The following is a 109484-nucleotide window of genomic DNA, read 5'->3' on the forward strand; positions in this document are numbered from 1 at the left end:
CAGGCTTCTCGAACCGTTCTTCCTTCACGACTACCGCTTGCCGCGGGATGGAGCAGCCCGGTAGCTCGTCAGGCTCATAACCTGAAGGTCGTAGGTTCAAATCCTACTCCCGCACCCAACGATACCTCACACTCCGGCGTGAGGCTCTGATCTGAAGAAACCCCACGCGCTACGGCCGTGGGGTTTTCTGCGTTTTGGGCGCTGCCCAAACCCAACAAGACTGCCAGGCTGCCGTGGACGCGCAGATCGAATTTGCCCAGCCCCTTCATTGGGATGAAGTCCACCCGCTCGATCAGTTTGCGTAATTCCTGCCGCAGGTCCTCGCCGGACTCGCCTTCCATCGCCAGATGCAGGTTCTCTGCCAAGTGGCGGTAAGCCTCGGCGATCCCGGGGTCCAGACGCGCCGGCGCCGCCGAGACTCCATCGGAAAGTAGGGCGCTCAGTTCCTGCCGACGCGTCTTTAGCGGCGCCGTGCGAGCCTTCAGGGTGTTCAGGTCGATGACTTCTTCCATGAACATAACCTGTGCGCGTTCCAGGCGCCGGCCGATCTCGATCAACTCCTTCTCCAGCGGCGCACGCTCGCGGTCGATCATGCGCTGGTGCTCCTCGGCCGCTTCCTGATAACGGCTCACCGCAAGAGCGATGGCCTCTGGTGAGATCAGATGCGCCTTCACGCCTGCCAGCACGCGCCGCTCCACGGTGGCGGCGGCGATAATCTTGCCGTTGGTGCAGGTGGTGGAGCCGCGATCATAATGACCGCTGCAATTGTACTTGCCGCCCTTCAGCGTCATGGCCGAGCCGCACTCACTGCACTTCATCAGTCCAGACAACAGGCGCTTGGGCTTGCGGGCGAGGGCCGGCGGCTGAGCGGACAGGTCCGCCTTACGCTGCTGGACCCGAGTCCAAAGTTCCTCGTCGATGATCCGCAGGTCTGGGACCGGCTCGCGGATCCAGTCGTCCGGCGGGTTCAACACCGAGGACCGCCTTCCGGTGTCCGGGTGCTTGCGAAAGCGGCGGCGGTTGAACACCCGTACGCCGGCATAGAGTTCTTGGTGCAGGATGCCGTCCTGGGCGCGTCGGTCTCCATTTATGGTCGATGGTGTCCAGGTGCCACCGCGCGGGCCGGGCTCGCCGGCGGCGTTAAGGGAGTGGGCAATTGCGCGCGGCGACACGCCGGCGGCGTAGCGTTCGAAGATCGAGCGGATGACGCCAGCCTGATGGGTGTTGATCAGCAGTTCCCCTGTGTTGGCTCCGAGGTCGTACCCGTAGCACCGGCCTCCGCCGCTGGCGCCCGCTTTAACGCGCGCAACCAAGCCGCGCCGGGTCTTCTTGCCCAGTTCGGTCAAGAACAGCGCGTTCATCGTGCCGTTGAGGCCGACATGGAGTTCGGTTATCCGGCCCTCGGACAAGGTCTCCAGGGCCACGCCGGCGAACTGCAGGCGCTTAAAGATGTGTGCGATGCCTTCTTGGTCGCGCGACAGACGATCAAGCGCTTCGGTCCGAACTTTGTCGATCTTGCCGTTAGCCACGGCTGCAAGCAGGCTTTGCAGTCCGGGCCGGTTCGCAATTGCTGCACCTGAAATGCCCTCGTCTTTGAAGGTCAGGATGGACGCTGTGCCGCACGCTTCACTGACTATGCGCAGTGCTGCCAACTGGTCTTCAGTCGAGCGCGGATTCTGCATGTCCGACGAGTGGCGAGCGTAATGAGCTTCTCTCATGGCTCGCGGCCCATCGCCGTATGCCGTGAAAGCCCCGAACGGTGTGGAGTCTGTCTCGTCGTGAGAGGAGTCACTTTTTCCGTTGACCGCCGCATTTCGTTCCTTTACACGGTTTCTCAAGCAGCGCGATAAGTTGATGTGCTGCGATGCGGCAGCTCTTAGCTGTTGACAAGGTGGGCTGCAACGGTCCATACGCCTCTTCGTGCATTCACGAGGAGACTTTCTGCATGTCTGACACCCATATGATCAATCCCAGGCCGATCAGCGATGATCCGCCTGACACCCGCGTCGTCGAGATCCACATGACCGATGGCGGATCCGCCTGGATGCTTGTGGACAGCGCCGATCTGGACGATCTGAAGGGTACCATCAATGCCCGCCGTCTCTTGTGCGGCCGTCTAATCGGCGGCGCTGGCGTCAACGGCCGCGGCGTTCTGATTCCCGCAGACCGCATCCAGATGGTGATCGACGTCGATGGCTAAGACCTCGGATGCAACGCGGACGTTGAAGGGGCGCGCGCGCATCCCGTCGGCGACCTTGGCGGCGTGGCGTAGCAGTCGCGCCGCATTCGTCACCCGTATTGCCGTCGAAATCCTCGAGCCCCTGATCCGTCTTCTCGCACGCCGCGTCGACAAGGGTCTTCATGCCCCGCCCGAGGCCTGACGACCTCTCCCTTACAAAACATCAACTTCTCCATCTTGCCCGCCGCGCGGCCGTTCGCGTGGTCGGCGCCCCCTTGCCCGAAAGGACCTGACCCGCATGTCTAACAATCCGTCTGACGACGAAGAAGCGAAGGCTATCAGCCTTCCAGAGAAGACCCTCCTTGAACAAATGGAAGCGGAGGGAATCGACGAGTTTTACGTGACGTTCGATCTGAGCGCCGAAGTGGGCCCCGACGAATTCAAGATCGCGTTCATCGATCCCAAGGCCAAGACGTGACGATCGACATGATGCAGTCTTCCTCGCGCCGTCCCGTCGTTTACGCTCGGTATTCGAGCCGATTTCTGAAAGCGTCGCCGGGGCCGGTCTCCTTGACGGTCCCCCCAGTCAAGGCGTCGATAGTCCTTACGATCTACGACGTGTTCGCCGCCGGTGTTCGCCCTCTTCAGATCAATGAGCATCTGATGCCGCTCCCCAGTGGAGCTCATGATGACTGATAGCATTGTCGGCCCCGACACGCGCGCCTGCATCTATGCCTCCACTGCACAGGTGAGCCAGTCCGAAGAAGCGGACGCCATGCATATGGTGTCGTTGGCGCAGATTGCCGAGGCCAAGGGGGCGAAGGTGGTGTCGACCTATTTCGACTGGGGCGTCAGTGGGCGAGGCGACAAGCCTGGACTCCAGGCCCTGATCGAGGCGGCTCAGCGCGCCGAGTTCGACGTGGTCGTGGTGCGCGACTTCAGCAACTTGGGCCGCGACAGCGCTCGCGTGATGCGCGTCCTCCAGACGCTTCGTATGGCGCAAGTGAAAATCTGGACGCCTGACATGGATCCCATTGATGACCTGTTGGCGATGCTCATCGGCATGATGCGCACAACTGCCGCCCGAGACCTCGGCCGCCGAATCTCACGGGGAAAGAAGCTGGCTGCTGCAAGCCGTCTTGCTGCCCAAAACGACCAGACTCAGAAGGACAAGTCGTGACGCAACCCGTCGATTACTCAGCGCGCCGGCGCCGCATCGTGGAGGTCGTTGAAGCGCACAAGGCCATGCACTCGCCCGGCGATTATGTGCCGCTGATGAAGGCTCTTGCCGCAGCTGGCTTCGACGATGTCCTCGTCACTGTGGGGCGGAGCATCGACGGTAAGGTCGACTTGTCCATCCAAGACTATGGGTCCCCGCGAATGAGCGGTTCTTCAGAACGCTCGAGCCCCCCATCAGTAAGGCACTCTTTGGACCAGGCCGGGGATCGCCCCGAACAGTTCGAGGTCTTGCTTGACGTCGGATGTGAAAATCGCGGGGACGCTGTTCACGCCGACTCCATCATCCCCAAACCCCTGAATTGAGCGCACCGATGACGGATACCGAAGATTTGCCCCACTCAACGAAGGGCTCGCGAGCCTGTGTCTACGTCTACACGGCGCACGTTCGATCACCTCAAGTCGCAAGCCAGGTTCTCGCGGGTCGCCGTCTGGCTGAGAGCGAAGGATACAAGATTATGAAAACGGAGATCGACGGCGGCCGCAACAGCGCGATGCTTTCCCAGCGGGATGGTTTGCAGCGAGTTCTTGCTGCGGCAGGCGAGGGTAAGTTCGAGGCGCTGCTTATCCACAACACGGATTGTCTGCCGCGAAATCCGACGGACCTGATCGGCGTGCTCACCCAGCTTTGCACTTGTCGGGTGGAAATCCATTCCGTCGCTGAAGGCGTGATCGACGTGCAAGCAATGATGCGTGCCGCCGCTGACAACATTTGGGAAGGGCAGGCGGAACGGAGTGCAAAGCGCCCAGCCGCTCCGGACCGGAGCAGCCAGCATGGTTAAATCTGATCTCGGCTTCCTGCAGTTGACCCATCGGACCTGGGGGCCGACCTGGCCTGGTATGCTCTTTACCCAGGCTGGCGGTGCCGCTGGCCTGCGTCTGGGCGAGACCCTGCGGACGATCGCTGCACACCCTTTGCCAGAAGCCCGTTATTTTCTGACTTTCGTCTTGATCGAGGCGCTTTTGGCTTCCCACGGCGACGTTGGCGTCCACAGCGCCGTTGATCGGGTTTGGAACTGTGTTGTCTCCGACAACTACTTTGAAATCGAACCAATCCGTTTGTCTGACGGTCGGATCATAAGCTTCGACAACGCTGCCGGAGACTCCGGCGACTGGGAGGCGCCTGTGATTACGGCAGTTCTCCGAGCCGATGCAGGGCAACGAGCGACTGCCCTCGAAGAGGTCGTGGAAGACGTGATGGCGCACCGCCATAACATGACGCTGGCAGACCGCATCAAGTTGGCGGAGAGCTGATCATGATTGCATCAGATCACGGCACCGGCCGCGAGGTGTGCTGATGTCCAGCTTGCCGCCGCTCGATAACCCCCTTGTTCATCAGCTCTGGCTTGAACGGGAGCGGAAGCGTGCCGCCGAGATCGCTGCCGCAACGCCAGATGCCACGCCTGAGCTTGTAGCGATGGCTTTGTCTCTCGCGCGATTGGCCGCGCAACGCGCAATCGAGAAAGGCTGAACCCATGAGGAAAGCGCTGCCCCCGCCAGGTGCGGCGGTCTTGCTGTACGGGCGCTTCTCGTCGGACCTGCAAAATCCGAAATCGGCGGAAGATCAGCATGCCGAAGGTGAACTTTTCGCTGCCCGAAATGGCTGGACCGTTGCCGGAAAGTACGCAGATCATGGGGAGACCGGACGATCGGTTGTGAACCGTCCGGGGCTTCTGCAGATGCTCGACGATGCGATCACGAACGAGCGCCAAGCCATCATTGTTGAAGACATCAGCCGTCTGGGCCGCAACGCCGCTGACCTGCATATAATTGCTAATCGGCTAAAAGAGGCTCAGGTCCTCATCATCACCTTCACGTCGGGCGTGATGTCGGGACTCGATCTGGCTATTCGCGCCTCCATGGCCGAGGAGCAGAGCCTCGAGCATGGGCATCGCGTGAAACGCGGCCACCGGGCGAGCGCCAAACGGGGGCGAGTGATGGGCGGTGTCGCCTATGGATACAGACTAGCAGAGGCCGCGTCCGAGATCGACGGAACCGTGGATGGGCCGCGCCGCCGTAACTCGGATGGCGGCAAAGAACAGATGCGAGCCGTCGATCCGATCCAAAAAGTTACAGTCGAGCGCATCTACCGCGACTTCAACGCGGGGATGAGCACCAATCAGATTTGCAAGGCCCTCAATCAAGAATGCGTCCCTGCTCCAGGCGGGGGGTTGTGGTATCCTCGCCGGCTAACTGGAGACAAGCATCTACTGAACGGCGTGTTGCGCAACCCGATTTACACCGGGCGCGTCCAATACGGGAAGTCGGTAACGACCTTCAGAAGTTCGTCGGGGACGAACAAGGTCACGCCGGGGCTCGCTGCCGACCAGATCCACGAACAGGTCGAAGCGCTGCGTATAGTTTCCGATGAAGTTTGGGCCGACGCCCAAGCCCGCTTGGCAGCCAACTCGTGCACCGTCCCAAACCAAGCCCGCTATGCCGACTACCTGCTGAGCCGTAAGGTTCGATGCGGGTCCTGCGGGCAGCCGTATTCAGTGGTTGGGGAGGGCATGGGGTGTATGTCCCGCCGCGTTGGGGCGCCTTGTGAAAATAGACGTCGCGTCAAACGGCAGGATCTTGAACATACTGTTCTCTCTGGCTTGAAGGATCGCCTACTCCAGCCTCACATTCTGAATCTGTATCTTGACGAGTACCGCGCTGAATGGGGGCGGATGGTGCTGGAGTTGGAAGAGCGCGCCAAAGTTACAGCGGCCCGGCTCCAAGATGTCCGAACGCGCCTGGGTAATCTCTACGAACTGGCTGAGACCGCCACTGGCGCAGCACGGGCGGGTCTTAGCGACCGCATCAACACCTTGGACGCCGAGGCACAGCAACTGGAACGGTTGGTGCGCAGTCAGCACAAGGCGGCAACCCCCTCCGTTGAGGCGGCGGATGTGATTGAGAAGATCGGTGGCTTGATCGATGACATGGGAGCAGTCGTGAATGGTCCCGAACGAGACGCCGCGCGACTGAAAGAGACGCTACGCGCCATGATCGACGAAGTAGTCGTTTCGCCCGTGCCTGACCTTGGGAAGCCCGATGGCCGCGGGAGTGGCCCAGTCAGCATCAAGGTCACGGGCTCTTTGACTGCGATGGTCGATTATTGCGAAGGTCGCGTCATCCACCGTCGCGGAACCAATCCCGCGACGGTGGATGACGCGACCGTCCAGTACACGATCTACGTCGGCTGGAGCCCGCAACGTGGCGCGGAGTTCGAGGTCGATGTCGCTCTTTGGACCGCGATGCTGAACGATGCGGACGTCCCGCTTACACTTGCTGTCCTGACAGATGCCTTAGAACATCTGGATGCTGGCTCGGGCGACGACGCGTTCAAGGCGCGCGATCGGCGAGCGCGACGCGTGCTCGAGTATTTCAAAGGCAAGTCGCTTGTCGGGTGTGTCCATTGGTCCGAGGGGGTCGGTCGCACCGCGGGCTGGGTATGGAGTAGTCAGCTCGACAACGCTGGCCTTTGGCGCGAGCGCGCCAAGGCTCCGCCGCTGGCGGCGATAGCTGTAATGAGGTTGGCAGCGCCAGAGGCGTTCGGAACGGTAGTGGGGAAAAAGCGTGCGATCAGTAACGGACCGTAGGCCAAGTCCATGAACATTATCGCAGGCGCACGGGCGATGCTTTTTACCTGACATGCAGAAATGGGGACTTCTACACCAGACACGTACGCGTCATGGCCAGCCCATGAGCGGACTGATAAAGTCTGGAGCTAAGTGCCGGCGCGCGATGCCGCATGGAAGCCCGCGCCGAACGCCAGCCGGTTGACTGCTATCGTCTACCGATCGTTTTCGCGTTTCCGCCCGAATCCAGCGTGGTGGTCGAGCCCAAGGCGAGCGCAGATAGGTCTTTCGTCGACGCCAGATCAACTAGGCGACTGTGTCGCCAGGCTCTGAGAGAAGTTCAATCGAGGAAACCTTCAGCGCCGTCGCAAGCCTTTCGACCACATCCAGCGTGGGGTTCCGGCGGCCGCGTTCGATCTGGCCCACATAGCTGTAGGCCAAGCCCACATCATGGGCCAACGCTTCAAGCGTGACGCCGCGAGACATCCGAATCCGACGGACGTTATGACCGAAAATCTGCGCCAACGACATGGCCGCAAGCGCAAGGGAATCTTCACTTTCGGCCAGTCACTATAGTGATCATTCAAACCGGAGTGTGTGATATGATGGCGCGAGAGACAAATCTGCAGTCCGTTTCTGTGGCCCTGGCCGTTAGCCTCGTTCTTTCGGCCTGCACAACGCCAAGACAGGAATACAGGATGCTGCCGACGGCTGCGCATGGCGTTGGCGTGCGGTTCTCACGCGGGGCCGCGGCGATGGTTTCATATAGTCCGACTGGAGCGGTGATGTTGATCCCCGTGCGCTATAACAGCGCCTCGAAGCTGTACTTCGCCATCGCAGCCTTCAATACGTCTGGCCACCCGGTAAATATCGGCACCGAGGACGTGCGGATCCATGTGGACGGCGTTCGGCCGCTGCACGTACAGGACTTCAACTACCTGCGGCGAGAGTCAAAGCGCGCAGCGGAGCACGAGATGGCAGCGGCCTGGGTGAGAGCCGGGCTGGAAGGATACCTAGCCTATCAGACCGCCGAAAATCATCCACGCCGCACCGAGATCGCCTTCCGGCGGGCCAGCGGTGAGTTCTACTTGTCGCGCACCCTGATCGAGATGCAGCTTCGCCAGGCGATCGCCGAGCGCGGCAGGCTGGTGCTTCAGACCACGACCATCGACCCCGGCAGTCGCACCGCCGGATTTGTTTTCGCGGACCAGGTCGCGGTGCCCGACGGCGTCATCCGCCCCATGACTGTCGAGGTGAATTTCGGCGGCCATCCGCACCAGTTCACGATCAACCTGGCTTCCTCAGCCACCGACGCCGAGGTGCCGACCAACATCCCCGCAGTGCCGGCTCAACGCCTGCAAGCCATGCAGAGCACCCCGGAGACTTGGCACTTCCCGGATGGGCCGCCGCCGTCAAAAATCGACGGGATGGAAATTATAGACTGAATTCGTTCAGGGGCGGTTGAAAACCCTGCAAGGATGTCTGCTCAAAAGCTCGCTTCGACCGGATCTGACTCAAGGCGGCGGTTCGGCGTGTCCGGTTAGTGGGATCGACGCGGCCATCGGCGAGGGCGCGGCGCGGATCGTGCCGGAGCGCCGCCGTACGCCTGGATTTGGCGCTCTTCCCGGCCAGACGAGCGACGACGACCCGGCGGCGCCAAACCTATCCTTAGTTTGGATTGGCCGCTGCCCCGGCCTGCAGCAGGTTGGAGACCTGCGCCAACGGAATGGCGGCGCAGCCGAGCTCGTCGTTCCAGTAGCGGGAATGAAGCACCAGATCGACCACCCCTTTCCACTGGGGTTTCTCGCTTTCATTCCAGACCAGCCCGAGGATGTCGTCGCGTCTGAGCACCAGATGAAGCACGCCGCCGTCGAGGTTCCGATCCACGAGCTGACGCGACCGTTCCCAGTATCCGTCGTACTCAATATCGTCGCCGTCGATCCGCAGCCCGAACAACTGTCCTTCGGGCGGCAGGCCGGGAAAGGTTTCGTATGCGCCCAGGCGGGGGTTCCCGCTCGTTTGGAGCGCCTCGACGAACGCCTCAGCCCGCAGGCTCTTTTTATCCGATCTCAGGACGAGCCAGGCGGGCTTATCCTCGAACAGCCCGGTCTCGCTTTGGAGCTTCGTCAGAAGGGACCGGTTCTGCGTCGATGCCTCGGCCCAGCGGCGGCGGTTCGTCCAGGCTGTCCGGGCTTGGGCGAGATCCGTCTGTGTGATCGCACGGGTTTGGAGCGTGTCGAACCAGGCTTCGACCGTCGCAATGAAGCTCGGGTCGCGGATCAGCACGTTTGCTTCGCTGCGACGGTGGCCGCTGCTGTCTTGGAAGGACAAAGGGTCCAAACCGGCGAGGGCGGAGCCTAGGATGACGGCGTCGTCGAAGAGATAGACTTGGGCGTGCAAATCATCGGCCTGCATCACCTCCGCGCCGGATGCGATCAAAAGCGCGATCTCGGCTGGATCGGATCCGCCGATCACGAGGTTGCAGATGATACGGGCGGGGCGGTTGCGTTTGAGGAGCATCTCGGCGGAGCCAGCGCCCCAGCGGGCCACAGCAAGCTGGCAGCGGTTGGAGGTTGCGGCGCAGCGGGGGATGTGCTGCAGCGCGGCGGCTTCATCGAGAAACATCATAGGTCACACTTCTTCCCGGATGCGGTCGTGCGGCTCGGCACAGTTGAGGGTGTCGAATTCTGTCAGCACGCCAAAGCAGCTCTTTCAACCTATCGAGCGGATCTGAACGCTTTGCGGCCGGCCTTGGCAGGTCGGATGGCGCCGCACACGGCGGGGATTTCAGAGCTCCTTGACGTATCCGAACAGGGTCTCGCTGGGTTTGGTCTCCAGTCCCGATGACGCGGCGATGCGGTTGTTCACCACGACAATGTCGGCATCTTCGATGATCGTGTCGCCGTTCATGGTCAGGGCTCCGCCGTCGCTCAGCAGTTTCTACACGGCCTCGGTCAGCGGCCGACGACCTCGATCTTGGGTGGACTCGCCGAGGCGGCGGCCGCGTCTGGCGCACCCTCGCGGCGGTCTGGAAGGCCGCGATGCTTGCGACGAATTTCTTCAATCTTGCCGGACGCCCAGGCCGCCGCGACGCCGGCGGCCCCGGCGAAGAAGTCGCCCAGCGAGGGGCTGCGGCCGGTGTACTGCTGCAGCAGCTCCACCGTCACGGCCGTCGCCAGCACGATCAGGCACAGATCCCAACGCCGGGCGCGCGGCGCGACGACGAATAGGGCGATACAGGCGGCGTAGAAGGCGAGGGCGTGGGCCGCCTTGTCATTAAGCCCCAAGGCGCCCTCCAGCCCCTGAAACTGTTTGAGCAGCATGATCGGGACCGCCGCGCAGCAGAGGGCGGCGAAAAGGATACGAAGGAGGATGCGGCGAAGGGGGGGCGCACGCAAGCCGACCGCCGTCTGAGGAAGAGGCTGTTCATCGGGATGGTGAACACGACCTACACCTATCCTGACCGACTTGGCAGCCGGCCCGGCCCTGTCAGAATCGGGAGACGCGTTCACCGGATCTGTCCTCTGTCAGGTAAAATAAGACGTCAGCGCCGCCCGTGCGGCCTCTCCCAGGTCGGGGCGTTTCAGGGCCAGGGCGACATTGGCGCGCAGCAGCCCGATCTTGTCGCCGCAGTCATGGGTCACGCCCTCATATTCGACGGCGGTGAACGGTTGATCGGCCATCAGCCGGGCCATGGCGTCGGTCAACTGGATCTCGTTGCCGGCGCCGCGTTCCTGGGTGGCCAGAAGGTCGAAGATTTCCGGCTGCAGGATGTAGCGGCCCGAGATCGACAGGTTCGACGGCGCGGTCCCCTTGGCCGGCTTTTCCACCATGCCCTTCATGGTGATGCGGCGGCCGTCGCGGCCAGCCGGATCGACGATGCCGTATTTGTGGGTTTCGCTCCCCGGCACGGCTTCGACGCCGATCAGATTGCCGCCCACGTCCGCATAGGCGTCCAGCAGTTGTTTCAGCGCGCCGGGTTGGCCGTCGACGATGACGTCGGGCAGAAGCACGGCGAAGGGTTCGCGGCCGATGATGTCGCGGGCGCACCAGACGGCGTGGCCCAGCCCCTTGGGCTGCATCTGGCGGGTGAAGCTCATCTCGCCGGCCGAGGCAAGTTCGGCGTTCATCATTTCCAGAATGTCGGTCTTGCCTTTGGCCAGCAGTTGGGCCTCAAGCTCGATCTGGTGGTCGAAATAGTCCTCGATCGCGCCCTTCGAGCGGCCGGTGACGAAGACGATATGTTCGATGCCGGCTTCGCGGGCTTCTTCGACGATGTAGGAGAGGATCGGCCGATCGACGACGTTCAGCAGTTCCTTGGGGGTCGTCTTTGTGCCGGGCAGAACCCGGGTGCCGAGGCCCGCGACGGGCAGAACGGCCTTGCGCAGACGAGGGGGGATCAAGCGCGGCATTGGTGTTCAGGCCTTGATGAGGGGCGGATGGCGCGGCGGAGACAACTGGTCGGACCTGCCTGACCGCCACCTGCGCCCGTCCTGCGTCGAGCCGTGGTGTCGCGCCGCCAAGCCCGGAAGATTGAGGCGAGCGTCCTATGTTGCGGCGCAATATGCAATAGAAAAAGCGAGGTTCGTCGAGCAGCGCACGGCGGACTATTCGCTTCGTCCGGCGGCGTGCGCGGCCGTTCCGGCGTTAGCGTCGGCCGAAACTGTACTGGCAGCCGAGCAGGAAGGCCCAGAAGGCGGCGATGGACGGCACCTGGAGCGCGAAGTCGGTCGCGCCGTGAACCAGCAGGACGAGGGAGGAGACGATCAGGGCGCGCAGGAGCGTCTGACCGCGTTTCACCGTTCCCGACCGGATCGTCGAGAGGATCATGATCAGGCCCAGCAGTCCGAACATCGGGGCCGCGCCGACGAGGCCGGCTTCTTCCAGCCACTGCAGATAGACATTATGCGTCGCCCGGATGGCCCAGAGATCGTCGTAGTTGCCTGCTGTCATGATCTGATTGTTGATGTCGATGAACGATCCCAGGCCGTAGCCGAACAGGGGCGAGGCCAGGAAAGCGGCCCAGTGGGCCGCGAAGATGTCTGAACGTACAAGACGGTCGGCCTCCACCGTGCCCAGCCGGGTCCATAGGAGGTCGTTGCCGCCGCTGATTAAAATCAGGGCCGTCAGGACCAGAACGCCGCCGGCCAGGAGCAGCGACAGACGTTGACGCCGGGCGTCGAACAACTCCCAGGCCAAAAGGACGCCGGCGGCCAGAGCCGTGGCCGCCACGCCCATCCGGGAGGCCGTCAGCAGCAGACAGGTCGCCGACAAGAGGACATAGGCGAGCGGAACCGCGACCTTGCCGAGCCGGCTGGCGGTGTCCAGACCGGCGGTCTGGCGGCTGCCGCGCAACAGATTGCCGAGGCCAAGGACGGTCAGGACGCCGAAAACCGAACCGGCGCTGTTGGGGCTGAGGAACCCGCCCGAGAGCCGTTCGCCCGCCATCAGCTGGGCGCCCGAGACAAACATCAGGAGCGAGATCGCCCCATAGACGGCGCCGATCGCCAGCACGGCCTGAAAGGTCGCCGAGGCCCAAGCGTAGCGCGCCGATTGCAGGGCGCCGACCAGAAAGATGCAGGCCAGACCGGCCAGTTTGGCGATTTCCATCAGGGTGGCGGGCCGATTGACCGTGAGGGCTCCGCTCGGCGCGCCCGCCCAGGCCCAGATCGGATGGGCGCCGCCCGGCGCCCAGGCGGTGAAGGACCAAGCGGCCGCACCGAGCGTGGCGGCGAACAGAAGGGCCAAGGGGGCGAGCGGGGCCAGATCGTGCAAACCCAGACGTACGCTCGGGACCGCCAGCGCGACGACGAGGGCCAGGACGAGCAGGGTGGAGAACCACAGCGCCGCGATCGGCTGGTTCGCTCCGAACGTCAGATGGGCGAGCGCCAGCAGGGTCGGGACCAGCGCGACCGCCGCCCGCGTCGTCCAGGGCGTCGGCCTGGATCGGGAAGCGCCGCCGGGCCTGGTCCCGGACGGCGCGAATCCGGGATTCGATCGTTTGCGCCGCGGCGAAGGGACCGTCATGCCGAGGGCCGGGTCAGTTGGCGTAGTATTTTTTGTAGTCGCCGTAGTAGTAGCCAGCGTCGCCGTAGCCATAACGGGACTGGGCGACCATATCCACCTGGGTCATGGCGATGCCGGCGACGTGGCTGCCGGACTGGCTCAGCAGCTTGAGGGCGTTGGAGATCGCTTTCTCAGGCGTCTTGCGCCACAGGGTCAGGAAGACGACCGCATCGGCGTGAGCGGCGAGGATTCGGGTGTCGGCGACGGCCAGGACCGGGGCGGTGTCGAGAATCACCAGGTCGTACGCGCCGCGCAACTGCGCCAGCAGTTGAGTCATCGCCTCGGAGCCAAACACGTCCTTGGGCGTGAAGCTGTTCTTGGCGAGCGGCAGGACGGTCAAGCCGCTCGCCGCGTCGTGGTGAATCGCCGTCTCCAGGCTCGCCGAGCGGTTCAGAACCTCGAGCAGACCCTGTTCTGGCTCCACGCCCAGCAGGCGGTTGACGTTGCGGCGACGAAGGTCGCAGTCGACGAGGATGACCCGCGCGCCCGACTGAGCGGCGACGCGGCCCAGGCAGATGGCGGTCGTCGTCTTGCCTTCGCCCGGCAGGGCTGAAGTCAGGGCGATCACCTTGATGTCCTGGCCGATCCGCGAATACAGGATCGAGGCGCGCAAGGCCCGGATGGCTTCGGTGAAGCTCGACAGCGGGCGCTTCAGCACATAGTCCACCGGGGTCTCGTGGCGATCCGCCGGCTCCGCCACCGAGGACAGGATGGGCACCGAGCCCAGATGGGGAAGATTGAACCGGCGTTCGATGTCCTCGCCTGTCGTCAGGCCGGAATCGAGCATCTCGGCCAGGACGATCATCGCCAGGCCGGCGCCGATCGCCAGGACCAGCCCCAGGGCCAGGTTGAGAGGGACGTTGGGCGAGGAGGGGGCCGTCGGGATCGCCGCGCGCGAGACGATGCGGGCGTCGGATTGCTGGATCCCCTCCTGGGCGCTGGTTTCCTTGAAACGGTCCAGGAAGCTTTGGTACAAGGTTCGGCTGGACTCGGCGTTGCGCTCGAGTTCGTTCAGTCGCACCCCGGCCGCGTTGTTGGCCGCCAGGGCGCCCCGGGCGCCGCCGAGGCTGTTCGCCATCGAGGCCGTGCGTTCGCGCGCCACCTGGGCCTGGGCCTCCAGATTGGAAATGATGCGCTGGATCTCGGCCTGGATCTGGGTGTCGATGTCGGACAGTTCGCGTTGGGCCCGCAGCATGTCGGGGTGGCGGGGACCGTAACGGCTGGTCAGATCGGCGACGCGGCCGCTGACGGTGGCGCGTTGGGCGCGCAGGGTTTGTACGACCTGGGAGCCCAGGGCCTCGCCCACGTCGTCGCCGGTCGACCCGCTGGCGAGTTGGGCCCGCGCGGTCCGCAAACGAGCCTCGGCTTCCGCCTGTTGAGCGCGCACGGTCGCGAGCTGTTGGTTGTAGGTCGAAATCTCCTGCTCGGTCAGGGTCGCGCCCGAGGCGCTCAGCAGGTTGTTGGCGGTGCGATACTGCTCCACCGCCGCTTCGGCCTGTTGGACCTCGATCCGCAGATCGCTCAGGCGTCCGTTCAGCCATTCGTTCGCCTGGCGGGTCGCGTCGAACTTGGCGTCGAGCTGGTCGAGCAGATAGCGGTCGGCGAAGGTGTTGGCGATCCGGGCGGCCTTGGCCGGATCCTCGGACGCGAAGCCGACGCTCATCACATAGGTCAAGCCGGCGCGCCGGATGGACAGACGGCTCAGGACGGTGTCGACGACCTTTTCCTTGACCTTTTGGGCCTCGATCGCGCTCAGGCGGGCGCGGGCGGCGTCCGGGGCTGCGGCCCCGAACAGGCTCGCGACGCCGCCGGCGACGGACTGGAGCACGCCGGGCGCGCGCAGGCTCGGATTGAACTCCGGATCCTCGGTGAGCTTGAGCGTGTCGACGACGGTCTCGGCGAGGTGTCGCGACTTGAGAATTTCGACCTCGGTGTCGACGACGCCGGTGTCCGCCGTCAGGCCGGACAGCACCGCTTCGGCGTCCACGACGTTTTCCTTGCGGGTGTCGATCATCAGATTGGCGGTCGCCGTATAGAGCGGCGTCGCGCGCACCGTCACCACGATCGCGACGGCCAAGACGAGCAGGACGATCGCAATGAAGAGTTTCAGCCGGCGACGAAAGACCGCGATCAGCCGCTTCAGGTCGATCGCCTGACCCAGTCCCTCGGGCGGCGGACCGTCGTCGCCCCAGTCCGACCCACTATGTCCATGAGCGGGCGCCGACGGCGGAGCAGATGTGTAGGTCATGGACGCCTTGGTACGGGAAGAAGTATTGAGGTCAGATTACAGCCTGGAGCCTGTAGGAGCCAGGGCCCCGGCGAAGCCAGGGCGTTCGCCGGGAGAGGCAAGCTCTAGAACTGTCCGACGAGCGCCAGCATCAGGCGATTGACGTTGAAGTCCACGCCTTCGTTCGCTCCGCTCGAGGTCTGCTTGAAGCTGGAGGCGGCCAGACTCACGCCGAGGCGGCGGTTGACCAGATAGGTGGCCCGGAGCGAGGCTTCGAGGCGCTCGTCGGTGCGGTCGATGCCCTCGTAGTCGTCTTCGGCGTAGGTCAGCTGTCCGCCCAGAATGACGTTGCGCAGGAGCTCGTGATCGACCTGTAGGCCGATCGAGGACGACAGATAGCCGCCCGCGCCGACGATGGCGGCGTCCTCGACGGTCCGCGACACGGTCGTGGTCAGGGTGGTCAGCTGAGTGGGGAAATATTCGATCGATGCCCGCGCGCCCAGACCGCTCACATCGCCGAAGGCCGGGGAATCGAACTCCTGCTGGATATAGCCGGCGGCGACTTCGCCGCGCGCCAGGGCCCCGACTTCGAAGTTGGCGCCGGCCAGCACCTCGTAGCCCGAAGAATCCCGGGCGGGGTTGAGGGGCGTCGAGGCCACGTCGTAGTCGCGGGAATTGCCGGTCGCCTGGACGAAAAGGGCCGTGGCCGGGCTGAGGGCCACATCGGTCCGGCCGGTGACGCTGCTGATCGTCCGGTCGCGATCGCCTTGCTCGACCACTGCGCCGCCGATCGTGCGGCCGTCCTCGTAGGTGAAGCTGCGGACGTCGCCCCGCGCCGAGAAGCGGACCCGCCCCCGCGTCTGGGAGCCGGCCAGATAGGCCGACGCCATGTCGTATTCGATCGGGGAGACGGTCGAGGCCGGAGCGCTCGATGAGGTCCGCGGCTCGGCCAGATGGGCGAAGTCGGCCCCGGCCAGGAGATTGGCGGCGCGGGTCACGTCCAGACGCCCGCTAGCGCCGAAGCCATAGTCGTCCGTGTCTTCAGAGTCGTAGTCGGAGTAGCGGCTGAAGGCGCCGCGGGCGTAAGCGGATATGGCGTTGCGCGACCAGCCCGACGCGATCGAGATCTCCGGCTTGAGGCGCAGGATCGTGTCGCTGACCTCGCCCGAGGCGACAGCGTAGATGTTGTCGTTGTATTCCGTTCCGACGTCCAGTTTCGGATAGGCTGTGAAGGCGCCCAGGCGCAGGCCGAACGCCTCGTACTCAGGGTGAGGCCGGTCTCGCACAGCGACGCTGCGATCACGGGCGAACAGATCGACCGACTGCGACGCCGCCGAACGCAGCGACCCCGACGCGCTCTGAGCGACGACGGAGCCCGCCTGGGCGGCCGCGCCCATGGCGAGCAGGACAGTCAAGCTTCTGCTAATGATCGACATCGTTGACCGGCCCCCCGCCCGCTGAAACGAGCGTCCAGATAACTCGAGAGAATAGACTGCCCCGCAGGGGCGACTTCAGACCTTAGGTCGTCGGACGGTAGTCCGATCCGCCGCCGCCGCCGCCGCCCGCGGACGGAGGGGGCGACACCGGGGCCGCGCCGCTGGCCGGGCCGCTGGCGGCCGGCGCGCCCGACGGCGCGAGGCCGGCGATGGTGGCGATGACCGCTTGAGTCGCCGAGGCGGCCGCCGGGCTGAGCGCGCCCGAGGCCGCGAGCGCCATACGAGCGTTGGTCAGCGCGGCGGCGGCTTCGGCGGGCGACGCGCCGCTGGCGGCGATGGTGGTCTGGATCGCGGCGGCGATCGCCGCTTCGGCGTCCGCCTGGCTCAGGCCGGAGGCCGCTGCCGCCGACTGGGCGTCCGCGATCGCGGTCTGGAGGCTGAGGCTCAGGGCTCCGACGTCAGCCTGCGCGACGGCGGCCATCGGGACAAACACGGCGCCGACGCCTGCAGTGGCGGCGATGGCGCGAAAAGCGGCTGAGAGGAGGAAGGTTTTCATCGTCATCGACCTGGTTGAACTTAAGACAATACTAACCTTGAAGGGTGCTCGGCGGCAAAGAAATATTGGCGGAGCCTGGGTTGCATCGCAACATTTCCCGATATGAGTGTCCCCGAGAACACGGTTACGCGTTTTTGGCTAGGTTTTCGTCGCGGCGCGCGCCGGATTTCGCGCTTGGCGCCGTTTGGCGCGCTCGGCCGCAGCCCGGGCTTCGGTGAGGGTCGCCGCCAGTCGACCCGACGGATCGGCGATCGCCGCCGTATCGAGGCGTGCAGGCCGCCTTAGCGCCGTTTCATAGTGTTCGGCGGTGGCGTCCTTACGCAGGGCGGGGGTCAGATCCGACCAGTGATCGTAGACGAACGCCAGCCGCCAGGTCGTGACGTCGGGACCGAAGGGCGCCACGCTGTAGGCTTTTTCGATCGCCTCAAGGCTCTGGCTGTCGAGGCGCGCGCCGTTCTGGGCGCGCAACCAGGCGATGCGCAGCCAGGCGGCCGCCGTCATCGGTGCCGCGTTCAGAGCCTCCCGGTTGGCGGTCAGGGCCTGATCGACGCCGCCGGTCGTGGCGGCGGCGATCGCCAAGCGGTCGGCGCGCGCTTCGGCCCCGACGCCCAGGGCCGCCAGCCCCGGCGCCCGAAGATCCGGCCGGACCAAGGCGAGGGCCAGGGCGCCGGTGAACGCCAAGGCGCCCACGGCGAACGCCCCGACGAGACCGAGTTTGAGCCGATAGGCCGCTGAGGGCGTCAAGGGAGGGGCTCCGTCTGAATTAAGCGCAAGGATGAGGATTACACTATGATCAAGCGTGGACGACCAGAGGCGATCAACGATAGAACAGTGTTTCAATCGGGTTGGCGCGAATAATGCACGCGTTGGTTTGAGGGGCCGTCCAATTCGGTCGGTGGCAGCGGGAGATCGAAAATGACGACGTGGCTTCGCAATCTGTGTCTCGGCGCTGTCGCGCTTCTGGGGGTCGTCGGCTGTTCCGCCGGCGCCCTGCCGGTCGCCGACCTGTCCGGCCCGGCCGTCGAGGAGGGGGTGCGCACCGTGCCGGAATATCGGCTCGGCGCGGCGGACAAGGTCCGCGTCAATGTGTTCGGCGAGGAGGCCTTGACCGGGGAGTTTCTCGTCGGCGGATCGGGCAAGGTGTCCCTGCCTCTGCTCGGCGAGGTCCAGGCCGCCGGCCTGACCATCTCTCAGTTCCAGGAAGAGATCGCCAACGCCCTGCGCCAAGGTTACATCAACGAGCCGCGGGTCAGCGCGGAAGTGCTGAACTATCGTCCCTTCTATATTCTGGGCGAGGTCAACAAGCCGGGCGAATATCCCTACACCAACGGCCTGACCGTGCTGAACGCGGTCGCGACCGCCGAGGGCTTCACCTATCGCGCCGACACCCGCCGGGTCTATATCAAGCGCGCCGATGTCGGGGGCGAGCAGGCCTTCCCCTTGACCACGGCGACCCAGGTCGCGCCCGGCGACACCATCCGGATCGGCGAGCGGTTCTTCTAGGCGGGCGCGCGACCCACGCGCGGACTTGTCCTCGGCCGCGAACCCGCCCATGTGCCGGTGATGCTTGGTTCTCTATTTCGTAAAGGCGGGCGGTCGCCGGCCCGCCGTGTCACGGTCGTCCCCGAGGGGACCGTGGTCTGGGCGGTCGGAGACGTCCACGGCCGGCTCGATCTGCTCGCGCCCCTGATTGAGGCGATCCTCACCGATCTCGAGGGCTCGACCGCCCAGCGGCGGGTCGTGGTCATGCTGGGCGACTATGTCGACCGGGGGCCCGCGTCTCGCGGCGTGATCGATCTGCTGTGCGACCTGTCCGAACGAGCGGATATCGAGACCCATTTCCTGCGCGGCAATCACGAGGACCGGTTCGAGGCCTTCCTGTCCCAGCCGGAGGTGGGGCCCGGCTGGTGCGATTACGGCGGACGGGAGGCCCTGGCCTCCTACGGCGTGCCGGTCCCGGCCCTGCGGAGCGCGGCCGAGGACTGGGAGACGGCCTGCGCAGAGATCAACGCGGCGCTGCCGGACCGTCATCGCCGCTTCCTGGCGGGTCTGACCTACGCCTTCGCGCTCGGAGACTATTTCTTCGCCCATGCCGGGGCGCGTCCCGGGACGGATCTGGCCCTGCAGGAGCCCGAAGACCTGATGTGGATTCGGTCGGAATTCCTGCAGAGCGCGGCGCCCTTCGACAAGCTGATCGTGCACGGCCATACGCCGGTGGATCAGGTCCACGCGGATCATCGGCGGATCGCCATCGACACCGGCGCCTACGCCACCGGCGTCCTGACCGGCTTGCGGCTGGAGGGCGCGCGACGCGACCTTCTCCAGGCTCGGGCGGCGGGCGCCGCGATCAGCCTGACCGCCGGCGGGCTGACGTCCTAACCGTCCGCTGCACCGCCGCTGCGCCCCAGGGGGCCAGGGGCGTTGGGCGCCGTGAGCCGGGCGCTGCGGGCGCGGATCACCAGCCGCTGGGCACGGCGATGCGCGACCGGCGCGGCGGCGGGGCCGTTTGAGGCGCCAGCGGATCGGCGATCACGGGCGCGGTCGCGGCGCGGGGCGGGGGCGGCGCGGGCGTCGGGGCGGGCGCCGCGACGGCAGGGCGGGGCGGCTCTGCGGGCGTCGGAGCTTCGAGCCCGCCTAGGACCAGGACGGAGGGGAGGGGCGCCGAGATCTCGACGGTCGGCAGGATCGGTTCGGCGGGCGGGTCCAGCATTTCCAGCGGCGTGGTCAGGGCCGCCATCTTGGCGACGATCGGTTCGACGCCCGAATGGGTTTTGACGAAGGCGCGCGGCAGGCCCCAGGAGCCGGTCCATCGGTAGAAGATGTGCGCGCCGATCTGTTTCATCTTGACCAGGCGTTCGGCCCAATAGGGCGCGACCCAGTCGGTGTGATAATGGGTCGCCATGCCGACTTCGACAGCGACGGCGCCGTTCAGGGCCGCCGAAGCCACCGCCTTCGCTCGCGCCCAGCCCAGGGCGGAGGGCGCGCGGTCCATGGCCCCGTCGCAGGTGAAGCTGAACTGGCAGCCGGTCGGCCGATCCGCGCCCTCGAACACGACCCCGCATACGGTTCCGGGATAGGCCGGATGGCGCATTCGGTTCAGCACGACCTGAGCTACGGCCGCCTGGCCCGGCCCAGCCTCGGACGCCGCTTCATAATAGACCGCCGCCGTCAGGCAATCGAGCGCGCGGGAATACTGGACGATGTCGTCCGGGGTCATGATGAACGGCTTGGCGCCGACAATAGGCAAACTGGAGAAGGGGATGGCCTGGTTGAACCGGCGCGCGGCGTCGGCGTCGAGCGCGCGCAGGGCGTCGGGCGACAGGACGAAGTCCTCGGGCGCCAGGGCGGCGAGATCGGCGGGCGGCGTCGGCGGCGCGCCGCCAGGCGCGCTGATCAGATGAACCGACCGGTCCGGTGCGAAGCTGCGCGCGACCAGCACGCTCCCGGTGACGACCAGCACGATCAAGGCGCCCGCGATCAGGAGGTTGAGCGGCGTGACGCCGGGCAGGCGTACGGCGCGGACGCGGTCGCGCCAGGACGGCGTCCGTCGCGCGTCCGGCTTCCCCGTCGGGTCTTCGGCCTTGGTTTCAAGCGTCATAGCGGGTCCGGACGTGAGGCGACCCTTGGCGTGGGTGCGGCGGCGCGCCTGGCGACACGCCGAGCCCGGCGATCGGGCGGAAAGTCTAAATCCTATAGTACGCCAGGCCCCCGCCCGTCAAAATTGCCCGGTCGCCCAACGGGGCGAAACCGGCATCCGTCGCGGCGCCGCCAGAGCCTAGGTCCGGTTTGCCTCGACCTGGACCCATTCGAAGACCTTGCCTGGCGCCTGACGCTCGCGCCATTCGTAATCGACCTGATCCCACCGCGAGATCCACGGCGTCAGATTGTCGAGGACGTATTCGCCCGACGTCGAGGCCAACAGCAGGACGGCGTGGCTTTCGCCCCAGCGCGTCTTGACGATGGCGATCGATAGGGCGGCGGCGGGCACGCCGGCCTTGATCAGGGCCGCGCGCTTGGCCAGCACATAGTCCTCGCAATCGCCCCTTGCGCCGGCTTTGGCCGGCGCCTGCCAATAGTCCTCGGTCCCGTAGACAGCCACGTCGGGGGCGCTGCGGATCTGGCGATTGACGCTACGGTTGATCGTGTTGACGTGCGCCCAGGTCTGGCGATCCAGAGCGACCGATGTCGCTGCGGCCCCGTCGTCGCGATCGACTCGCGCCGGCTGGGCGGCGATTTCCGGGGGCGCGACGAGCCGGCCCTCGGGGGACGGGTCGACGAGAGCCGGGCGCGGCAGGGCGGGGCGGGCGAGCCGGTCGAAGCGGTCGAACCGCTCGGCGAACGGGCGAGATTGGGACCAGGTTTCGGCGCTCGGGGGCGTGGCCTCGGCGATGACGTAGCTGGCGAAGACGCGGGCCATGGGATTGAAGCGCGCGGACGACCCCGCCAAGGCGGGGGCAGCCGGGACGGACGGGGCGGTCGTCTGGCTCGGACGCGCCCAGGGAAGGTTTCGGACCGGCGAACGGGAGAAGGCGACGATCAGGCTGCTGTCGACGGCACTTGGCAGGGTCGTGCGAACGGCCGGCGCGGCGGTCGCCCGTGCGGCGGCGGTCTCCGACCTGTGGGTTGCGGGGGCGGCCGCCTTCTGGAGGCGGGGCGGACTTTGGGGCTGGGCCGGGGCGGGGCCGAAGACCTGGCTCCAGTCGTAAGCGCCGCTGCGGGGCGGCGACGGTCGTGTGGCGGCCGGCCCGGCGGCCGGCGCGGGCCTATGGAAGACGCTGGCCCAGTAGAGGCTGTTGGCGCGACGGGCGACGAGGGCGGGGTCGGTCGTATCGGACGCGGAGGTCCGGCAGTCGGCGGGACTGCGCTGGCAGAAGTCGAGAAACCCGCTGGGCGCCATGGCCGGCGCGCCGAGGCGCATTCCAGCATCGGGGCCGAAGGCTGGGCCGCGATCGGCCGCCCAGGCTTGACCGCTGGCCGCAGCCGTCAAAGCGGCCAGCGCAGCAACTTGAAGAAGTGATCTCTGATTTGACATCAGTTTGTCTCCGATCCAGTGGAGACATTGCCAGCATCAGTATAAAATCCGGCTTATGAACGCCGTTACTAGAATGTGTGAGGGGTTGGTTTCTTGTGCAGTAAGGTTAATTGAATTAAAGACTTCCAGCATGGATGCGGCGCGCCGAAACTCTGTTCTGCGCTGAGTGGAGGGCGCTCGCCGAGAGGAAAAGGGGGGCGTGCGCCGTCCGGACCGGATCAGGGGGGGGCTTTGAGCCGACGGACAGGGGGCGCGCCGCGCCGGTCTTCGCGGTGTGGTCGGGGTCAGGGCAGGCCCCTGCGAAAGCCCGGTGCGCCGCGGCGCGCGTCAGCCCTTCACGGCGAGTGCGGCGCGCGGACCGCATTCCGGTCGCGGCGGGTCAGCGCCTCGGCGAAGAGGCCGGCGCGGTCCTGGCGACACGGCGGGGAATTAGGGCGTCGACGCGCGCCGGACGTGCGGCGGCCGGCTGCGGGGTCTTCCCCTCAGTAGGCGTTCGTCCGACGTAGGACCATGGGAATGGTCCACAGGATGATCTTCAGATCCTCGCGGAACGACCAGTGCTTCGCATATTCGACGTCGGCGTCGACCCGCTGGACCATGCAATCGATCGAGTGGATTTCGCCGCGGAAGCCGCAGACCTGGGCGAGGCCGGTGAGACCGGGGCGGACCCTGAAACGCTCGGTGTAGCTGGGGACGAGCGATCCGTAGTACCGATCATGGGCCAAGGCATGGGGACGGGGCCCGACAAACGACATGTCGCCCTTCAGGATGTTGATCAGCTGGGGCAGTTCATCGAGGCTCGTCTGGCGCAGGGTGGCGCCGATCCGGGTCACGCGTGCGTCGTCCTTCCGCGCCTGGGCAACGGCGTCGCCGTCCTCCACGACCGTCATCGTCCTGAACTTGTAGATGGTGAAGGTCTCGCCATTCAGGCCGGTACGGCGTTGCCGGAAGAAGATCGGACCGCTGGACGTCAGGGCGACGGCCGCGGCGATCGCGGCAAAGGCCCAGCACAGAATAAGAAGGACGACGAGCGCCAGGCCGATATCGAACGCACGCTTGAGCCCGGCGGACAGTTGGCGACGGCTGGGGGTCGCGCGTATCGAAGGCAGGCAGGGCAGAGCCATCCGGCGCGGCGTCACGGACGCGCTATATAGGGCCGATGCCGATGCGCCTGATGACGTTGTGTCGAACATGTCGATCCCCTGCGACCGCAAGCCCCTGCGACCGCAAGATCGCCCTTAATAAGACGTTAAAACGTGCGATTGGTGCAGTGCAAGATTAATCTGTACTTGTACCTAATGGGCGGTCTCGTTGTGATATTCGAACAACACAGATCGGCGAGCGTGCAGACATCGCCCTTCCTGGCCGGATCTGTGCCTCACGGTGCGATGCGGTCCTGGAACGACTTCGGCGGGATCGTGGCCCCGGACAATCTCTGACACGGAAGATGGGAGTCGCGCGGCCTGTTCGCCGGCTTGGCTTACGACGCTCCGACGAGCGAACGGCTTTGCCGACGGTCTGGTGCTGCTAGGGCGGTCGCACGGTTGAAACGGCAGGCGCCGGCCTGAGCCTTGTGGCGGACGGTCCTCGCCGTGCGATTCCGCCCGGGTGGGTTCGGCTGAATAGGGGGAGATGGAGCGATCGACCCGTTGACATCGAGCCGCTTGAAGCGGCCCGCGGGGCGCACAGACGGGCTCGGTCCAAGGCGCGCGGAGCCGTTCGATTAACCCTACATATTAGCTTGGCAGACACCGGGAGACGCTAACGTCTACGTATCGAAGAGGCGCCGCCATGACCCACTGGGCCGAAAATCTCACGCATCCGTCGGCGCGCGCGAAAGCGCGGGTCAACCCGCTCGCGGTCGGCTATGGCCTCGCGGCCGCAGCCTCAGTCGGTGTTTGGGGCGTGTTGGCCCTTATGGCGGTAAAGGCGTTCTGACGGGCGGTGCGCCGTTCGTGAGCGTGCGCCGCCGATTCCATTAGCCGCGCCCGATGCCCGAGTATCTGAAGCCCTGACGTACCATGTCCTCGGACCGGTAGACGTTCCTCAGCTCGACCAGCACCGGCTGGTTCATTAGCCGTTTGATCCGATCCAGGTCCAGCGCCCGGAACTGGTCCCCACCATGATCCAACACCACCCGTAACGCGCGATCACGGACCTCAGGTGTAAACTTGCTCGTTGTCTTACTCATCGGGCTCCATCAGGAGTTGGAGCCTCCGAGAAATTCAGGGCGGTTCAGTTGGCCAACTTTCAAGCCAGACACAGAACCGTCGCGGGTGACCTTGAAGTGTGTTTCCTACGCCTCAACTTGGCGTCTCAGCCGCGACCTCTGTCCGACGACCATTGCTATGTTGCGCTGCAAGAGCGATACGAGACATCGACTCGTTGGGGGAGTTTAGATGCGCGTCGCAATGATCGGCACAGGCTATGTGGGCCTGGTGTCTGGAGCCTGTTTCGCCGACTTCGGCCATGTGGTGACCTGCATCGACAAGGACCCGTCGAAGATCGAACGGCTGGAGCGGGGCGAAATCCCGATCTTCGAACCCGGCCTGGACGATCTGGTCGCCGCCAACGTCGAGGAAGGCCGGCTGTTCTTCACGCTGGAGAGCGCCGAGGCCATCCGCAACGCCGACGCCGTCTTCATCGCCGTCGGCACCCCGACCCGCCGCGGCGACGGCCATGCGGACCTGAGCTACGTCTATGCGGCGGCCGAGGAGATCGCCGGCCTGATCGACGGCTTCACCGTGGTGGTGACCAAGTCCACCGTGCCGGTCGGCACCGGCGACGAGGTCGAGGCCATCATCCGCCGGGTCAATCCGGACGCCGACTTCGCCGTGGTCTCCAATCCCGAGTTCCTGCGCGAAGGCGCCGCCATCGGCGACTTCAAACGCCCCGACCGGGTCGTGATCGGCGTCAACGACGGCGAGACGGCGCCGCGCGCCAGAGAGGTGATGAGCGAACTCTATCGTCCGCTGAACCTGAACGAGAGCCCCCTGCTGTTCGTCGGCCGGCGCACGTCCGAGCTGATCAAATATGCGGCCAACGCCTTCCTGGCGATGAAGATCACCTTCATCAACGAGATGGCCGACCTGTGCGAGGCCGTCGGCGCCGACGTGCAGCAGGTCGCGCGCGGCATCGGCCTGGACAAGCGGATCGGCTCGAAATTCCTGCACGCCGGCCCAGGCTACGGCGGCTCCTGCTTCCCCAAGGACACCATCGCCCTGGTCCGCACGGCCCAGCAGTACGGCGCGCCGGTGCGTCTGATCGAGACCACGGTCGAGGTCAATGACGCGCGCAAGAAGGCCATGGCCGGCCGGGTCGAGACGACCCTGGGCGACAGCGTCGCGGGCAAGACCATCGCCCTGCTGGGCCTGACCTTCAAACCGAACACCGACGACATGCGCGACGCCCCGTCGCTGGACATCGCCCCGGCCCTGATCGCCGCCGGCGCCAAGGTCCAGGCCTTTGATCCCGAGGGGATGCACGAGGCCGGCAAGCTGTTGCCGGACGTGGTCATGAAGGCCAACGCCTATGACGCCGTCGAACGCGCCGACGCCGTCGTCATCATCACCGAATGGGACCAGTTCCGGGCCCTGGACCTGGACCGGGTCAAGCTGCTGATGAACCAGCCCGTGCTGGTGGATCTGCGGAACGTCTATCGCCCCGAGGACATGCTGAAGCGCGGCTTCAGATATTCCGGCATCGGACGCGGCTGATGGGAACGGCGACTGTAATCAAGAGCGCGCTCGTTACTGGGGCGTCTGGCTTCATCGGCACGCACCTGATCCGCGGCCTCGCGGCGGAAGGGGTGAAGGTCATCGCCATCGATCTGCGTCCGCCCCGCGAACGTATCGACGGCGTCGAGTACGTGACCGCCGATGTCCGCGATCTGAAGGACTTCAACCCTGCCTTCGTGCCCGACTGCATCTACAACTTCGCGGCGGTACACACGACGCCGGGTCACCCCGACCACGAATACTATGACACGAACGTCAATGGCGCGCTGGAGGTGACGACACTTGCCGATCGCCTCGGCGTGCCGTCGATCATCTTTACCAGTTCGATCTCGATCTACGGGCCCTCGGAGGAACGTAAGGCCGAGGACAGCGCCCCGAAGCCGGTCTCGGCTTACGGCAAGTCGAAGCTGATGGCCGAGAGGATCCACAAGAACTGGTGCGAAGCTCAGGCCATGCGCAAGCTCGTGGTCGTTCGGCCTGCGGTCGTGTTCGGCCCGGGGGAGGGCGGCAACTTCGCGCGCATGGCCAGCCTGCTGAAGAAAGGGTTCTTCGTATTCCCCGGCGGACGAGGTGTTGTGAAGTCGTGTATCTATGTCGGCGATCTGATCAGGCTGATCCGCTTGGCGCAGGATAGCGGCGCGAAGTTCACGCTCTTCAACGGGGCCTATCCTGACGAGATCACGATCGGAAAGATCGTGAGTTCTCTGCAGGCGGAGTATTTCCAGAGCGCCAAGTTGATCGACATTCCCGCTGGAGCCGTGATCGTCACGGCTAAGGTGATCGGGACATTGGGCGGCGGCAGTGTAGGCTTTCATCCGGACCGGGTTCGCAAGCTCCTGACCTCGACCAACATCGCGCCAACCTGGGCCATTCGCCAGTCGGCCTTCTCCGAAGACGCTTTCGGTGAAGGCTTGAAGCGCTGGGCAGAAGAAACCAAGCGAAGCTTCATCTAATAAGATGGGCGTAAGTACTTGCTCGTAACAGTTTTCGGGGTGAGGATTCGATGAGGATAGTTCACGTGATTACACGCCTGCTAAAGGCGGGGTCAGAAGAGAACACTCTCGCGACCTGTCTTTATCAGCTCGAACAGGGTCACCAAGTCTGGGTCGTTCACGGGGACGAGTTTGATCCCACCTATCGTGAGACCCTGCCTGCCACCCTTCGCCTCGTCGAGGTGAGCAGCATGGTGCACCCGATACGGCCGCCAAAGGACTTCCAGGCGCTGCTGGACCTTCGCCGATTATACCGGGAGATCGGCGTCGACGTCATCCACACCCACCAGAGCAAGGCCGGCATACTCGGACGCGCAGCTGCTGCGGGGCTTCGTGTGCCTGCGGTAATACACACGGTGCACATCGCGCCGTTCCTGAATGTAGGTGGCCTGACGAAGGCATTCTACGTCGTGGTCGAGCGGCTCTGCGCGAGCATTAGCGACGTGATCATCAACGTCAGCGAGGGCATGCGGGACGCGTGCCTGGAGAATGGGGTCGGCCGACCCGATCAGCAGGTCGTCATCCATTCCGGGATGCCCGTTCAGAAGTTCGCGGCGGCCAAGCCGCCGGCAGACTGGCGCGCGCGAATTGGCGGATGGGCAGGCGAGCGTCCGCGCATGATGCTGATGCTGGCCGCGTTCGAGCCTCGGAAGCGCCAGGAGGCTTTTCTTCGCGCCGCAGCGCGTCATCTGCAGGCCAATCCGAATATCGTGCTCCTGTTCGGCGGCAGCGGCATCCGAATGGCGGCGGCGAAGGACTTGGCGCAAAGCTTGGGCGTCGCCGGCCAGGTCCGCTTCCTTGGTCACGATCCTGCACCGGAGGAACTGATTGCCTTGTCGGACGTGTGCCTGCTCACGTCCGAACGTGAAGGTCTGCCGCGCGTCGCGGTTCAATACATGGCGGGCGGTCGCCCGGTTGTGATCAGCGATCTGCCAGGGATTACGGAGATCGTCCACCACGACATCAATGGACTGATCGGTCCGGCGGACGATCTGGACCAAGTCGCGAGCATGGCGTTCGGTCTGATCAACGATGCCTCGGCACTGACGCGCCTGAAAGACGGGGCGGCCAAGACCGATGTAAGCACCTGGGCGCAAGAACGCATGGGTATGGAGATTCAGCGCGCCTACGACGCCGTGCTGGCGCGGAAGGCCGGCGCGTCCGTTGTCGCCACGGCATGACGTACTTTGTTGGACGCCGTGCTTTTCGTAGAGGCGCCTTGAAATGATCCATCAGGACACTGGCCTGCACGAAGTCGGACGTCGGCGATCCAAGCTACTTTTTGCGGTCGACCACATCTTCGAGGTCACCGCCGAGGGCGAGGTGTTCACTGTCGGTGGAAAGTTTCCTTATTCGGCTTGGGAAACCTATCTGGAATCTTTCGACGAGATCGTCGTGATCTCGCGGGCGCGTCCCGCGCGGCCGGACGCGGAGCAAATCCTGTCGCGGTCCTCGGGGCCGCGCGTCAGGCATTGTCTTGTGACTGCACACCGTGGATGGAAGAGACTGTTCGCGGCTCGCAAAGATGCGGTCAGGGTTGGCCATGAGGTGGGGATGGCTGATGCGGTGATCGGACGCATACCGAGCGAGCTGGGGCTTTCAGCCGCCCGCATGGCGGCGCGTCAAGGCAAACCGTACCTGCTCGAACTCGTCGCATGTCCATGGGACGCTCTCTGGAACCACGGGTCCCCTGTGAGCCGCGCCTATGCGCCGATCCTCACCGGCAGGACCCGCGCCGCCGTCAAACGGGCGCCTTTCGTTCGCTATGTGACGGCCAGTTTCCTGCAGGGCCGCTATCCTACCAAGGGCAAGGCGACGTTCGCCTCCAATGTCATGCTGAAGCCGATCCCAGGCAATGTCTTGGAGAAGCGCAGTGAACGGTTCGAAGCTGTCAATGGCGCGACCGGGGCACCGTTGGTGCTAGGAACCATCGGCGCGCTGCAGACCAAGCTCAAGGGCGTTCACGTCGCGTTTCAGGCCTTGGCTGAGGCGAAGAGCGAGCTTCCTCCCTTTATCTACCGGGTGCTTGGCGAGGGAGATCCCGCAGAGCTGCAGGCCCAAGCCGCCGCGCTGGGCCTGAGCGGCGACGTGCAGTTCGATGGCGTTCTGCCGGCTGACGAAGTCGCCAGATGGCTAGATGCAGTCGATGTGTATCTGCAACCGAGTTTCCAGGAAGGCTTGCCGCGCGGGCTGATCGAGGCTCTAGGGCGTGGCTGTCTGGCAGCAGGATCCACCGCAGGTGGAATTCCTGAACTGCTTCCGCCGGAACGTCTGCACAAGCCTGGTGATGCCCACGGACTGGCGATCAGTCTGAAAGCGATCTGGGGTGTCATAAACGGGGGCGGTGCCCTCGACGAAGTCGCAGCGAGTTTGCGGACAGCCGCGCGATATGATCTTGGCGAGATGAAGAGGCGTCGGATCGAAGCCGTTGCGGATCTCCGGACAGCCGCGGAAGCCTGGCGGCATGGAAAGCGGGTCTGATGAGTGCCAGTCCGGAAAAGCTGCTGTCCATCCAGGTGTTGCGCGGTATCGCCGCGATGTCCGTGCTGTTTGGTCATGCCCAGACCGAAGCTGTACAGATGAGCCCAGAGTTCAGCCGCATCAATTTCGCCTGGGGCGCTGGCGTTGACCTGTTCTTCGTCATAAGCGGCTTCATCATGGTGCTGAGCAGCCAGAGACTGTTCCAGAAGTCCGATGGCGTCGCCACGTTCCTGTGGCATCGTTTTGTCCGTGTCGTGCCACTTTATTGGTTTTACACGACGCTAATGATCGTCGCCGCATTGGTCTTCGCGGATCAGTTGGAGAAAACCCGATTGAGCGCCGGCGGGATCATCTCTTCTTACCTGTTCTTCCCCCATCTCCGCTGGGACGGCGCTATCAGGCCTATCCTGAGCTTGGGCTGGACGCTGAACTACGAAATGTTCTTCTATCTCTTATTCTCTGGCACGCTGCTTCTGAGCGCAACGCGCGGGATGGTCGCCCTGCTGTGCGCCCTGGTATTGTTTGCAATTGCGGGTGCGTTATTCGCGAACCTACCGACAGCGCTGGCGTTCTGGACGGACTCAATCATTCTGGAGTTCGGAGGGGGCGCTATATTGGGCTGGCTCTATCTGAAGATTCCTCAGCGCATCGGGCTCGGAGCCTTAGCTGGCCTAACGGCAGCTGCGGGGGCTTCATTCATTCTCTTTCAGAGCATGCCAACTCTCCCGCGCTTTGTGGCGCTAGGCGTGCCCGCGACGCTACTGGTCGCTGCAGCGCTATGGGGGCGCGCGCGGGAGCCCGGCCGTATCCAACGTTGGTTTGCCAATTGGATTGGCGAAAGCTCTTACAGTATGTACCTTAGCCACCCCTTCGCCTTTGCGGTCGTAAAACTAGCTTGGCCGCTTAAGCCGGGCGAGGCGGATTGGGTGTACGTTCTAGCCGCAACGATTGTTGGAGTGGTGGGCGGGATCTTGAGCTATGTCCTAGTCGAACAACCGCTCCTTGCGCGCGCCAAGCGCGTGCGTTCGTCGCAAGCTGCACCTGCCGGAGGTAACTGAATTGTTGGCACCGCTTAATGCTCCTGCCGCTGGCGAGGTCGGGCGGCGTCCGGCTGTGCCACGATTTCAAGACTATCCGCTTTCGGCTAAATTTCACACATTCATAACTTCTTTGCTTGTTGTAGCGTTTTGGTTTCCGTCCTTAACTTCAATTGGACAGGTAAACTTAAATGTTATTTTATTGCCGCTAATTCTGCCATACGCTATTTTGCGCTGGCCCGCAGTGGACGTAAATGCGCGGCGCTTGATATATTTGCCAGTAATTTTGCTTCTCCTTGTTGCTGCTCTATCCTCACTTTCCTTCACATTTACAGAGCAGCCTTTTCTTGTTTTTAGGGTGCTCTATAGCCAAATTATCGCGCTTGCAGCGGTGGTGACTATCGTAGCCCTCTATGAGGGTCGCAGGGGGTGCGACCGCATCATTAGTTTGATGGCTTGGGGCGGATCCGCATCGTCCTTAATTGTGCTCGTGGCAAAATTTGTCCCTGCTTTAGGGGCAGTATTGTTTCGCCACGGCGACAGAACAGCCGCATTCTTCAAGCACCCGAACCAGTTCGGAATGGCGATTGCCATGATTGCCCCTGTTCTCGTTGCTCAAATGATAACGATTCCGAAGAAGAGAAAATTAAGGGTGCTACAACTTGCTTTGATATTTGTCGGTCTAGTCTTGAGTGGATCAAAGACGAATATTGGTATATTCGCGGTGGGATGTGCACTGTCTGCCGTTGGTGCGTTGGCAGTTACCGGGCAGTTGCGGCGCAATCCGCTCGTGTTGGTGCCCCTCACATTGGGCACTGCGGTAGCTGCGGTTGGAGCGACCGCGCTGCTTAGCTATCTGAATCCGCGCGCAGTCCGCTTGATGACGGCGTTTGCGACACAGGGTGAAATCCAATCGACAGGGTCGCGTAAAGTACTGTGGCAGCAGTCATTGGACGCCGGGTTGGACCGCCCATTTACAGGCGTAGGGGCAGGCCAGCCGGTAAATTTGGTCGTGGCGCATAGTCATAATGTATTCTTGGATTATTTCAGAACGATGGGGATTCCCGGCCTCGCTTTGGTGGGCGGGATTGTCTTGAGCGTATTGTCCATTTGTTTAATCGCTTCAATCAGAAGCAAATATATTGCTTCGAATTCGGATCGTTCAATAGTCCTTGCGCTTATAATAAGTTGTGTATCTTATATATTGAGCAATCAACTTTCAGACTCGTTCGGGCCGTCAACTTATCCAATATTTTGGAGCTGCGTGGCAATGCTCGCGCTAATCGCCAGCCAGGCCAGGCCAGGCCTGGCCAGGCCAGGCCAATAAGCCATTAGTGTGGATTTGTGATGCCCGATATTGCCAACCAGGGTTCAGGCTTTCGCGTTGAGATCGTTGGGCAGTAGCGACATAGCCAGCGATGGGGCTTCCCAGCACGAAAGTGCCTGTGCGAAACAAGGTGGATCTATGCAAGAGACCGACACTGCTGGAAGGGTTGCATCAAATTGGCGTTCGGACCTAAAGGCAAACTCACGCCGGCGAGGCGCTATTGGGGCGATTATCGCCTGGTGGCTTTCGCCTGGCTTCAAGGCGGTGACAATCTATCGTCTTAGCCGCGCCGCCAGAGACTATGGGCCTGTCGGAAAATTGGCGTCGCAGTTGCTTTGGCGTTGGTGCGTCGCCTCTACCGGTTGCTACATCTCGCCTCTGGCCCGCATCGGCCCAGGCCTTTCTCTGCCGCATGCTGTCGGCGTGGTCGTGGGGGAAGGGGTAGAGATCGCAGACCACGTCACCCTCTACCAGCATGTCACGCTCGGCCGCGCGCGGGAGGACGACGCTGTCTACCCCGTGGTCGGCCAAGGGGTCATCATCTATGCGGGTGCCGTGGTCGTTGGCGATGTTACCCTGGGAGCCGGCTCGGTCGTCGGCGCGAACGCGGTCGTCATTCGCGATGTCGCAGCCGGAGCCACCGCCGTGGGCTTGCCCGCCAAGTAGTATCTCTGACGATTAGGCCTTGGCGCCCCAGGATCCGGCGACGCGTTTGAGGACGACCCAGCAGACGGCTGCTGCCAACGTGTCGACCAGCACGCGCGCGACGGCCAACCCAAGAGCCTCGCCACCCAGTATGGCCAAGGGGGCGAGGCAAAGGCCAGCGAAGGCCGCCACTAGGACGATGTTCTGATACGCCTTCTCGCGATGTAGGGGCACTAAGGCGAGCGTTCCGATCATCCGGCCTGCGATCATAGCAGGGACGATGAAGAGTTGGACCGCGACGATCAGGGCGCCGCCGCGAAGATCCTCGCCGAAGGCGAAGGGGACGCCCCACGGACTTAGGATTGCACCGACGACGGCTCCCACGAGGGCGAGGGAAGAAAGCCCGAAGAACGTTTTCTTGAAGAGCCTCTGGGCTGCGGCAGCGTCGTCGCCCAGCAGCACTGTGATCCTGGGCATGATGACACGCACGACGGGAATTGTCGCATTCGCCGCAGCGGTCACGATCCTTTCGCCGACGGCGTAGAAGGCGACCTGCTGCGGCGTTGCCATTGCGCCCAACACCAGAAGACTGGCTCGATTCATGATCGGCAACGCGCCGGTGAAGCAGAAGAATCGGAAAGATTCGACCAGTTTCCCTTTCAGGCGGCCTAGAGACGGCCACCGGATACTGAGGTCCTCCAACGCGAGCACATGTCCGAAGGCCAAGATCGCCCAGATGGGGATGGCCATCATCAGGATCGCGAAACTGGGAGGCGCGCCCTGATGCACGAAGGCCAGCAGCAGGGCGAGTTGGCTGAACGAAGTGATGATCTCCAGGCCCGCCAGATGGGCGGCGCGCTCCCGGCCAATGAAGTACCAGGATGCGCTGAAGCCGTAGCCTGTCGCGAGCAGTGCTACAGAGACTACGAGCAGTGGGTCGTCTGTGATCTGGGGGGGAAGCCAGGTCCATGCCACAGCAGATCCCAAGATCACGCCCAACAGGGTCGCCATTCGGCCAGCGACGATGTCTCCGACGATCTCGCTGGCGACGATAGGCGCGGTCCTAGCTTCCGCCAGCCCTCGGACGCCCGATAGGCCGAATCCGAACTCGATCAATTGGCCCAGCATGAGCGCGGCGGCCAATGCGAGCGCGAAGATGGCGAAATCGTCCGCGCCGAAAGTGCGCGTCAGGTAAGGATAGAAGGCTAGAGGTGCTCCATACCGGAGCAACTGGGCGAGGATGGAAGCGATAAGATTCCGAGAAAATTTGGACTTCACCGATAGCGTCCTTCGGCTGGCGTAGGGCGCTTTACGAATTATAGGCGCGCCACCAGGCTACAAACTTGGGAAGCCCTTCCTTGAGGCTTACCTTAGGCTTGTAGCCGGTGACGCGATTGAGCTTCGAGACATCCGCGTAGGTCGCGGTTACATCGCCGGGCTGCATCGGGCGCATAATCTTTTGGGCTTCCTGGCCGAGTGCCTGCTCCAGAGTGGAGATCATCTCCATCAGACCGACCGGCTGACTATCGCCGATGTTGTAGACTTCATGCCCGCCATCGGCAGGAGGGCTATCCAACGCGCCGACGACCCCGTCGACGATATCGTCGATATAAGTGAAGTCGCGGGCCATTTTGCCTTCGCCATACACTTCGATCGCTTCGCCGCGCGAAATCTTCTGCGTGAAGCTAAAATAGGCCATGTCGGGTCGCCCCCAAGGGCCGTAGACCGTGAAGAACCGAAGGCCCGACTGGGGGAACCCGTAAAGCGAGGCGTAGCTCTGGCTGAGTAGTTCGCACGAGCGCTTGGTTGCTGCGTACAGAGAAACCGGTGAAACGGTCGGGTCGTCCTCGCGGAAACCTCCGCCTTCGAGCGGGCGGTTGCCGTAGACTGAACTAGATGACGCATAGACTAGGTGCTTGACGCCGTTGTGGCGGCAAGCTTCAAGGATGGAGAGATGGCCGGCGAGGTTCGAACGTTCGTAGGCGAACGGGTTCTCGATCGAGTAACGGACCCCGGCTTGCGCGGCGAGGTGCACAACGCGGTCGGCCCCGGTGTCGGTGACCAGCGCCTTTATGGCCTCGTGATCGGCAATATCGCCGCGGACCATCCGGAATTCCGGATACTTGTTAAGGATAGCGGCCCGCGCCTCTTTAAGCTTCGGGTCGTAGTAGCCGTTGAAAATATCGACGCCCACGACCTTTTCACCCCGTTCAAGCAAACGCGCCGCAACGTGCATGCCGATAAAGCCGGCTGCACCGGTAACAATCACTGTCATTGACATCCCCACCGCAAGAGCGCCGCATTGTGGACTCGCGCCGCTACCTAATAGCGTAGGCATTCATTTGAGGCGACACTGTTCTTCTGGTTGATCCTCCCTCGTTTTGGTGGGCACCCATGCTAGCTGTTCGGAGCTGGAGAGGAGTGTCTGATGAGTGTTCAACGCCGGAACTTCCCGGGTTCTTTCAAGCGCGAGGCGCTTGACCGCGTCGCCAACAGCGGCCTGAGCGTGGGTGCGGTCGCCAGGGAGTTGGGGCTGCATGAGACGGTGCTGCGTCGATGGATGACGCAGTTTGGGGTGCATGCGACGGGGTCGTCGCGGCTCCCCACAACGCAGGCGTCGTCCCCGTCCCGTCGGATATGGCGGCGAAGTTGGCCCGTTTACGGCGGGAGAACGGTCAGCTTCGGATGGAGCGAGATACCTTAAAAAAAAGCCGCGCTCACCTTGGCTTCGCCGCCCTTCGGGTCGGAGCGGCCTCCCGATGAAGTTCGGGTTCGTTGATGAGCATCGCCATGTCTGGCCGGTCCGCGTGATGTGCGCGGTCCTGGGCTTGTCGGCCAGCGGCTATTACGCCTGGCGCGGTCGCCCCGAGAGCCCGAGGTCCTTGGCCAATCGCGAGCTGACCGAGGATATCGGGCTGATCCATGCGGAGAGCAGCGGCTGCTACGGCGCGCTCCGCGTCCACGCCACCCTGCGGCGGCATGTGCGTCGGGTCGGTCGGTCCCGCGTGGAGCGGCTGATGCGCCGCGCCGGCCTGCGGGGCTTGGCGGCCTTGCCACGTCGAGCCCGGACGACGAACAGCCGCCACGGCTATCCCATCGCGCCCAACGGTCTGGCCCGGAACTTCGAGGCGGCGGCCCCAATCCAGATCTGGCTCGCCGACCTGACCTACATCCCGACCGGCGAAGGCTGGCTCTATCTCGCCGCCATCATCGACCTGCACACCCGCAAGATTGTCGGCTGGTCCATGCGCCAGACCCTGCACACCGAGATCGCTCTGGACGCTCTCAACATGGCCGTCGAACGCCAGCGCCCCGCGCCAGGGCTGATCCATCATTCGGATCGCGGGATCCAATACGCCGCTGAAGCCTATCGATCAGCCCTGGCCCGATACGGCATCCCCCCGTCGATGAGCCGAAAGGGCGACTGCTGGGGTAATGCTCCCGTGGAGAGCTTCTTCCATACCTCAAAACCGAGCGCGTCCATGACCGTGTCTACGCCATCCGAGATTAGGCCCGTCGGGACCTGTTCGGACACATCAAGGGCTTCTACAATCCCCGTCGCCTGCACTCGTCACTGGGCTATATCAGCCCCGCCGAGGCCGAACGCAGAGCGGCTTAACCCCGTCCACTTTTGCGAGGGTAGATCACCCTTTCCAAAGGAGAGCCGTCCACACATGGCGCTTTTACGACTAAGCCGCAAAGATCAGCTGTGGTGTTAGGTATCGACCCAATCGAGCTCCCGCACCCAAACAAAACAGCCGCTGAGCATAACGCTCAGCGGCTTTTTGCTGGCCGAAGTCCGCCTACAAGGATGTCAACGACGATGTATCGAGGGTTCGAGCGAGGCTCTACCAAGAGTATCTTGGCTAAATCCGGGTGTTCAATCGCCGTACAGCTTAGAAAGAGACCGGTGCAGGCGGTGAGCGTCTCTCGAGGACAATCTCGGCACGCCGATTAAGGGGATCGGGCGTCAAGAGCCCGGCGACCATCGGCTGGGTCACGCCCTTTCCTTCAAGCGAGACGAGCGCGCCATTCACACCCATGGCCACAAGCGCGTCCGCGACGGTGCGCGCACGACGGTTCGACACGCCCAGCGTATAGGAGGCGGTCCCGTCTCTCGGGTCTCCATGACCGACGATCAAGATCCGCGTCACTGTCGGATCCGCCTTGATCCGATCCGCCAGAGCCCTGACCAGCAGCTGCGCCTCGGCAGTCAGGTCGGTCCGGTCCCAGTCGAAGAAGACAAGGCTGGGCGCCGGCGCGACGGACTTGATGTCCTTGCAATACGGTCGATACGCGTCGGGCTCGCAGGCCACCGCCGAGAGATAGGCGCTGGCTTCGATGATGGCGGACAGGGAGACGGCAATATTAACGTCGTTTGGATTGGCGAGGCCGCCAAGCGTCCCGGACGAGTGCAAGCCCACGGCAAGGAAGTTGCGGACGCCTGCGGCCTCACCCTCAGCCTCGCCGTACAACAAGACGGGCGCGCCGGAGCTGCCGCCGCGCGTATCGCAGCGGTGGTAGAGATAGATGTCGAGACCGGAGGGCTGGTCGAACACCCGGCAGGACGCGTCCTTCAGTAACAGTTTGGAGTGACCGTAGGCGTGGTGGATCATGAACAGAGGCGTCCCCGGCGCCGCGCCCCCATCCCGCGCCACCCGGATGACCCCAAGGCGCTCGCCCGGCGCGGGGGCGTTCGCCGCGATTGGGAGCAGTCGCGCCAGCGTGTAGTCGAGGTCCGGGTTGGCTTCGAGCACCTGCCCGACCGTGTACCGGGCGCCGGTGGCGCCGATCTCGTCGAACTGAAAGGTGACCGTGGCCGAGACGTATCTGAACCCGGCTTCCCGCGTCGCGCGTGGAAGGCCGGGCAGGCAGTGCCAAGCGGTCATGATCACATCAGGTCCCACCAGCCAGGCCGTGCAGGGGATGGTCTGCGGGCCCATTGTGAGCGGTCCCCGCGCGATGACCTCGAGATAGCCGACCGGCTGGCCGGCCTCCGCGAACCACGTGCCCTGATAGGCGGGGATTTCCTCGGACTGCATCTGAACGCCGAGGATAAGCGGGCTGTTCGGCAAGGCCACCTGTGGTGTCATCGCCGGCCCTTGCACGGCGAGACCTTGTGGGTCTGCCTGAGCCAAGGCAGCGGACGCCAAGGTCCAGACGCTAGCCGCAGCCGCCAGGGTCAGACGCATCAGCTCAACGCCGGAGGAGTTTGACGTCGACGACCAACGAGGTCGCATTGTCGGCGCCGCCGGTAGTCAGCACCGCCGCCTGGGCGCCCGTGGATGCATTGACCGGTGCGAGCTGGACTTGGGGCCGGCGGAACAGGCCGTCATTCTCGGCGGCCGGATTGAACGTTCCGCTCGGGAATGGGCAGGTGGGCAGGCTGCTGGTCATGGATACGACCGCCGACGGCGTCTGCGCCGCAACCTGTGTGGCGACATATGCATTGGAGGTGAACTCCAGCGCCTGATTGGAACTGTGACGGCAGGGGAGGAACCTGAGCCTAAGCGTGTCCATGCCGCCGCTGGTGGTGAATCGATAGAAGCCGTTCCGAGCCTTTTCGGGAAGGGTCAGGGCGCTGGCCGTCGAGCCGCTGAGGAGAACGCCCTCGAGCAGGGTCTCCGAGGTGTCGTCTATCGACCATATCTGCAGATAGCCCGGAGCGTTATAGGCCATGAAAAGGATGACGCCTTCGTTCTGGGCATACTGGGTGTCGGGGGTGGCGGCCGTTACTGTCGTCTGCGCGCCGGTCCCGGAGACCTTGAGGATCTTGAACTGGAGGCCGGGTTTGGCGGCGTCCACCCCAGCCTGGGCGGGGAAGGGGGCTGTTCCGCCGGTCGGCGCCGACGCCGCCGGGCAGAGGCCGGCGCTCCTCGCCATCGCGGTCACCGTTGCGGCGGATTGGGGACCCGTCACGGCCTCGATTGCGACCCCGCCCAAGGTGCAGAAGACCTGTCGGAAGTCGATGCCGAGCGCCTGCTCGACCTGTTCCGGCTGCGCTTGCAGAGCGGGCGTTTGAGCGGCCGCCGGAGTAGCGAAGGCCAGTACAAGAACGGCGATGCAGCGTGAACGCATCCAAAAATGTCTCATCAGACTCCCTCAGATAGCCTCGATATATGAGCTGACATCCAGCTTGAGCACAAGCGCTCACGGTTGTCCCTACGTGTTCCGGACTGAAACAGCTCGACCGTTGGCAACCGGCGTTGGGAGGCGCGGGCTTCACATTCCATCAGCATCGGTAAGCTAGAAGGGGGGCGTGACGCTGAATATGATCAAGCTCGCCAATGGCCTGAAGACGCGGGTGCTCGACACGCGCGGCGACAAGCCGACCCTGGTGCTGATCCACGGCCTCGCCAACGCGATCGAGATCTGGAGTCGGGTCCTGCCTCGGCTGACCGAGCGCTTCCGCGTGATCGCCTTCGATCTGCCGGGGTTTGGTCAGGCGGACCGGCCTGTCGCGGCCTATGATTCGGCGTTCTTCGTCGAACAACTGAAGACCTTGTTCGATACGCTCCAAATAGGCCGTGCGCACCTCGTGGGCAGTTCCCTCGGAGCCAGCGTGATCGTGCGCTTCTCCGACGAGAACCTGGAGCGGATCGACAGGGCCGTGCTAGCCGCGCCCGGTGGTTTCGGGCGTGAGACTCATCCAATGATGCGGTTTCCGGCGCTGCCGATCGTCGGCGACTGGGTGGGCCGGCCGACGCCCGCCAACAATAGGCTTACCTTGCGTCTTGCGATCCATGACAGGCGCAAGGTGACGCCCGAACTGATTGAGCAAACCAATCAGTATGCCCGCGTGCGCGGGAGTGATCTGTCATTCGTGCGGACGCTTCAGACGGGGGTGGGCTTGTTCGGGGTGCGGGAACGCGACAGTTTTGAATTGCTGGCCCGCCGGTTCGCACGTCCGGCCCTCGTGGTCTGGGGGCGTCAGGATCGGGTCTTTCCGACGCGCCAGAGCGAGCGCGCCGCGATGCTGTTGCCCCTTTCGGAGCGGCTTCTAATCGACCATTGCGGTCATTATCCGCACTGGGAACAGCCCGAGGTGTTTGCAACCGCGGTTGACCGCTTTCTCAGCAAGGGGACTCAAGCATGAAGGCGCGTATCGGTCTGAGCCTGTGCCTTCTGCTTCTGGCGGCGTCCGCGCCGCTCGAGAGGGCGCCGGTCAGTGGGGCTGAAATCTTCGCTCTGGACGATTTCGGGGCGGTGAACTTCAGGGCGTTGAATACGGTGGCGGTGCCGTGGAAATTGGTCGCGGCGGCCTTGGTGCTGGACGATCCTCAGGGCGGAGATGTCAGCCAGGCGCACCTCAAGGCGCGGCTTCAGACCTTCGGCTTCCTTTGGCCCGACCGTATCGACGGCGCTGACGTGCCGATCATGCCTAACCGCGATCATCCGCTGGGGATAAGCGTCGGCGAAGTCACACCAGGCCTGCCGCCTGTAAAGGTGACGGTCGGCAATCTGGGTTGCGCGTCATGCCATGCGGGGCCTGCCTACGCCGCCGACGGCATGCCGCGACCGGAGATCGCTTGGCTGGGCGCGCCGAACACCAGTCTGGATCTGGAAGCCTACACCCGGGCCGTGACCTCAGCCCTGAAACGCCGGACAGGCGATAAGGCCGAGCTTCTGAAGGCGGTTCGGACGCTCTTTCCCGAGACCGATACGTGGGAGATGGCCAGTCTGCGCTGGGCGGTCGTTCCGCTGGCCCGCCATCGACTGGCGGCCGTGAAGGATGGCGGCAGTCCCCTCCCGTTCATCAACGGCTCGCCGGGTCTGACGAATGGGGTCGCCGCGCTGAAGTTGCAAAGCCACGCGCGCTCCGACGCCGTCGAGGCGGGCTTCACCTCGATCCCGGAGCTCGCCGACCGCAGTTTCCGCTCGGCGTTGCTTTATGACGGAGCCTATGCCCCTCGGGGGCATCCGCGCTGGCGGCCGATGGGGCGCGAGGATTTGACGCCGGCGCATCGGGACCGGCTTGCGGCCATCGCCAGCTTCTTCACCGTACCCAGCATGGGGCAGGCCCCGCGAGCGGCCCACCGTGAGATCCCGTCGGCGGAGCGCGCCTTCATGTGGCTGGAAACGCGGCGACCACAGGCCTTCCCAGGATTGATCGATCGCGTTCGCGTAGCCAGGGGAGCGGTGGTCTATGCGCGTGCTTGTTCCTCCTGCCATGGCGTCTATTCGGGCCCAGCGGAACGCCCGCGTCTTGCACGTTTCCCGAACTGGCACGGGAATGTGGGTTCCGACCCGGCACGCGCGGCGGCCTTCACCACCGATCTCAGGCGCTACGCCTCCTCCGGTGGTTATGGCGAGGTCATGGACGCCCGGCCGACCGGTCAATACGCCGCGACACTCCTTTCCGGCATCTGGGCGACCGCGCCCTATATGCACAATGGGTCAGTGCCGACGCTGGCGCAGTTCCTGCTGGTCGAACCCCGATCCGATCGGTTTCTGGTAGGGGGGCATCGGCTGGATCTCGAGGCCGTCGGTATCGCGGGGCAGGAACATGGCGGCGTCCGCGTCTATCCTGAAGGCTATCAGCCGTGGTCGCAGCCGGCCCTGTTCGACACCCGTATGCCCGGCCGATCCAATCGCGGTCACGAAGCCCAGGTCGAGGGCCTGACGGTCGCGGAACGCTGGGACCTGATCGAATATCTGAAGGGGCTCTAGCTCAGACGATCAGGGCGTCCAGTCCAAGGCGAGGCTTGGGCGGCAGGTCGCGAACCGGGGCGATCCCAAGCCGGAAGGCGGTGATCAGGCGACGATCGACGCCTACGCCGAAATCCACCTGCAGGCGTGCGCGTGCGTCTGAATCGTCCGCCAGAACCGCCATCGGCGCAGCCGACAGCCCGGCCTGGGTGAAGCCGAGCCAGGCGCGATGAAACCGTCTTCCTGTGTCGAACGACGCTTCGTTCGCCGGGCGATGGAACAGGACGAGGGCCAAGGCGCTGCGCACCACCGCCGCCTCGGCGACCAGGGCGCCGGCCAGACCGACCCGGTCCAGTGTCTCGAACACGCCGTGTCTCAGCACGATCCCGGCGCCGGCGGCTTCAATCCCGGACATTTCCATGGCCTCTGCATTCAGCCCGTCGAGCGACCAGGACGGGTGGCGTCGCGACAGCCGCATCCACGACACCAGTTCCGCACGATAGGCGGCGTTGCGGAACCAGCGCAGGCTGGCCTCATCGTAAAGGCGCGCCAATTCGGCGATGGGCTTCGGGGCTTGGACAACGATCAGGTCTTCGCTCTGTTCCAAACGGGCCAGCGCGGCATGGGCGCCCGCGCCGGCCTTGAACTTTCCGCGATAGGTGCGCCGCTGGGTCAGGAAGGCCGCCAGCGGATCGGAAACCTCGCCAGAGCGAACCGTCAGTTTCGCGACGTGGACCCCGTCATGTTCGACGTCGACGATCAGGCCGCGCCGCCCGGCGGCCAGGCAGAACCCTTCCACCGCTGAGCCGTGGCTGACGTTCAGGTCGCGGCCTTCGGGATCGCCGACGGGCAGCCTGCGGCTTTCGTCCTCAAGCACCTGAACCCGGCCGTCGGGCGTAAGCCGCCACCGTGTCGGCTGGGTATTGTGGACACTGGGAGACAGGGATGCCTCGGCAACCAGCGCCCGGAACATTTCGGCGTCCAGCGTCATCGCAGGTCTTTCCTGAACAGATTCAGTCGCTGAAGTCGGCGCGCGCCCAGCTTCTCCATCTGCCGCAACGAGGCGGTGTTCTCGTCCGCGATCCAGGTGACGCCGCATTGTTTGTAGCCGCCCGCGAACAGCGCCTTGATCACCTGATGCAGCATGGCGCCGTTCAGTCCCTGACCGTGAAGGGCGCGCTTGACCGAATAGAAGATGATCACCGCGCGCCGCCGCTTCAGCCTCTCGCGGATGAAATGAACCAGGGTCATCGGTCCCATTCGGCCGCGCGTCGCCTTCTGGAACGGGTTCAGATCCGGGATGCAGATCACCACACCCGCAGGCTCGCCTTTGTAGTGGACGACGCAGGCGATGCGGGGATCCACGATCCACATCATCTCTCCGGCCTGGAAATAGAACTCGGCCTGGGTCAGGGGCACGAACATCGGGTTGTCGCTGAAGCCGTCATTGAGGCATTGCCGGGCCTCCTCGAACCGGGCCTTAAAGTCGCGGCGGCTGATGGGCTTCCAACTCCAGTCGGGGTCCGACAGCACCGCGCGCTGCTTGTCGCCCAACAAGGCGTCTGCGGTCTTCGGCCCGACATCGAACTCGAAGGTCGACATCGGAAACACCGGCGCATAGCCGCAAGATTCCAGCAGGCGCGGCAGATGCGGGGCGCCCCAGATCATGTCGGTATAGGGCTGGTTTTCGACCCCCTCGGTCAGGATGCCGGCCTGTTGCATGGCCGTCAGGTTGAAGGCGCCGACAAGCTCGTCGCAGCCTTCGATCCGTGCAAAAGTTTCTGCCGCATCGAACAACGCTCGCGCGGTTTCGACACTGTCCTCGCAGTCGAAATAGCCGAACTGACAGCGCCGTGTGCCGTGGCGCGCATTCGAGGATGGATGGGTGTGGGCCGTCAGCCGCCCGACCGGACGCTCATCCCGCCAGGCGGTGAAGAAGGTCAGGCGTCCGCCGTCGTCGCGCATCAGGGGGTTGCGAGCCGGATCCAGATACCGCTCCAGATCGGCGCGCATCGGCGTCACATACGGGTTGTCGGGGGAGTAGATTTCGAACGGAACCCGGAAGAAGCCTTCCAGATCGCCCTCGCGAAGGTCCAAGGTCGGGGCGGTCATGGACGCCTCCCCGTCGTCAGCCGCGCCATTCGGAAGGCGAGGCCGAGATCGATCTCGGCTTCGGTGTTGCGCAGCAGATCCGGCAACCGGACCAGACCGATCCTAACCGGCGACCGGCTCAGAAGCCCGACATGGGTAGCGTCCGATCGCGCCAGAAGATCCAGCAGCGGCTCGCGTTCGGCCTCATTGATCGTCCCTACACCGGCCTGTAGGGCGGCGGCGCTCCACAAAGGCTGGCGATCCAGCGTCTGCGCCATCGCCTCGGGGCGATAATCGGCGAGATCCTGTTCGGACAGCACCGCCAGGTCCTTCAGCATCGGCTCCTTGGTCAGTTCACCCAGGAAGCCGTCGAGGGATTGGGTGTTCGCCGAGGCCATGCGCTGGCGCAGACTGGTGCGCCGACCGGCGGCGCCGAACGGCTGGATGCGGACTACCAGGGTCATGGTGATTAGCGCGGCGCCCACCAGGGCGAAGAGGCGAACCCGGTCGTCGAGCGCGCCGACATCCAACTGTTCGATCAGGCCGCAGGTCAGGGCCAGGGTCGTCGCCACGATCACAGCGGCGTCGATCCAGACGTCACGCGCATCGTTGACCCCGTTCGACAGGGCCAGCAGAACGATCACGAGGGCGGCGATGGGGCTGAAACCGATGGGCGAGGCCACAAGTTCGGAAAAGTCCGTTCCGATCAGCGGAATGACGATGGCCAAGCCGACGGCGAGGCGGCGAACGGCGCCGTTCTCGGCGCGGGACAGGGCCTTGCGATCCCTCGCCCACAATAGGATCAAGATGGCGACCAGAGATGATAGAATGATCGCGGCCAGTGCGAGGCGCGACCCGAAGGCGACGTGGCTGGTCGTGAACAGAGCGAAACCCAAACCCAGGACGGAGGCCGCGAAGACGGCGATCTTCATAGCGCGCGGCGCGTGACGGCGAAGAAGCCCTTCGGCCAGTAGGAGGGCCGCAAGGGGGGCGAGCGATATGGCGGCGTATGTCGCGCCTTCGAAGATCGGCAGGCCTGTCCGGACGGCCAGACTGCGAACGCCGTAGAACACGGACATGACGCCGAATAGAAACACCAGCCTCGGCGTCAAGGGACCGCCGACACGGCGCACGAGCAGGGCCGCGACATAGGCCGCCAGACCCGCCGCCGCAAAGCCGTCGAGCAGGGCCTGGGTCTCGACGCGGATCATGCGGCGCCCTTCAGAAGTCGGGCCATAAAGGCGCGCACGACCAGGCCCTTTATGGCAGCGACGGGTGCCCACAACGGCCTTTCGGTCCGCCCAGCGAACGCATTGAGGAACCAGCCTCGGCAGTTGGTTCTGGATCGGCGGCCCATCAGCAGCCACAGGGCTTCATAGGCCATCAGGCAGCCGGTCGAGATCACCATCGGCGCAAAAGACATCCGCTTGGCCGTTCCGGCGGCTAGGGCGGCGGCGGCGTCTAGATCGACGTGACGGGCGGACGACGAATGGACCATGACGTATTCAAGTTCCTTCATGAAGCCTGCCCGCAGGTCTTCCGGTCGAATCGCGTCCAGCGCCTTGCCGCGCGTCGGATACCTGAGGCGTTCTTCGGGACGCGGGTCGGAGGGGCGCACCACGATCACTGAGGGCAGGGGAGAGGCGTAAGCGTCGATCACGGTCGCCCCCGCCGCCTTGGCGGCGCGATACAGGGCGATGCCGGCGGCGATGTCATCGGTTCCGTTGACGATTACCGGATAGCGCGCCGCCAGGTCCGCGACCTCATCCACCCACTCTGCGCCCAGGCGCTCGATCTCGACCTCGGGATTGATGCGCCGCGCCGCCACGCAGGCGGCCGATGCCTTGTCATGCCCGACGGTGTCGGTGAAAGCGAACACCTGACGGTTCATGTTGGAGGTTTCGAAAACGTCTATGTCGCAGACCGCGAACCGTCCGACGCCAGCGCGGACCAGGGCCAGGAAGCAGGCTCCCCCCATGCCGCCGACGCCCGCGACGAATACGGCGCCACTTCTCAGGGCCGCCTGCTCCGCCTCGGTGACGAAGCCGAGATTGCGGGTGGTGAATTCGGCGTAGTCGAAGGCCGTCACGTCTTCCATGCGCGCAAACTTCCCCAGGGTTGAGTGTGATCGAGCCAGTGCACCAGCGGCAGCAGGGCCGCCTGGATCATCAGTAGAGCGAACCGACCTAGCAGGCCGGGAACGGTGTGGGGCGGGGCCACCTTGGCGAGGTAACGGCTGGCGGCGCGCATATCGATCTGGCCGATCTGAAGCAGGTCGTCGCCCCGGCCGTAGTCCAGTTCTGCGACGCAGAGGTCGTTGTAAAGCGCGTCGCGGTGTTTGGCCGCGCTTTCGAAGGTCTTTTTTAGTTCGTCCGAACCGCCGGTATAGGCGTCGGTGATCACGAACCGATCCGCATCGAAACCGGCCTCGTCGCCGACGCCGAAGGCGTGACGCCAGTGGCCCATGATCTGGCGCGCCAGTCGCTCGTGGTGGAAGGATCGTCGCGCGGTCGGCCTGCCGGGATAGACGTCGGAAAAGGTCTCGGCGACCATGCCGACGACGGCCGGCACCTGGGTCACGCTGGACACCCAGACGGCCCGGCATTGCCGGCGCACGAACAGCAGGACGCAGGTCAGGCCATAGAGGGTGGCTGAAAGACCGCTACCCCGCACATCGGGCCGCACCATGACCAGGCCCAGGTGCAGGATCTCAACCGCCCGACCGCCCAGGTCGGCGTCCAGAATGGCCAGGGCGTTAAATGCGACCGGTCTCCCGCCGCGCTTCTCGTAGACGACCGTCAGCACTGTCCGGGACAAAGTCTCCGGATCGCCGGAGAATATTCCATAGGTCAGGTCGCGGTCGCCCAGAACGCTGCGGGCGATGGATCTCACGTCCTCGACCAGGGCGACGAGATCGGTCTGCGCCAGACCCATGCCCGGCCGCTCGACAATCCGCGAGCGCAGGCCCGGGCCTGCGCCCACGGTCGTGTCCAGCAATCGGAGCGTCACAGGCTTGCTCATGGGGGCGATCTCGCTTCAGAATTTGCTTCTAAGCACGTGCGACCTTCGCCTTTATGAACATCGAACGACTGGCGACCACCAACAGTCCTATTCCACGCGGGGCTGGCCGTGGCTCGTCGGTGACCAGGGCGTCAAACCTGAGGTGAGCGTTCAGGCGTGGACGACGGCCGCGCTTCGATCCGGACGGCGTGTGGCCCGTCGCGCCAGGATGATCATTCCAATTGACGTCAGGATGGGGCCGGCGGCCATGAAGCCGCGCAGCCGTTCCGCTGTCGCATCCGGATGGATTGCGACGGCGACGATCAGCACCCCCAGCGCCAGAGTGATCTTCGCCAAGGCGCTGAAGACGGCGAAGGCCAGGCCTTGGCGGTCGGCCGGAAGACGGGACGCTAGGGTCGCTGAAACTGGCCCACTTCGCCATCCCCAAACCGCCGTTGCCCAGGCCGAACAGCCAGGCGCCGGCGATGAAGGGTCAAACGGCGCCAGAACGAAGACGACGCCCATGGGGGACGGCTGATCCGAATGGGCGCAAGGCGGCGACGACTTTGCTGATGATCGGTGATAAGAACACGTCAATGCTCACACCTCTGCGGGTCATGGTCAGTCGATTTGGCTTCGTCAGCGTCCTGCTGCTGACGCTGGCCTTTGCCGTGCCCGCTTTCGAAACCCACGCCTGCGCGGTCCAGCCTGCATCCGTCGAAGCGGCATCTCTGGCCGACGCCGCCGGCGATCGCCAGTGCCCCGACTGCGGGCCTGCGTGCGCCAACGGCTGCTGCCACGCGCCGCATTCGGCCGTGTCCAACGACATGGCCACGCCGCGTTTCATTGCGGTCTTCGGCCGACCCCACGCCTGGAGCGACAGCGTCGCCTCACCGCTCGGGCGGCCTGACGGTCCTGAGCGCCCTCCCAGAACCTGATCCTCGGCCGGACCCGGCGTCCGGCCCTGACTGAGCCCTGCGCGCGGCGGCGACGCCGCGCGTCCTGAACTCTGGGCCCGGCCGTGCGCCGGGCGAGGATCGATCATGACCTTGAAGAAACACTGGCTGATGAGCGGCGCCGCCGTCGTCATCGCCCTGGGCGCGGGCTTCGGCGCCGCCCGACTTATGGAGCGCCCGCCCGCCGAGGCCGACCACGCAGAGGCGGACGGCCACGCCGACCCATCCGCCGAGGCGGCTTTCGTCGCCCTGACGCCCCAGGCGGCCGCGCGGGCCGGCGTCTCCGTCGTCGCCGTTCAGCGGGGCGGCGGGGCCGAGCTGAAACTGCCGGGCCGGGTCGCCTTCGCGCCCGGCGCCGAGGCGGTCGTGGACGCCCCTCTGGGCGGCGCCGTCGTGCGCGTCCACGTCGGCCTGGGCGATCGCGTGGCCGCCGGCTCGCCGCTGATCACCGTGCGCAGCCCGGACGGCGCAGCTTCCCGCGCCGACGCTGACGCGGCCGGGGCGACGGTCGAGGCGGCCCGCGCGGCCGAACGCCGCGACCGCACCCTGTTCGAACAGGGCTGGGTCTCCCAGGCCCGGCTGGACGTCACCGCCGCCGAGACGCGTCGCGCCGAGGCCCAGCACCGGGCCGCCCGCGCCCGCGTCGGCGCCTTCGGCGCGCCGGGGGCCGACGGCCTGACGGTGGTCCGCAGTCCCATCGCCGGCGTCGTCACCCGCCTGAGCGCCGCGCCGGGCCAGGTGCTGCACGAAGAGGCGTTGCAGGTCGCCGCCGTCGCCGATCCGGGGCGCGTCGAACTGCTGTTCGAGGCGCCGCCCGCCGCCGCCGCCGTCCTGAAGGTCGGCGACAGGCTGGAAAGCACAGTCGCCGGATCACGCGTCGTGTCGGGCGTCGTCATCGCCATCGCCCCCGCCAATGCGAACGGCGTCGTCATCGTGCGCGCCCGCCCGTCCGGCGATGTCCCCCCCGCGGGGTCCGTCGTCTCGGCCCGCGTCTCGGCCGGCGCCGGGACGGGAACGCCCGTCGCGCCGCTGGACGCGGTGCAGACCCTAGAGGGCGGGCCGTCCGTCTTCGTGCTGGAGACTGGAGGGTTCCGCGCCCGGCCTGTCGTGACCGGCCGAACATCCGATGGTCGCATCGAGATCGTGTCCGGCCTGTCCGGCGCCGAGCGTATCGCCGGCGCCGGGGCCTTCCTGCTCAAGGCCGAACTGGCCAAGGGCGAAGCCGAGCACGGACACTGATCATGCTGAATCGGATCATCGACGCCTCCGTGCGTTTCCGCTGGCTGGTCGTCGGACTGGCCGTGGTGCTGGCCATCCTGGGCGGACGCGAACTGCTGCACCTGCCCATCGACGCCGTGCCCGACATCACCAACCGTCAGGTGCAGATCACCACCGTCGCCCCGGCCCTGGGGCCAGAGGAGGTCGAACGCCAGGTCACCTTCCCGCTGGAGACCGCGTTGGCGGGCCTGCCGGGTCTTACAGAGACGCGGTCCCTGTCGCGCCACGGCTTTTCCCAGATCACGGCCGTCTTCACCGATGCGACGGACATCTATTTCGCGCGCAACCTGGTCAACGAACGGCTTCAGGCGGCGCGCGAGGACCTGCCCGCAGGGCTTTCGCCGTCGATGGGGCCGGTCGTGACGGGCCTGGGCGAGGTCTATATCTGGACGCTGGAACTGACCGGCCCGGCGGCGCGACCCGGCGCCGCCTATGTCACGCCGGAGGGCGAACGTCTGGTCTCCGATCAGGAGAAGGCGACCTATCTCCGCACGATCCAGGACTGGCTCGTCGCCCCCCAGCTGAAGACCGTTCCCGGCGTCGCCGGCGTGGACGTGCTGGGCGGCTATGTGAAGGAGTATGCGGTCCATCCCGACCCCGGTCGCCTCGCGGCCTACGGCGTGGGTCTGGTGCAACTGGTCGAGGCGCTGGAGCACGCCAACCGCATCGCCGGCGCAGGCTACGTCAACCGCGCGGGAGAAGCCTATATCGTCCGCGCCGACGCCCGGCTGAAGAGCCTGGACGATCTGGCCCAGACGCCCATCCTCAATCGCGGCGGCCAGGTGATCCGCGTCTCCGACGTGGCGACGGTCGAGATCGGCCGCGCTCCCCGCCTGGGCTCGGCCAGCGCCGATGGCCGCGAGACCGTGGTCGGCACGGCCCTGATGCTGCAGGGCGAGAACTCGCGCGAGGTGGCCCGCCGCGTCGGCGCACGCCTCGAGGAAATCACGCCCAGCCTGCCGCCCGGCGTGCGCCTGCGGCCTGAACTGGACCGGACCGAACTGGTCGAGGCGACCGTCCGCACCGTCGAGCACAATCTGCTGCTCGGCGCCCTGCTAGTCGTCGCCGTGCTGTTCTTCGCCCTAGGCAATGTCAGGGCGGCGATCATCACCGCCCTGGTCATTCCACTCAGCTTCCTGTTCGCCGCCTCGGCGATGAACCGGTTCGGCATCAGCGCCAATCTGCTCAGCCTCGGCGCGCTCGACTTCGGCCTAATCGTCGACGGGGCCGTGGTGGTGATCGAGAACACCCTGCGCCGGCTCGGCCTCAAGAGCGCGGAGACGGGGCGCGCCCTTACGACCGCCGAACGTCTGTCCGTCGCTGCGGCCTCGGCGCGAGAGATGGCCCGGCCGGCCGCCTTCGGCCAGGCGATCATCCTGCTGGTCTACGCCCCCCTGCTGATGTTCGAAGGCGTGGAGGGCAAGATGTTCGGGCCGATGGCCGCGACCGTGATGCTGGCCCTGGCCGCCGCCTTCGTCCTCAGCTTCACCTTCGTGCCGGCCATGGCGGCCCTGCTGGTCAGGGAGCCCGGGGCGGATCATGAGGAGACGCGCCTGACGCGCGCGGCCAAGGCCCGCTATCAACCGCTGCTGAAAGGGGCCATCGGCCGTCCCCGGCTGGTGCTGACGGGCGCGGGGATCGCCCTGCTCGCGGGTCTGGTCGCCTTCCTGACCCTGGGTCGCGAGTTCGTGCCCCAGCTCGACGAGGGTGACGTGCTGGTCCAGGCCCTGCGTGTCCCCTCGACATCGCTGGAACAGAGCCAGGCGATGCAGTTCCAGGTCGAACGCACGCTGAAGGCCATGCCGCAGGTCGAGCGGGTCTTCACCCGGACAGGCACCGCCGAGGTCGCGTCGGACCCCATGCCGCCGTCGATCTCGGACACCTTCGTCATCCTGAAGGACCGCCGCGACTGGCCTGAACCGGGATTGGCCAAGGCCGATCTGGTGGCGGACATGGAGGAACGGCTGTCGAGCCTGCTGGGCAACAATTACGAGTTCACCCAGCCCATCGAGATGCGGTTCAACGAGCTGATCGCCGGGGTCCGGTCGGACGTGGCGGTCATGATCTATGGCGACGATTTCGCCGCCATGGACCGCACGGCCCGGCAGGTGGCCGGCGTATTGAACGGCATCGAGGGCGCGGCCGATGTGCGGGTCGAACAGGTGTCGGGCCAGCCGACCATCACCGCCAGTGTCGATCGCACCGTGGCGGCGGCGCAGGGCGTCCATGCGTCCGACGCCGCCGACGCCTTGGCCATCGCCTTCGCCGGCCGCTCCGCCGGTCAGGTCAACGAGGGCGATCGACGCTTCGACGTGGTCGTGAGGCTGGACGACGCCTTGCGCGCAGACCCCACGGTCATGGAGCAACTGCCGGTCATGCCGGAGAACGCCCAGGCCGGCGCCCCGACCGTGCCCCTGTCCTCGGTCGCCCGTTTCGACGTGGCCGAGGGGCCGAATCAGATCAGTCGCGCCGATGGAAAGCGTCGCATGATCGTTCAGGCCAATGTGCGCGGTCGCGACCTGGGCGGTTTCGTCGCCGAGGCGCAAGCCAGGGTCGCCGCTCAGGTCCAGCCGCCGCCGTCCGGCTGGATCGACTGGGGCGGACAGTTCGAGAACCTGCAGCGGGCCTCGGCCCGCCTGGCCCTGATCGTGCCCATCGTCTTCCTGACCATCGGCGGCCTGCTGGTCCTGGCCCTGCGGTCGTGGAAGGACGCGGCCCTGGTGTTCGCGGGCGTGCCCCTGGCCCTGGTCGGGGGGGCGCTGGCGCTCGCGCTGCGAGGCATGCCGCTGTCGATCAGTGCGGCGGTCGGCTTCATCGCCGTGTCAGGCGTCGCGACCCTGAACGGCCTGGTGCTGATGCAGGCCATTCGCCAACGCCTGACGGATGGCGACCCGCCGGGCGAGGCCGCGCTTCACGGCGCCGTCAGCCGTCTACGCGCCGTCCTGACGACGGCCCTGGTCGCGGTGCTGGGGTTCGTGCCCATGGCGTTCGCGGCGGGGGCGGGGGCCGAGGTGCAGAAGCCGTTGGCCACGGTCGTCATCGGCGGGCTGACCACCGCGACGGTGCTCACACTGATCGTCCTGCCCGTTCTTGCGGCGCTGTGGCGAAGGGTTCTGGAGCACGAATGACCTGAATCGAACGGAGTATGCCTGGGCGACCCTGCCGGGCTCGGGAACGAGCCCGGCAGGACATCACAGATCATGCTCAGCGGATCGCCCCCTCCGCCATCGCGCGAGCGGCGCTACGACGCACCAGACGGCTGATCGTCGCGCCCTGAACCAGGACGGAGAAGAGGACGACCATGTAGGTCGCGCCTAGGATGAGGTCCTTCATCGGGCCGGCTGGCAGCGAGAGCGCCAGGGCGATTGAAATCCCGCCGCGAAGGCCGCCCCACGTCATGACCGGAAAGGCCATCCGGATCGGGAGGAGGCGTCGCCAGAACAGCAGCGGGGCGCCCACGGAAACCGCGCGCGCAATCAGCACCAGGGGAATGGTGAGCAGACCCAGCCCCAGCAGGCCGATGCTGTCCGCAAGCACCACGGCCTCCAATCCGATCAGGAGGAAGAGGACGGCGTTGAGGATTTCGTCGATCAGGGCCCAGAACTTCAGCACATAGTCCTTGGTGGTGTCGCTCATGGCGTAGCTGACGCCCTGATTGCCCACGATCAGTCCCGCCACCGCCATGGCGACCGGACCGCTGACGTGAAGCGTCATGGCGACGGCGTAGCCGCCCATCACGGTCGCCAGGGTGATCATGACCTCCACGGAATAGTCGTCGATCATCTTCATGGCCCGATAGGCGATCCAGCCCACGACCGCGCCCAGCAGCGCCCCGCCCAAGGCTTCGACCAGGAACAGCTCGCCGGCGTGGGAGATCGAAAAGGCTTCGCCTCCGACGGCGCTGGCCAGAAGGATCGAGAACACCACGACGCCCACGCCGTCATTGAACAGGCTCTCCCCCGCGATCGTAGCCTGGAGGGTCGGGGGGACCTTCGCGGTCCTCAACACGCCCATGACCGCGACAGGGTCGGTCGGACTGATCAGAGCCCCGAACACAAAACACCAGATGAGCGGGACGTCGAAGCCGACAAGACCGGTGAGCGCCTTGAGGCCGAAGCCGACGATCAAGGTCGAAGCCGCCACCCCGATCGTGCTCAGTATGGCGATCTGCCAGCGCCCGCGCCTGAGATGTTCGATATCGACATGAAGGGCGCCGGCGAACAGCAGGAAGGACAACATGCCGTTCATCAGAGTGTCGTGGAAGTCGATGTCCTCGAGAAACCGGCTGACCCGCGCCGAGATGTCGCTTCCCTGGAAAAGCGCGTCGGCGCCGATGACCGCCAGCGAGGCCAGAGCTCCCATCAGCGTCATCGCGACTGTGCCGGGCAGTCGGAAATAGCGGTGATTGATCCAGCCCAGCACAGCGCTGAGCACGATAAGGATCGCGGCGGCGTCAAACGGGGACAGATGGAGCGGGGTCATGGCGTTCTTGCGTGACGAGGGCGGCCGAGGTTCTACGCACCACTTGCCACGGGGACGCAACTCCCCCGGGTCCAAGTCGTTCGCTTGCCATGCCTTCCAATCCTCTTCCTGAAGCCCTGTTCGACGGCTGGTCAGGCGTTCTGCGCATCCTGATCATCGCGCCCGCGGCCTATGCCGCTCTGGTCGTGATCCTGCGGCTGTCGGGCAAGCGGACGCTGTCCAAGTTGAACGCATTCGACCTGATCGTCACTGTGGCCATCGGCTCGACGCTGGCCTCGATCATCACCAGCAAGTCGCTGGCGCTCGTTGAGGGGCTGACGGCGCTTCTGTTGCTCGTCGCGATGCAATTGGCGGTCACCGCCGCTTCCGTCCGATTCAAGCTGATCGACCGGCTGGTGAAAGCCGAGCCGACCCTCCTTTTGCGAGACGGCCAGCTATTGCCGCGCGCAATGCGACGCCAGCGCGTAACCGAGGGAGAGGTTCAGGCGGCCGCGCGCGCCGCCGGCGTCCAGCGTCTCGACGATCTTGAAGCCGTGTTTCTCGAAACCGACGGCTCTCTGACGGCCTTGCCGCGCTCAGCGTGACCATGGATTTGATCTAGGCCTGACTGGCTCGGAAACGGTCCGGGCGTCCTCACTTCGCCGTCGGCGCGCTGGCGGCGCGATCCGTCGGGACCCGCGCCTTCGGCAAGTGGAGCCCGCTCGATATCAGTGCGGGACGGCGAGTGCGATGAAAACGCCATCCGCGCCGCCGGTGTCGGATAGGACGATCTGAACATGACCCTGAGAGACACACGCACACAGACCTGAGCGGCGGAGCTCAGTGGAAATCTCGCGAGCCCGGCAGGATGCGGACGTCCCGGGGGTGGCGGTGTGGGGCGTGACGGGGCGGTTGGGGATTGGCGACAATGTCCGCGCGGGCCAGTTGGACGGAGGCGTCGTGGTCTTCGGACAGGCGTGACAGTTCGCTGGAGCGGTCGATGACGCGGCGGGCGACCAGGTGGACCACGCCTTCCGGGCTTTTTTCCACGACGCCTTCGACCTCCATCAGCCGGGCGGCCATGACCTCGCGGCGGAACTGTTCGAACATCCGCGCCCACAGGACGACATTGGTGATGCCGGTCTCGTCCTCCAGTGTGACGAAGATGGCGTTGCCCTTGCCGGGGCGCTGACGGACCAGAACCACCCCGGCGACCCGCACCAGGGCGCCGCCGCGTTTCGCCTCGGTCCGGGCGCAGGTCAGCATCCGTTCGGCGTCGAACAGGGGCCGCAGGATGCTCATGGGATGCGCCTTCAGGGACAGGCGCAGGGTCTGATAGTCGGCGGCGACATGTTCGCCCAGCGGCATGGTCGGCAGTCTGGCGTCGGGTTCGGTGCCCAGTTCGCGGGCATCGGCGGCGGCGAACAACGGCAGGGGCGCATCGTCCGGCAGACGGCGCACGGCCCACAGGGCTTCGCGTCGATCCAGGCCCAGCGAGCGGAAGGCGTCGGCGTCGGCCAGCTTGCGCATGGCGGCGGCGGGCAGGGCGGCGCGTCGCGCCAGGGTCTCGACGTCGCAGGGGCGGGCGGCGGCGCGAGCGGCGACCAGCGCCTGGGCCCAGTCCTCGCGGAATCCGTCGATCTGACGCAGGCCGAGCCGCAGCGCCGGCGCGCCCTTCGGGCCTTCCAGGCTGTTGTCCCAATCACTGCAGGAGACATCGACCGGGCGCACCTCGACCCCATGCTCCTGGGCGCCCCGCACGATCTGTGCCGGGGCGTAGAAGCCCATCGGCTGGCTGTTCAGCAGGGCGCAGGCGAAGGCCGCCGCATGGTGGTGTTTGATCCACGACGAGACATAGACCAGCTGGGCGAAGGAGGCGGCGTGGCTTTCCGGAAAGCCGTAGGAGCCGAACCCCTTGATCTGGTCGAAGCAGCGCCGGGCGAAGGCCGGATCATAGCCGCGCTCGATCATCCGGCCGACCATCCGGTCTTCGTAGGTGTGCAGGGTGCCGTCGCCCCGGAAGGTGCCCATGGCCTTCCTCAGGCCGTTGGCCTCTTTCTCGGTGAATTCGGCGGCGACCATGGCCACCTTCATCGCCTGTTCCTGAAACAGCGGCACGCCCAGGGTCTTTTCCAGAACCTGTTTCAGCTCGTCCGCCGGGTATTGCGGCCCCGGCTTGGAATAGTCGGGCAGTTCCAGCCCGTTGCGACGTCGCAGATAGGGATGGACCATGTCGCCCTGGATCGGGCCGGGCCGGACGATGGCCACCTGGATCACCAGATCATAGAGTTTGCGCGGCTTCAGCCGGGGCAGCATGTTGATCTGGGCGCGGCTCTCGACCTGGAAGACGCCGATGGAGTCGCCCCGGCACAGCATGTCGTAAACGCCGGCGTCATCGGCCGGGATGGTATGCAGCGCCCAGTCCTCCTCCGAATGGGTGCGGATCAGATCGAAGGCCTTGCGGATGCAGGTCAGCATGCCGAGCGCCAGCACATCGACCTTCAGCAGGCGTAGTTCGTCGATGTCGTCCTTGTCCCATTCGATGAAGGTGCGGTCGGCCATGGCGGCGTTGCCGATGGGGACCAGTTCGTCCAGCCGGTCCTGGGTCAGGACGAAGCCGCCGACGTGCTGGGACAGGTGGCGGGGAAAACCCAGCAGCCGCGTCGCCATCGCCACGGCGCGCCGGATCATCGGATTGGTTGGGTCCAGCCCGGCCTGTTCGACATGGCGGTCGCCGATCTCGCTGCCCCAACTGCCCCACTGGCTGGAGGCCAGACGGGCGGTGACGTCCTCGGTCAGGCCCAGAGCCTTGCCCACATCGCGGATGGCGCTCTTGGGACGATAGCGGATGACGGTGGCGGCGATGCCGGCGCGTTCGCGGCCATAGCGCGTGTAGATGTGCTGGATGACCTCCTCTCGCCGCTCGTGCTCGAAGTCGACATCGATGTCGGGCGGTTCGCCTCGGTCCGACGACAGGAAGCGTTCGAACAACAGGTCGGATTCCGCCGGGTCCACCGCCGTGATGCCCAGCACATAGCAGACGGCGGAATTGGCCGCCGAACCACGCCCCTGACACAGGATCCGCTTGTCGCGCGCCACCCTCACGATGTCGTAGATGGTCAGGAAGTAGGGTGCGTAGTCGGCCTTTGCGATGAAGGCCAACTCCTTCTCCAGCAGCACCCGCACCTTGTCGGGGACGCCCTGGGAATAGCGCATCTCGGCGTGCAGCCAGGTCAGATGTTCCAGCCAGGCCTGCGGCGTCTGGTCGGGCGGGGTCGTCTCCTCGGGGTACTGATAGCTGATGTCGCTGAGGTCGAAACCGACGCGGGCCAGCAGGTTCGCGGTCTCGGCGATGGCCTCGGGCGCGTTGCGGAACAGGCGGGCCATTTCGGCGGGGGGCTTAAGCCAGCGTTCGCCGTTGGCGTTCAGACGCCGCCCCGCCGCCTCCACCGTGACGCCTTCGCGGATGCAGGTCAGCACGTCCTGCAGGTCGCGCTGGTCGGCGTCGTGATAGAGGACGTCGTTGACCGCCAGCAGCGGGACGCCGCTCTGTTCCGCCAGCGCCTTCAGCCGCGCCAGCCGCCGCCCGTCGTCGCCGAGCCGGCCCATGGCGACGCCCAGCCAGACCGCGCCGGGCGCCGCCTCGGTCACACGGTCAAGCGTCCGGTCCAGACCGTCCAGCCGGGCGTCCGGCATGAGGATCAGCAGCAGATCCTCCGGTGCGGCGAGCAGGTCGCGCAGCCCGATCTCGCACTGGCCCTTCACGGCTCGGCGATTGCCAAGGGTCAGCAGCCGCGTCAGTCGCCCCCAGCCGGCTCTCGTCTCGGGATAGGCGATGATGTCGGGCGTTCCGTCGTTGAAAGCCAGACGCGCGCCGGTCGCCAGTTTGAAGGTCGCGGCCCGTCGTCTGACCTCTTCCGACAAAGTCGGATCGTTCAACCGATCCTCGACATAGGTCGCTTCGCCCGGCCCTGCGCCGTCGCGCACGATATCGGGCGGCGACAGGCCGTCTTCGCGCAGGCTACGCAGGGCGCTCCAGGCCCGCACCACCCCGGCGACCGTGTTGCGGTCGGCCAGGCCAAGGCCCGCATGACCGCGCAGGATCCCGGTCAGCACCAGATCCTTCGGATGCGACGCCCCCCTTAGGAAGGAGAAGTTGCTGGCGCTGGCCAGTTCGGCATAGGCGGGCGCGTTCATGCGAACAGGCCGTGTACGAACCAGCGCGGCTCGTCGGTCTCGCCGTACAGCCCCTGACGGAACAGCCAGAACCGGCGGCCTTCGCGGTCTTCGACGCGATAGTAGTCGCGCGTCTTCTGATCCGGCGCGCGCCACCATTCGCCGCCGATCCGCTCCGGTCCTTCGGCGCAAGCCACCTCATGCAGCACCCGGCGCCAGCGGAAGCGCAAGGGCGAACCGTCGGGCACCTCGGCCAGGGTCTCGACCGGCTGGGGCGGGTCGAACATCTGCAAGGGGCGTAACGGCGGATCGTCAGGCGTCAGATCCGGCCAGTCCTGGGCCGCTCGCCCGACCTTCATTGTCGCCGGGACCATCCGTGCGGCGCGCTCGGGCATGTGCGACCCCAGAGGTTCGAACCGCAGCACGGCTTCAGGCCCCAGCCGCGCCGTCAGCCGGTCGATCAGGCGGCTGAAATCCTCGCCGTCCGGTCTGTCGCCGTCCAGGCTTGACTGGTCGGGTTTCAGCGTCTGGGTCTCGAGAACAGACAGCCTGATCTGATCGAAGCCGAAGCCGGGGTCCAGGGGATTGGCCAGGGCCGCGAGCCTTTCACGGAACAGACGAAGCACCGCGATCCGGTCGCGTGTGGCCCGGCCGGTCCGCACGACGATGCGTCGGACCTCGCCGTCGACGCGGTAGAAGCCCGCCTCGAAGGCCCGGCCGCCCTGGCTTGCCTGATCCAGTCGATCCGCAGTCTCGATCAACAGATCGGACAGGACGCGTTCTACATCCGCGTCATCGACGATGGGTTCGAAGAAGATGCGGTCGACGGTGATGGGCGGCGGCGGCCGGTACGGCGTGATGCGCATGTCCTCGTCACCCAGGATCCGCGCCAGCCGGGCGGAAAAATCGGCGCCGAAGCGCGCGGCTAGCGGCGCGCGCGGACGATCGTCCAGATCGGCGATCCGCTTCAGCCCCGCGCGCTGCAGGGCCTGGGTCTCGCGTTGCGAAAGTTCCAGCGCCGCGACCGGCAGCCGACGCACCTCCTGTCGATCCTGTCCCGCTTCAAACCGTCCGCCCGGCCCGAAACGGGCCAGAGCGCGCGCCGCCTGGGGCGTGGACGCCAGGGCGCTGCGGATCCCCAGGCCGATACGCCCCGCACGCTCATGCGCCGCGCGGACCAGTCCGGTTTCGTCGCCGAACAGATGGGCGCAGCCGGTCACGTCCAGCATCAGCCCATGTGGCGAATCCTCGGCGATCATGGGCGTGAACCGGCCGAAATCCTCCATCACCTGCAGCAGCAGGGCCGCATCCATATCCGGTCGATGAACAATGGTGCGCAAGGCGGGCGTTCGCGCGCGGGCGTCGGCTAGCGTCAGGCCGGGGACCAGCCCCGTTCCGGCCGCCGCCGGATCGACGGCGGCCAGCCGCAGCGCGCCGCCGATCTTCTCGACCAGGACCACAGGCCTTGGATCGGGCTCAGGCGACCCGTCTGCGGAACGGGCGCGACGCTTCAGCCGGTCGCTGGGCAGCCAGGGGAACCACAGCGCCAGATAGCGGCGCCGGTTCGCGGAACGATCGCGTGTCACGATCCCACTCCATGATCCAGGTTCTGGGCTCGCCCCCGCCGCGTCGCCGAAGCAGGGTGGCGGAAAAAGACGGTCTGCCCGGCGCTCCGCCCTCGAGCGGCGCGGACGCCACGGCGCGCACCGACCATCGGCTTTCGGCGGCGCTGGGCGCCGGAACGGCGCCAGCCCTCGCCAGGAACAGCGTCCCGTGACCACCCCCGGCCGCAAGCGCCAGCCGCCGACTGGCCGTCAGGGACAAGGCCCTGGCCTCGCCCCAGGCGCTGAGCAGCACGGCGCCCACCGCCGGTGTCCGTAACGCCTCCTCGCCGATAATGAGCAACGTCTGAATGTCGGGCGCGCGCACCAGCAGCATGTCCGACGGCGCCAGCCCCATCTCATGCAGCCCCGGTCCATGCGGCCGCCCCGCCTCCAGCCCCATCATATCGTGAAGCCCCCAGACGATGGCGCGTCCGTCCGCCGCCTGAAGCGCGGCGCCCAGGCCGAAGGCGTTGATCGCCACAGCGTCGGTCGGTGTTTCGGCGTACAGGTCATGCACTGCCCCGCGCGCCCAGCAGGAGGGAAAGACGCTGGCGTCCCGTGTCTGGCTGGGAGCAAGCGAAAGGGTGCAAGCATTGAGCGATTCAAGCCGCGTCCTCAAGGCGGCCAAACGGTCATCAGGTCCAATGTTCTCCATTTGTTCCAAATGGCGCGCGATGCCGTGCGGAGTCAAGCGGGGCGATCTGAGCCTGCGCTCCTGTTCAGCGTTCCGCCAGGCTGGCGTCCGCACCCGGCATGACGCCGCTCGCCCGGGCCGGCGCCGCTTCCAGAATTTCCGTCACAGGTTGAAGCGTGTCGCGGGCCTGGCGTGCCAGGGCCAGAACGGCGGGCGGCGCGTCGTCGGGGCTCTCGGCCACGAGGTCCATCAGGCTTTCAGCCAACTGCATCAGACGCGGCGCGGCGGCGATCAGCCGGGACTGGAATTCAATGCGCTGGGGGTCGCGGTCATATTCCGCGCCGGGCACGCGCCAGCCGCCCCAGTCGGCCGTGTCAGTGACGACGACGGGATAGGTGCCGGGCTGGGGGTGGTGCAGGCAGTCCTCTTCCGCCTGCCACTTGTTGCGGGCCCGCAGCACGCGCCAGTCGCCGACCTCGGCCCCGGCGGCGTCCGCGGCGGCCATCATCAGTTCGGCGGCGGCGAACTCACGTCCCAGGCCGACGTCGTAGGTGACGCGCACCGGCTCGTCGAAACCCTTGGCCCAGACCGGCTGAACCTTCTCGATGGTGGCCCAGGCGCCCACGCACTCGACCCAGACCTTCTGACCCTTCTGGAACTGCGCGCGCGCCATTCTGATCTCCCACCGTTCAGGGTGCAGAATGGCAGGCGCCGGTTAGCGCGTGGTGAGGGGGGAGGGTTAACGCGAGATGCTCTCCAGCGTCTCGCCGGCGTATTTCTCCTTCACCCGTGTCGACAGGTCGCCCAGCGAGATGACCCCGACGATGCGGCCATGCTTGTCCACCACCGGGGCGCGGCGAATCTGGCGCGACCCCATCAGATCCAGCACGGATTTCAGGTCGTCGGTGTCCAGCACCGTCTGCGGGTCGCGGGTGATGTATTCGACCACGGGCGCGGACGGGGCGGCGCCGGCCGCCAGGGCGCGCACGACGATGTCGCGGTCGGTGATGGCGCCGATCAACTGGTCGCCATCGGCCACGGGCACGAAGCCGAAATCCCCCTTGGCCATCCGGGCGGCGACCTCCTGAAGCGTGTCGCCGGGGCGGGCGAGGTGGACATCCTTGGTCATGACGTCGCGGATCTTCATGGGGGTCTCCTGGGGTGTAGCGTCACCGTGAAAACCCGCCGCGCACGGCGGGGTTCCGCCGCCGTGCGCCCGCTTGGCGCCGCTCGGCCTTAAGGCGCGCGGCGTTCAGGCAGGTCCCTGGCCGCGCGCACCAACTGGACGAACTCGGCCCGGTCGCCCCAGGGATCCTCGCCGCGCGCGCCCTGGGCCTGGGCCAGCACCTGATCCCAGCCGTAGTCAGCGCTCATCCATGGGGCGTTGCGGAGCTTCTGGCCGAACGCGGCGACGGCCAGGGCCCAGCGTGTGGCCTCGGGCGGCTGGGCGCCGGCGGCGCGGCTGGTCAGAGGCTGCTGGATCAATTCCGACCGGCTGCCGCCCGGCTGTTTGTAGCGGACCTGGATGAAGCCGATCTCGCCGTTCGGATCGCCGCCGCCGACACCGATCCGATTGTCGGGATAGCGGCGCTCGGGAACCTGGGTCGGGCCGCCGACCGGGGTGATCTCGTACAGGGCCGTGACGCTGGCGCCCGATCCGACCTCGCCTGCGTCGATGCGGTCGTTGGCGAAGTCCGCCTCGTTCAGCAGCCGGGTCTCATAGCCGATCAACCGCCATTCGGCGACGCGGGCGGGATTGAACTCGACCTGGATCTTGACGTCGTCGGCGATGGGGAAGGCGCCCTTGTCGAACATCGGGCCGAACAGGCGGCGCGCGTCGCGCAGATCCCCGACATAGGCCGCCACGCCGTTGCCCGCCTGGGCGATGGTCTGCATTCGTGCGTCCTGGTAGTTGCCGCGCCCGAAGCCGTAGACAGACAGATAGACGCCGGTCCCGCGCTTTTCGGCGACATAGTCTTCCAGCCGCTTGTTGTCGGTCACGCCGACGTTGAAGTCGCCGTCGGTGAACATCAGGATGCGGTTGACCTTGTCGCGGGCGAAACTGGCCTGGGCCTGGTCATAGGCGTTGGTCATCCCGGTCGCGCCGGCCGTCCCGCCCGAGGCGCGAAGGCTGGCGACGGCGCAGCGCATCTTCAGCTTCTGATCGCCGGGCGTGGGCTGCAGGGTCGTGCCCGCACCCTCGGCGTAATAGGTGACCGACAGGGTGTCCTGTGGCCGCAACCGGTCGATGGCCAGGTTCATCGCCTGTTTGGCCAGGTCCAGCTTGTCCGGGCTGCGCATCGAGCCCGAGACATCGACCAGGAAGGTCAGGTTCAGCGGCCGCTGCTCGCCCTGCGGGAGCTCATAACCCTGCAAGCCGATGTGGACGATCTGGCGGCCCCCCCTTTCGGTTCGGGGCGCCCAGGGCGAGGCGACGACGGCCGTGGTGATCGCAAACGGGCGGGCCAGGGAGGTCGGGCGGGCGTAGCCATAGTCGAAGGCGTTGATCAGCTCCTCGACCCGCACCGCGTCCGCCGGAGGGCTGCGGCCCTCGTCGATGAAGCGGCGGACATTGGAATAGGCGGCCGTGTCCACGTCGATCGAGAAGGTGGAGACCGGCTGGTCCGCCGTCCGCTTGACCGGATTGGGCGTGGCGTCGGGATAGGTTTCGGTGTCGGACGGGGCCGGGGCGCCGGGCATGATGCGCGACCCGGTGACGACCACGGCGTTGAGCGGAGCCTGCCCCGGTGCGGCGGCGACCACCGCCGGACGCATGGGGGCTGGCGGGGCCGGCGGCGGCGGAGGAGGAGGAGGGGGCGGCGGCGGGGGCGGCGCCCCGCCCTCGATGCGGCTCTGGGACGGGGCCGTGATCGGCGTCGGTCGGACGGGGCTGGTCAGATGTTGCATCGGTTCGCCCGGCGGGGACAGGACGAAGCCCAAGGGCGCACAGGCGGCCGGCGTGGCTTCGCCATCCAATGCCGGGCTTTGGGGCTGGGCTAGGGCGAAGGTGGGAACCGCGACGGGCGGCGCCGCGACGGACAGGCCCAGGGTGGCGGCGACGGCGATCCTGATGAGACGCGACATGGCTTCCTCCGGTTGTTCTGGACGCTACTCCGCTTGTCGCCTGAGGCGAAACTGTGGCGATGCAGGCGCCTATAGCCGCTCCATTCGTGATCGTGTCGTCGGCGCCATCTCGCAATCCTACGGCTTCGCCCCCACTATGAATATCCTGCGAAGGGGTGACGATGGCCGAGGCGACGACGGGACTGGATCTGGGCGCGGCTGCGGCCCTGCTGGCGGCGGGCGTCATTGCCGTGCCGGTGTTCAAGCGCGTCGGTCTGGGCTCGGTGCTCGGCTATCTGGCGGCAGGTCTGGCCATCGGGCCGTTCGGGCTGAAGCTGTTTCAGGAGCCCGAGACCATTCTTCATGTCGCCGAGTTCGGCGTGGTCATCTTCCTGTTCATCATCGGGCTGGAGATGCGGCCCAAACGTCTGTGGGGGCTGAGGAAAGAGATCTTCGGCCTGGGCGCGGCCCAGGTGCTGTTCTGCGGCCTGATCCTGACCCTGACCGCCATGCTGGCCGGCTTTTCGGCGCCGGTCGCCTTTGTCGGGGCCATGGGCTTCGTCCTGTCGTCCACCGCCGTCATCATGCAGATGCTGGAGGAGCGGGGCGAGATCGCGGGCGGGCCCGGACAGCGGTCCGTCTCCATTCTGCTGCTGGAAGACCTGGCCATCGTGCCGTTGCTGGCCATCGTTGCCGTCCTGGCCTCGGTGCTGGGCGTTGCGAACGAACAGGCGCCGCCGTTGTGGCAGACCATCGGCTTCGCGGTGGCGGCGGTCGGCGGCGTGCTGCTGGCCGGCAAATATCTGGTCAATCCGATCTTCCGCCTGCTGGCCCGTTACGGCGGTCGCGAGGTGATGACGGCGGCGGCCCTTCTGGTCGTGGTCGGCGCCGCCTGGGCCATGTCGCTGGGCGGTCTGTCGATGGCCATGGGCGCCTTCCTGGCAGGCGTCCTCCTGTCCGAATCCACCTTCCGCCACCAGTTGGAAGCCGATGTGGAGCCGTTCCGCGCCATCCTGCTGGGTCTGTTCTTCCTCAGCGTCGGCATGTCCCTGGACCTGTCGGTGGTGGTCGCCGACTGGCGTCTGGTGGTCGGCGGCGTGATCGCCTTCATGGCGGTCAAGGCGCTGGGCATCTATGCCGTCGCCCGCCTGTTCAAGGCCTCGCACCACGAGGCGGTCGAGCGGGCGGCCCTGTTCGCGCAAGGCGGCGAGTTCGCCTTCGTCCTGTATGGCGCGGCGGTGACGGCGGGTCTGTTCGACGCCCAGATCGGCGCCATGCTGTCGGCCATCGTCATCCTGTCGATGGCCCTGACGCCGCTGACCAGTCTGCTGACCCAACGCCTGCTGCCCAAGCCGACCCTGTCGGCCGAGGACGCCGAGGGGGTGGACTTCGCCAAGGACCTGCGCGGCCAGGTTCTGATCATCGGCTTCGGCCGTTTCGCCCAGGTGGTGTCACAGCCCTTGCTGGCGCGGGATGTGGACGTCTCGATCATCGAGAACGACGTCGAGATGATCCAGGCCGCCTCGCAGTTCGGGTTCAAGGTCTATTATGGCGACGGCGCCCAGCTGCACACGCTGCGGGCCTCGGGTGCGGACGAGGCCGAGATCGTCCTGGTCTGCGTCGACAAGCCCGAGGTCGCCGATCGCATCGTCGAACTGGTCAAGTCCGAGTTCCCGACGACCAAGATCATGGCCCGCGCCTTCGACCGGGGCCATTCCATGCGGCTGATCCAGGCCGGGGTCGACTATCAGATCCGCGAGACCTTCGAGTCCGCATTGAAGTTCGGCGAGCGCGCCTTGATCGAACTGGGCATGGACGAGGGCCAGGCGGCCGAGGCCATCGGCGACGTCCGCCGCCGTGACGAGGCGCGTCTGGACCTGCAGCTGACCGGCGGAATCAAGGCCGGGCGCCAACTGATGCGCGGCAATATGCCGACGCCGCAACCCGCTCCCTATGTGAAGCCGCGTCGCGAAGGCCGACTGCTGAACGAGGACGAGGCGGGTCCGGCCGCACCGGACACACGGCGCGAACCCGCCGAGACCTGACGCCCTATTGGGCGCCGGCCTCCTGTTGTCGCGCGCCGATCAACTCGGCCCGGGCCCGCAGGCCGGCGTCCTGGGACACTGCGGTGGCGACGGCGTTGAAACGGTCCACCGCCAGGCCGGACCCCTCGACCGCCGCCGTCAGCTGGGCGCTCTGTTCCGGGGTGGCCTGGCCGTTCTGGACATTGGCGGTGACGGCGCGAATCTTGGTCATGGCTTCGACGAACTGGCGCAGTTCCGCATCGCTGACGCCGGCCGCGACCGATCCGGGAGCAGGCTTCGGCGCCTTCATGGCGTTGATGCGGGCGTTGATCACCGGGCTTTCGGCGGCGGCGTTGGAGATGGCGTTGAAGCGCACGACCTCGAGGCCGGACTCCTGAACCGCAGCCGCCATTTCGGCCTGTTGTTCCGGCGTCGGCTGGGCGCCGTTCAGGGTGTCGCTGACCGCGCGGACGCGGGTGATGGCGACATCGTATTTGCGCAATTCTTCGTCGGTGAAGTCGGCTGCGCCCGGGGCAGGCACCGCGGTCGGGGCGGTCTGGCCCGAGGCTTCATAAGGGGTTTGGGCGTGTACGCCGGCGGCGGTCAGCAGAGCGGCGGCGGAAGCAAAAAGAGCGAGGCGGGGCGCGCGCATGGTGCGTGGTCCTTTCGATCTGGCGTCCACTTATGCCGTGCAAGGACGGCGACGACGCAATCACGTCATCGCTCCCCGATGGCTGTGGCGCCTGTAAGGATAAAGGAGCGGGGAGCCCGCTTAATCTAGGCGTTCGCGGCGTGATCGCCACCCCGGCGGGCTGGAGAGCCGATCAAGGATACGTTAGACGGGCGTGATCTCACTGAGGTTTGTCCGTCATGAAACGTCTCGTCATCGCCGCCCTGGCCCTCGTCGCCGTCGCCACCCCCGCCGTGGTCGACGCCTGGGGCAACACCGGCCACCGGCTGATCGGGATCGCCGCAATGCGCGCCCTGCCGGCCGACATGCCGGGCTTTCTGAAGACGCCCGGCGCTATCGCCGACGTCGGCGAGCTGGCGCGCGAACCCGACCGCTGGAAGGGCGCGGGCCAGCCCCACGACCGTGAACGCGACACCGCCCATTTCATCGACCTGGACGACGCCGGCCATGTCTTCGACCCGCGCGGCATGACCCTGGCCGAACTGCCCCGCCTGAAGTCCGAATATGACGCCGCCCTGACCAAGGCGGGGCTGGACGTCGATGACGCCGGCTATCTGCCCTACGCCATGATCGACGCCTGGCAGAATCTGGGCCGCGATTTCGCCTACTGGCGCGTGCTGAATGCCGCCGAAAGACGTGAGACCAATATGGAGCGCCAGGCCTGGTACCGGGCCGACCGCATCCGCCGCGAGGCCCTGATCCTGCGCGACATCGGGGTCATGGGCCACTATGTCGGCGACGGGTCGCAACCCCATCACACGACGATCCACTACAATGGCTGGGGCGAGTTCCCGAACCCCGAAGGCTTCACCAATTCGCGCCAGACCCATGCCTTGTTCGAAGGCGCCTTCACCAACCGGGTCGCCCGCCTGGACGCGGTCGAGGCCGCCATGCCGGCCGCCGGTCTGGACGGTTTCGACGTCAAGGCGCGCACCGTCTCCTATCTGACCGCCACCCTGGGCACGGTCATCCCCTTCTACCGGCTGGAGAAAGCCGGGGCTTTCCGCGACAGCGATCCGCGCGGCGCCGCCTTCGTCAATGAGCGTCTGGCGGCCGGCGCCGCCGAACTGCGCGATTTCATCGCCACTGCCTGGACCGCCTCGGGCAGCGCCTCCATCGGCTGGCCCGCCGTCAAGGTCGCCGAGGTCGAGGCCGGAACCGTCGATCCGTGGATCGCCATGGTGGGCGAGGATTGATGGTGACCGACACCTTGGGCGCGCCGGAACTCTCCATTCGAGAGAGCTATCTTTGCATGCTGCATTTCCTGGAATCGTATTGGGAGCGGGGCGGACGGAGGTCAGACGATCTCGCCCTGTTGCTCGGTGGATTGCCTTTGACGCCCGATGGCATCTCGGCCGATCCGGCGATGATGGGAGATTGGCTCGATACCGTCGCTGCCGTTACCGGCAAGGGGCCGCCCAAGCTGTGAGTGAGAACCTGACACCCCCCGCCGTCATCCTCGACAAGTCGCAGATGGCCGAGAACATCGGCGCTGTGGCGCGGGTGATGGCGAACTTTGGCCTGACGGACCTGCGTCTGGTGACGCCGCGCGACGGCTGGCCCCAGGAGCGGGCCTGGGCCACGGCCTCGGGCGCCGACTGGGTGCTGGAGGGGGTGCGGGTGTTCGACAGCGTCGCCGAGGCGGTGGCCGACCTGAACACCGTCTTCGCCACTACCGCGCGCCCGCGCGAGACGCGCCAGCCGGTCCGCACCCCGCGCGAGGCCGGCCGCATCCTGTATGACGACACGGCCTCGGGCCTGAAGACCGGCCTGTTGTTCGGCGGCGAGCGGGCGGGGCTGGAGACGACCGACATCGCCCTGTGCGCCGGCATCGTCACCATTCCCATCGACCCGAAACACCATTCGCTGAACCTGGCCCAGGCCGTGGCGATCAACGCCTATGAGTGGCGCACACTGATCCTGGACGCCCCGCCGCCGCGCTTCCGCGACAGCGAGCCGCCGGCGTCGAACGATCTGCTGGTCGGCATGTACGAACATCTGGAGGCGGAGCTGGAGAACGGCGGCTTCTTCTATCCGCCAGAGAAGAAGCGTTCGATGAGCCAGAACCTGCGCGTCATGCTGGGCCGCGCCGCCTTCTCCGAACAGGAGGTCGCCACCATGCGCGGCGCCATCCACGCCCTGGCCAAGGGCCGGGGGCGTGTGCTGGCCAAGCTGGCGGCCGAGCGGGCGGCGAAGGGGAATACGAGCGAATAAGGAGTCGCTCCTTCTCCCCGTCATCCTCGGGTTAAGCCCGAGGATGACGCAAGAGGTCGTCATCCCGCCCCCAGCAGATCCGACCAGCGCCAGCTGCCCTTGCCCAGGGCGATGCGCGCGCCGTCAGCGCCGTCCTCAAGCTTCAGCACGGCCAGGCCTGTCATCCGCTGGGTCCTGCACTCGGCCGGGGCGAAGGCGACCTCCAGGGCGATGGCCTGGCGCACCCCGGCCAGGCCCTTGCCGGACTGGTTGCGGCTTTGCAGCCAGTCGCCGTTCCAGACCAGGATGGCCCGGCCCGAGGCGTTCATCTCCTCGCTGGCGGCGATGACGGCGCGGCGCACGGCGGCGTCGTCACGCACGGCGTCCTGAACCCAGCGGACCATGTCGCAAGTCCCGCCGCCCGAGCCTGATCCGGCGCCGGATCCGCCCGTCCCGCCGGCCCCGCCCACGCCGTTTCCGCCGCCGCCGCCCGGACCCGATCCAACCGTCGCGGCGCCGGCCAACTGAGCCGCGCCCAGCAGGGGCAGGGGCGGTCCCGGCGGCGCGGGGGCGGCGGGCAGGGGCTCGACGTCCGGCGGCGGCTTGGCGACGACCTTTCGGGGACGCGCAGCGGCCACGGCGGGCGGCTGGGGCGCGGGTTTGGGCGGCGCCGGGGTCTGAGCCGCTGCGGCCGGCGCGTCGGGCGTCGGCGCCGGATCGGGCGCGGGGATGGGAGTGGGCGGAGGCGGCGGATCGACCAGTTCGACCATCACCGGCGCTGCTTCATGGGGCGCCGCGAGCGGTTCCGGCCGCGCCGCTGTCATGACCAGCACCAGGCCTGCATGGGCGGCGACGACGCAGGCGGCCGCCAGGAGCCGCCGCCGGGTCCGGCCGGTGCGCGCGGCGCTCAATCGTCGATCCGTGATGAGCCGAAGATGATCGGTCGCATGGTCATCGGCCGCCAATCCCTGTAAAAAATCACGACGCCCTGTTGAAAACATTCGGTCGCGGCAGGAAGGTGGCGTGGTTTCGAATACAACCGGCCGCTGTTCAAGATCAGCGATAGATCAGTTCATCCGCCACAGGGCGTAGCCTGTTGGCGGGCTAACGTGCCAGCTCGCGCCCCGGTTCCGATATAACGCAATAATCATGCGAATTCGGTGCGGATTATATAGCTAAGCTGACATTTTCCGGCCTAAAGCACGTCATTACTCCGCCTTGTCGCCTACGCCATTTTCATCTGGCGCATGAACTGGGTGTGGCGCCCCCGGCAAGAAGGAGACAGAACTTGAGCAGATCGAAACTCAGGACGGCGGTCGTCGGCGGCGCCCTCATCGCCCTCGGCTTTGCGGCCAGCGGCTGCGCCAGCCATCGTTTCGTGCGTGATCAGGTCGAGGTGGTGGACACCCGCGTCACCGGGGTCGAAGGCACGGCGGGCCAGGCCCTGCAACGCGCCAACGACGCCCACAAACTGGCCGAGGGCAAGTTCCTCTATCAGGTCGTCCTGTCGGACGATTCCGTGAAGTTCCCGACCGACGCCTCGGCCCTGTCGCCCGAGGCCGAGCAGCGCCTGGCCCAGTTCGCCCAACGTCTGCGCGACGAGAACAAGAACGTCTATCTGGAAATCCAGGGCTATACCGACGCCACCGGCCCGGTCGAACACAACAACCAGCTGGGCGAGCAGCGCGCCGAGGCCGTGCGTCGCTTCCTGAACCGTCAGGGCGTCGCCTTGAACCGGATGTCGACCATCTCCTACGGTCCGGAAGAGCCGGTCGCCTCCAACGACACCCCCGAGGGCCGGTCGCAGAACCGCCGCGTGACCATCGTGGTCCTCGCCTAAGCGCTTTCAGCCCTCAAGACCTGAACGGCGGCCGCATCGCAGCGGCCGCCGTTTTCGCATCTACAACGTCTCGAAGAAGGCCGGCACGGCCTGGGTTGCCGGGCCGTACACCCCCTCGTCGAACAGGCGCGCACCCTGCGTCGGCTCCAGATTGATCTCGACCGTCCGCGCCCCCGCGTATCGCGCCGACTGCACGAACCCCGCCGCCGGATAGACCGCGCCCGAGGTGCCGATGGAGACGAACAGGTCACAGGTCTCCAGCGCCGTCTCGATCCGCTCCATGGCCAGCGGCGTCTCCCCGAACCAGACGATGTGCGGCCGCAGCCGCCCCTGCGGATGATGCGGCGAGGCTTCGTCGGCCGCCATGTCGCCGGCCCAGGCCATCACCACCCCCGACCGGGTGCAGCGGGCCTTCAGCAGTTCGCCGTGCATATGGATCAGTTCGAACCCGGCGCGCGGCGGGACCTCGGCGTGCGCCCGGTCGTGCAGATCATCGACGTTCTGCGTCACCAGCAGGAAATCCCCCTCCCACCGCGCCGCCAGCTCGGCCAGGGCGCGATGGGCGGCGTTCGGCTGAACCTGCGCCAACTGCCGCCGCCGCTGGTTATAGAAGTCCTGCACCAGGGCGGGATCCGCCGCATAGCCCTCCGGCGTCGCCAAAGCCTCGACCCTGTGGCCGCACCACAGACCATCCTCGGCTCGAAATGTGGGCACGCCGCTTTCGGCCGATATGCCGGCGCCGGTCAGGACGACGAGGTTCATGATGCGATTGTTTGCCTGACCTGCGGCTCGGTCAGCAAGCGCCAAAATTCGCCAGATAGGCGGCGTAGTCGGGCCACCGAAAACCCATCGGCGCGCGGCGTTGTTCCAGCCGTTCCGGGGGCTCTGTCGGCGCAGGGACCCCCGCGGCTGGATCAGACGATCGTTGCGCGTGGACGATGCAGGCCCGTGATGTGTCAAGCCGCCAGGCTGGCGCGCAGATGGTCGATCATCAACCGCACCTTGGGGGGGACATGGCGGCGGTGCGGATGGACGGCCCAGACGCCTTCATCGGGCGGACGGTGCTCGGTCAGCAGGGCGGTCAGGGCGCCGGCGCGTAGCGGCTCGGTGACATAGAAGTCCGGCAGTTGGCACAGGCCCAGCCCCTGGATCGCAGCATCCAGCACGGCGGCGCCCGAGTTGCAGCGCCATCGGCCCTGGGGGCGGAAACTGGTCTCGCGCCCCGCCTCGCTGAAGCGCCAGTGTTCCGAGGATCCGGTCAGCAGATCGTGGGCCGGCAGTTCGGACAGGTCCCGCGGCGCGCCCCGCCGGGCCAGATAGGCAGGCGCGGCGCACAGGATCAGTCGCCGTGACGCCAGTCGTCGGGCGATCAGCCGCGAGTCCGTCAGATGCCCGAACCGGATCGCCAGATCATAGCCGTCGCCGACAAGGTCGCGCAGCCGGTTGTCCAGGTCCAGCTCGATCGACAGCTCGGCATGATCGCGGGCGAAGCGGTTGACCGCCGGGGCCACGAAGCGCTCGCCATAGGAGACGGAACAGGTCATCCGCAGCAGGCCGTGCGGGGCGCTGTCATCCGGCTGAACGGCCGCCAGGGCCTCGTCCCTTTCGTCGATCAGTCGGCGACAACGCGCCAGGAAATCGCGGCCTGCATCGGTCAGTTCGACCCGGCGGGTCGTGCGGTTCAGCAGCCGGGTCTGCAGTCGGTCCTCCAATCGCGCGATCTCTCGGCTGACCGCAGAGGTGGAAAGGCCCAGCCGCTTCGCCGCCGTCGAGAAACTGGCCTGCTCAGCCACCGCTGTGAATTCGTCGATCCCGTCCCAACGACTGCTCATACGGAAGGTGCAACACGATTGTCCCTGCCTGGCAATAATGTTTTGCGTTTATCGCCGTTTCATCGATGCCGGGGGCGGCCTAGAACAGGATCACATCATCCAGCCTGTTCCTCATGTCGCAAGCCGCGCGCGGCGAGCGGTAGGGACGTCCGAAGGACCAAAATTATGAAAACCCGCGCCGCCGTCGCCTTTGAGGCCAAACGTCCGCTCGAGATCGTCGAGGTCGATCTGGAGGGGCCGCGCGCCGGCGAGGTGCTGGTCGAGATCAAGGCCACCGGCATCTGCCACACCGACGCCTATACGCTGGACGGTCTGGACAGCGAGGGCATCTTCCCGAGCATTCTGGGCCACGAGGGCGCGGGCGTGGTGGTCGAGGTGGGGCCGGGCGTGACCTCGGTCGCCGTGGGCGACCACGTCATTCCGCTGTACACGCCCGAATGCCGCCAGTGTAAGTCGTGCCTGTCGCGCAAGACCAACCTGTGCACCTCGATCCGCGCGACCCAGGGCAAGGGTCTGATGCCCGACGGCACCAGCCGCTTCAGCTACAAGGGCCAGGCCATCGCCCACTATATGGGCTGCTCGACCTTCTCGAACTTCACCGTCCTGCCCGAGATCGCGGTGGCGAAGATCAGGAAAGACGCCCCGTTCGACAAGGCCTGCTACGTCGGTTGCGGCGTGACGACGGGCGTCGGCGCCGTGGTCAACACGGCCAAGGTCGAGCCGGGCGCCAACGCCGTGGTCTTCGGCCTGGGCGGCATCGGCCTGAACGTCATCCAGGGGCTGAAGATGGTCGGCGCCGACATGATCGTCGGCGTGGACATCAACGGCGACAAGGAAGAGTGGGGGCGTCGCTTCGGCATGACCCATTTCGTCAACCCGAAGGACGTCTCCGACGTGGTCGCCCATCTGGTCGAACTGACCGGCGGCGGCGCCGACTACACCTTCGACTGCACCGGCAACACGGTCGTCATGCGCCAAGCGCTGGAAGCCTGTCACCGCGGCTGGGGCGAGAGCGTCGTCATCGGCGTGGCCGAATCCGGCAAGGAGATCGCCACCCGACCCTTCCAACTGGTCACGGGCCGGGTGTGGCGCGGCTCGGCCTTCGGCGGCGCGCGCGGCCGCACCGACACGCCGAAGATCGTCGACTGGTACATGGACGGCAAGATCGAGATCGACCCGATGATCACCCACACCTTCGGTCTGGAGGACATCAACAAGGCCTTCGACCTGATGCACGCCGGAGAGAGCATCCGGTCTGTGGTGGTCTTCTAGTTCAAGGGAGAGAGACGCATGTTCACCCACGTCACCGTCGGCGCCAACGATATCGAGGCGTCGCGCCGCTTCTATGACGCCGCTCTCGGCGCTCTCGGCATCGACTCCGCTCAGGGCCCCGATCCCAAGGGCCGCTACTGGTGGCGCACCGCCCACGGCGCCTTCGCCGTGGGCAAGCCGATCGACGGCGAGCCGGCCTGTCACGCCAACGGCGGCACCATCGGTTTTGCGGCCAAGGATACGGCCATGGTCGACGCCTTCCACGCGGCAGGCGTCGAGTCCGGCGGAGCCACGATCGAAGATCCGCCCGGCCTGCGCCAGGGCGCGTTCGGGAAACTGTATCTCGCCTATCTGCGCGATCCCTCGGGCAACAAGATCTGCGCCATGCACCGGGTCGTCGACTGATGCAGACCGTCAAGACCCACATCGTCCACGGCGGAACCCTGCGCTATCTGAAGCACGACAGCGCCGTGACCGGCACGCCGATGACCCTGTCGGTCTTCACGCCGGGCGGGCAGGGGCCGTTCCCGGTGCTGATCTGGCTGTCGGGCCTGACCTGCACCGAGGACAATTTCACCACCAAGGCCGGCGCCTACCGCGCCGCCGCCGAGCACGGCGTCATCATCGTCGCGCCCGACACCTCGCCGCGCGGCGAGGGTGTGGCCGATGATCCGGCCTATGACCTGGGGCAGGGCGCGGGCTTCTATGTCGATGCGACCCAGACGCCCTGGGCTCCGCACTTCCGCATGGAGTCCTATGTCACGGACGAACTGATCGCCCTGATCGACGCCGAATTCCCCACCACAGGCGCCCGGTCGATCTCGGGCCATTCCATGGGCGGCCACGGGGCCCTGACCCTGGCGCTGCGCCATCCCGACCTGTTCCGCTCGGTCTCGGCCTTCGCCCCCATCTGCTCGCCGACCCGCTGCCCCTGGGGCGAAAAGGCTTTCACCGCCTATCTGGGCGAGGACCGGGCCGAATGGGACCGCCACGACGCCGCCAGACTGATCGAGGCCGGCGCCGCCAAGTCTGTCTATGACGACATCCTGATCGACCAGGGCGACGCCGACAGCTTCCTGACCGACCAGCTGAAGCCCGAACTGCTCCAGGCCGCCGCCGACGCCGCCGGTCAGAAGGTCACCATCCGGCTGCAGCCCGGCTACGATCACTCCTACTTCTTCATGACCAGCTTCATCGCCGACCACATCGCCTTCCACGCTGAACGGCTGAAGGCCTGAGGATGATGCGCCTCGGCTCGGTCCTGATGCTGGGGCTGCTCGTGGCCTTGAACGCCTCTTTGGCCGCAGCGCAGGAACAGGTGGGCGATCTCGACTGGCGTCCGCAGGTCGCCGTTCCAGCCTATACGGCTGATGGACCCCTGATCCGTGTCGATCAGGGGCATGGAAACCTTCAGACTATCGACGGCCGATATGCCGGGTTTGCCGCACTCATGCGGGCCGACGGCTATCGGGTTGACGCGGGGCGCGGGCGACTGGATGCGCCGGGCGCGCTGGATGGGGTCGCGGTGCTGGTGATCGCCAACGCCGCCAGCCCCGAGAACGGCTCTCGCGTTTCGGCCTTTGACGAGGCCGAGATCGAGGCCCTGGCGCGGTGGGTCGCACTTGGCGGTTCCCTGCTGCTTGCCGTCGATCACGCGCCGCATGGAACGGCGGCCGAAGCGCTGGGCGCTCGGTTCGGCGTGACGATGGGCAAGGGTTACGCCTTTCAATCTGTTCGCAACGACGTCACGGCCAATCTGGTCTTTCCGCGACAGGCGCTAGGGGATCACCCGATCATCGCCGGTCGTGGGGGCGGCGAGGGCGTGCAGATCGTCAAGACCTTCACCGGCCAGTCCCTCAAGGGGCCCGACGGATCGACCGTGTTGCTGGCGATGAGCGACGACGCGTTCGAAGCGCCGGATCTCGCCACCCTTCAGGCCATTCGGCAGCGCCTGCGCGCGGGCGAGGATGTGGATGTCGTGACGGCGGAGCTGGCGCGGCCCGCCCAGCCGGCCCAGGGGCTCGCCTTCCCGTTCGGCGCGGGCAGGGTCGTGGTGCTGGGTGAAGCCGGCATGCTGACCGCGCAGATCGTGCGTTTCCCCGACCAGCCGGACCGCACACCCTATCGTTTCGGCCTGAACACCGAGGGGCATGACGATCGGCAGTTCGCACTGAACCTGATGCACTGGCTGTCGCGTCTCATCCCCTGATGCTAGAGGGGCGCGATGAGCGCCACCGATCCCTATGAGCCGATGTTTTCCGCCCTGTGCCGCGAGGTGGGCTACTGTCTGCACGAGAAGGGGCAAAAGCGCGTGATCGCCGCCCTGCCGAACGGGCTGGACGCCGCCGTGCGCGCCGTCTTCGCCGCCGAGGGCGTGGACGAGCCCAATGCGCCGGGCGACGTCAAGCGCGCCGTGCGCGAATGCCTGAAGGCGAACTTGCCAGCTTAACCGTGCCAAGGCGATAAATCGTAACGAAACCCAGCGATGATGCTTGGGTTCTAAGAAAGGGCGCCTAGATGAGGGGCGTCGGAAATCTGTCGCGAGAGGAAACTCCAATGGCCTTCACCCTGCCCCCGCTGCCCTACGCCTATGACGCGCTGGAGCCGGCCATCGACAAGGAGACGATGACCTTCCACCACGACAAGCACCACCAGACCTATGTCGACAACCTGAACAAGGCCATCGATGCGGCAGCGGATCTGCAGGGCAAGTCGCTGGAAGAAATCTTCACCAGCATTTCGACCGCCCCCAAGGCCGTGCGCAACAACGGCGGCGGTCACTGGAACCACAGCCTGTTCTGGGAACTGCTGGCCCCCGCCGATCAGACCGGCGAACCCTCGGCCGAGCTGAAGGCCGCCATCGACAGCGACCTGGGCGGCATGGACAAGTTCAAGGAAGACTTCAACGCCGCCGGCGCCGCCCAGTTCGGTTCGGGCTGGGCCTGGCTGATCGTCCAGAACGGCAAGCTGAAGATCACCTCCACGCCCAACCAGGACAATCCGCTGATGGATGTCGTGGAAGAGCGCGGCGAGGTCGTCCTGGGCGCCGACGTCTGGGAACACGCCTATTATCTGAAATACCAGAACCGCCGCGCCGACTACCTGAAGTCCTTCTGGTCGGTGGTGAACTGGAACAAGGTCAACGAACTGTACGCCGCCGCCGTCTAGGCCTGGCCTAAGCGACAAGACGACGCCCGCCGGAACCTCCGGCGGGCGTTTTCGATTCAGCCTGCACACAGGAGTGAAACGATGCGGATTCTTATGGCGACGGCGGCCGTGACGGCCCTGACCCTGGCGGCCTGCTCCCCGGCGGCGAACGATCAGAAATCCGGCGAGCCTGCGCCGCCGAATCCGACCCAGACGGTCGCCGCCCCGGCGGAGAAGCCTGTCTATCGGTTCAAGATCGGCGCCCTGGACGCTATCGCCCTGTTCGACGGCCAGAACCCCGTGCCGAACGACAACAAGGTCTTCGGCGTGGGCCTGACGCCCCAGGCGGTCGCCGCCCCCCTGACCGCCGCCGGACAACCGGCCGATCCCATCATGCTGGAGATTCATCCGCTGCTGGTGCGGAACGGCGCCCGGACCATGCTGTTCGACGCCGGTCTGGGCGCGGGCAAGGGGCAGTTGATGCAGAGTCTGCAGACCGCCGGCGTCGATCCGGCCAGCATCACAGACGTGATGATCTCGCACGGCCACCCCGACCATGTGGGCGGTCTGGTCGCCGACGGCGCCCCGGCCTTCCCCAACGCCGCGATCCGGATGTCGGAGGCGGAATGGGCGTCGATCCGCGCCAATCCGGAAATGGCGGACCTGGTCCGCGTGATCACGCCCAAGGTCCAGGCCTTCCGTCCAGATGAAGAGGTCGCGCCGGGCGTGGAGGCCCAGGACACGGCCGGGCATACGCCGGGCCATGTCGCCTATCTGATCACCGACGGCCAGAACCAGCTGTTGTATACGGGCGACCTGATGCACCACTGGGTCCTGTCGGTCGAACATCCGGACTGGACCGTCGGCTATGACGACGATGCGACGGCGGGCAAGAAGGCGCGTCTGGATGAAATCACGGCCCTGCGGGCGTCGGGCGCACACATCTACGCCTATCACTTCCCCTTCCCTGGCCTGGGGAAGATCCAGACCCGGGAGGGCCGGGCGATGTTCATCAGCGAGGCGCAGCCGGCCGCCTGATCGTGGCCTGGCGTCGGGGGCTCAGCTCAGCGACGCCAGGCGCGCGCGTTCCGTCATGCGTTCGGCATGATGCTGCCGCAGGGTGCGTCGCTGACGCAGCAACTCGTGGATCCCATCGGCGAGATCCAGCAACTGGCTGTCGGACAGCGGTTCGACCAGGTCGATCAGCTTTTGCTTCAGCCTGTCAAAGGCCTCGTCGGTCAGGCCGGTCGTCGTTGTCGCATGCGCCATTTCGCCCTCCGCGAGGGGATCAGGAGATGTGCCTCCGACGACAAAAAGATCGGCCGAGGTCGTGGGGTTCCTGTCCATCGTGCTTAACGCTCACCACGGCTTGACTCCGGGGACCTGTGTGGCGATAAGCGCCGCCTTCCACGTTTCCGGTTCGCCGGAAGCGGGATTGATGACGGAAGATGCGTGGACCGCCGTTGAGATCGCATTCCCAATCGAGGGGATGCCGGGCCGTATCGTCGAAAAGAGAATAGAATGTCCAAGCGCCACAGCGCCAAATACAAGATCGACCGGGCCATGGGTGAGAACCTGTGGGGCCGCGCCAAGTCGCCGGTCAACAAGCGTTCTTACGGTCCCGGTCAGCACGGTCAGCGTCGCAAGTCGAAGGTTTCGGACTTCGGTCTGCAACTGAAGGCCAAGCAGAAGCTGAAGGGCTACTACGGCAACATCACCGAGAAGCAGTTCGCCAAGACCTATGACGAGGCGGCTCGCCGCAAGGGCAACACCTCGGAAAACCTGATCGGCCTGCTGGAATCGCGTCTGGACGCCATCGTCTACCGCGCCAAGTTCGTCCCCACCGTCTGGGCCGCCCGCCAGTTCGTCAGCCACGGCCACGTCCTGGTCAACGGCAAGAAGGTCGACATCTCTTCCTACCGCGTGAAGCCGGAAGACGTCGTCACGGTGAAGGAAAAGTCGCGCAACATGGCGCTGGTCATCGAAGCCCAGCAGTCGTCGGAACGTGACGTGCCGGATTATCTGGAACTGTCCGACCGTTCGTTCTCGGTCCGTTACGTCCGCGTGCCGGAACTGACGGACGTGCCGTATCCGGTGAAGATGGAACCGAACCTGGTCGTCGAATACTACGCTTCGTAATCGAAGCCTTCTCTGGCGCGGCGATCGTCCCTCGGGCGACCTGAGCGGCAGCAGAAAATTGAGTTGGAAGGGCCCCGGATCCGTCCGGGGCCCTTCGTTTATCGGCCTGTTCCCTTCCGGGGCGAACAGGCGCATTCTCGGGCTGTTCAGGGTTCGACGGAGCAGGGGAGGCCGCCTAAGCGATGCGCGCCGTCTTCAAATCTATGGCGTTTATCGCCGCTGTGTCGGGCGTATCCGCCTGCGCGGGGGTGGATGCGCCCAGTGTTTCGACCGTGGGCATGCCCGGCGCGCTTGAACCGATCCACGCCGCCGCCTTCACCAAGGACGCGGCCGTCTTCTGGGTCAGTTCCAACGGCTGCACCCGCAAGGAAGACCTGATCCCCATCGTCAGCATCAAGGGCGCCGATGCGGTCATCACCCTGCGCCGCCTCGACGAGGACACCTGCAAGGAACCCCTGGTCGACGGGGTCGAGCTGAAATGGTCGTTCGAGGAACTGGGCCTGGCGCCCGGCTCGCCCGTCAGCGTCAACAACCCCTATCAGCTGCCCCAGACCTGAGCCGCGCTTACCGGCCGTAACCCGGCCAGTGCGCCTTGCCCGCCCGCTCGTACTGGGGCGGCAGACCCTCGCCCTGGCCCAGGGCCACGGCGGCGTGGTGGGGCCAGTTGGGGTCGTCCAGAGCCGCGCGGGCGATGGCGATGATGTCGGCCTGGCCCGAGGCGACGATGTCCTCGGCCTGTTGCGGATCGAAGATCATGCCCACCGCCATGACGGCGGCGTCCGGCACGGCCTGTTTGACCGCCTCGGCGAAGCGGACCTGATAGCCGGGCTCGGCACCCGGAATCTCGGCGCGGGCGACATTGCCGCCCGAGGTCAGGTGCAGATAGTCGTAGCCCATCTCATGCAGGGCGCGACCGAAGGCGATCACCTCGTCCAGCGTCACCCCGCCCTCGACCCAGTCGGACCCGTTGAAACGCACGCCCAGGGCCTTGGTTCTGGGCCAGGCCTCGCGCAGAGCCTGAGCCACCCGTAGCGGGAAGCGCATCCGGGCCTCGGGTGAACCGCCGTACTGGTCCGCGCGGTGGTTCGACAGGGGCGACAGGAATTCGGTGAGCAGATAGCCGTGGGCGGCGTGCAGTTCGACCAGGTCGAACCCGGCGCGGTCGGCGCGGCGAGCCGCGTCCTCAAAGGCGGCGACCACCCGGTCCATGTCCGCCTCGGTCATTTCGGCGGGGGTGTGCCAGTCGTCGCGGAAGGGCAGGGCCGAGGGGCCGTAGGTCTGCCAGGCGCCCTCGTCCGGGCCCAGGGCGCGGCCGCCCTTCCACGGCGCCGAGGTCGAGGCCTTGCGGCCGGCGTGGCCCAGCTGAACCCCGATGGGGGTGTGGGAATAGGTTCGGATGCCGCGCAGGATCTCGGCGAAGGCGGCCTCCTGTTCGTCGTTCCACAGGCCGGTGTCGTCGGGCGTGATCCGGCCGGCGGCCTCCACCCCGGTGGCCTCGATGATGACCAGGCCCGCGCCCGACACCGCCAGGCGGCCGATATGCTGGACGTGCCAGGGCTGGGGCACGCCGTCGATCGCGGAATACTGACACATCGGCGCGATGACGATGCGGTTCTTCAGCGTCAGGGGGCCGATGCTGCGCGGCGAAAAGAGCTGGCTCATGGGGGCGTCCGGGGAGGGGAGAAGGACGGTAGCTATGCCGGTTGCAGTCGCGATCAAGGCCCGACCTTTCCGATTGTTCACCTGGCTTGCCGAAAATTCACGTGCCTGGCGCGTCGACGCGCGCCACAAAAGCGTCAAGCTCAATAGGGGATCACACCAATGCTTCGTCTCGCTCTCGCCATCGCCATCGCTGCGCCGCTGCTGTCGGGCTGTATCATCGTCTCGACCGAAAAGCCGGCCACTCGGGTCATCACCGCCCCGGCGGCGGACCAATGATGCGCGGCCTGCTGAAGGGTCTGGCGGTCGCCGTGTGCGTCGCGCCGCTGCTGTCGGCCTGCGTCATCTATGACAGCGATGCGGGCGAGAACGTCTCGGTCAACGTGACCCGCAACGACGCCCCGCCGGCCGAAGCCATTCGCGAGGCCCGTTTCATGGACGGCGCCCTGGTCGCCCGGGTCGATTCCAATGGCTGCACCCAGGCTTCGGACTTCGAGGTGTCGGTGGCGGACAATACGCCGACCGAGATCACCCTGCGTCGCACCAAGCCGGACCTGTGCAAGGCCCTGCTGCCCGACGGCGTGGAACTGCGCTGGACCTACGCCGACCTGGGCCTGGAGCCCGGCGCGCCGGCGCGGATCCTCAATCCGCTGAAGTAGTCTCGAACACCTTCAGCATCGACGACGGTATGCGCTGCGGCCTCAGGGTCGCAGCGTCCACCAGACACCATTCCGAGACGCCCTGGGCGCAGACCCGGCCCTCGGCGTCCTCGATGCGGACATAGCGGTTGAAGCGCGGCCCCTGCGGGTCGCCCACCCAGGTCCGGGCCACAATCCCGGTCGCGCCGGGCGCGATGGCGCGCAGATAGTCGATCTCGTGCCGCAGGGCGACCCAGGAGCATCGCGCCCGGGTCTCCGCGTCGAAGCGGGCGTTCCAATGGGCCGTGCCGACGTCCTGAAGCCAGCCGACATAGACGACATTATTGACGTGGCCGTTGGCGTCGATGTGTTCGGGGCGGACCTCCAGCGGCACGACGAAGACCTCGCGATCCTCGCGCGGCGTCAGGACCGGGCGAGCCATCAGGCTTCGCCGAGCGGCACGCCCTTCTCGGCCATCAGGGCCTGAAGTTCGCCGGCCTGGAACATTTCGCGGATGATGTCCGACCCGCCGACGAATTCGCCCTTCACATACAGCTGGGGAATGGTGGGCCAGTCGGTGAAGCTCTTGACGCCCTCGCGCAGGGCTTCGTCCTGCAGCACGTCGACGCCGACGAAGGAGGCCCCGACATGGTCCAGGATCTGGACAGCCAGTGAGGAGAAGCCGCAGCGGGGCTGGTCCGGCGTGCCCTTCATGAACAGCACGACGTCATGCTGGGCGACAGTGTCGCCGATGAAGGCGTGGACGGGATCGGCGGCAGGAACGGTGTCGGTCACGGGAGAGGGCCTTTCGTGAAGGTCGTCAGCTAGGGAGAGGCGACGGCCGGGTCAAGGCGTGGTCGCGTCTATGCTTCGAGATCAGGCCGCAGCCGAGGCCGTGACCCGGCCCATTTCGATCTGGGCCGCCAGGCCCGGGGGCAGGTCGCGTTCCGGCGTCGAGGCCAGCATGCTCAGCCGTTCCACGTCATTGGCGCGTATGATGACGCTGGAGATGGTCGGATCGGTCAGGACATAGCTGAGGCAGATCGCCTCGGCCGGCCAGTTGGGCGTACGATACAGGAAGCCGAAGGCGTCGCTCTGACGCGATTGGGGCGGACGTTTGGGCGCGCCGCCCAGGCCGAAGAAGCCCTTTTTCGCAACAGGCTCGGTTCCACGCGGTTTGGCGCGGCGGTCGGTGAAATAGTCGTAGGCGAAGACCGACATGTCCTGTTCGCGGGCGGCGCGGACACGATTGCGCAGCCTCCAGTCGGCGTTGATGTCGAAGGGGGTGAACAGGGCGTCGAAGGCGCCGGTGGAGACATAGGTGTCCATGACCTCGCCGCCGCCCGCCACGCCCAGCAGCTTGATGCGCCCGGTGGCGCGCAGGGCCTTGAGCGCGTTTAGCGACGACTGCGGCAGTTCGTGTTCGCCCGGCTCGTGCAGCACCGCAACATCGATCCAGCCCAGGCCCGAGAAATGCAGCACCCGGTCGATGGCGCCGGTCATGCCTTCGGCCGAGAAATCGCGCGCCGCCTCGCGGCCTGCGCCGACGCCCAGGGTCAGGCTGACACAGACCAGCTTGCGATCCACATGGGCCAGGGCTTCGCCCAGTACCTCGGCCGCAACCGGATCGGCGGTCTCGAGCCGATAGGAATTCACCCCGGCTTCCAGGGCGGAATAAAGCAGGTTCAGCGCGCCCTCACGACCGCGCGCCAGATTGTCCAGCCCGAAGCTGAGGGTCAGGTTGGAAATGGCGGCGCCGGACACGCCGAAGGGGCGATAGCGCATGGGATCAAGCCTCCTTGGGCGGGGCGGCGGTTTCGAGCGCCAGGGCGTGCAGTTCGCCGCCCATCTGTCCCTTCAACGCGGCATAGACCAACTGGTGCTGGCGCACGCGCGGCATGCCGGCGAAGGCGCTGGAGACGATGCGGGCGCGATAGTGGTCGCCGTCTCCGGCCAGGTCGTCGATGGCGATCTCGGCGTCGGGAAAGGCCTCGACCAGATGCTGGCGCAGGGTTTCGACGGACATGGGCATGGGCGGGGCTCTTGGATCGTTCTCCTTCAGCATGCCCGATAAACCTTAATGCCGGGCTACGCCTGTTTCGGCCGCTCAAAGAGCTGAACCGGACCGTCCTTGTAGGTCGTCGTCGCATAGGGGCGGTAGCCGACCCGTTCCGCCAGCCGAACGGAGGCGAGGTTCTCCGGCGCGATCATGCAGACAGTGCGTGCGGCCGGCAGGCGGACGTCCGCCCAGTCCAGAACCGCTTGCACGGCTTCAGAAGCGAAGCCCTGGCCTTGGAAGGCCGGCGAAAGGCCCCAGCCCAGTTCGGGGTCGGTCAGAGGCGGATCGATCAATCGTCGGTGATCCAGTATCGAGACGCTGCCCAGATAGGAGCCGTTGTCCGCCAGGCGGACGGTCCAGGCGCCGTAACCGGCGACGCTCCACTGTCCCAGGTCGCGTAGCAGCCGAAACCACACCTCCTCGCTCGTCAGGGGGCGACCCGTGATGTGGCGGGTGAATTCTTCGTCGGCCCAAAGCGTGATCAGGGAGCTTAGGTCGTTCACCTCGACTGGTGTCAGAACCAGCCTCTCAGTCTTGAGAATTTCAGAGTTCACATCAGGCCCAGTTGCTTGAAGCTGGCCACCCCGTCGCGGCCGACGACCAGATGGTCGTGAACCTCGACGTTAAGGGCTCGGCCGGCCTGCACAACCTGTTTCGTGATCTCGATGTCGGCGCGGCTGGGGGTGGGGTCGCCGGACGGATGGTTGTGGACCAGGATCAGGGCGCTGGCCGACAGCTCCAAGGCGCGCCGCACGACCTCGCGGGGATAGACGGGGGCGTGATCGACCGTGCCCCGGTTCTGCACCTCGTCCAGGATCAGCTGGTTCTTCTTGTCCAGATACAGCACCCGGAACTGTTCGCGCGGCTCATGTTGCAGGGCCACGCGGACATAGGCCAGCAAAGCGCTCCAAGACGAGATGACCGGCCGTTTCGCCGTCGGCTCGCGCGCGATCCTGCGGGTCACGTCGAAGATCAGCTGCAGGTCCAGCGCGACCGCCCGCGTCGCCTTGCCGGGCACATAGGCCAGGGTCCGCGCCACCTGGTCCTCGACGGCCTCGTGACTGGCGGCGCCTATGCCCTCCAGCCCGCCGAACCGGGCCAGCAGATCCTTGGCCAGCGGTTTGACGTCCTTGTAGGGGATGGAGCGGAACAGCAGCAGTTCCAGCAGCTCATAGTCGGGCAGGGCGCCCAACCCGCCCTTGGCGGCCCGTTCGCGCAGCCGGTCGCGATGGCCGCTGTGACGCGGCTTCGGTTTGGGTTCGGGTGTCAGGTCGTCCAGCATGTCCCCTACCTCTTCTGCCGCAACCTGTGCGGAAGGCGAGGGGGGATCAAGGGTTCAGTTGGGGCGGAACAGTCCGGCCGGGCTGACGGTGAAGATTTCCAGCCCGTCTTCCGTCACCCCGATGGTGTGTTCGCACTGGGCCGACAGGGACTTGTCGCGCGTCACGGCGGTCCAGCCGTCGGACAGGACCTTCACGTGCGGCTTGCCCAGGTTCACCATCGGCTCGACGGTGAAGAACATGCCGGCCTTCAGCACGGCGCCCTCGCCCTTGCGGCCGTAGTGCAGGACATTGGGGCTGTCGTGGAAGACCCGGCCGATGCCGTGGCCGCAGAAGTCGCGCACCACGCTCATGCGCTGGGCCTCGACGAATTTCTGGATGGCGAAACCGATGTCGCCGAAGGTGTTTCCCGGCTTGACCTGTTCCAGGCCCAGATCCAGCGACTGATAGGTCACGTCGATCAGCTTCTTGGCGCGGGCGTTGATCTCGCCGACCGCATACATGCGGCTCGAGTCGCCGTGCCAGCCGTCGACGATGACCGTGTGGTCGATGTTGACGATGTCGCCGTCCTTCAGGACCCGGTCGCCGGGAATGCCGTGGCAGACGACGTGGTTGATCGAGGTGCAGACGGTCTTCTCGTAACCCTTGTAGCCCAGGCACGCCGGCAGGCCGCCGTGGTCCAGAGTGAACTCGCGGATCAGGTCGTCGATCGTGCTGGTCAGCACGCCCGGTTGAACATGGGGGGTGATCATATCCAGCGCCTCGGCGACCAGACGGCCGGCCTTGCGCATCCCCTCGAAGTCCTCCGCCTGGTGAATGCGGATGGCGCTGGTGCGGACCAGGGCGTCGGTTTCGAGATCGGGCGTTTCGTACATGGTTCAATCAGCAGCGGCGGGTATTTTCAGATGACCATCCTATCATGGATACGCAAGGCGATTGTGCGGCGGTCAAGGATTCCTTACCCGACGTCATGCCAGACTGTGTGTTGCACGACACTGTCGCCTGACGGAATGAACCTGCCGCCGCGTAACCTCTCGCCGGTGTGATCGTGTGCGATTTTTCCGACACAGTTTCGCCCGTTTCCCGGCCGAGACCCGCCACGCATGCAACGTTTTCCTGACGAAAGCGCTGCCGTGCACAACCCTCCCCGATACCCACCGCCGCGTTTGATGGCGGGGGCAACACTATAGGAATGGCTTAATGACTCCCAGGAATCTCGCTCGCATGGGCGGCATCGCCCTGACCACCGTCCTGCTGGCCGGCGTCGCCGCGCCTGCCATGGCCGGTTCGTTCTACGTGCAGGAACAATCGACCCGCGGCCAGGGCCGCGCCAACTCGGGCGAAGGCGCCGACAAGGGCGTGCAGTCGCTGTGGTGGAACCCCGCCGCGATCGCCGGAACCCAGCGCCAGGTCTACACCGGCATGCACGGCCTGATCCTGGACTCAGACGTCAACGATCGCGGCTCCAGCCTGACCTACAACGTCCCCACCCCGGCCATCGCCAGCCGGACTGCGCCGGTCAACGGCGATCCGCACGTCCATAACGTGGTCGAAAGCGGCATCATCCCGAACTTCGCCGTCTCCATGCCGATCGGCGAGCGCTTCAACGTCGGCATGGCCGTCCAGGCGCCGTTCAACTTCACCACCAAGTACGAGCCGACCGATTTCGCCCGCTACGACGCCCTGACGTCGGAACTGCGCTCGGCCAACGTCAGCCTGGTGGCCGCCATGACGGTCACGGACTGGCTGGACATCGGCGCCGGCTTTGACGCCCAGTACGCCAAGGCGACCCTGAGCTCGGCCCTGCCGAACGTGGCCATCCCCGGTGTCTTTGCTCCGACCTATGCCGTCTCGCCCAGCACCGACGGCCGCAACCAGCTTGAGGGCGACGGCTGGGATTACGGCTGGAACGCCGGCGCCCAGATGCATTTCGGCAAGCTGGACCTGGGTCTGTCCTATCGCTCCAAGATCGAACACGAGCTGGAAGGCACCGTGAACATCTCGGGCCTGACCGGCGTTCTGGCGGCCGCCAACGTCTCGGCTGACGGCGTCGCCAGCTTCACCACCCCCTGGTACGCCACCGTCTCGGCCCGTTACGCCGTCAACGACCGCCTGACGCTGAACGCCCAGGTCAACCAGATCGGCTGGAGCGAGTTCGACGCCATCCGCGTGACCTATGGAACGTCCGGTTCCTCGACCATCGTTCAGGACTATGACGACGTCACCTCCGGCGCGATCGGCTTCGACTACAAGATCGATCCGACCATGACGGTCCGCGCCGGCCTGGGTTACGACCCGACCCCGACGCCGGACGATCACCGCACCGCCCGTATCCCGGACGGCGACCGGTTCCTCTACACCGCCGGTCTGTCGAAGAGTGTGGGCTCCATGACCTTCGACGGCGCCGTGACCTATATCGACATCGATACGGCCACGATCAACGACACCCGCGACGTGTATGGCAACGGCCTGGTCGTCTCCACCCTGCGCGGCGAGGCCAAGGGCCACGGCGTCGGCTTCTCGATGGGCGCGACCTGGAACTTCTAAGGTCCACAGCCATCGGCTGAAACAAGAACGGCGGCTCCTGCAAAGGAGCCGCCGTTTTTTATCGCCGATTTCCGGTCCGCCACCCTCGGGGCAAGCCCGAGGGTGGCGAGCGGGGATCAGGCCTTGGCCGCGCCGCCGTAGCCCTTGCCGCCGTTCGACGGACGGCGACGGGGACGGCGCTTCATTTCGCCTTCTGCAGGCTTGGCGTTGTCGTTGATCGAGGGCACGCGCTCACCGGCCAGGGGGTTGTAGGGGCGCTCGGGACGCGGAGCCGCCGGAGTCTCGCCGGGACGGGCGCGGCGCTGACGATGCGGCTGACCGCCGCCTTCCGGGCGCACGCCGTCGCGGTGCGGCACGCGGCTGCGCCCACGACCACCCCGGCCGCCTTCATTGCGCTCGCCGCCCTCGCGTTCCGGCATGGTCGCCTTCTTGCCGACGCCGGTCGCCATGATGGTGGCGTCCAGCTGGCCCAGGGCCTTGTCGTTGCGGCGGTCGATGGCCGGGATCTTCTGGCGCGTGACCTTCTCGATATCCTTCAGCAGCTTCATCTCGTCGCCAGCGACGAAGCTGATGGCGGTGCCGTCGGCGCCCGCGCGGGCCGTCCGGCCGATGCGGTGCACATAGGCCTCCGGCACATGGGGCAGCTCGAAGTTCACGACGTGCGAGACGCCGTCCACATCGATGCCGCGCGCGGCGATGTCAGTGGCGACCAGGACGCGCAGCTTGCCCTTCTTGAAGGCGTCCAGCGTGCGTTCACGCTGGGGCTGGGACTTGTTGCCGTGGATGGCGCCGGCCTCGACCCCGCCCGCTTCCAGATAGGCCGCGACCTTGTCGGCGCCGTGCTTGGTCTTGGTGAAGACCAGGCAGCGCGTGTACTCGGGATCGCTGAACATTTCAGTCAGCAGGGCGCGCTTGCGGCCCTGTTCGACGTGGACGACCGACTGGCTGATGCGCTGGACGGTGGTGGATTGCGGCGTGACCTGGACCTTGACCGGGTCCTTCAGCAGCTCGCCCGCCAGCTTGCCGATCTCGGTCGGCATGGTCGCCGAGAAGAACAGGTTCTGGCGCTTGGCCGGGATGCGGCTGACAATCTGGCGGATCGGCTTGATGAAGCCCAGGTCCAGCATCTGGTCGGCTTCGTCCAGGACGAAGATCTCGGTCGAGGACAGGTCCAGGTTCTTCTGCTGGATGTGGTCCAGCAGACGGCCGGGCGCCGCGACCAGGATGTCCAGACCCTGTTGCAGGGCCCGCTCCTGGGCGCCGTATTTCACGCCGCCGAAGATGACCGCGACCCGGAAGCCCAGGTGGGCGCCGTAAGCCTTGAAGCTGTCGCCGATCTGGGTGGCCAGTTCACGCGTGGGCGACAGGACCAGCACGCGCGTCGTGCGCGGCTTGGGGGCGATGCGGTTCTCGGCCAGGCGATGCAGGATCGGCAGGGCGAAGGCGGCGGTCTTGCCGGTGCCCGTCTGGGCGATGCCCAGCAGGTCCTTGCCCTGCATGACGTCGGGGATGGCCTTTTCCTGGATCGGGGTCGGCTTGGTGTAGCCTTCCGACGCCAGCGCCTGGAGAAGGGCCTTGTTCAGGCCCATGGATTCGAATGTGGTGCTCACAGCAGTGTCTTTCGCGTGCGGCAGGGCGCTTTCAGCCATGGCATGACGCCTTAGGGCCGCGCACCGCCAGTCCCGGCCGGGCTTCGGAAGGAAGCCTGCGGGGTGGATCGGGCGCCGCCCCGCGTGTCCGGGCAGCGAATGAACTTGAGGGGCCGGCGGCTTCTACAGACAGGTCCGAGATGGACTTACACGCGCTGGAGACGCCGGAGATCGCGATTGTGCGACGCAGCGCAAATGGAGGTTCGCGGACATAAAGTCAAGCCTCAAGCCCTTCAGCCCGCCAGGGCGGCGGCCACGAGCGTCCTGGCCTCGGCCTGGACCTGGGCCAGGTGATCCGCTCCCAGGAAGGACTCTGCGTAGATCTTGTAGACGTCCTCGGTGCCCGACGGGCGGGCGGCGAACCAGGCGTCGGCGGTCACGACCTTGAGCCCGCCGATGGCCTCGCCATTGCCGGGGGCCTTGGTCAGGATGTCGGTGATCGGCTGACCGGCCAGGGTGGTGGCGGCGACGTCGGCGGAGCTCAAGGCGGCCAGACGCGCCTTCTGCGTCCGATCGGCGGGGGCGTCGATCCGGGCATAGGCGGGAGCGCCGTATTGTTCGGTCAGGCCGGCATAGAGCTGGCTGGCGCTCTGACCCGTGCGGGCCTGGATCTCGGCCGCCAGCAGACACAGCAGCAGGCCGTCCTTGTCTGTGGACCAGGCCGTGCCGTCGCGCCGCAGGAAGGTGGCCCCGGCCGATTCCTCGCCGCCGAAACCGACGGTTCCGTCCAGCAGGCCCGGCACGAAATGCTTGAACCCGACCGGAACCTCCAGCAGGCGGCGGCCCATGCCGGCGACGACGCGGTCGATCATCGATGACGAGACCAGGGTCTTGCCCACCGCCACGTCCGGGCCCCAGCCGGGACGGTTGACGAACAGATAGGCGACGGCCGCCGCCAGGAAATGATTGGGGTTCATCAGGCCGCCGTCGGGCGTGACGATGCCGTGGCGGTCCGCGTCGGCGTCATTGCCGAAGGCCAGATCATAGGCCGATCCGCCCTGCATCATCCGGATCAGATTGGCCATGGCGCTGGGCGACGAACAGTCCATGCGGATCTTGCCGTCGGCGTCCAGCGGCATGAAGGCCCAGCGCGGATCGACGACGTCATTGACCACGGTCAGGTTCAGCCGGTGCCGGTCGGCGATCTCGCCCCAATAGGCCACGGCCGCTCCGCCCAGCGGATCGGCCCCCATGCGGACCCCGGCGTCGCGGATGGCGTCCAGGTCCAGCACGCTGGGCAGGTCGTCGATATAGGCGCCCATGAAGTCGAACCGGCCCGCCGTGGCGTAAGCCCGGTCGAACGGGACGCGCTTCACCTCGACCAGACCGCCCTCGATCAGCTGATTGGCGCGGGCGGCGATGGCGCCGGTGGCGTCGCTCCCGGCCGGACCGCCGGAGGGGGGATTGTATTTGATGCCGCCGTCGCGGGGCGGATTGTGCGACGGGGTGATCAGGATCCCGTCGGCCTGGCGCGTATTGGCGCGGTTGTAGGCCAGGATGGCGTGGGACACGGCCGGGGTCGGGGTGAAGCCGTCACGGGCGTCGATCAGCACCTCGACGCCATTGCCGACCAGCACCTCCAGCGTCGTGCGCCAGGCGGGTTCGGACAGGCCGTGGGTGTCGCGCCCAACGAACAGCGGGCCGTCGATCCCCTGCGCCGCGCGATATTCGGCGACCGCCTGGGCGATGGCCAGGATGTGGCTCTCGGTAAAGGCGCCGTCCAGAGCCGAGCCCCGGTGTCCCGAGGTGCCGAACACCACCCGCTGGGCCGGGTCGGCCATGTCGGGCCGGCCGGATCCATAGGCGCCGATCAGGGCGTCGAGGTCGATCAGGTCTTCCGGTAGGGCCTGGCGGCCGGCGCGAGCGTGCATGGGAATGTATCCGTCGGTCTGTGCGTCGCGGGGGCGCGCGAGGCGGTGTTAGGGGCGCGGGACCACACCCGCAACCCGCAGAATCCATCACCGAAACCCTTGTTCAGGCGCCGCTGAAGGTGTCGCAGACGGCCGGGTCGCCCGACTGATAGCCGCGTTGCAGCCACTCGACCCGCTGGGCTGCGGAGCCGTGGGTGAAGCTCTCTGGCGAAACGCGCCCGCCGCCCCGGCGTTGCAGGGTGTCGTCGCCGATGGCCTGGGCGGTCTTCATGCCTTCCTCGATGTCGCCGGGCTCCAGGGCGACCTGGCCGTTCGAGACGGCCGAGGCGTTTCTGGCCCAGACGCCGGCGTAGCAATCGGCCTGAAGCTCCAGCGCGACGGAATACTGGTTGGCTTCGGCTTCCCCCTGCGCGCGCTGCTGGGCCTGACGGACCTGGGCCGAGGTTCCGGTCAGGGTCTGGACGTGGTGGCCGAACTCGTGGGCGATGACATAGGCGCGGGCGAAGTCAGCGCCCGAGGCGCCCAGTTGCGTCTCCATCTCCTGCCAGAAGCCCAGGTCCAGATAGACGGTCCTGTCGGTCGGGCAATAGAAGGGGCCCATGGCCGATTGGCCATAGCCGCAGCCGGTCGATGTGCCCTGTTCATAGATGACCACCTTGGGCGGTTCGTAGCCGTTCAGCTTCTGGGTCCAGACGTCGTTGATATTGCCCCCGACGACATCGACGAACCGACCGGCCTGATCTTCAGGCGTCCCGACCTGACCCTGCTGCTGCTCGGCGCCGACGCCGCCGAACTGGCTGGCCAACTGGGTTGTTGTCGCCGGATCTATGCCGAACACGAGATAGCCGATGATCGCCAGGACCCCGACGCCGATCCCGCCGCCCGCCAGCGCCCCGCCGCCGAGACCGCGCCGATCCTCGACCCCGCCGCCGCCTGTCCGTCCGCCCTGCCAGCGCATGCCCGTTCCCTCCGCCTGATCCGTCTTGAAGCTAGGCCGGAACGCGGAGGCAAGGGAAGGGATGCGTCAGTTCGGCCGATCCAGCCAGTCGTCGATCTGGGTCACGCCCTGGCGGGTCTGTTGGCGACGAGCGGCGGCGCCTTCGCGCAGGCTGCGCTCCTGGGCGACGTCATACAGGGTGCGGGCGGGGACGGCCGGCGACACGGTCGGTTCGCGCGCGGCCTCGATCTGCATCAGGCGCTGACGGGTTTCGATCTGCTGCTGTCGGGCCAGGGCGGCGTTGGCCTCGGATTGTCGCCGCAGCCGGTCGTTTTCATAGCGATGCTGGTCGGCGATCGCCGCAGGACCGCCGCCGGGATAGGCGCCGTAGGGCGCGGCGTAAGGCGGGACATAGGGCGGGGTTTGCGCCACGGCGCTGGAGGCCATGGCGGCGATCACTATGGAAAGGGTCGCGATCAGTCTCATGTCCTTGAAGATGGGCGGCGACGGCGCGAGGGGCAAGCGCGGCCGCGCCGTGACCTCAGGGCATGGCCCAGACGGAGGATCGCTTGATTTCCAGGTCCTCCAGCTCTCTGGTCGTCGGCACGCTGTATTCCGCCAGGAAATCCAGGCCCGAACGGGGGAAATAGGTGCGGCCGGGGTCGCCGATCAGGACCCGGGTTCCAGCGGCGCGGGCCTGGCCCAGCCAGGCCAGCACGGCCTCTGTCATCGGCTTTTCGTAGCAGATGTCGCCGGCGCAGATGACGTCCACGGCCGGCGGCGGGGCGTCCAGCAGATTGAGCGGGGTGAAGCCCAGGGCCACGCCGTTGGCCTGGGCGTTGGCGGCGACGGCGGCCTGGCAGAAGGGATCGATGTCGGCGCACAGGACCGAGGCGGCGCCCGCCCGCATGGCCGCCACCCCGACCAGGCCCGAACCGGTCGCGAAGTCCAGCACCCGCTTGCCGACGACCTCTTGCGGGTGATCCAGCAGATAGCGGCTCAGCGCCTGACCGCCGGCCCAGGCGAAGGCCCAGAAGGGCGGCGGCAGGCCCAGTTCGCCCAGTTCCTCTTCCGTCATGCGCCAGATCGGCGTGATCTCGTCCGCCAGCCACAGCGAGATTTCCGGCGCATGGGGCACGGGCTGGAGACGTGTGTTGGCGTGGATGAAGGCGGCCGGATCGGGGATGGTCATGCCCGGCGACGCGTCGCGGTCTTCAGCACGTCGGCATACCCGGGCGCGACCTCCATGCCGGCGGCCTGGGGACGGGTGTGGACGGCGCGGTGCAGGGCCGGCAGCTTCCAGCACGGCACATGCATGAACAGGTGATGTTCGGCGTGGAAATTGACCCAGTAGGGGGCGATGAAGGCGCGCTCCCACCAGGCGGCGCGGGTGGTGCGGGCGGCGCGGAAGGCGTCGGCGGCCGAGCCCTCGACGCAGGCGTGTTCGGCGATGTTTCTCAGCCGCGTCACCATCGGGAACCAGGTCGCCATCGGCAGCAGCCACAAGGCGAAGAAGGCCCACCAGACCCCCGCCGCGACGAAGCCCGCCAGCAGGACGGCGTTGAAGGCGAGGAAGGGCAGGACCGAGCGGCCGGTGACGACGGCCTCATATTGGTGGGCGCTATCGCTCATTGTTTGTGCGCCATCGCCCTTCGGGCTGCCTGAGCGCCTTTGGGCCAGCGGCAGCAGCACCCGCTGCTTGAAGAAGGTCTGGCCGGTCAGGTCGCGGATCAGCTTGCGCCGCAGGGAGGCGGGCGAGACAGGAAAGGGCGCCGACAGCATCAGGTCGGGATCCTCCGGCTGTTGGGCGAAGCGGTGGTGGGCCAGGTGATAGGGGCGATAGGCGGTCAGGCTGGCGCCGATGGGCACGGCGCACAGCCAGTGGCCGAGGAAATCGTTCAGCCGCAGGTTCCGGGACAGGCCGCCGTGCGCCGCCTCGTGCATCAGGATCGCCAGGCCCAGCTGGCGCGTGCCGATCACCATGACGCACAGCGGGATCAGCCAGGGGATCAGCACCCCCGCGACGACCGCCGCGGCGATCACGGTCCAGCAATGCGCCACCAGAAGCGGCCCGACCCAGGCCGAGCGGGCCTGGAACGGAGCCCATTCCTCGGGCGTGAACAGGGCGGATGCGGCTATGCGCGGGGCGGCGGGCATGGCGGCAGTCTAGTCCCTAAGGCGGGTCTGGACAAAGCAATGCGATGATGTGTGGTGTTCCTTACAAAAAGTCAGGTTGACATGACATTTGATCGATGTAAGGTTAGCCTTACACAAGGAGGCGGACATGTTGTCTTTCGGAAAATCGACCACCCCGGCGCACCGGCGATACGTCATTCGCATCATGGCCTTCACCCTCCCATATGTCGCAATCTGCGTGGCCATGATGACGACCGACGCCTTCGACGAAGTGATGGGAAAGCCTGCGGCCTGGCTGTTGGCGGCGGCGGTTTCAGCGCCGGTGATCGGCCAGATCTGGGCCGTTCTGGCCCTGATGCGGGAAAGCGATGAGTTCGTGCGTGGCGTGATGGCGAAACAGTTCATTGTCGCCGCCGGCCTAACCCTGGCGATTGCGACCTTCTGGGGCTTTGGCGAGAGTTTCGCCGGCGCGGCCCATATAGAGACCTGGCTGGTGTTGCCGCTGTTCTGGGGGATGTTCGGGGTCGTCTCGCCCTTCATCCGGAGCAGCCGATGAAGAACCGGCTGAAACTGCTGCGCGTCGAGCGCGGCTGGACCCAGGAGCAGTTGGGCCAGGCGCTGGGCGTGTCGCGACAGGCGGTGATCGCCCTGGAGACCGAGCGGCACGATCCGTCGCTGGATCTGGCCTACCGGATCGCGGCGGTCTTCGAGCGGCCGGTGGAAGAGATTTTCGAGAACCCGCACGCCTGAGGGCGGCGGACCAAACCTAAAATCCAAGGGAGACATCCGATGTTCAACGCCTTCTTCAAGGCGCGCCCGCGCCTGCGCGCCGCACTGTTCGGTCTGGCGGTCTGCACCCCGTCGTTGGTGGTCGGCGTCACCGCCGCCTTCGCCCAGCCAAGCGCCCAGGCGTCCGCCTTCGTCTCGGACCGCCTGTCCGTGGAGGTGGTGGGAGCCGGCCCCGATGTGATCCTGATCCCCGGCTTCGGCTGTTCGCGGGAGGTGTGGCGCGCCACGGCGGATCGGCTGAAGGCGACGCACCGGGTCCATCTGGTGCAGCTGGCGGGCTTCGCCGGCGAGGCCTGGAGTCATGGCGACGGCCCCTTCGTCCAGCCGGTGGTCGACGAACTGGACCGCTACATCCGCAGCCAAGGGTTGGAGCGGCCGGCGGTGATCGGTCATTCGATGGGCGCCCTGGCGGGACTGGTGCTGGCCCAGCAGCATCCTGAGGCTGTCGGCCGGTTGATGAGCGTGGACAGTTTGCCCTTCTTCGGCGCGCTGCGGGGGCCGCAGGTGACGGTCGAGGCCATGAGGCCGGCGGCGGAACAGACGGCGCAGACCCTTCTGGCCCTCTCGGACGAGTCGTTCCGCGCCGCCCAGGTCGGCAGCGCCCAGGGCATGACGCGGGACGCGGCATTGCGGGTCAGGCTGGTCGACTGGACGACCGGGTCGGACCGCAAGGCCATGGCGGCGGCCATGCGGGACGTTCTGCTGACGGATGCGCGGCCAGGTCTTGCGAGCCTGAGCGTGCCGGTGACCGCCCTCTACGCCTCGGACGCCGACGGCGGGGCGCCCGCCGCCCAGGCGGATCAGGCCTGGGGTCACGAATATGCGGCCCTGCCCGGCGTCAAGCTGATCCGCGTCGACGGCAGCCGGCATTTCATCATGGCCGACCAGCCCCAGCGGTTCGCCGAACTGGTGGATCAGTTCCTGGCCGACTGATCAGCCGTTCTTCGGCGTCACGTCCCCCGCCTTGACCGGCGCGCCGGCGAACTCGTCGGCGTAGGCGGGGCTCAGCAGGGAGCGGAAGACCGACTGGGGCAGGGCGATCTGGTAGGGGCCGTCCGAATAGGGGCCGATCTGATAGGCGCCCAGCAGGAAGGTGATCCCGCCCGCCTTGCCCGGCGTCGTGCCCGGCGTCAGGACGAAGGGGGTGGCGACGGCCTTGGGGCAGGTCCACATCTTGCCGCCCAGGGTCGCGGTCTCCGACCCCGGCGAGCGGGCCTGTTTGGCGGCGTTGGCGGCGTCGCACAGGGCCTTGTCCAGGCCCGCCAGATCGGCGCCCGGGCGGAACAGGTCGGCGAAGCCCAGCCGCTTCTTCATCGCCTTGTCCCACAGCACGGCCGAGAAGCTGGTGTTGGGGTGGGCGCCGCCGGTGAACTCGAAATCGGTGCGGGCCAGGCTGAACAGCTTGCCGGTCTCGGCGCCGGGGTCGAAGGCGATGGTCTTCTCGTAGCCGCCGGGGCCGCCGCCGGCCTCGGACAGGTCGGCCTGGGCGCCTTCGGAGAACTGGCGCAGGTCGCGCACGGCGGCGGCGTAGAGGGGGGCGTGCAGGTCGGGCTTGGACTTGATCGCGTCCGGCAGGGTCAGTTTGACCGTGGCGTACTGGGTCTTGGAGTCGAAACTCATCGGCGCGCCGGCTGCGGCCGGGTTGACGGGGGCGGGCGCGGCCGGGGCGGGGGCCGGGGCCTCGACCTTGTCGTCGCGCCTTTGGCAGGCGGCGACGGTGGCCGCGACGGCGACGGACAGCAGCAGGATGCGAACGGAACGGTTCATGGGAGACTCCTTCACAGGCCGATGGATCCGAGGGCGAGGGCGGCCAGCAGGATGAAGCCGGCCTCGCGATTGGACTTGAACAGGTTCAGCGCCAGGGCGCCGTCGGTGCGGTCGAGGCGGACGACCTGGCGGGCCAGGTGGGCGGCGTAGGCGGCCAGACCCAGCCAGAACAGGGGGCCGAGTCCGGCTGACAGACCGGCCAGGACGGCCAGGACCAGGCTGATGAGATAGAAGACGGCCACGCCGGGACGCACGGCCGAGGCCAGGCGGCGAGCGGAGGATTTGACGCCGACCATGGCGTCGTCCTCGATGTCTTGCAGGGCGTAGATGGTGTCGTAGCCCAGGGTCCAGAAGACGCCGCCGAGGTAGAGGAGGATGGCGGGCGCCCAGCCGGTGACGTGAATTGCGACGCCGCCGATGCCTGTCGGATAGGCGAGGAAGGCGGGGCTCAGAGTTCCGGCGACCAGCGGGACCGCCGCCGCAAACCCCATCAGGGCGCCCCAGTTGAAGGTCAGGCCCAGCCAGGCCTGGGGCCACCAGGTGATCCGCTTCATGAAAGGATAGGCGGCGACCAGGGCCAGGGAGCCGACGCCGAGGGCAATGGCGACGACGGGCAGGGTCAGCAGGATCAGCAGGCTGATCAGGCTGCAGCCGATCACGAAGGCCCAGGCCTGTTTGACGCTGATCAGGCCGGCGGGGATGGGGCGTAGGGCGGTGCGGGCGACCTGGGCGTCGAAGTCGCGATCGACGATGTCGTTGAAGGCGCAACCGGCGGCGCGCATCAGACAGGCGCCGATCCCGAAACCGACGAACAGCCACAGGTCATAGAGGCCGGGCGCCTGCCGATACTGGGCCAGGGCGAGGGTGACGCCCTGCCAGCCGGGCAGGAGCAGCAGCCAGATGCCGATGGGCCGGTCGAACCGGCCCAGCTTCAGCCAGGGCTTCAGCCGCTGCGGCGCATGGCGATCCACCCAGTTGGCGCCGGCGTCGGGAAGAGGGGCGGAGGTCATGGGCATGGCTTAGCGGGAATGAAGGGCAGGGTGAAGGCGTGACGAAACGCTCCGTCCCTTCGGCGGAGTTGGAGGCCCTTTGGAAGCGGAGGGCTGGGCGGGGCGCCGGGCCTTCGCCCGGAGTTTGATCTAGAAATACCGTTTCGACGAAGGTTTGACGCCCCGCGCGAATGGTTGGCCTGCAAGCTCGGGGCGCCGAGCGGTGGCGGTCTTATCGCCTAACCCCATAAGCCTGCGACGGGTCGGCGGTCCCTGCGAAGAACCGTCCCGAGTGCGATCGAGTATCCCCCTCGACCCTCCGACGGCGTTTTGAGACGCCGCCGGCGCGGAGGAGTTGCACCCCCGCTCCCGTTCCATCCGCTCTCGCCGCCGCAAGGTCGCAGGCCAAGCGAGCCCTCCAAGCGACGAGACCGGGCGTGATTATAGGGGGCGGGGAAACCCTGGCGGGGAAGTCGGGGCGAGAATCTGACAAGGGGTTGGAATTGCTGGGGTGAGACCAGCGTCATTGTGACAGTTGGCGCCGTTCGGGCCCCCTCCGTCACGGCGCTCTGCGCCGCGCCACCTCCCCCAAGGGGGGGAGGATTTCGGTGCTCGCATTCCTCCCCCTTGGGGGAGGTGGATCGCCGGCGAAGCCGGCGAGACGGAGGGGGCCTGTAAGGTTCAGCCCCGCACCACGTTCATGCAGTCGCAGACCCTCCCCCGCAAGCGAGGGAGGGGCTGGTCCTTTCAGTTCTGGTAGACGTCGCCGGAGCCGGCGATTTCGCTGGTCAGCTTGGCGGGGCGGGTCGCCAGGCTGACGTCGCCGGAGCCCGCGATGCTGACCTGGACGTCGCCGGTGGGGGCGATGTCGGCGTCGCCGGAGCCGGCGATGTCGACCTTGGCGTCCTTGGCGTCCAGAGCCCGAAGATCGGCGTCGCCCGAGCCGGCGATGTCGAGGTCCAGGGCGTCGGTGCGGCCCGAGGCGGTGACATCGGCCGAACCCGAGATCGACAGGGCCATCGAGGGCTGGTCATAGCCGCTGATGTCCAGGTCGCCCGAGCCGTTGGAGGCGAAGCGGCGGACATTGGGCGCCGTGACGACGACGCGCAGTTCGTCGCGTTCCGACCGGGCGGAGAAGTTTCCGTTGTCCCAGCCGAACACGATCCGTTCGTCGCCGTCGCCCATGGACAGGCGGCCATCCGTCAGGGTGACGCGGTCGGTCAGCCCCTTGGGCCCGGTGATGACCACGGTGTTGGCCGGCCCCTGGACGTATTCGACGTCGATGCTGGAATCGATGGTCAGGGCCTCGCCGCCGGTCCAGGCCAGGGTGCGGGTGGTGAAGGGGCCGAGATCGTCGGTCCCGCCGCCCCTGACCCGTTCGAAGCGGATCGACTCGCCGTCCCGGTCCTTGATGGTCCAGGCCCAGCCGTGGCGTTGCAGGTCGTGGCCGCCGAGGGCGATGGCGCCGCCCAGGGTGACCATGCAGAGCACCAGGGCGGCGCCGGCGATGATGAACAGTGTGCGGATCATAGCGAGCCTCCCGTGCTCGAGACGTCAGATTGGGTTTCAGTTTGGGGTTCGAGCGCCGGCTTGAGCAGCCGGTAGTGCAGGCGGGCGAACCAGACGATCCCGTTGACCAGCCAGATGGTGACGATGGTCAGAAGGGCGCCGATGAAGACGGCCCCGGCCATCAGGCCCAGACCCATCAGGACCGCCGCGAACGGGCCGCCGGGGAAGCCGGCGAACGGACCGGCCACCATGACGCCGCCGCCCGAGATGAACAGGGCGATGGCGGCGATGAAGAAGCCGAAGAGGGTCCCGACCACGCCCATCAGAATGGGCAGGAGGATCAGGATGTCGACTGCCCCCAGGCCCAGGACGGCGAAGACGGCGGCCGCGGCGGCGGAGGGGTTCTTCTCCTGGCGCCAGCGCTGGATCCCGGCCTCGGCCTTCAGTTCGCGGGCCAGCCGGCCCGGATCGCCCAGGGCGGCGGCCACCTCGGCCTCGGTGCGGCCGGCGGCCAGACCGTCGGCGAAATGGGTCTCATAGTCGGCGACGATGTCGGCCGCCGTGGCGGTCGGCAATCCGACCAGTCCGCTTCTGAGACGGGCGATGAATTCCGCACGCGTCATTGTTCCGTTTCCTCCGGTTGAGCCTCGGCCGCCTGGGGCGCCGAAGCCTGGATCGTGTTCGCGTCGCTGGCCAAGACGGCGTCGACGGCCTGGGTGAAGGCCGACCATTCGGCGGTCTGGGCGGCGAGGGCCGTCCGTCCGGCGTCGGTCAGGCGATAGTATTTGCGGGACGGGCCGGACGAAGATTCGACCAGATAGGTCTCGACCTGTCCGTCCGACTGCATCCGCCGCATCAGGGGGTAGATGGTGCCTTCCCCCATATCGATCGCGTCCGACAGGCGGCTGGCGATCTCGTAGGCGTAGCTGTCGGCCCGGTTCAGAAGCGCCAGGACGCAAAGTCCCAGAACCCCCTTCTTCAGCTGTATCTCGATGGTTTCGGTCACCTCAATGTCTCCTTTGACGGAGATTGAGTACGACAAGGTACCTTGCGACACAAGGTACCTGTTTAAACATGACGAAGGTTTAATCCAACGGGGTTCGATGAGGAGGCGGACGGGTTTGGGGCGAGTTTGCGGCGGATGGAGCGGGGATCGCTTGGCAAGCGAAGGGCGATCCGATAGGGACTCAAGGAAGTGACGGGTGGAGAACATGCCCGCGCGAAGACTTGAGATTCGTTCTCAAGTCTCTGCTGAAAAACGATATTGTGGGGACTTCGTATGGGAATGGGGACGCGAGCCCTGGGAAGAGCGAAGGCAGGAGCGACGGCGGCGACGACAGCCGTCGGGATCGCACTGTTCTCCGCCGCGCCGACGTGGGCGCAGGATCTGATGGGCCAGCCGACGCCGGGCGGCATCGATCTTCAGCCGGCCGCCGCGCCGCTGAAGCACGACGCCATCTGGTTCCATGACATCGTCCTGATGCCCGTCATCACCGGCATCACCCTGCTGGTGCTGGGCCTGCTGGCCTGGATCGTGTTCCGCTACAACAAGAGATCCAATCCGACGCCCGCGCGCTGGAGCCACAACACCACGGTCGAGATCATCTGGACCGTTCTGCCGGTGGTGATCCTGGTGGGGATTTCGCTGTTCTCCTTCCGCCTGCTGTTCGCCTATCACGACATGCCGGAACCGGATTTGACGGTGAAGGTCACGGGCAACCAGTGGAACTGGGCCTATGAATATCCCGACCAGGGCGTGGCCGAATACATCTCCAACATGGTGCCGGAAGGCGAACTGGCCGAGCGCGGCCTGTCGCACGCCGTCTATCGCCTGGCGGCGGACGAGCCGATGGTGGTGCCGGTCGGCAAGACGGTGCGTCTGCTGATCACGGCGTCCGACGTCATCCACGCCGTGGCCCTGCCGGCCTTCGGCCTGAAGACCGACGCCGTGCCCGGCCGGGTCAACGAGACCTGGTTCAAGGCCGAGCGCACCGGCGTCTTCTACGGCCAGTGCTCGGAACTGTGCGGCGTCGATCACGCCTTCATGCCGATCCAGATCAATGTCGTGACCCAGGCCGAGTTCGAACGCTGGATCGCCTCCAAGGGCGGCTCCATGACGCCGAAGACGGCCGAGGCCGCGCCGGGCGGAACCGCCGCCCAGGTCGAGGCCGGCACGACCGGCGCCCCCGTGGTCGGGACGGCGACGACCGGCCCCGAAGCCGGCGCCCAGACCGGCATACCCACCGCCCAGACGGCGACGACGCCGACCGCGCCGACCGTTCAACCCGCTCCCGCCGCGGCCCCCGCCGCGCCGGCCGCCCAGTAAGAGGCGAGCAGTTCCATGGCTGACGCAACCGTTTCGACCCGCGACGTCCTTCCCGCCCACGACGCCCACCACCACGACGATCACAAGGTGGGCTTCTTCACGCGCTGGTTCCTGTCCACCAATCACAAGGACATCGGCACCCTGTATCTGATGTTCGCCATCATGGCGGGAATCGTGGGCGGGGCGCTGTCGGGCCTGATCCGCTGGGAGCTGGCCGAGCCGGGAATCCAGATCTTCAGGGAAGGCTCGTCGATCCAGCTTCTGGGTCTCGTGGAGCAGTCCAAGCACGGCTATAATGCGGTGGTCACCGCCCACGCCCTGATCATGATCTTCTTCATGGTCATGCCCGCCATGATCGGCGGCTTCGGCAACTGGTTCGTGCCGATCATGATCGGGGCGCCGGACATGGCCTTCCCGCGCATGAACAACATCTCCTTCTGGCTGCTGGTCGCCGCCTGGTGCCTGTTGATCCTGTCGATGTTCGTCGACGGCGGGCCGGGCAAGGGCTTCGGCGGGGGCTGGACGGCCTATCCGCCCCTGTCGACGGTGGGCCACGTCGGCCCGGCCTTCGACCTGGCCATCTTCGCCCTGCACGTCGCGGGCGCCAGCTCCATCCTGGGCGCGATCAACTTCATCACCACCATCCTGAACATGCGCGCGCCGGGCATGACCCTGCACCGGATGCCGCTGTTCGCCTGGTCGGTGCTGATCACCGCCTTCCTGCTGCTGCTGTCGCTGCCCGTCCTGGCCGGCGCCATCACCATGCTGCTGACCGACCGCAACTTCGGCACCCACTTCTTCGACCCGGCTGGCGGCGGCGACCCGATCATGTACCAGCACCTGTTCTGGTTCTTCGGCCACCCGGAGGTCTACATCCTGATCCTGCCGGGCTTCGGCATCATCAGCCACATCGTCTCGACCTTCAGCCGCAAGCCGGTGTTCGGATACCTGGCCATGGCCTACGCCATGGTGGCCATCGGCTTCGTCGGCTTCGTCGTCTGGGCGCACCACATGTACACGGTCGGAATGAGCGTGAACCTGCGCGCCTATTTCATCGCCGCGACGATGATCATCGCCGTGCCGACCGGGGTGAAGATCTTCAGCTGGATCGCCACCATGTGGGGCGGGTCCATCAGCTTCAAGACGCCCATGCTGTGGGCCATCGGCTTCATCTTCCTGTTCACCGTCGGCGGGGTGACCGGCGTGGTCCTGTCGAACGCCGGCATCGATTACAGCCTGCACGACACCTATTACGTGGTGGCCCACTTCCACTATGTGCTGTCGCTGGGCGCCGTCTTCGCCATCTTCGCGGGCTTCTACTACTGGTTCGAGAAGATGTTCGGGGTGAAGTACAACGAGTTCCTGGGCGCGACCCATTTCTGGATCATGTTCGTGGGCGTGAACCTGGTGTTCTTCCCGCAGCATTTCCTGGGCCTGCAGGGGATGCCGCGCCGCTATATCGACTACCCGGACGCCTTCACCCTGTGGAACCAGATCTCGTCGATCGGTTACGCGATCACGGCCGTGGGGGTGCTGGTCTTCCTGGTCATGCTGGCCGAGGCCGCCATTCGCCGCCGGCCGGGCGTCGCCAATCCGTGGGGCGAGGGCGCCACGACCCTGGAATGGACCCTGTCCTCGCCGCCGCCGACCCACCAGTTCAACGAACTGCCGGTGGTCAAGGGCGCCGAGCACTGATCCCGGGCTGACATCCCGAACGGCGGGCCGCTCTTTCCACGGAAGGGGCGGCCTTCTGCTTTGGGGTATGCTATGCGGCCCTCACCCATGACACCCGAACCCATGACCCAGGACGTCCAGACCCGCCCCGCGCTCTCGACCGCCCAGCCGGAAGACTTCTTCCAGCTGCTGAAGCCGCGCGTCATGTCGGTGGTGGTCTTCACTGCCGCGACCGGACTGGTCATGGCGCCGGGGTCGATGAACCCGCTGGTCGCCGCCATCGCCATCCTGTGCATCGCCGTGGGCGCGGGCGCCGCCGGGTCGCTGAACATGGCGCTGGAGGGCGAGACCGACGCCCTGATGCGGCGCACGCGCGGTCGGCCGGTTGCGGCGGGGCGGGTCAGAAAGAATGACGCCATGGCCTATGGCGTCATCCTCAGCCTGTTCTCGGTCATGCTGCTGGGGATGAACACCAACTGGTTCGCGGCCGGTCTGCTGGCCCTGACCATCGTCTATTACGCCGGCTTCTACACCCTGTTGCTGAAGCGCAGGACGCCGCAGAACATCGTCATCGGCGGGGCGGCGGGCGCCTTTCCGCCGGTGATCGGCTGGGCGGCGGCGACGGGCCAGGCGCCGTGGCAGGCCTGGCTGCTGTTCCTGATCATCTTCCTGTGGACCCCGCCGCACTCCTGGGCTTTGGCCCTGTATTCGGCCGGCGACTACGCCAAGGCGGGCATACCGATGATGCCGGTGGCGCGGGGGGCCAGGTCCACCCGGCTGCAGATTCTGATCTATTCGCTGGTCTTCGTGGCCTCGGCCGTAGCCCCGGCCCTGGTGGGCATGGGCGGGATGATCTACGCCGTAGTGTCGGTCGCCGGCGGCCTGGGCTTCCTGGGCCTGGCCTGGCGGCTGTACCGCTCGCGCGCCGGCGACGAGCCGGACAAGGCCGACACCGTGGGACGCGAGGCCGCATTGTATGATGTGAAGGTCCAGGCCAAACCGGCGCGTGACCTGTTCGCCTTTTCGATCCTGTATCTGGTCGCCCTGTTCTCGGCCTTCCTGGTCGAGGCGGTGGCGGGCCTGGGAGCCTGAGCCATGCGTCTGAGCCCTGAGGAACTGCGCGCCCGCAAGCGCCGCAATGTCTGGATCGCGGCGGCCCTGGTGGCCTTCATCGTCCTGGTCTTCACCACCACGGTCCTGCGCCTGCAACAGAACCAGGCGGCCGAGCGCGCCCTGTTGCAAGAGGCGACGGGGGCGCCGCGATGAACAATCCCGGCCGCAAGAACCTGATCGCCATCGTCTGCGTCCTGGGCGTGATGGGGATGACGGGCGCGGCCTTCGCGGCTGTGCCCCTGTACCGGATGTTCTGCCAGGTCACGGGCTTCGACGGCACGGTGCGCCGCGCCGAAAAGGCGCCGGACACGGTGCTGGACCAGACGGTGCTGGTGCGGTTCGACACAAACGTGCGCGGCCTGCCCATGACCTTCCGCGCCGAACAGACGACCCAAAGGGTGCGGATCGGCGAGACGGGCCTGGCCTATTTCGATGTCACCAACACCTCGGACCAGCCGATCCAGGTGCGGGCCGGGTACAATGTCGTGCCTGAATACACCGGCCCCTATTTCCAGAAGCTGCAGTGCTTCTGCTTCTCGGATCAGACCCTGGCGGCGGGCGAGACGCGCCAATTCCCGGTCCAGTATTTCATCGCCCCCGAACTGGCCACGGATCGCGAAGCCAGGGGCGCGCGCGAGATCACCCTGAGCTACACCTTCTATCCGTCGGTCGATGCGCCGACGGGGCCGAACGCCTGAGTCCATGGCCCGACCGGGTGTGGACTTTCCGGGCGTCGGTTGCGGGCTGGTGATCCAGGGCGCCGACGGGCGGGTGCTGCTGTGCAAGCGGCTGAAGGCGCCCGAGGCGGGACACTGGAATATCGTCGGCGGCAAGGTCGATCACATGGAAATCTCCGCCGAGGCCGCGCGTCGCGAGGCCGAAGAGGAGAGCGGCCTGACGATCGGCGCGGTCGAGTTCCTGTGCCTGTCGGAAGAGATCATTCCGGCGGACGGCCAGCACTGGGTGTCGCTGATCTATGTGACGCGGGACTTCTCCGGCGAGCCGCAGCTGACCGAGCCGGACAAGCTGTCGGAGATCGGCTGGTTCGATCCGACCGATCCGCCGCAACCCTTGTCGGTGTTCTCGAAGACGGCCTTTGAGGCCCTGAAGGCGCGGGTGTGCCCGAAGCGGCGCCTCTGCCGCACGTCGGGGCCTCGGTCAGCGACCGGCGATTCCCTCCAGATCGGCCAGGGCGTCGTCCGGCAGGACCAGGGCGCCGGCGGCCAGGTTCTCTCGCAGATGGGCGACAGAAGAGGTGCCGGGGATCAGCAGGATGTTGGGCGAGCGGCGCAGCAGCCAGGCCAGGGCGACCTGCATCGGCGTGGCCTCCACACGCGCCGCCACGTCCGACAGGGCGGTGGACTGAAGCGGGCTGAAGCCACCCAGGGGGAAGAAGGGCACATAGGCGATCCCGTCGCGCGCCAGATCGTCGATCAGGGCGTCGTCGTTGCGGTGGGCCAGGTTGTACTGGTTCTGGACGCAGACGATGGGGCAGATGGCGCGGCCCTCGGCGACCTGGGCGGCGGTGACGTTGCTGAGGCCCACGTGACGCACCAGGCCCTGCTGCTGAAGTTCGGCCAGGGGTTCCAGCATTGGGGCGATCGCGCCTTCGGCCGGGCCGTGAACGTCGAACATGACGCGCAGATTGACGACGTCCATCGTCTCGCGGCCCAGGTTGCGCAGATTGTCGTGGACGGCCGCGATCAGATCCTGAGGCGAGAAGGCCGGCAGCCAGGCGCCGTCCGGTCCGCGCCGGGCTCCGATCTTGGTCACCAGGGTCAGGTCGTCGGGATAGGGGGACAGGGCCTCGCGGATCAGCCGGTTGGTGACGTGGGGGCCGTAGAAGTCGCTGGTGTCGATGTGGTTCACGCCCAGGGCCACGGCTTCGCGAAGCACGGCCAGGGCGGCGTCATGATCCCTGGGCGGGCCGAAGACGCCGGGACCGGCCAGCTGCATGGCGCCATAGCCGAGGCGGTTCACGACGCGGTCGCCGAGAGTGAAGGTGTGGGCGATGAAGGTGTCGGTGGTCATGGTCGTGCTCCGTTCGAGGGACGACGCCGATCTAGGCGCTGGGCGGCTGCGCGATAATCGGGCAAAGTTCGGACAGGTTGTGCGGAAAGACGAACAATGAAGCCGGACCTCAGCGATCTGAACGCCTTCATGGCGGTGGCCCGCGCCGGCGGATTCCGCGAGGGCGCGCGGCTAGGCGGGACCAGCGCCTCCAGTCTGAGCGAGGCGGTTCGGCGGCTGGAGGAGCGGCTGGGCGTGCGACTGCTGCACCGGACCACGCGCAGCGTGGCGCCGACCGAGGCGGGGCAGAGACTGCTTGATCGGCTGACCCCGGCCCTGACCGAGGTGGAGGCGGCGCTGGAGGGAGTCGGCGATCTGCGCGACCGACCGGCGGGAACCCTGCGGCTGAACGTGCCGGCCAGTGCGGCGCGGCTGGTCCTGCCCGCCATCGTGCCGGGCTTCCTGGCCGCCTATCCGGACATCCGGCTGGATCTGACCGTGGAGGAGAGTTTCGTCGACGTGCTGGCGGCCGGGTGTGACGCGGGCATCCGCTACGAGGAGCGGCTGGAGCAGGACATGATCGCCGTGCCCATCGGCCCGCGCCAGCAGAGGTTCGCCTGTGTCGCGGCGCCGACCTACTGGAACCGGCGGGGGCGGCCCGAACACCCGCGCGATCTGCTGGACCATGACTGTCTGCGAGGGCGGTTCCCCAGCGGAGCGGTTCCGCCGTGGGAGTTCGAGCGCGCCGGCGAGGTGGTGATGGTCGATCCCAAGGGACCGCTGGTGTTCAGCGTCAACGGCGCGGCGGATCTGGCGATCGATACGGCCGCAGCGGGCGGCGGGGTGATCTTCCTGTTCGAGGATTGGCTGAAGCCCCTGATCGACAGCGGCATGCTAGAGCCGGTTCTGGTCGATTGGCATCAGCCGTTCTCGGGGCCTTTCCTCTATTATTCGGGTCGTCGGCTGACCCCGCCGCCGCTGCGGGCGTTCGTGGACTATGTGCGGGCCAACACGACAGATTGACCGGATGGTTTCCGATCAAGGCCGAAAGGCGGCGGCGCACTGGCGCGACGCAAAAGCGGCGGTTATAGCTGGGGGATAAGGCGAGTTCATCGCCAGCCCAATATAGAGATGAAACGCATGGCCGACGCGCACGCCGCTCCGCACCACGACTATCACCTCGTGCCGCCCAGTCCGTGGCCGCTGCTGTCGTCCATTGCGGCGACCATCATGTTCATCGGCGCCGTGATCTGGATGAAGGGGCTGGCGCCGGCCGAGAACGGGCCGATCGCCGCCAACTTCCTGGCCGAAGGCAAGCCGGGCGTCTTCTTCGCCGGTTTGGCGGGGGTGCTGCTGTCGGCCATCGGCTGGTGGTCGGACGTGATCAAGGAATCCAAGGCGGGCGACCATACGCCGGTCGTCTCGATCGGCCTGCGCTACGGCATGATCCTGTTCATCGCCTCGGAGGTGATGTTCTTCGTCGCCTTCTTCTGGATGTTCTTCGACATGGCCCTGTTCCATGAATCGCGGGCGCTGACGCCGGAAGTCGGGACCTGGGCGGACACGGCCAAGGCCTGGTCCACCTGGCCGCCCAAGGGGGTCGAGGTCCTGTCGCCCTGGCAGCTGCCGCTGCTGAACACCGTGACCCTGCTGCTGAGCGGCTGCACCGTCACCTGGGCCCACCATGCGATCCAGGTCGGCGACCGCAGCGGCGCCAAGCTGGCCCTGGTCATCACCGTGCTCCTAGGCGTCTTCTTCACCAGCGTTCAGGCCTATGAATACAATCACATCCTGCACGAGCACCTGTTCTTCAACGAGGAAGCCGCCAACTCGGGCCTGTATGGGTCGATCTTCTTCATGGCGACCGGCTTCCACGGCTTCCACGTCCTGATCGGCACCATCTTCCTGGCGGTCTGCCTGATCCGTCTGCTGGCCGGCGATTTCACCCCGCAGAAGCATTTCGGCTTCGAGGCGGCCGCCTGGTACTGGCATTTCGTGGACGTGGTCTGGCTGTTCCTGTTCGCCTTCGTCTACGTCGTCTTCGGTTGATCCCGGACACCACCGACAAGATCGAGACGGCGGGGGACGAGGGATCGTCTCCCGCCGTCGCCGTTTCCGCCGTGCGGGCGGGACTGAAGGGGCGGTGCCCGCGCTGCGGCCAGGGGCGTCTGTTCGCCGGCTTCCTGAAGGTGCGGGCGGGATGCGAGGCCTGTGGGCTGGACTACGCCACCATCCAGACCGGCGACGGGCCGGCCAGTTTCATCATGCAGATCGCGGGCTTTCTGGTCGGGTTTTCGGCCCTGGTGGTCGAGATCAAATTCCATCCGCCCATGTGGCTGCACCTGATCGTCTGGTTGCCGTTGGTGGTGGCCCTGTCGCTGGCGCTGATGCGGCCGGGGCGCGGGCTGATGATCGGTTTGCAGTACAGGAACCAAAGCGCCCCCTCCACCGCTGCGCGGTCCCCCTCCCCCGATCCGCTTCGCTCCACGGGGGAGGATATATGAGGCGGTTTCCCTGGATATTGACCCTGCTGACGGTCGCAGCCCTGGTCCTGCTGATCGGGCTGGGCCTGTGGCAGGTCGAGCGGCTGAAGTGGAAAGAGGGGCTGATCGCGGCGTCCGAGGCGGCGGCGGCGAAACCGCCCGCGCCGCTGGATCAGGTGCTGGCGGCCGATCCGGACGGGGGCGATCTGGAGTTCCGCAAGGCGTTGATCGTCTGTCCGGGTCTGGCGACCGCGCCCTATGTCGAACTGCAGTCCATCCATGACGGCGTGGCGGGGGTGCGGCTGATCTCGGCCTGCCGGCCCGTCGATGCGGATTTCAGCCTGCTGATCGACCGGGGCTTCGTCGCCGACGAGATTTCAGGCCGGCCGCGCGTGGCGGAGTCCACCCTGCCGCTGGTGCTGATCGGCGAGTTCCGCCGCTTCGATCCGCCGGGCGGCATGACGCCGTCCCCGACGAACGGCCGCTTCTATGGCCGCGACACGGCGGCCATGGCCAAGGCCCTGGGGGTCCAGGGCCCGGTGCGGCCCGAGGCGGTGTTCGCCGTCAGCCCGACCAATCCCGAGTTCGGCGCCCTGAAGCCGTCCGCCCCGCCGGCGGCCTTTTCCAACAATCATTTCGGTTACGCCCTGACCTGGTTCGGGCTGGCGATTGTGCTGGCGGGCTTCTATGTGGCCCTGCTTCGAAGACGCCTGAAGAAAGACACCCCCTGACCGCCACCCTGCACACCCTGTCCAACGGCGTCCGCGTCATCTGCGACCCCATGCCCGGCCTGAAGACCCTGGCCGTCGTCGTCACCGTCAAGGGCGGGGCCCGGTGGGAGCCGGAGGATCGCTCCGGCTGGTCGCACCTGCTGGAGCATCTGGTGTTCAAGGGCGCCGGCGACATGGCCGCGCGCGAGATCGTCGAGCGGATCGAGGCCGAGGGCGGCACGATCAACGCCTCCACCGGCTATGAGCGGACCAGTTTCGAGGTGCGGGGGCTGGAGGGCACCCTGGCGCTGAACATGCAGGTGCTGTCGGACCTGGTGTTCCGGCCTGCCCTCGACCCCGCCGAGATCGAGCGCGAAAAGGACGTGGTGGCCCAGGAGATCGCCGAGGCCTTCGACACGCCCGACGACCATGTGTTCGAGATGGTCCAGACGCGGGCCTTCGCCGGCCAGCCGCTGGGGCGGCCGATCCTGGGCTCGGTCGACAGCCTGAAGCCGGCGGACAAGGCGACGGTCGAGGCCTGGCGCGCGCGGCTCTATTCGCCCGACCGGATGGTGGTGTCGGCGTCCGGCGCGGTGGAGGAGGGCGAGCTGCTGGCCCTGGCCGAGCGCTGGTTCGGCGACGCGGTCGCGACCCCGGTTCCGGCGCCGGCGCCGGCGGCCTTCGTCGGCGGGCATGCGACCCTGACGCGCAAGATCGAACAGGCCAATCTGGTGTTCCAGCTGCCGGCGCTGTCGGCGACCGACCCGGCCCTGTCGTCGATGCGCCTGTTCGGCGAGATCCTGGGCGGGGGCATGGCCTCGCGCCTGTTCCAGAGCGCGCGCGAGGAGCGGGGCCTGGCCTACGCCATCGACGCCTATCAGGAGCCTTACGAGGACACCGGGGTGCTGGGCATTTACGCCGGGGCGGCGGCCGATCGGGCGAAAGAGCTGGCCCAGGTGGCGGCGGGCGAGGTGCGGGCCCTGGCCGAGACCGGGCCGACCGAAAAGGAACTGTCGCGGGCCAAGGCGGTGATGAAGGCCGGTCTGTGGATGTCGGACGAGAACCCGATGAGTCGGGCGGGACGCAACGCGGCCCAGACCCTGATCTTCGGCGCGCCCCGGTCCAGCCTCTCCATGACCGAACAGCTGGAGGCCCAGACGGTCGAGGCCGTGCGGGCGGTCGGCGGTCGGATGCTGGCGGGGGGACAGGCGGCCAGCGCCGTCCTGGGGCCGAAGTCGGCGGCGCCGGCGGGGGAGGCGTTCGCGGCGGCCCTGTTCGGGGGGTAGGGAACATCCACCCTCGGCATCTGTTATGCTGACGCTTGAAACATCCAAACCCGGAGCGCCTCCATGTCCGTCCGCGTCGCCCTGATCGTCGGCAGCCTGCGCGAGGGCTCCTATTCCCGCGCCATCGGCCTTGAGATGAAGGCCCTGGCCGCGCCCGAGCTGGAGCTGGACCTGATCGAGATCGGCGACCTGCCGCTGTATAATCCCGACCTGGATACGGAGACGCCGCCGGCGGCCTGGTCGCGGTTCCGCGAGGAGTTGGCGACGACCCAGGCCGTGCTGTTCGTGACGCCGGAATACAATCGCTCCATCCCCGGCGCCCTGAAGAACGCCCTGGACATCGGCTCGCGCCCCTACGGCCAAAGCGTCTGGGCGGCCAAGCCCGCCGCCATCGTCAGCGTCTCGCCCGGCGCCCTGGCCGCCTTCGGCGCCAACCACCACCTGCGCCAGCCCCTGGTCTTCCTGAACATGCCCACCATGCAGCA

General features: G+C 66.5%; 111 protein-coding genes, 1 tRNA gene and 3 pseudogenes (1 of these 115 running past the window's edge). 57 read left to right on the forward strand and 58 right to left on the reverse strand.

All coding sequences use genetic code 11. The features are described from left to right. The first annotated feature begins 41 nt into the window (after positions 1 to 41). A tRNA-Met gene (locus ACP7CK_RS00005) sits at positions 42 to 118 on the forward strand. Here ACP7CK_RS00005 and ACP7CK_RS00010 read toward each other — a convergent pair. Then, the gene (locus ACP7CK_RS00010) at positions 75 to 1910 is read right to left on the reverse strand and encodes a recombinase family protein (protein WP_426025420.1); all 1836 of its coding nucleotides are present in this window, start codon (positions 1908 to 1910) and stop codon (positions 75 to 77) included. The genes ACP7CK_RS00005 and ACP7CK_RS00010 overlap by 44 nt on opposite strands. A 35-nt stretch (positions 1911 to 1945) precedes the next feature. Between ACP7CK_RS00010 and ACP7CK_RS00015 the strand changes: the two genes are divergently transcribed. The 7 genes from ACP7CK_RS00015 (at position 1946) to ACP7CK_RS00045 (ending at position 7002) form a co-directional block, all read left to right on the forward strand. Beyond that, the gene (locus ACP7CK_RS00015; protein ID WP_426024729.1) at positions 1946 to 2200 is read left to right on the forward strand and encodes a hypothetical protein; all 255 of its coding nucleotides are present in this window, start codon (positions 1946 to 1948) and stop codon (positions 2198 to 2200) included. 277 nt (positions 2201 to 2477) lie between these two features. Next, on the forward strand, positions 2478 to 2657 hold the full coding sequence (locus ACP7CK_RS00020; RefSeq protein ID WP_426024730.1) for a hypothetical protein: 180 nt from the start codon (positions 2478 to 2480) through the stop codon (positions 2655 to 2657). A 210-nt stretch (positions 2658 to 2867) separates the two neighbouring features. Then, the gene (locus ACP7CK_RS00025; RefSeq protein ID WP_426024731.1) at positions 2868 to 3359 is read left to right on the forward strand and encodes a recombinase family protein; all 492 of its coding nucleotides are present in this window, start codon (positions 2868 to 2870) and stop codon (positions 3357 to 3359) included. Then, entirely contained in the window at positions 3356 to 3721 is a 366-nt protein-coding gene (locus tag ACP7CK_RS00030) for a hypothetical protein (RefSeq protein WP_426024732.1), read from the forward strand. The genes ACP7CK_RS00025 and ACP7CK_RS00030 overlap by 4 nt, the downstream gene beginning before the upstream one ends. An 8-nt stretch (positions 3722 to 3729) precedes the next feature. After that, entirely contained in the window at positions 3730 to 4197 is a 468-nt protein-coding gene (locus tag ACP7CK_RS00035) for a recombinase family protein (protein ID WP_426024733.1), read from the forward strand. After that, positions 4190 to 4669: a hypothetical protein gene (locus tag ACP7CK_RS00040; protein WP_426024734.1), complete on the forward strand. Its 480-nt coding sequence runs from the start codon at positions 4190 to 4192 to the stop codon at positions 4667 to 4669. Before ACP7CK_RS00035 ends, ACP7CK_RS00040 begins: the two co-directional genes overlap by 8 nt. 221 nt (positions 4670 to 4890) lie before the next feature. After that, positions 4891 to 7002 (forward strand): recombinase family protein, encoded by a 2112-nt coding sequence (locus ACP7CK_RS00045; RefSeq protein ID WP_426024735.1) that lies wholly within the window; start codon positions 4891 to 4893, stop codon positions 7000 to 7002. 285 nt (positions 7003 to 7287) lie between these two features. Here the strand turns inward: ACP7CK_RS00045 and ACP7CK_RS00050 are convergent, their stop codons facing one another. Beyond that, positions 7288 to 7512: a helix-turn-helix domain-containing protein gene (locus ACP7CK_RS00050; RefSeq protein WP_426024736.1), complete on the reverse strand. Its 225-nt coding sequence runs from the start codon at positions 7510 to 7512 to the stop codon at positions 7288 to 7290. Positions 7513 to 7766: 254 nt separating this feature from the next. On the opposite strand from ACP7CK_RS00050, the gene ACP7CK_RS00055 reads away from it, so the two are divergent. Continuing rightward, positions 7767 to 8426 (forward strand): hypothetical protein, encoded by a 660-nt coding sequence (locus ACP7CK_RS00055; protein ID WP_426024737.1) that lies wholly within the window; start codon positions 7767 to 7769, stop codon positions 8424 to 8426. Positions 8427 to 8649: 223 nt separating this feature from the next. On the opposite strand, the gene ACP7CK_RS00060 is transcribed toward ACP7CK_RS00055, so the two are convergent. The 9 genes from ACP7CK_RS00060 to ACP7CK_RS00100 form a co-directional block, all read right to left on the reverse strand. After that, positions 8650 to 9609, reverse strand: a complete 960-nt coding sequence (locus ACP7CK_RS00060) for a phospholipase D family protein (RefSeq protein ID WP_426024738.1) — start codon at positions 9607 to 9609, stop codon at positions 8650 to 8652. A 159-nt stretch (positions 9610 to 9768) separates the two neighbouring features. Continuing rightward, complete coding sequence (locus ACP7CK_RS00065) at positions 9769 to 9891, reverse strand: hypothetical protein (RefSeq protein ID WP_426024739.1); 123 nt, start codon at positions 9889 to 9891, stop codon at positions 9769 to 9771. Between the two features lie 44 nt (positions 9892 to 9935). Further along, positions 9936 to 10379 carry a hypothetical protein gene (locus ACP7CK_RS00070; protein WP_426024740.1) on the reverse strand — a complete coding sequence of 148 codons (444 nt, stop codon included), beginning with the start codon at positions 10377 to 10379 and terminating at the stop codon, positions 9936 to 9938. A gap of 129 nt (positions 10380 to 10508) precedes the next feature. After that, on the reverse strand, positions 10509 to 11393 hold the full coding sequence (locus tag ACP7CK_RS00075; RefSeq protein ID WP_426024741.1) for a UTP--glucose-1-phosphate uridylyltransferase: 885 nt from the start codon (positions 11391 to 11393) through the stop codon (positions 10509 to 10511). A 235-nt stretch (positions 11394 to 11628) separates the two neighbouring features. Then, positions 11629 to 13008 (reverse strand): O-antigen ligase family protein, encoded by a 1380-nt coding sequence (locus tag ACP7CK_RS00080; RefSeq protein WP_426024742.1) that lies wholly within the window; start codon positions 13006 to 13008, stop codon positions 11629 to 11631. A 13-nt stretch (positions 13009 to 13021) separates the two neighbouring features. Further along, positions 13022 to 15295 (reverse strand): GumC family protein, encoded by a 2274-nt coding sequence (locus ACP7CK_RS00085; protein WP_426024743.1) that lies wholly within the window; start codon positions 15293 to 15295, stop codon positions 13022 to 13024. 104 nt (positions 15296 to 15399) lie between these two features. Further along, entirely contained in the window at positions 15400 to 16689 is a 1290-nt protein-coding gene (locus ACP7CK_RS00090; protein ID WP_426024744.1) for an outer membrane beta-barrel protein, read from the reverse strand. A 103-nt stretch (positions 16690 to 16792) separates the two neighbouring features. After that, positions 16793 to 17266: a hypothetical protein gene (locus ACP7CK_RS00095; protein WP_426024745.1), complete on the reverse strand. Its 474-nt coding sequence runs from the start codon at positions 17264 to 17266 to the stop codon at positions 16793 to 16795. 138 nt (positions 17267 to 17404) lie between these two features. Then, on the reverse strand, positions 17405 to 18010 hold the full coding sequence (locus tag ACP7CK_RS00100; protein WP_008258754.1) for a hypothetical protein: 606 nt from the start codon (positions 18008 to 18010) through the stop codon (positions 17405 to 17407). Between the two features lie 171 nt (positions 18011 to 18181). On the opposite strand from ACP7CK_RS00100, the gene ACP7CK_RS00105 reads away from it, so the two are divergent. Together ACP7CK_RS00105 and ACP7CK_RS00110 are read left to right on the forward strand one after the other, a co-directional pair. Next, positions 18182 to 18769: a polysaccharide biosynthesis/export family protein gene (locus ACP7CK_RS00105; protein WP_008264156.1), complete on the forward strand. Its 588-nt coding sequence runs from the start codon at positions 18182 to 18184 to the stop codon at positions 18767 to 18769. A gap of 60 nt (positions 18770 to 18829) precedes the next feature. Then, on the forward strand, positions 18830 to 19645 hold the full coding sequence (locus ACP7CK_RS00110; protein WP_426024746.1) for a metallophosphoesterase family protein: 816 nt from the start codon (positions 18830 to 18832) through the stop codon (positions 19643 to 19645). Between the two features lie 76 nt (positions 19646 to 19721). Here the strand turns inward: ACP7CK_RS00110 and ACP7CK_RS00115 are convergent, their stop codons facing one another. The 3 genes from ACP7CK_RS00115 to ACP7CK_RS00125 form a co-directional block, all read right to left on the reverse strand. Then, positions 19722 to 20864, reverse strand: coding sequence for a cell wall hydrolase (locus ACP7CK_RS00115; protein ID WP_426024747.1), 1143 nt, complete (start codon positions 20862 to 20864; stop codon positions 19722 to 19724). A 177-nt stretch (positions 20865 to 21041) separates the two neighbouring features. Continuing rightward, positions 21042 to 22184: a transglutaminase-like cysteine peptidase gene (locus tag ACP7CK_RS00120; protein ID WP_426024748.1), complete on the reverse strand. Its 1143-nt coding sequence runs from the start codon at positions 22182 to 22184 to the stop codon at positions 21042 to 21044. A gap of 596 nt (positions 22185 to 22780) precedes the next feature. Then, positions 22781 to 23491 carry a sugar transferase gene (locus ACP7CK_RS00125; RefSeq protein WP_426024749.1) on the reverse strand — a complete coding sequence of 237 codons (711 nt, stop codon included), beginning with the start codon at positions 23489 to 23491 and terminating at the stop codon, positions 22781 to 22783. 598 nt (positions 23492 to 24089) lie between these two features. Between ACP7CK_RS00125 and ACP7CK_RS00130 the strand changes: the two genes are divergently transcribed. Then, positions 24090 to 24236: a hypothetical protein gene (locus tag ACP7CK_RS00130; RefSeq protein ID WP_426024750.1), complete on the forward strand. Its 147-nt coding sequence runs from the start codon at positions 24090 to 24092 to the stop codon at positions 24234 to 24236. 40 nt (positions 24237 to 24276) lie between these two features. Here the strand turns inward: ACP7CK_RS00130 and ACP7CK_RS00135 are convergent. Beyond that, positions 24277 to 24414: pseudogene (locus ACP7CK_RS00135) on the reverse strand (UDP-glucose 6-dehydrogenase); the annotation flags it as partial. Between the two features lie 283 nt (positions 24415 to 24697). Between ACP7CK_RS00135 and ACP7CK_RS00140 the strand changes: the two are divergent. The 7 genes from ACP7CK_RS00140 to ACP7CK_RS00170 all read left to right on the forward strand — a co-directional run bounded on the left by ACP7CK_RS00140 (position 24698) and on the right by ACP7CK_RS00170 (position 32538). Continuing rightward, positions 24698 to 26014 carry a UDP-glucose dehydrogenase family protein gene (locus tag ACP7CK_RS00140; RefSeq protein ID WP_426024751.1) on the forward strand — a complete coding sequence of 439 codons (1317 nt, stop codon included), beginning with the start codon at positions 24698 to 24700 and terminating at the stop codon, positions 26012 to 26014. Beyond that, positions 26014 to 26988 carry an NAD-dependent epimerase/dehydratase family protein gene (locus ACP7CK_RS00145; RefSeq protein ID WP_426024752.1) on the forward strand — a complete coding sequence of 325 codons (975 nt, stop codon included), beginning with the start codon at positions 26014 to 26016 and terminating at the stop codon, positions 26986 to 26988. Before ACP7CK_RS00140 ends, ACP7CK_RS00145 begins: the two co-directional genes overlap by 1 nt. A gap of 65 nt (positions 26989 to 27053) precedes the next feature. After that, a complete protein-coding gene (locus tag ACP7CK_RS00150; protein WP_426024753.1) occupies positions 27054 to 28208 on the forward strand; it encodes a glycosyltransferase in 1155 nt (384 codons plus the stop codon). A gap of 43 nt (positions 28209 to 28251) precedes the next feature. Then, the gene (locus ACP7CK_RS00155; RefSeq protein WP_426024754.1) at positions 28252 to 29508 is read left to right on the forward strand and encodes a glycosyltransferase family 4 protein; all 1257 of its coding nucleotides are present in this window, start codon (positions 28252 to 28254) and stop codon (positions 29506 to 29508) included. Continuing rightward, positions 29508 to 30566 (forward strand): acyltransferase family protein, encoded by a 1059-nt coding sequence (locus ACP7CK_RS00160; protein ID WP_426024755.1) that lies wholly within the window; start codon positions 29508 to 29510, stop codon positions 30564 to 30566. The genes ACP7CK_RS00155 and ACP7CK_RS00160 overlap by 1 nt, the downstream gene beginning before the upstream one ends. A gap of 1 nt (position 30567) precedes the next feature. Next, positions 30568 to 31872 (forward strand): O-antigen ligase family protein, encoded by a 1305-nt coding sequence (locus tag ACP7CK_RS00165; protein ID WP_426024756.1) that lies wholly within the window; start codon positions 30568 to 30570, stop codon positions 31870 to 31872. 138 nt (positions 31873 to 32010) lie between these two features. Continuing rightward, positions 32011 to 32538 carry a serine O-acetyltransferase gene (locus tag ACP7CK_RS00170; protein WP_426024757.1) on the forward strand — a complete coding sequence of 176 codons (528 nt, stop codon included), beginning with the start codon at positions 32011 to 32013 and terminating at the stop codon, positions 32536 to 32538. Between the two features lie 12 nt (positions 32539 to 32550). On the opposite strand, the gene ACP7CK_RS00175 is transcribed toward ACP7CK_RS00170, so the two are convergent. Both ACP7CK_RS00175 and ACP7CK_RS00180 read right to left on the reverse strand, forming a co-directional pair. Then, a complete protein-coding gene (locus ACP7CK_RS00175) occupies positions 32551 to 33795 on the reverse strand; it encodes an oligosaccharide flippase family protein (protein ID WP_426024758.1) in 1245 nt (414 codons plus the stop codon). 31 nt (positions 33796 to 33826) lie between these two features. Continuing rightward, entirely contained in the window at positions 33827 to 34798 is a 972-nt protein-coding gene (locus tag ACP7CK_RS00180; protein WP_426024759.1) for an SDR family NAD(P)-dependent oxidoreductase, read from the reverse strand. Positions 34799 to 34945: 147 nt separating this feature from the next. On the opposite strand from ACP7CK_RS00180, the pseudogene ACP7CK_RS00185 reads away from it, so the two are divergent. Next, positions 34946 to 36136, forward strand: a pseudogene (locus ACP7CK_RS00185) (IS3 family transposase). A gap of 277 nt (positions 36137 to 36413) precedes the next feature. On the opposite strand, the gene ACP7CK_RS00190 reads toward ACP7CK_RS00185, so the two are convergent. Both ACP7CK_RS00190 and ACP7CK_RS00195 read right to left on the reverse strand, forming a co-directional pair. Then, positions 36414 to 37709 carry a trypsin-like peptidase domain-containing protein gene (locus tag ACP7CK_RS00190; RefSeq protein WP_426024760.1) on the reverse strand — a complete coding sequence of 432 codons (1296 nt, stop codon included), beginning with the start codon at positions 37707 to 37709 and terminating at the stop codon, positions 36414 to 36416. Positions 37710 to 37713: 4 nt separating this feature from the next. Beyond that, a complete protein-coding gene (locus ACP7CK_RS00195) occupies positions 37714 to 38595 on the reverse strand; it encodes a hypothetical protein (protein WP_426024761.1) in 882 nt (293 codons plus the stop codon). Positions 38596 to 38788: 193 nt separating this feature from the next. Here ACP7CK_RS00195 and ACP7CK_RS00200 point away from each other — a divergent pair, with 193 nt between their 5' ends. Both ACP7CK_RS00200 and ACP7CK_RS00205 read left to right on the forward strand, forming a co-directional pair. Continuing rightward, a complete protein-coding gene (locus tag ACP7CK_RS00200) occupies positions 38789 to 39613 on the forward strand; it encodes an alpha/beta fold hydrolase (RefSeq protein ID WP_426024762.1) in 825 nt (274 codons plus the stop codon). Next, positions 39610 to 41187, forward strand: a complete 1578-nt coding sequence (locus ACP7CK_RS00205; RefSeq protein WP_426024763.1) for a hypothetical protein — start codon at positions 39610 to 39612, stop codon at positions 41185 to 41187. The genes ACP7CK_RS00200 and ACP7CK_RS00205 overlap by 4 nt, the downstream gene beginning before the upstream one ends. A gap of 1 nt (position 41188) precedes the next feature. Here the strand turns inward: ACP7CK_RS00205 and ACP7CK_RS00210 are convergent, their stop codons facing one another. The 6 genes from ACP7CK_RS00210 to ACP7CK_RS00235 form a co-directional block, all read right to left on the reverse strand. Continuing rightward, positions 41189 to 42157, reverse strand: coding sequence for a hypothetical protein (locus ACP7CK_RS00210; RefSeq protein WP_426024764.1), 969 nt, complete (start codon positions 42155 to 42157; stop codon positions 41189 to 41191). Further along, complete coding sequence (locus tag ACP7CK_RS00215) at positions 42154 to 43278, reverse strand: GNAT family N-acetyltransferase (RefSeq protein ID WP_426024765.1); 1125 nt, start codon at positions 43276 to 43278, stop codon at positions 42154 to 42156. Before ACP7CK_RS00215 ends, ACP7CK_RS00210 begins: the two co-directional genes overlap by 4 nt. Next, complete coding sequence (locus ACP7CK_RS00220; protein ID WP_426024766.1) at positions 43275 to 44468, reverse strand: hypothetical protein; 1194 nt, start codon at positions 44466 to 44468, stop codon at positions 43275 to 43277. Before ACP7CK_RS00220 ends, ACP7CK_RS00215 begins: the two co-directional genes overlap by 4 nt. Continuing rightward, entirely contained in the window at positions 44465 to 45355 is an 891-nt protein-coding gene (locus ACP7CK_RS00225) for a HesA/MoeB/ThiF family protein (RefSeq protein WP_426024767.1), read from the reverse strand. Before ACP7CK_RS00225 ends, ACP7CK_RS00220 begins: the two co-directional genes overlap by 4 nt. Then, complete coding sequence (locus ACP7CK_RS00230; RefSeq protein WP_426024768.1) at positions 45343 to 46278, reverse strand: hypothetical protein; 936 nt, start codon at positions 46276 to 46278, stop codon at positions 45343 to 45345. The genes ACP7CK_RS00225 and ACP7CK_RS00230 overlap by 13 nt, the downstream gene beginning before the upstream one ends. A 150-nt stretch (positions 46279 to 46428) precedes the next feature. Next, positions 46429 to 46614, reverse strand: a complete 186-nt coding sequence (locus ACP7CK_RS00235) for a hypothetical protein (protein WP_426024769.1) — start codon at positions 46612 to 46614, stop codon at positions 46429 to 46431. Between the two features lie 209 nt (positions 46615 to 46823). Between ACP7CK_RS00235 and ACP7CK_RS00240 the strand changes: the two genes are divergently transcribed. The 3 genes from ACP7CK_RS00240 (at position 46824) to ACP7CK_RS00250 (ending at position 51619) form a co-directional block, all read left to right on the forward strand. Further along, entirely contained in the window at positions 46824 to 47195 is a 372-nt protein-coding gene (locus ACP7CK_RS00240; protein ID WP_426024770.1) for a hypothetical protein, read from the forward strand. Between the two features lie 105 nt (positions 47196 to 47300). Further along, entirely contained in the window at positions 47301 to 48452 is a 1152-nt protein-coding gene (locus ACP7CK_RS00245) for an efflux RND transporter periplasmic adaptor subunit (protein ID WP_426024771.1), read from the forward strand. A 2-nt stretch (positions 48453 to 48454) separates the two neighbouring features. Continuing rightward, positions 48455 to 51619 (forward strand): efflux RND transporter permease subunit, encoded by a 3165-nt coding sequence (locus ACP7CK_RS00250; RefSeq protein WP_426024772.1) that lies wholly within the window; start codon positions 48455 to 48457, stop codon positions 51617 to 51619. Positions 51620 to 51695: 76 nt separating this feature from the next. Here ACP7CK_RS00250 and ACP7CK_RS00255 read toward each other — a convergent pair whose 3' ends face one another. Further along, positions 51696 to 52973 (reverse strand): cation:proton antiporter, encoded by a 1278-nt coding sequence (locus ACP7CK_RS00255; protein ID WP_426024773.1) that lies wholly within the window; start codon positions 52971 to 52973, stop codon positions 51696 to 51698. 11 nt (positions 52974 to 52984) lie between these two features. On the opposite strand from ACP7CK_RS00255, the gene ACP7CK_RS00260 reads away from it, so the two are divergent. Next, positions 52985 to 53557, forward strand: a complete 573-nt coding sequence (locus tag ACP7CK_RS00260; protein ID WP_426024774.1) for a DUF421 domain-containing protein — start codon at positions 52985 to 52987, stop codon at positions 53555 to 53557. Between the two features lie 235 nt (positions 53558 to 53792). Here ACP7CK_RS00260 and ACP7CK_RS00265 read toward each other — a convergent pair whose 3' ends face one another. The 6 genes from ACP7CK_RS00265 to ACP7CK_RS00290 all read right to left on the reverse strand — a co-directional run bounded on the left by ACP7CK_RS00265 (position 53793) and on the right by ACP7CK_RS00290 (position 62450). After that, positions 53793 to 57149, reverse strand: coding sequence for an error-prone DNA polymerase (locus ACP7CK_RS00265; RefSeq protein ID WP_426024775.1), 3357 nt, complete (start codon positions 57147 to 57149; stop codon positions 53793 to 53795). Further along, entirely contained in the window at positions 57146 to 58714 is a 1569-nt protein-coding gene (locus tag ACP7CK_RS00270; RefSeq protein ID WP_426024776.1) for a Y-family DNA polymerase, read from the reverse strand. The genes ACP7CK_RS00265 and ACP7CK_RS00270 overlap by 4 nt, the downstream gene beginning before the upstream one ends. Next, a complete protein-coding gene (locus ACP7CK_RS00275) occupies positions 58605 to 59249 on the reverse strand; it encodes an ImuA family protein (protein WP_426024777.1) in 645 nt (214 codons plus the stop codon). The genes ACP7CK_RS00270 and ACP7CK_RS00275 overlap by 110 nt, the downstream gene beginning before the upstream one ends. A gap of 202 nt (positions 59250 to 59451) precedes the next feature. Continuing rightward, positions 59452 to 60039 carry a hypothetical protein gene (locus tag ACP7CK_RS00280; protein WP_008261883.1) on the reverse strand — a complete coding sequence of 196 codons (588 nt, stop codon included), beginning with the start codon at positions 60037 to 60039 and terminating at the stop codon, positions 59452 to 59454. Positions 60040 to 60105: 66 nt separating this feature from the next. Next, positions 60106 to 60513, reverse strand: coding sequence for a CBS domain-containing protein (locus ACP7CK_RS00285; RefSeq protein WP_008259009.1), 408 nt, complete (start codon positions 60511 to 60513; stop codon positions 60106 to 60108). An 89-nt stretch (positions 60514 to 60602) separates the two neighbouring features. Continuing rightward, positions 60603 to 62450 (reverse strand): vWA domain-containing protein, encoded by a 1848-nt coding sequence (locus ACP7CK_RS00290; protein WP_426024778.1) that lies wholly within the window; start codon positions 62448 to 62450, stop codon positions 60603 to 60605. 161 nt (positions 62451 to 62611) lie between these two features. Between ACP7CK_RS00290 and ACP7CK_RS00295 the strand changes: the two genes are divergently transcribed. Next, complete coding sequence (locus ACP7CK_RS00295; RefSeq protein WP_008261974.1) at positions 62612 to 64474, forward strand: monovalent cation:proton antiporter-2 (CPA2) family protein; 1863 nt, start codon at positions 62612 to 62614, stop codon at positions 64472 to 64474. A gap of 4 nt (positions 64475 to 64478) precedes the next feature. Here ACP7CK_RS00295 and ACP7CK_RS00300 read toward each other — a convergent pair whose 3' ends face one another. Continuing rightward, the gene (locus ACP7CK_RS00300; RefSeq protein WP_426024779.1) at positions 64479 to 65105 is read right to left on the reverse strand and encodes a DUF4168 domain-containing protein; all 627 of its coding nucleotides are present in this window, start codon (positions 65103 to 65105) and stop codon (positions 64479 to 64481) included. Between the two features lie 218 nt (positions 65106 to 65323). On the opposite strand from ACP7CK_RS00300, the gene ACP7CK_RS00305 reads away from it, so the two are divergent. Genes ACP7CK_RS00305 through ACP7CK_RS00315 form a run of 3 tightly spaced genes read left to right on the forward strand, consistent with a single transcriptional unit; the run spans position 65324 to position 67358 of the window. Continuing rightward, complete coding sequence (locus tag ACP7CK_RS00305; RefSeq protein ID WP_426024780.1) at positions 65324 to 66340, forward strand: S1/P1 Nuclease; 1017 nt, start codon at positions 65324 to 65326, stop codon at positions 66338 to 66340. After that, positions 66340 to 66573, forward strand: coding sequence for a hypothetical protein (locus ACP7CK_RS00310; protein WP_426024781.1), 234 nt, complete (start codon positions 66340 to 66342; stop codon positions 66571 to 66573). Before ACP7CK_RS00305 ends, ACP7CK_RS00310 begins: the two co-directional genes overlap by 1 nt. After that, the gene (locus tag ACP7CK_RS00315) at positions 66570 to 67358 is read left to right on the forward strand and encodes an RNA methyltransferase (protein WP_372705161.1); all 789 of its coding nucleotides are present in this window, start codon (positions 66570 to 66572) and stop codon (positions 67356 to 67358) included. The genes ACP7CK_RS00310 and ACP7CK_RS00315 overlap by 4 nt, the downstream gene beginning before the upstream one ends. Positions 67359 to 67417: 59 nt before the next feature. On the opposite strand, the gene ACP7CK_RS00320 is transcribed toward ACP7CK_RS00315, so the two are convergent. Then, positions 67418 to 68248, reverse strand: a complete 831-nt coding sequence (locus ACP7CK_RS00320) for a hypothetical protein (RefSeq protein WP_426024782.1) — start codon at positions 68246 to 68248, stop codon at positions 67418 to 67420. A 377-nt stretch (positions 68249 to 68625) separates the two neighbouring features. Here ACP7CK_RS00320 and ACP7CK_RS00325 point away from each other — a divergent pair, with 377 nt between their 5' ends. Beyond that, positions 68626 to 69177, forward strand: a complete 552-nt coding sequence (locus ACP7CK_RS00325; RefSeq protein ID WP_008263328.1) for an OmpA family protein — start codon at positions 68626 to 68628, stop codon at positions 69175 to 69177. 60 nt (positions 69178 to 69237) lie between these two features. Here ACP7CK_RS00325 and ACP7CK_RS00330 read toward each other — a convergent pair whose 3' ends face one another. After that, a complete protein-coding gene (locus ACP7CK_RS00330; RefSeq protein ID WP_426024783.1) occupies positions 69238 to 69939 on the reverse strand; it encodes an NAD-dependent deacylase in 702 nt (233 codons plus the stop codon). 194 nt (positions 69940 to 70133) lie between these two features. Continuing rightward, on the reverse strand, positions 70134 to 71009 hold the full coding sequence (locus ACP7CK_RS00335; protein WP_426024784.1) for a LysR family transcriptional regulator: 876 nt from the start codon (positions 71007 to 71009) through the stop codon (positions 70134 to 70136). A gap of 165 nt (positions 71010 to 71174) precedes the next feature. Here ACP7CK_RS00335 and ACP7CK_RS00340 point away from each other — a divergent pair, with 165 nt between their 5' ends. From ACP7CK_RS00340 to ACP7CK_RS00370, 7 genes are all read left to right on the forward strand, one after another. Then, a complete protein-coding gene (locus ACP7CK_RS00340) occupies positions 71175 to 72281 on the forward strand; it encodes an S-(hydroxymethyl)glutathione dehydrogenase/class III alcohol dehydrogenase (RefSeq protein ID WP_426024785.1) in 1107 nt (368 codons plus the stop codon). 18 nt (positions 72282 to 72299) lie between these two features. Continuing rightward, complete coding sequence (locus ACP7CK_RS00345) at positions 72300 to 72686, forward strand: VOC family protein (RefSeq protein WP_426024786.1); 387 nt, start codon at positions 72300 to 72302, stop codon at positions 72684 to 72686. After that, positions 72686 to 73519: an S-formylglutathione hydrolase gene (gene fghA, locus ACP7CK_RS00350; RefSeq protein ID WP_426024787.1), complete on the forward strand. Its 834-nt coding sequence runs from the start codon at positions 72686 to 72688 to the stop codon at positions 73517 to 73519. The genes ACP7CK_RS00345 and fghA overlap by 1 nt, the downstream gene beginning before the upstream one ends. Before the next feature lie 2 nt (positions 73520 to 73521). Continuing rightward, the gene (locus tag ACP7CK_RS00355; protein ID WP_426024788.1) at positions 73522 to 74490 is read left to right on the forward strand and encodes a DUF4350 domain-containing protein; all 969 of its coding nucleotides are present in this window, start codon (positions 73522 to 73524) and stop codon (positions 74488 to 74490) included. 15 nt (positions 74491 to 74505) lie between these two features. Continuing rightward, positions 74506 to 74730, forward strand: a complete 225-nt coding sequence (locus ACP7CK_RS00360) for a hypothetical protein (protein ID WP_426024789.1) — start codon at positions 74506 to 74508, stop codon at positions 74728 to 74730. A 107-nt stretch (positions 74731 to 74837) separates the two neighbouring features. Further along, positions 74838 to 75449 (forward strand): superoxide dismutase, encoded by a 612-nt coding sequence (locus tag ACP7CK_RS00365; protein ID WP_008263343.1) that lies wholly within the window; start codon positions 74838 to 74840, stop codon positions 75447 to 75449. A gap of 81 nt (positions 75450 to 75530) precedes the next feature. Further along, positions 75531 to 76466, forward strand: a complete 936-nt coding sequence (locus ACP7CK_RS00370) for an MBL fold metallo-hydrolase (RefSeq protein ID WP_426024790.1) — start codon at positions 75531 to 75533, stop codon at positions 76464 to 76466. A gap of 21 nt (positions 76467 to 76487) precedes the next feature. On the opposite strand, the gene ACP7CK_RS00375 is transcribed toward ACP7CK_RS00370, so the two are convergent. Then, positions 76488 to 76697, reverse strand: a complete 210-nt coding sequence (locus ACP7CK_RS00375) for a hypothetical protein (protein ID WP_008263434.1) — start codon at positions 76695 to 76697, stop codon at positions 76488 to 76490. Positions 76698 to 76949: 252 nt separating this feature from the next. Here ACP7CK_RS00375 and rpsD point away from each other — a divergent pair, with 252 nt between their 5' ends. Together rpsD and ACP7CK_RS00385 are read left to right on the forward strand one after the other, a co-directional pair. Then, positions 76950 to 77567 carry a 30S ribosomal protein S4 gene (gene rpsD / locus ACP7CK_RS00380; protein WP_008260153.1) on the forward strand — a complete coding sequence of 206 codons (618 nt, stop codon included), beginning with the start codon at positions 76950 to 76952 and terminating at the stop codon, positions 77565 to 77567. Positions 77568 to 77749: 182 nt separating this feature from the next. Further along, positions 77750 to 78124: a hypothetical protein gene (locus ACP7CK_RS00385; protein ID WP_008262318.1), complete on the forward strand. Its 375-nt coding sequence runs from the start codon at positions 77750 to 77752 to the stop codon at positions 78122 to 78124. A 7-nt stretch (positions 78125 to 78131) separates the two neighbouring features. Here ACP7CK_RS00385 and ACP7CK_RS00390 read toward each other — a convergent pair whose 3' ends face one another. Next, positions 78132 to 79229 carry an NADH:flavin oxidoreductase/NADH oxidase gene (locus ACP7CK_RS00390; protein WP_426024791.1) on the reverse strand — a complete coding sequence of 366 codons (1098 nt, stop codon included), beginning with the start codon at positions 79227 to 79229 and terminating at the stop codon, positions 78132 to 78134. Positions 79230 to 79501: 272 nt separating this feature from the next. Here ACP7CK_RS00390 and ACP7CK_RS00395 point away from each other — a divergent pair, with 272 nt between their 5' ends. Further along, complete coding sequence (locus ACP7CK_RS00395) at positions 79502 to 79885, forward strand: hypothetical protein (protein ID WP_292150083.1); 384 nt, start codon at positions 79502 to 79504, stop codon at positions 79883 to 79885. Here ACP7CK_RS00395 and ACP7CK_RS00400 read toward each other — a convergent pair. The 7 genes from ACP7CK_RS00400 to map all read right to left on the reverse strand — a co-directional run bounded on the left by ACP7CK_RS00400 (position 79869) and on the right by map (position 84078). After that, the gene (locus tag ACP7CK_RS00400) at positions 79869 to 80306 is read right to left on the reverse strand and encodes an acyl-CoA thioesterase (RefSeq protein ID WP_008258943.1); all 438 of its coding nucleotides are present in this window, start codon (positions 80304 to 80306) and stop codon (positions 79869 to 79871) included. The two genes, ACP7CK_RS00395 and ACP7CK_RS00400, sit on opposite strands and share 17 nt — an antisense overlap. Further along, positions 80306 to 80659 (reverse strand): Grx4 family monothiol glutaredoxin, encoded by a 354-nt coding sequence (gene grxD, locus ACP7CK_RS00405; protein ID WP_008264037.1) that lies wholly within the window; start codon positions 80657 to 80659, stop codon positions 80306 to 80308. Before grxD ends, ACP7CK_RS00400 begins: the two co-directional genes overlap by 1 nt. Before the next feature lie 81 nt (positions 80660 to 80740). Next, the gene (locus tag ACP7CK_RS00410) at positions 80741 to 81649 is read right to left on the reverse strand and encodes an oxidoreductase (RefSeq protein ID WP_292150085.1); all 909 of its coding nucleotides are present in this window, start codon (positions 81647 to 81649) and stop codon (positions 80741 to 80743) included. A gap of 4 nt (positions 81650 to 81653) precedes the next feature. Beyond that, complete coding sequence (locus ACP7CK_RS00415) at positions 81654 to 81896, reverse strand: BolA family protein (RefSeq protein ID WP_035308550.1); 243 nt, start codon at positions 81894 to 81896, stop codon at positions 81654 to 81656. 56 nt (positions 81897 to 81952) lie between these two features. Next, a complete protein-coding gene (locus ACP7CK_RS00420; RefSeq protein ID WP_426024792.1) occupies positions 81953 to 82477 on the reverse strand; it encodes a GNAT family N-acetyltransferase in 525 nt (174 codons plus the stop codon). Beyond that, positions 82474 to 83205: a RadC family protein gene (gene radC, locus ACP7CK_RS00425; protein ID WP_008262272.1), complete on the reverse strand. Its 732-nt coding sequence runs from the start codon at positions 83203 to 83205 to the stop codon at positions 82474 to 82476. Before radC ends, ACP7CK_RS00420 begins: the two co-directional genes overlap by 4 nt. 54 nt (positions 83206 to 83259) lie before the next feature. Then, complete coding sequence (gene map / locus ACP7CK_RS00430; protein WP_035308556.1) at positions 83260 to 84078, reverse strand: type I methionyl aminopeptidase; 819 nt, start codon at positions 84076 to 84078, stop codon at positions 83260 to 83262. Between the two features lie 349 nt (positions 84079 to 84427). Here map and ACP7CK_RS00435 point away from each other — a divergent pair, with 349 nt between their 5' ends. Further along, positions 84428 to 85750 carry an OmpP1/FadL family transporter gene (locus ACP7CK_RS00435; protein ID WP_426024793.1) on the forward strand — a complete coding sequence of 441 codons (1323 nt, stop codon included), beginning with the start codon at positions 84428 to 84430 and terminating at the stop codon, positions 85748 to 85750. Positions 85751 to 85866: 116 nt separating this feature from the next. Here the strand turns inward: ACP7CK_RS00435 and ACP7CK_RS00440 are convergent, their stop codons facing one another. The 6 genes from ACP7CK_RS00440 to ACP7CK_RS00465 form a co-directional block, all read right to left on the reverse strand. Further along, positions 85867 to 87399, reverse strand: a complete 1533-nt coding sequence (locus ACP7CK_RS00440; RefSeq protein WP_426024794.1) for a DEAD/DEAH box helicase — start codon at positions 87397 to 87399, stop codon at positions 85867 to 85869. 233 nt (positions 87400 to 87632) lie between these two features. Further along, a complete protein-coding gene (gene pgm / locus ACP7CK_RS00445) occupies positions 87633 to 89270 on the reverse strand; it encodes a phosphoglucomutase (alpha-D-glucose-1,6-bisphosphate-dependent) (RefSeq protein ID WP_426024795.1) in 1638 nt (545 codons plus the stop codon). A gap of 103 nt (positions 89271 to 89373) precedes the next feature. Beyond that, positions 89374 to 90228 (reverse strand): KPN_02809 family neutral zinc metallopeptidase, encoded by an 855-nt coding sequence (ypfJ, locus tag ACP7CK_RS00450; RefSeq protein ID WP_008260526.1) that lies wholly within the window; start codon positions 90226 to 90228, stop codon positions 89374 to 89376. Positions 90229 to 90294: 66 nt separating this feature from the next. Beyond that, positions 90295 to 90693, reverse strand: a complete 399-nt coding sequence (locus ACP7CK_RS00455; RefSeq protein WP_426024796.1) for a hypothetical protein — start codon at positions 90691 to 90693, stop codon at positions 90295 to 90297. A gap of 55 nt (positions 90694 to 90748) precedes the next feature. Further along, positions 90749 to 91399, reverse strand: coding sequence for a class I SAM-dependent methyltransferase (locus ACP7CK_RS00460; protein WP_154726369.1), 651 nt, complete (start codon positions 91397 to 91399; stop codon positions 90749 to 90751). Next, a complete protein-coding gene (locus tag ACP7CK_RS00465) occupies positions 91396 to 92364 on the reverse strand; it encodes a fatty acid desaturase family protein (protein ID WP_426024797.1) in 969 nt (322 codons plus the stop codon). The genes ACP7CK_RS00460 and ACP7CK_RS00465 overlap by 4 nt, the downstream gene beginning before the upstream one ends. Positions 92365 to 92491: 127 nt before the next feature. Between ACP7CK_RS00465 and ACP7CK_RS00470 the strand changes: the two genes are divergently transcribed. The 3 genes from ACP7CK_RS00470 to ACP7CK_RS00480 are packed head-to-tail and all read left to right on the forward strand — an operon-like array spanning position 92492 to position 94065. Then, on the forward strand, positions 92492 to 92899 hold the full coding sequence (locus ACP7CK_RS00470; RefSeq protein WP_426024798.1) for a hypothetical protein: 408 nt from the start codon (positions 92492 to 92494) through the stop codon (positions 92897 to 92899). Further along, positions 92896 to 93093: a helix-turn-helix transcriptional regulator gene (locus tag ACP7CK_RS00475; protein WP_372705145.1), complete on the forward strand. Its 198-nt coding sequence runs from the start codon at positions 92896 to 92898 to the stop codon at positions 93091 to 93093. The genes ACP7CK_RS00470 and ACP7CK_RS00475 overlap by 4 nt, the downstream gene beginning before the upstream one ends. A gap of 39 nt (positions 93094 to 93132) precedes the next feature. Next, on the forward strand, positions 93133 to 94065 hold the full coding sequence (locus tag ACP7CK_RS00480) for an alpha/beta fold hydrolase (protein WP_426024799.1): 933 nt from the start codon (positions 93133 to 93135) through the stop codon (positions 94063 to 94065). Here ACP7CK_RS00480 and ACP7CK_RS00485 read toward each other — a convergent pair whose 3' ends face one another. From ACP7CK_RS00485 to ACP7CK_RS00505, 5 genes are all read right to left on the reverse strand, one after another. After that, positions 94066 to 94899, reverse strand: a complete 834-nt coding sequence (locus ACP7CK_RS00485; protein ID WP_426024800.1) for a DUF3298 and DUF4163 domain-containing protein — start codon at positions 94897 to 94899, stop codon at positions 94066 to 94068. It abuts the gene before it with no gap. 11 nt (positions 94900 to 94910) lie between these two features. Beyond that, the gene (gene ubiA, locus ACP7CK_RS00490; protein ID WP_426024801.1) at positions 94911 to 95909 is read right to left on the reverse strand and encodes a 4-hydroxybenzoate octaprenyltransferase; all 999 of its coding nucleotides are present in this window, start codon (positions 95907 to 95909) and stop codon (positions 94911 to 94913) included. A gap of 726 nt (positions 95910 to 96635) precedes the next feature. Continuing rightward, positions 96636 to 97418, reverse strand: a complete 783-nt coding sequence (locus ACP7CK_RS00495) for a GIN domain-containing protein (RefSeq protein WP_372705141.1) — start codon at positions 97416 to 97418, stop codon at positions 96636 to 96638. Then, positions 97415 to 98020: a DUF1700 domain-containing protein gene (locus tag ACP7CK_RS00500; protein ID WP_426024802.1), complete on the reverse strand. Its 606-nt coding sequence runs from the start codon at positions 98018 to 98020 to the stop codon at positions 97415 to 97417. Before ACP7CK_RS00500 ends, ACP7CK_RS00495 begins: the two co-directional genes overlap by 4 nt. Then, the gene (locus tag ACP7CK_RS00505) at positions 98017 to 98403 is read right to left on the reverse strand and encodes a PadR family transcriptional regulator (RefSeq protein WP_008261972.1); all 387 of its coding nucleotides are present in this window, start codon (positions 98401 to 98403) and stop codon (positions 98017 to 98019) included. Before ACP7CK_RS00505 ends, ACP7CK_RS00500 begins: the two co-directional genes overlap by 4 nt. Before the next feature lie 273 nt (positions 98404 to 98676). Between ACP7CK_RS00505 and coxB the strand changes: the two genes are divergently transcribed. From coxB to ACP7CK_RS00535, 6 genes and pseudogenes are all read left to right on the forward strand, one after another. Then, positions 98677 to 99723, forward strand: coding sequence for a cytochrome c oxidase subunit II (coxB, locus tag ACP7CK_RS00510; protein ID WP_426024803.1), 1047 nt, complete (start codon positions 98677 to 98679; stop codon positions 99721 to 99723). Between the two features lie 15 nt (positions 99724 to 99738). Continuing rightward, on the forward strand, positions 99739 to 101418 hold the full coding sequence (gene ctaD, locus ACP7CK_RS00515; protein WP_426024804.1) for a cytochrome c oxidase subunit I: 1680 nt from the start codon (positions 99739 to 99741) through the stop codon (positions 101416 to 101418). Between the two features lie 87 nt (positions 101419 to 101505). Continuing rightward, positions 101506 to 102489 (forward strand): heme o synthase, encoded by a 984-nt coding sequence (gene cyoE / locus ACP7CK_RS00520; RefSeq protein WP_154726537.1) that lies wholly within the window; start codon positions 101506 to 101508, stop codon positions 102487 to 102489. A gap of 3 nt (positions 102490 to 102492) precedes the next feature. Continuing rightward, entirely contained in the window at positions 102493 to 102663 is a 171-nt protein-coding gene (locus ACP7CK_RS00525; RefSeq protein WP_271164431.1) for a hypothetical protein, read from the forward strand. Further along, entirely contained in the window at positions 102660 to 103208 is a 549-nt protein-coding gene (locus ACP7CK_RS00530) for a cytochrome c oxidase assembly protein (RefSeq protein ID WP_372705138.1), read from the forward strand. Before ACP7CK_RS00525 ends, ACP7CK_RS00530 begins: the two co-directional genes overlap by 4 nt. Positions 103209 to 103212: 4 nt before the next feature. Further along, positions 103213 to 103527, forward strand: a pseudogene (locus tag ACP7CK_RS00535) (NUDIX domain-containing protein); the annotation flags it as partial. Here ACP7CK_RS00535 and ACP7CK_RS00540 read toward each other — a convergent pair. Then, complete coding sequence (locus ACP7CK_RS00540) at positions 103485 to 103655, reverse strand: hypothetical protein (protein ID WP_426024805.1); 171 nt, start codon at positions 103653 to 103655, stop codon at positions 103485 to 103487. The pseudogene ACP7CK_RS00535 and the gene ACP7CK_RS00540 sit on opposite strands and share 43 nt — an antisense overlap. 13 nt (positions 103656 to 103668) lie before the next feature. Continuing rightward, positions 103669 to 104541, reverse strand: coding sequence for an aldo/keto reductase family oxidoreductase (locus tag ACP7CK_RS00545; protein ID WP_426024806.1), 873 nt, complete (start codon positions 104539 to 104541; stop codon positions 103669 to 103671). 96 nt (positions 104542 to 104637) lie between these two features. Between ACP7CK_RS00545 and ACP7CK_RS00550 the strand changes: the two genes are divergently transcribed. From ACP7CK_RS00550 to ACP7CK_RS00575, 6 genes are all read left to right on the forward strand, one after another. Beyond that, entirely contained in the window at positions 104638 to 105543 is a 906-nt protein-coding gene (locus ACP7CK_RS00550) for a LysR family transcriptional regulator (RefSeq protein ID WP_426024807.1), read from the forward strand. A gap of 117 nt (positions 105544 to 105660) precedes the next feature. Next, positions 105661 to 106569, forward strand: coding sequence for a cytochrome c oxidase subunit 3 (locus ACP7CK_RS00555; protein ID WP_426024808.1), 909 nt, complete (start codon positions 105661 to 105663; stop codon positions 106567 to 106569). Beyond that, positions 106566 to 107024 carry a DUF983 domain-containing protein gene (locus tag ACP7CK_RS00560; RefSeq protein WP_154726536.1) on the forward strand — a complete coding sequence of 153 codons (459 nt, stop codon included), beginning with the start codon at positions 106566 to 106568 and terminating at the stop codon, positions 107022 to 107024. Before ACP7CK_RS00555 ends, ACP7CK_RS00560 begins: the two co-directional genes overlap by 4 nt. After that, entirely contained in the window at positions 107021 to 107734 is a 714-nt protein-coding gene (locus tag ACP7CK_RS00565; RefSeq protein ID WP_426024809.1) for an SURF1 family protein, read from the forward strand. The genes ACP7CK_RS00560 and ACP7CK_RS00565 overlap by 4 nt, the downstream gene beginning before the upstream one ends. Positions 107735 to 107784: 50 nt before the next feature. Then, on the forward strand, positions 107785 to 108999 hold the full coding sequence (locus ACP7CK_RS00570) for a M16 family metallopeptidase (RefSeq protein ID WP_426024810.1): 1215 nt from the start codon (positions 107785 to 107787) through the stop codon (positions 108997 to 108999). Between the two features lie 63 nt (positions 109000 to 109062). After that, positions 109063 to 109484: the 5' portion of an NADPH-dependent FMN reductase gene (locus tag ACP7CK_RS00575; RefSeq protein WP_426024811.1), read on the forward strand. 136 nt of this gene lie beyond the right edge of the window; the window shows 422 of its 558 coding nt (coding positions 1–422); its start codon is at positions 109063 to 109065; the stop codon falls past the right edge of the window.

This window comes from Brevundimonas sp. TSRC1-1 (assembly GCF_049898245.1).
GTDB classification, from domain to species: domain Bacteria; phylum Pseudomonadota; class Alphaproteobacteria; order Caulobacterales; family Caulobacteraceae; genus Brevundimonas; species Brevundimonas mediterranea_A.

What these genes read in the sequence shown, in the direction of transcription:
- ACP7CK_RS00010 (WP_426025420.1), bottom strand. Translation starts at nt 1,910, where the DNA reads ATGGACCGTTGCAGCCCACCTTGTCAACAGCTAAGAGCTGCCGCATCG.
- ACP7CK_RS00015 (WP_426024729.1), top strand. Translation starts at nt 1,946, where the DNA reads ATGTCTGACACCCATATGATCAATCCCAGGCCGATCAGCGATGATCCG.
- ACP7CK_RS00020 (WP_426024730.1), top strand. Translation starts at nt 2,478, where the DNA reads ATGTCTAACAATCCGTCTGACGACGAAGAAGCGAAGGCTATCAGCCTT.
- ACP7CK_RS00025 (WP_426024731.1), top strand. Translation starts at nt 2,868, where the DNA reads ATGACTGATAGCATTGTCGGCCCCGACACGCGCGCCTGCATCTATGCC.
- ACP7CK_RS00035 (WP_426024733.1), top strand. Translation starts at nt 3,730, where the DNA reads ATGACGGATACCGAAGATTTGCCCCACTCAACGAAGGGCTCGCGAGCC.
- ACP7CK_RS00040 (WP_426024734.1), top strand. Translation starts at nt 4,190, where the DNA reads ATGGTTAAATCTGATCTCGGCTTCCTGCAGTTGACCCATCGGACCTGG.
- ACP7CK_RS00045 (WP_426024735.1), top strand. Translation starts at nt 4,891, where the DNA reads ATGAGGAAAGCGCTGCCCCCGCCAGGTGCGGCGGTCTTGCTGTACGGG.
- ACP7CK_RS00050 (WP_426024736.1), bottom strand. Translation starts at nt 7,512, where the DNA reads ATGTCGTTGGCGCAGATTTTCGGTCATAACGTCCGTCGGATTCGGATG.
- ACP7CK_RS00055 (WP_426024737.1), top strand. Translation starts at nt 7,767, where the DNA reads ATGTTGATCCCCGTGCGCTATAACAGCGCCTCGAAGCTGTACTTCGCC.
- ACP7CK_RS00060 (WP_426024738.1), bottom strand. Translation starts at nt 9,609, where the DNA reads ATGATGTTTCTCGATGAAGCCGCCGCGCTGCAGCACATCCCCCGCTGC.
- ACP7CK_RS00065 (WP_426024739.1), bottom strand. Translation starts at nt 9,891, where the DNA reads ATGAACGGCGACACGATCATCGAAGATGCCGACATTGTCGTGGTGAAC.
- ACP7CK_RS00075 (WP_426024741.1), bottom strand. Translation starts at nt 11,393, where the DNA reads ATGCCGCGCTTGATCCCCCCTCGTCTGCGCAAGGCCGTTCTGCCCGTC.
- ACP7CK_RS00080 (WP_426024742.1), bottom strand. Translation starts at nt 13,008, where the DNA reads ATGACGGTCCCTTCGCCGCGGCGCAAACGATCGAATCCCGGATTCGCG.
- ACP7CK_RS00085 (WP_426024743.1), bottom strand. Translation starts at nt 15,295, where the DNA reads ATGACCTACACATCTGCTCCGCCGTCGGCGCCCGCTCATGGACATAGT.
- ACP7CK_RS00095 (WP_426024745.1), bottom strand. Translation starts at nt 17,266, where the DNA reads ATGAAAACCTTCCTCCTCTCAGCCGCTTTTCGCGCCATCGCCGCCACT.
- ACP7CK_RS00105 (WP_008264156.1), top strand. Translation starts at nt 18,182, where the DNA reads ATGACGACGTGGCTTCGCAATCTGTGTCTCGGCGCTGTCGCGCTTCTG.
- ACP7CK_RS00110 (WP_426024746.1), top strand. Translation starts at nt 18,830, where the DNA reads ATGCTTGGTTCTCTATTTCGTAAAGGCGGGCGGTCGCCGGCCCGCCGT.
- ACP7CK_RS00115 (WP_426024747.1), bottom strand. Translation starts at nt 20,864, where the DNA reads ATGACGCTTGAAACCAAGGCCGAAGACCCGACGGGGAAGCCGGACGCG.
- ACP7CK_RS00120 (WP_426024748.1), bottom strand. Translation starts at nt 22,184, where the DNA reads ATGCGCCTCGGCGCGCCGGCCATGGCGCCCAGCGGGTTTCTCGACTTC.
- ACP7CK_RS00125 (WP_426024749.1), bottom strand. Translation starts at nt 23,491, where the DNA reads ATGTTCGACACAACGTCATCAGGCGCATCGGCATCGGCCCTATATAGC.
- ACP7CK_RS00130 (WP_426024750.1), top strand. Translation starts at nt 24,090, where the DNA reads ATGACCCACTGGGCCGAAAATCTCACGCATCCGTCGGCGCGCGCGAAA.
- ACP7CK_RS00140 (WP_426024751.1), top strand. Translation starts at nt 24,698, where the DNA reads ATGCGCGTCGCAATGATCGGCACAGGCTATGTGGGCCTGGTGTCTGGA.
- ACP7CK_RS00145 (WP_426024752.1), top strand. Translation starts at nt 26,014, where the DNA reads ATGGGAACGGCGACTGTAATCAAGAGCGCGCTCGTTACTGGGGCGTCT.
- ACP7CK_RS00155 (WP_426024754.1), top strand. Translation starts at nt 28,252, where the DNA reads ATGATCCATCAGGACACTGGCCTGCACGAAGTCGGACGTCGGCGATCC.
- ACP7CK_RS00160 (WP_426024755.1), top strand. Translation starts at nt 29,508, where the DNA reads ATGAGTGCCAGTCCGGAAAAGCTGCTGTCCATCCAGGTGTTGCGCGGT.
- ACP7CK_RS00170 (WP_426024757.1), top strand. Translation starts at nt 32,011, where the DNA reads ATGCAAGAGACCGACACTGCTGGAAGGGTTGCATCAAATTGGCGTTCG.
- ACP7CK_RS00180 (WP_426024759.1), bottom strand. Translation starts at nt 34,798, where the DNA reads ATGTCAATGACAGTGATTGTTACCGGTGCAGCCGGCTTTATCGGCATG.
- ACP7CK_RS00190 (WP_426024760.1), bottom strand. Translation starts at nt 37,709, where the DNA reads ATGCGTCTGACCCTGGCGGCTGCGGCTAGCGTCTGGACCTTGGCGTCC.
- ACP7CK_RS00195 (WP_426024761.1), bottom strand. Translation starts at nt 38,595, where the DNA reads ATGCGTTCACGCTGCATCGCCGTTCTTGTACTGGCCTTCGCTACTCCG.
- ACP7CK_RS00200 (WP_426024762.1), top strand. Translation starts at nt 38,789, where the DNA reads ATGATCAAGCTCGCCAATGGCCTGAAGACGCGGGTGCTCGACACGCGC.
- ACP7CK_RS00205 (WP_426024763.1), top strand. Translation starts at nt 39,610, where the DNA reads ATGAAGGCGCGTATCGGTCTGAGCCTGTGCCTTCTGCTTCTGGCGGCG.
- ACP7CK_RS00210 (WP_426024764.1), bottom strand. Translation starts at nt 42,157, where the DNA reads ATGACGCTGGACGCCGAAATGTTCCGGGCGCTGGTTGCCGAGGCATCC.
- ACP7CK_RS00215 (WP_426024765.1), bottom strand. Translation starts at nt 43,278, where the DNA reads ATGACCGCCCCGACCTTGGACCTTCGCGAGGGCGATCTGGAAGGCTTC.
- ACP7CK_RS00220 (WP_426024766.1), bottom strand. Translation starts at nt 44,468, where the DNA reads ATGATCCGCGTCGAGACCCAGGCCCTGCTCGACGGCTTTGCGGCGGCG.
- ACP7CK_RS00225 (WP_426024767.1), bottom strand. Translation starts at nt 45,355, where the DNA reads ATGGAAGACGTGACGGCCTTCGACTACGCCGAATTCACCACCCGCAAT.
- ACP7CK_RS00230 (WP_426024768.1), bottom strand. Translation starts at nt 46,278, where the DNA reads ATGAGCAAGCCTGTGACGCTCCGATTGCTGGACACGACCGTGGGCGCA.
- ACP7CK_RS00245 (WP_426024771.1), top strand. Translation starts at nt 47,301, where the DNA reads ATGACCTTGAAGAAACACTGGCTGATGAGCGGCGCCGCCGTCGTCATC.
- ACP7CK_RS00250 (WP_426024772.1), top strand. Translation starts at nt 48,455, where the DNA reads ATGCTGAATCGGATCATCGACGCCTCCGTGCGTTTCCGCTGGCTGGTC.
- ACP7CK_RS00255 (WP_426024773.1), bottom strand. Translation starts at nt 52,973, where the DNA reads ATGACCCCGCTCCATCTGTCCCCGTTTGACGCCGCCGCGATCCTTATC.
- ACP7CK_RS00265 (WP_426024775.1), bottom strand. Translation starts at nt 57,149, where the DNA reads ATGAACGCGCCCGCCTATGCCGAACTGGCCAGCGCCAGCAACTTCTCC.
- ACP7CK_RS00280 (WP_008261883.1), bottom strand. Translation starts at nt 60,039, where the DNA reads ATGGCGCGCGCGCAGTTCCAGAAGGGTCAGAAGGTCTGGGTCGAGTGC.
- ACP7CK_RS00285 (WP_008259009.1), bottom strand. Translation starts at nt 60,513, where the DNA reads ATGAAGATCCGCGACGTCATGACCAAGGATGTCCACCTCGCCCGCCCC.
- ACP7CK_RS00290 (WP_426024778.1), bottom strand. Translation starts at nt 62,450, where the DNA reads ATGTCGCGTCTCATCAGGATCGCCGTCGCCGCCACCCTGGGCCTGTCC.
- ACP7CK_RS00295 (WP_008261974.1), top strand. Translation starts at nt 62,612, where the DNA reads ATGGCCGAGGCGACGACGGGACTGGATCTGGGCGCGGCTGCGGCCCTG.
- ACP7CK_RS00300 (WP_426024779.1), bottom strand. Translation starts at nt 65,105, where the DNA reads ATGCGCGCGCCCCGCCTCGCTCTTTTTGCTTCCGCCGCCGCTCTGCTG.
- ACP7CK_RS00305 (WP_426024780.1), top strand. Translation starts at nt 65,324, where the DNA reads ATGAAACGTCTCGTCATCGCCGCCCTGGCCCTCGTCGCCGTCGCCACC.
- ACP7CK_RS00310 (WP_426024781.1), top strand. Translation starts at nt 66,340, where the DNA reads ATGGTGACCGACACCTTGGGCGCGCCGGAACTCTCCATTCGAGAGAGC.
- ACP7CK_RS00330 (WP_426024783.1), bottom strand. Translation starts at nt 69,939, where the DNA reads ATGAACCTCGTCGTCCTGACCGGCGCCGGCATATCGGCCGAAAGCGGC.
- ACP7CK_RS00335 (WP_426024784.1), bottom strand. Translation starts at nt 71,009, where the DNA reads ATGAGCAGTCGTTGGGACGGGATCGACGAATTCACAGCGGTGGCTGAG.
- ACP7CK_RS00340 (WP_426024785.1), top strand. Translation starts at nt 71,175, where the DNA reads ATGAAAACCCGCGCCGCCGTCGCCTTTGAGGCCAAACGTCCGCTCGAG.
- ACP7CK_RS00345 (WP_426024786.1), top strand. Translation starts at nt 72,300, where the DNA reads ATGTTCACCCACGTCACCGTCGGCGCCAACGATATCGAGGCGTCGCGC.
- fghA (WP_426024787.1), top strand. Translation starts at nt 72,686, where the DNA reads ATGCAGACCGTCAAGACCCACATCGTCCACGGCGGAACCCTGCGCTAT.
- ACP7CK_RS00355 (WP_426024788.1), top strand. Translation starts at nt 73,522, where the DNA reads ATGATGCGCCTCGGCTCGGTCCTGATGCTGGGGCTGCTCGTGGCCTTG.
- ACP7CK_RS00360 (WP_426024789.1), top strand. Translation starts at nt 74,506, where the DNA reads ATGAGCGCCACCGATCCCTATGAGCCGATGTTTTCCGCCCTGTGCCGC.
- ACP7CK_RS00365 (WP_008263343.1), top strand. Translation starts at nt 74,838, where the DNA reads ATGGCCTTCACCCTGCCCCCGCTGCCCTACGCCTATGACGCGCTGGAG.
- ACP7CK_RS00370 (WP_426024790.1), top strand. Translation starts at nt 75,531, where the DNA reads ATGCGGATTCTTATGGCGACGGCGGCCGTGACGGCCCTGACCCTGGCG.
- ACP7CK_RS00375 (WP_008263434.1), bottom strand. Translation starts at nt 76,697, where the DNA reads ATGGCGCATGCGACAACGACGACCGGCCTGACCGACGAGGCCTTTGAC.
- rpsD (WP_008260153.1), top strand. Translation starts at nt 76,950, where the DNA reads ATGTCCAAGCGCCACAGCGCCAAATACAAGATCGACCGGGCCATGGGT.
- ACP7CK_RS00385 (WP_008262318.1), top strand. Translation starts at nt 77,750, where the DNA reads ATGCGCGCCGTCTTCAAATCTATGGCGTTTATCGCCGCTGTGTCGGGC.
- ACP7CK_RS00390 (WP_426024791.1), bottom strand. Translation starts at nt 79,229, where the DNA reads ATGAGCCAGCTCTTTTCGCCGCGCAGCATCGGCCCCCTGACGCTGAAG.
- ACP7CK_RS00395 (WP_292150083.1), top strand. Translation starts at nt 79,502, where the DNA reads ATGATGCGCGGCCTGCTGAAGGGTCTGGCGGTCGCCGTGTGCGTCGCG.
- ACP7CK_RS00400 (WP_008258943.1), bottom strand. Translation starts at nt 80,306, where the DNA reads ATGGCTCGCCCGGTCCTGACGCCGCGCGAGGATCGCGAGGTCTTCGTC.
- ACP7CK_RS00410 (WP_292150085.1), bottom strand. Translation starts at nt 81,649, where the DNA reads ATGCGCTATCGCCCCTTCGGCGTGTCCGGCGCCGCCATTTCCAACCTG.
- ACP7CK_RS00415 (WP_035308550.1), bottom strand. Translation starts at nt 81,896, where the DNA reads ATGCCCATGTCCGTCGAAACCCTGCGCCAGCATCTGGTCGAGGCCTTT.
- radC (WP_008262272.1), bottom strand. Translation starts at nt 83,205, where the DNA reads ATGCTGGACGACCTGACACCCGAACCCAAACCGAAGCCGCGTCACAGC.
- map (WP_035308556.1), bottom strand. Translation starts at nt 84,078, where the DNA reads ATGTACGAAACGCCCGATCTCGAAACCGACGCCCTGGTCCGCACCAGC.
- ACP7CK_RS00435 (WP_426024793.1), top strand. Translation starts at nt 84,428, where the DNA reads ATGGGCGGCATCGCCCTGACCACCGTCCTGCTGGCCGGCGTCGCCGCG.
- ACP7CK_RS00440 (WP_426024794.1), bottom strand. Translation starts at nt 87,399, where the DNA reads ATGGCTGAAAGCGCCCTGCCGCACGCGAAAGACACTGCTGTGAGCACC.
- pgm (WP_426024795.1), bottom strand. Translation starts at nt 89,270, where the DNA reads ATGCACGCTCGCGCCGGCCGCCAGGCCCTACCGGAAGACCTGATCGAC.
- ypfJ (WP_008260526.1), bottom strand. Translation starts at nt 90,228, where the DNA reads ATGCGCTGGCAGGGCGGACGGACAGGCGGCGGCGGGGTCGAGGATCGG.
- ACP7CK_RS00455 (WP_426024796.1), bottom strand. Translation starts at nt 90,693, where the DNA reads ATGAGACTGATCGCGACCCTTTCCATAGTGATCGCCGCCATGGCCTCC.
- ACP7CK_RS00460 (WP_154726369.1), bottom strand. Translation starts at nt 91,399, where the DNA reads ATGACCATCCCCGATCCGGCCGCCTTCATCCACGCCAACACACGTCTC.
- ACP7CK_RS00465 (WP_426024797.1), bottom strand. Translation starts at nt 92,364, where the DNA reads ATGCCCGCCGCCCCGCGCATAGCCGCATCCGCCCTGTTCACGCCCGAG.
- ACP7CK_RS00470 (WP_426024798.1), top strand. Translation starts at nt 92,492, where the DNA reads ATGTTGTCTTTCGGAAAATCGACCACCCCGGCGCACCGGCGATACGTC.
- ACP7CK_RS00475 (WP_372705145.1), top strand. Translation starts at nt 92,896, where the DNA reads ATGAAGAACCGGCTGAAACTGCTGCGCGTCGAGCGCGGCTGGACCCAG.
- ACP7CK_RS00480 (WP_426024799.1), top strand. Translation starts at nt 93,133, where the DNA reads ATGTTCAACGCCTTCTTCAAGGCGCGCCCGCGCCTGCGCGCCGCACTG.
- ACP7CK_RS00485 (WP_426024800.1), bottom strand. Translation starts at nt 94,899, where the DNA reads ATGAACCGTTCCGTTCGCATCCTGCTGCTGTCCGTCGCCGTCGCGGCC.
- ubiA (WP_426024801.1), bottom strand. Translation starts at nt 95,909, where the DNA reads ATGACCTCCGCCCCTCTTCCCGACGCCGGCGCCAACTGGGTGGATCGC.
- ACP7CK_RS00495 (WP_372705141.1), bottom strand. Translation starts at nt 97,418, where the DNA reads ATGATCCGCACACTGTTCATCATCGCCGGCGCCGCCCTGGTGCTCTGC.
- ACP7CK_RS00500 (WP_426024802.1), bottom strand. Translation starts at nt 98,020, where the DNA reads ATGACGCGTGCGGAATTCATCGCCCGTCTCAGAAGCGGACTGGTCGGA.
- coxB (WP_426024803.1), top strand. Translation starts at nt 98,677, where the DNA reads ATGGGAATGGGGACGCGAGCCCTGGGAAGAGCGAAGGCAGGAGCGACG.
- ctaD (WP_426024804.1), top strand. Translation starts at nt 99,739, where the DNA reads ATGGCTGACGCAACCGTTTCGACCCGCGACGTCCTTCCCGCCCACGAC.
- cyoE (WP_154726537.1), top strand. Translation starts at nt 101,506, where the DNA reads ATGACACCCGAACCCATGACCCAGGACGTCCAGACCCGCCCCGCGCTC.
- ACP7CK_RS00525 (WP_271164431.1), top strand. Translation starts at nt 102,493, where the DNA reads ATGCGTCTGAGCCCTGAGGAACTGCGCGCCCGCAAGCGCCGCAATGTC.
- ACP7CK_RS00530 (WP_372705138.1), top strand. Translation starts at nt 102,660, where the DNA reads ATGAACAATCCCGGCCGCAAGAACCTGATCGCCATCGTCTGCGTCCTG.
- ACP7CK_RS00545 (WP_426024806.1), bottom strand. Translation starts at nt 104,541, where the DNA reads ATGACCACCGACACCTTCATCGCCCACACCTTCACTCTCGGCGACCGC.
- ACP7CK_RS00550 (WP_426024807.1), top strand. Translation starts at nt 104,638, where the DNA reads ATGAAGCCGGACCTCAGCGATCTGAACGCCTTCATGGCGGTGGCCCGC.
- ACP7CK_RS00555 (WP_426024808.1), top strand. Translation starts at nt 105,661, where the DNA reads ATGGCCGACGCGCACGCCGCTCCGCACCACGACTATCACCTCGTGCCG.
- ACP7CK_RS00565 (WP_426024809.1), top strand. Translation starts at nt 107,021, where the DNA reads ATGAGGCGGTTTCCCTGGATATTGACCCTGCTGACGGTCGCAGCCCTG.
- ACP7CK_RS00570 (WP_426024810.1), top strand. Translation starts at nt 107,785, where the DNA reads ATGCCCGGCCTGAAGACCCTGGCCGTCGTCGTCACCGTCAAGGGCGGG.